This window comes from Streptomyces sp. NPDC052682, from assembly GCF_040678435.1.
In the GTDB taxonomy this organism is placed as follows: domain Bacteria; phylum Actinomycetota; class Actinomycetes; order Streptomycetales; family Streptomycetaceae; genus Streptomyces.
On the sequence record NZ_JBFATS010000011.1, the window covers coordinates 1 to 115,343 of the forward strand.

Genomic DNA, 115,343 nt, shown 5'->3' on the forward strand with positions numbered 1-115,343 from the left:
GGCCCGCGCCGCCGGGGGCACGGGTGGGCGCGGCCGGCATCCCGCAGCGCCGTTCGTGCCCCCGCCCCGCCCCGGTGCCCACCCCGCGCACCGGTCAGCGCCCCGACCGGCCCCGGCAAGCCCCGGCGTGGGTGACACCGACCCCGGTACTGTCGACACAGACGCCAAGACGCACCCCTGCGTCTCCTGCCAACGCGTTGAGGTGGAATGTGAAGGCGATCCGTCGATTCACCGTCCGACCCGTCCTCCCCGACCCCCTCCGGCCGCTCAGCGATCTGGCCCGCAACCTGCGCTGGTCCTGGCACGCGGAGACCCGTGACCTGTTCCAGACCGTCGACCCGGAACGCTGGGCCGCCTCGGGCGGTGATCCCGTGCGGCTGCTGGGCAGTGTGCCGCCCGGGCGGCTCGCGGAGCTGGCCGGCGACCGGCGGTTCCTGCGCCGCCTCGCCGCGGTCGAGGGCGATCTGCACGACTATCTGACCGGCGACCGCTGGTACCAGAGCCGGCCCGACCGGCTCCCCGCCGCCATCGCCTACTTCTCCCCGGAGTTCGGCATCACCGCGGCCCTGCCGCAGTACTCGGGCGGCCTCGGCATCCTGGCCGGTGACCACCTGAAGGCGGCCAGTGACCTCGGTGTGCCGCTGATCGGCGTGGGCCTGCTGTACCGGCACGGCTACTTCCGGCAGACCCTGTCCCGGGACGGCTGGCAGCAGGAGCACTACCCGGTGCTCGATCCCCACGAGCTGCCCGTGGCGCTGCTGAAGGAGGCCGACGGCACCCCCGCCCAGGTCAGCCTCGCGCTGCCCGGCGGCAGGTCGCTGCGGGCCCGCATCTGGCTGGCGCAGGTCGGCCGGGTGCCGCTGCTGCTGCTGGACTCCGACGTCGAGGAGAACGATCTCGGCGAGCGCGGGGTGACCGACCGGTTGTACGGAGGCGGCAGCGAGCACCGGCTGCTGCAGGAGATGCTCCTCGGCATAGGGGGCGTACGGGCCGTGCGGACGTACTGCCGTCTCACCGGGCATCCCGAACCCGAGGTCTTCCACACCAACGAGGGGCACGCCGGCTTCCTCGGGCTGGAGCGGATCGCCGAGCTGTGCGCCCAGGGGCTGGAGTTCGACTCCGCGCTGGAGGCGGTGCGCGCGGGCACCGTGTTCACCACGCACACGCCCGTGCCGGCCGGGATCGACCGGTTCGACCGGGAGCTGGTGGCCCGGCACTTCGGTCCCGACGCCGAACTCCCGGGGATCGACGTCGACCGCGTGCTGCGGCTGGGCATGGAGACCTACCCGGGCGGCGAGCCGAACCTGTTCAACATGGCCGTGATGGGGCTGCGCCTCGCCCAGCGCGCCAACGGCGTCTCCCTGCTGCACGGCCAGGTCAGCCGCGAGATGTTCGCCGGACTGTGGCCCGGCTTCGACCCCGACGAGGTGCCCATCACCTCGGTGACCAACGGGGTGCACGCCCCGACCTGGGTCGCCCCGGAGGTGTTCCGGCTCGGCGCCCGGCAGATCGGGCCGCACCGCGCGGAGGACGCCCTCACGGTGGGCGGCTCGGAGCGCTGGGACGCCGCCGCGGACATCCCCGACCAGGACATCTGGGAGCTGCGGCGCGCACTGCGCGAGCAGCTGGTGCTGGAGGTCCGCAGCCGGCTGCGGACCTCCTGGCGGCAACGCGGCGCCGGGACGGCCGAGTTGGGGTGGATCGACTCGGTGCTCGACCCCGACGTGCTCACCATCGGGTTCGCCCGGCGCGTGCCGTCGTACAAGCGGCTCACGCTGATGCTGCGCGACCCCGACCGGCTGATGGAGCTGCTGCTGCATCCCGAGCGGCCCGTGCAGATCGTCGTCGCGGGCAAGGCCCATCCGGCCGACGACGGGGGCAAGCGGCTCATCCAGGAGCTCGTGCGGTTCGCCGACGACCCGCGCGTGCGGCACCGGATCGTCTTCCTGCCCGACTACGGCATGGCCATGGCGCAGAAGCTCTACACCGGCTGCGACGTCTGGCTGAACAACCCGCTCAGGCCCCTGGAGGCGTGCGGCACCAGCGGGATGAAGGCGGCGCTCAACGGCTGCCTCAACCTCTCCGTGCGCGACGGCTGGTGGGACGAGTGGTTCGACCCCGACTTCGGCTGGGAGATCCCCACCGCCGACGGGGCCGGCGTCGACCCCGACCACCGGGACGACGTGGAGGCCGCGGCCCTGTACGACCTGCTGGAGCGGCGCGTGACCCCCCGCTTCTACGAGCGCGGCCGGGGCGGGCTGCCCGACCGGTGGATCGAGATGGTCCGCCAGACCCTGGCCCGGCTGGGGCCGAAGGTGCTGGCGGGGCGCATGGTGCAGGAATACGTCGAGCGGCTCTACACGCCCGCGGCCCTCGCCCACCGCTCGATGGACCCGGACGCGGCCCGCGCCCTGGCCGAGTGGAAGGCCCGGGTGCGCGCCGCCTGGCCCGGTGTCACCGTCGACCACGTCGAGACGTCCGCCACGGCGGCGACGGCGGAACTCGGCACCACCCTCGGCCTGCACGTCCGGGTGGGCCTCGGGGACCTCGGCCCGGACGACGTGGAGGTGCAGGCGGTGTCCGGCCGGGTCGACGAGGAGGACCGGATCACCGACGCGAGCGCCGTGCCGCTGAAGCCGGTGAGCGGGCCGGACCAGGAGGGGCGCTGGGTGTACGAGGGGCCGCTGTCCCTGGACCGCACCGGACCGTTCGGCTACACGGTCCGCATCCTGCCCGCCCACCCGCTGCTGGCCTCCAGCGCGGAGCTGGGCCTGGTGGCGGTGCCGTCGGAGGAACTGGTGGCGGCGGCCGGACTGCTCATGCGGTGAGCGTCACGACTCGGCGTCCCGCGTGCTCAGGCGCTGGAGTACGGCCCCGCAGCGGCGGGCGTAGGCGTGCTGCAGCCCGCGGGTCGCCGGGCCGCCCGCGCGGGCGTACCACTTGGCCGCGCGGCTGAAGGCGTTCACGGTCAGCCAGACCGTGCCGTCGCCCGTGCGGTCCACGACGAAGGACTCCTCGCCGCACTCCGGGTGGCCGGCCAGCGTGCCGTACGCCCAGCCGGCGCGGCGGGGTTCCTCCACCGTCCAGACGACACGGCAGGGCGCCTTGATCATCCCGGCGAGGGTGACGGTGACCTCGACGCCGGGCGCGGCCCGCTCCGCGCTCGCGTCCACGCCGACGCCCAACGCCCGGTGCATCTGCCAGGTCAGGACCGCCTCCGAGGCCCGGCGGAAGACCTGCTCGCCCTCGCCGAGACGGGTGCGCACGTGCAGGGGGCGGAAGCCGGGCGGGCAGAAGCCGGCGGTACGGGTGCCGCCGACATCCTCGTAGGTGAAGTCCTCCACAGACATGGGCCCAAGCCTAGGGCGGCACCCGGGAATGCCTTCGTCCCGGGTGCCGCCGTCTCAGCTGGTGGTCAGCGCACGCTGGTCAGTTGACGTTGACCGCTGCCCAGGCCGCCGCCACCGCCTTGTACTCGGCGCTGCTCGCGCCGTACAGCGCGGAGGCCGCGTTCAGGGTCGCCGTACGGGCGCCGGAGTACTTGGTCGTCGACGTCATGTACGTCGTCAGCGCCTTGTACCAGATCTGCAGCGCCTTGGTGCGGCCGATGCCGGTGACCGTGGAGCCGTTGGAGGTGGGCGAGTTGTAGGTCACGCCGTTGATGGTCTTGCTGCCGCTGCCCTCGCTCAGCAGGTAGAAGAAGTGGTTCGCGGGGCCCGAGGAGTAGTGCACGTCCAGGGACGCCAGGCGGGAGGACCACGCGTCGGCGGAGCTGCCGTCCTTGCTGGGCTTGTCCATGTAGCGCAGCGGGGTGCCGTTGCCGCGGATGTCGATCTTCTCGCCGATGAGGTAGTCGCCGACGTCGGTGGCGTTGTTGGCGAAGAACTCCGCGCCCGTGCCGAAGATGTCGCTGGTGGCCTCGTTCAGGCCGCCGGACTCGCCGCTGTAGTTCAGGCCCGCGGTGTTCGAGGTCAGGCCGTGGCTCATCTCGTGGGCGGCCACGTCCAGGGAGGTCAGCGGCTTGGCGTTGCCGTCGCCGTCGCCGTACGTCATGCAGAAGCACGAGTCGGACCAGAAGGCGTTGACGTAGGCGTTGCCGTAGTGGACGCGCGAGTAGGCGGCCTTGCCGTCGCCCCGGATGCCGTTGCGGCCGAAGGTGTTCTTGTAGAAGTCCCACGTCACCTGGGCGCCGTAGTGGGCGTCGGCGGCGGCGGTCTCGGCGTTGGAGGCGCTGCCGTTGCCCCAGATGTCGTCGGAGCCGGAGAACAGGGTGCCGGTGCCGGAGGTGCCGCGGTTGAGGTTGTAGGTCTTGTGGCCGCCGCGCGCGCCGTCGGTCAGGTTGTACGCCGACCCGGACTGCGTGGTGCTGAGGGTGACCTTGCCGGAGTACATGGTGTTGCCGGTGCCGGTCTCGACGCCCTGGTACTCGTAGAGCTTCTTGCCCGTGGCGGCGTCGGTGATGACGTGCAGCTCGTTCGGGGTGCCGTCCTCCTGCAGGCCGCCGACGACCGTCTCGTAGGCCAGGGTCGGCTTTCCGCTCGCCGCCCAGATCACCTTGCGGGGCGCGGAGTTGGCCTCGGTCTTCGCCGAGCCGGCCGCCCGGGCGAGGGTCACGGCCTGCTTCTCCGCCTTGGCGGCGGCGATCGCGGGCTTGAGGGAGGCGACTCTGAGGGCGGCCTTCGTCGCCTTGGTGACACCCTTGGTCTCGCCCGACTTCGACTCGTGCACCACGAGGTCGCCGCCGAGCACCGGCAGGCCGGCGTAGGTGCGCTCGTAGCGGGTGTGCACCGTGCCGTCGGCGTCCTTGACGACGTCCTTGACGACCAGCTTCTCCTGCGCGCCGAGGCCTATCTTCTCGGCGGTGTCGGAGGCGTCCGCCTGCTGCTCCTTGATGAGCGAGGTGCGGGCGGAGGCCGACAGCAGGACGGGGGCGGCGGCGAGTTGAGGCCGGCCGGCGGGGGCGGACTCGGCGGCGGCGCTGCCCGTGGCGGTCAGGCCGGTGGTCAGCAGGGCACCGGCCGCGACGGCGGTGGCGATGGCCAGGGTGGTGCGCTGGTGACGCGTGTAGCGGGGGGTCACACGAGCTCCTTGGTGTGGGGAGTTGTGGGGGAGTACTGAGGTGCTGGTGCGGCGGGTGGGGGAAGAGTGGCACTTGAGACGCGTACATGTCAGGACTGTCGCGTGATGTTGACCGGAATTCGACGGCCGGATGAATGTTTCGGGCGTGTGAACGGGCGCCGCCCCGGGGTCGGTCGACCTCCGGGGCGGCGCCTGGCCCGAGCAGGGCTCTACGGGAAGGTGAGCTTCCAGCCGTTGATGTACCCGGTGTCCTGGGCCGCCTGGTCCTGCACCCTCAACTTCCAGGTCCCGTCGGCGACTTCGGAGGAGGCGTCGACCGTGTAGGTCTCCTTGACGTTGTCCGCGGAGTCGGAGGAACTGAAGTTCTTCAGCCGGTACGCGGTGCCGTCCGGGGCCAGCAGGTCGATCACCAGGTCGCCGCGCCAGGTGTGCACGATGTCGACCGATACCTGGAGGTTCGCCGGGGCGTTGCCCGACCGGCCGGACACGGTGACGGAGGAGGTGACGGCCGCGCCGTTGTCCGGAATCGACACGTCGGCCGTGTTCTCGAAGGAGGTACCGCCGCCGCCTCCGCCGCCGGAGCGCGAGCCGACGTTCACGCCGGCCCAGGCGTCCTGGACCGCCTTGTACTCGGCGCTGTCCGTGCCGTACAGCTCACCGGCCGCCGCCAGGGTGCCGGTGCGGGCGCCCGCGTAGTTGGTCGTCGAGGTGAACTTGGTGGTCAGCGCGCGGAACCAGATCTTCTCCGCCTTGGCCCGGCCGATGCCGGTCACGGGAAGGCCGTCCGAGGTGGGCGAGTTGTAGGTGACCCCGTTGATGGTCTTGGTGCCGCTGCCCTCGCTGAGCAGGTAGAAGAAGTGGTTCGCGGGACCGGACGAGTAGTGCACGTCGACCGACCCGATGCCGGAGTACCAGCTGTCCTTGGACGAGCCGTCCCTGCTGGGCTTGTCCATGTAGCGCAACGGGGTGCCGTCGCCGTTGATGTCGATCTCCTCGCCGATGAGGTAGTCACCGACGTCGGAGGAGTTGTTCGCGTAGAACTCCACCGTCGAGCCGAAGATGTCGCTGGTGGCCTCGTTCAGACCGCCGGACTCGCCGCTGTAGTTCAGGCCCGCCGTGTTCGACGTCAGCCCGTGGGTCATCTCGTGGGCGGCCACGTCGATGGAGGTCAGCGGGTTGACGTTGCCGGAGCCGTCGCCGTACGTCATGCAGAAGCAGCTGTCCGACCAGAAGGCGTTGACATAGTTGTTGCCGTAGTGCACCCGGGAGTACGCGCCCTTGCCGTCGCCGCGGATGCCGGTGCGGCCGTGCACGTTCTTGTAGTAGTCCCAGGTGAGCGCGGCCCCGTAGTGGGCGTCGGCGCCGGCCGACTCCGCGTTCGAGGGGGTGCCGTTGCCCCAGATGTCGTCCGGGCCGGAGAATAGGGTGCCGGTGCCGGAGGTGCCGCGGTTGAGGTTGTAGGTCTTGTGGCCGCCGCGTGCGCCGTCGGTCAGGTTGTACGCCGACCCGGACTGCGTGGTCGTCAGCTCGACCGTGCCGGAGTACACCGTGTTGCCGGTGCCGGTCTCGACCGCCTCCCAGGAGTACAGCTGCGCGCCCGTGGCGGCGTCCGTGACGACGTGCAGCTCCTGCGGGGTGCCGTCGTGCTGGAAGCCGCCGACGACCGTCTCGTAGGCCAGGGTGGGCTTCCCGTCCGCCGCCCAGACCACCTTGCGGGGCGCCCGGTCGATGTCCGGGCTCGTGGCGTCCTCGGCCCGCGCGGCGGCCAGGGCCTGCCGCTCGGCCCGCGCGGCGGGCACGGCGGCCTTCGTCGTGGCCGGTGCGATGGCGGCGCGGGTGGCCTTCACGACGGAGGCGGTCGCCTCGGACGCGGTGCGCGCCACGACCAGGTCGCCGCCGAGCACCGGCAGACCGTCGTAGGTGCGCTCGTAGCGGGTGTGCACCGTGCCGTCGCGGTCCTTCACGACGTCCCGGACCACCAGCTTCTCCTTGGCGCCCAGGCCCAGGTCCGCGGCCGTCTGCGCCTTGGTGGCGTCGGCCTCGCGGATCAGCGCGGCGCGCTGGGCGGGGGAGAGCCGGACCGACTCGGAGCCCGGCTTCGCCTGGCCCGCGGCCCGCGGCGCCTGCTCCGGGGCGGCGGTGGCGGTGCCGGACTGCACGGCGGCGGCGAGCAGGGCGGACACGCCCACGAGGGCCAGGGCGGCGGCCCGGCGGGGCGTGGCGGAGGGGGTGCGTCTGTGGGAGGTGCGTCTGCGAGAGGAACTGCTGCTCAACACTGACTCCTTCTGCGCGGCCGCGGGTCGCGCGGCCTGGGGAGACCGGACGGCGGGTGAGCCGGCCGGGCAGAACGGCGGTACGCAGAACCAGGTGCTGACGTGCGCGGGAGCAAGAACCGGGGCACAGCGGTGGGCGACCCCGTGGGGTGCTGCGGGGGTGCTGTGAGGGTGCTGTGCGGCGGCCGTGGGAAGCGTGGCAGGCGACCGCGCTTGCTGTCAGGAGCGCGTCAAGAAGTTGGCCGGAAATCGTTCGTTGTCCGGGAATTCACGTTCGATATACGGAAGAGCCGCCCGCAGGGCGCCGCGTATCAGGCGCGGTCCCCGTGCCACGTCCGCCACAGCCGCGCGTACGCCCCGCCGGCCGCCACCAGCTCCTCGTGCGAGCCGAGTTCGGTGATCCGGCCGTCCTCCATGACGGCCACGCGGTCCGCGTCGTGCGCGGTGTGCAGCCGGTGCGCGATCGCGATGACGGTACGGCCCCGCAGCACGGCGGCCAGGGCCCGCTCGGTGTGGCGGGCCGTGGCCGGATCGAGCAGGGCGGTCGCCTCGTCGAGGATGAGCGTGTGAGGGTCGGCCAGCACCACCCGGGCCAGGGCCAGTTGCTGGGCCTGCGAGCCGTCGGTGCGGTGGGTTCGCTGGTCGAGCGGGGTGTCGAGCCCGTCCGGCAGCTCCCGTACCCAGGTGTCCGCGCCCACGGCTTGCAGCGCCGCCCACAACGCGGCGTCCCCGGCGGACGGTTCGGCGATCCGCAGGTTGTCGCGGACCGAGCCGAGGAAGACGTGGTGCTCCTGGGTGACCAGCACGACCTGCCGGCGCAGCCGCTCGGGACCGAGCGCCACGACCGGTACGCCGCCCACGGTCACCGTGCCGGCGGTGGGCGCGTCGATGCCCGCCAGCAGCCGGCTCAGCGTGCTCTTGCCCGCGCCGGAGGGGCCGACCACGGCCAGCCGCTCCCCGGGCGTCACGGTGAGGTCGACCCCGCGCAGCACCTCGACGCCCCCGTCGTAGGCGTAGCGCGCGCCCCGGACGTCGATACGGTCGTCCGCCGGATCCGGGCAGTCCCCGTCCTCGGCGGCGCGCGGCGCCCGGGCCAGCCCCTCCACCCGGGCGAAGGAGGCCCCACTGCTCTGCAGCTGCTCGACGCGCATCAGGATCTCGTCGAGCGGCCCGCCCAGCTGGCGCAGGTACAGCGCCGCCGCCACGACCGCGCCCAGGCTCACCACCCCCCGCGTGTGCAGCACTCCGCCGAGCAGCAGCACCCCGGCGACCGGAACGCCGTACGACGTCTCCACCACCGGGAAGAACACCGAGCGCAGGTACAGGGTGTGCAACCGGGTCCGCCGGGACGCCTCCAGCGCCTCCCGGCTCGCGGCGATCCGGCGCTCTTGCAGCCGGAACGCCTCGACCGTACGGGCCCCGGCCGCCGTCGCCGCGAGGATCTCCGCCACGTCGGAGGTGGCCGCGCCCTCGGCGAGATAACCGGCCCGGGCCCGGCGCAGATACCAGCGCAGCACGCACCAGATGGGCGTGAGCCCCACCACCGCCAGGGCACCGAGCAGCGGGTCCAGCGCGAACACCGCGCCGATCAGGAACAGCGCCTCCACGGTGTTGATCAGCAGGACCGGCCCCGCGTCGCGCAGGGTGGTGCCCACGGTGGTCACGTCGGCGGTGCCGCGGGCCGTCAGATCGCCGGTGCCGGAGCGCTCCACGACGGACGCGGGCAGCGCGAGGGCGCGCTCCACGAACTGTTCGCGGACCCGGGCCAGGGTGCGTTCGCCGAAGCGGTGTCCGACGTAACGGGCCCAGCGGGCCAGGAGCAGCTGCGCGAGGGCGCACAGCAGGATGAGGACGGCCAGGCGGTCCACGGCGCCGGGCGTCGCCCCGGCCCGCACCCGGTCGATGATCCGCCCGAGGAGCCAGGGACCGGCCAGTCCGGCGAGGGCCGCCAGGGCGTTGAGGCCCAGGACGGTGCAGAAGGCCCGGGCGTCCGCCCGCACCAGGGCGGTCACGGCCCGGCGTACGTCGCGCGGTGCGGCGACGGGGAGCTGGGCCGCCCGGGCGGCCGGTACCGCCCCGCGTCCCCGGCGGTGCTGCCGGTCCGTCACCCCGCGACCTCCTGGCTGTCGGTGTCCCGGGCCACCAGGGCGCGGTAGCCCGGCTCGTTCTCGAGCAGCTCGCGGTGGGTGCCGGTGGCCGTGACCTTGCCGTCGGTCAGGTAGTGCACGGTGTCCGCCTGGTCCAGGACCAGGGGCGAGGTGGTGGTCACCACGGTCGTACGGCCCCGGCGGGCCGCGCGCAGCCGGGCGGCGACCGTGGCCTCGGTGTGGGCGTCCAGCGCCGAGGTCGGCTCCACGGCCAGCAGGATCTCGGGGTCGGCCAGGACCGCCCGGGCCAGCCGCACGCGCTGGCGCTGGCCGCCGGACAGGCTGCGGCCCTGGGCGGCCACCACCGAGTCGGGCCCCTCGGGCAGGCCCAGGACGACGTCCTCGGCGGCGGCCGCGTGCAGGGCCCGGGCCAGCTCGTCGTCCCCGGGGGTGCGCCGGCCGCCCACCATCTCGCGCAGCGGCCCGGCGAACAGGTCGGCCTCGTGGCCGGCGACCAGGATCCGCTCCCTCACCTGCGCGAGGGCGATGGCGTCCAGCCGGGTCCCGCCCCAGGTGGCGGCCGACGGGGCGTACCGGCCCAGCCGGTCCAGCACGGCGGCGGCGTCCCCGGGCCGGGCGGTGACCAGCGCGGTCAGCCGGCCGGGCGTCACCCGCACCCCGGAGTCGGGGTCGTACAGCACGGCCGGTTCGGCGGGCGCGTCGGCGGTGCCGGTGTCGGCCGGGGGCTCCAGCCGCAGCAGCCGTACGACGCGCCGGGCGGCCACCACCCCCCGGCTCAGCTGGTACCCGCACTCGATGAAGAACGCGACCGGCCCCACCAGCACGGCCACATAGCCGTACACCGCGACCAGTTCGCCCACGGTGATCCGCCCCTGCGCGGCCAGCCGCGCGGCGAGCCACGTCACCACCGCCAGGAACAGCGTCGGCAGGCCCACGCCGAGCGCCTGCATCCAGCTGGTCACCGCGCCGACCCGGTAGCCCTGCTCGCGCAGCCGCTGCGAGTCGCGGCGGAACGCGTCGGCGATCAAGCTCTTGCCGCCGAGACCGCCCAGCACCCGCAGCCCGCCCGCGAGGTCCCCGATCCGCGCGGTCAGCACACCCTGCCGCTCCCGGTACTCCGTCTCCGTGCCCTGTAACCGCCCCATCAGCGGCCCCACGACGACGGCGATCACCGGCACCCCGAGCAGCACCACCCCGGCCAGCAGCGGCGAGACCGCCAGCAGCAGCCCGGCCACCACCGTGTAGGCGACGACCGCGCCGACGCCCGGCCCGACGACCGTCAGCGACTGGCTGACGGTCTGCACGTCGCCCACCCCGATCGTGACGACCTCCCCGGCCCCGGCCTGCCGGGACAGCGCGCCGCCGAGCCGCACCACCTGCCCCAGCACCACCTTCACCGTGCGGAAGTTGGCGTCCATCCGCACCCGGGTCATGGTGCGGTGCCGCATGATGCTCAGCCAGGCGTTGAACGCCCCCACCACGACCAGCTCCCCCGTCCAGCCCGCCAGCGCGCCCGTGTCACCGCTCTCCAGCCCGTCGTCGATCGCCCGCGACATCAGGTACGGCGCCGCCGCCAGCAGCACCATCCAGATGCTGCCGTACAGCGCCCCCAGGGCGCAGCGCCCCGGCTGCCGGGTGACCAGCCACCACAGGTAGCGGGCCCCGCCCCGGCAGTCGGGCGTGCCGGGGTCCGCGTACGCGTCGATCATCCGTCCCCCCGGGGCGTGCTCACGCCAGGCTGTCCCGCCACGCCCGGTGCAGGTCCGCGAACCGGCCGGTGCCCGCGACGAGCTCGGCCGGGCTGCCGTCCTCGACGATCCTGCCGCGCTCCATCACCAGCACCCGGTCGGCGATCTCCACGGTCGACAGCCGGTGCGCGATGACGACCGCCGTACGGCCCTTGAGCACCGTCGCCATCGCCCGCTGCACGGCCCGCTCGCCGGGGACGTCCAGCGAACTGGTCGCCTCGTCGAGGATCAGTACCGCCGGGTCGGCCAGCAACGCCCGGGCGAAGGCGACCAGTTGGCGCTGCCCGGCGGAGATCCGGCCGCCCCGCTTGCGGACGTCGGTGTCGTAGCCGTCGGGCAGGGCGGCGATGAAGTCGTGCGCGCCGATCTCCTTCGCGGCCTGCTCGATCTCCTCGCGGGTGGCGTCCGGACGGCCGATGGCGATGTTCTCGGCGACCGTGCCGGAGAACAGGAACGCCTCCTGTGTCACCATCACCACCCCGCGCCGCAGCTCGGGCACGGCCAGGTCGCGCAGATCGACACCGTCCAGCAGCACCCGCCCCTCGGACGGGTCGTAGAACCGCGCGAGCAGCTTGGCCAGGGTCGACTTCCCCGCGCCGGTGGAGCCGACGACCGCCACCGTCTGCCCGGCCGGAACGGTCAGGTCGAAACGCGGCAGCACCTCCCCGCCGGTGCGGTAGGCGAACCGGACCCCGTCGAAGACGACCTCCCGGCCCGGCCCGCCGCCCCGCGGCGCCGGCAGCTCCTGGGGCACCGACGGCTCGGGCACGGACGGCGTCTGGGCGAGCAGCCCGGCGATCTTCTCCAGCGAGGCCGCCGCCGACTGGTAGGAGTTCAGGAACATGGCGAGTCGGTCGATCGGGTCGTACAGCCGCCGCAGGTACAGCACCGCCGCCGCCAGCACACCGAGGGCGAGCGTGCCCTCCGCGACCCGGGAGGCGCCCCACAGCACGATCGCCGCGACCGCCGCGTTGGCGACCAGCCGTGAGCCGGTGACGTACCGGGCCATCTCCAGCAGCGCGTCGCCGTTGCTGCGCTCGTGCCGCCGGTTCAGCACACGGAAGTCCGCGTCGTTGGCGGCCTCGCGGCGGAAGGCACGCACCGGGCGGATGCCGTTCATCGTCTCCACGAACTTCACGATCACGGCCGCGATGGCGGTGGACCGCCGCCCGTACACCTGCGCGGCACGCCGCCGGTAGACCCGTACGAGGAGGTACAGCGGCCCGAAGGACGCCACCGCCACCGCGCCGAGGCCGAGGTCCAGCCAGAGCAGCATCGCCGAGATGTAGACGAACGACAGGATGACCGAGACCAGCTCCTGCAGCCCCTCGTCCAGCAGCTCGCGCAGCGACTCGACGTCGGTGGTGGAGCGGGAGATGAGCCGGCCGGAGGTGTAGCGCTCGTGGAAGTCGACGCTCAGCGCCTGCGCGTGGCGGAAGATCCGGCCCCGCAGGTCCAGCAGCACGTCCTGGCTGACCCGGGCCGAGGCGGCGATGAACGCGTACTGCAGCCCGCCCGACGCCAGCGCGCACGCCAGGTACCCGGCCGCCACCGCGACCAGCGGCCCGTGGTCGCCGCCCCGCAGCGCGGGCACGGCCCGGTCGATGGCGTACGCCACCAGCAGCGGGCCCGACTGCACGGCCGCCTGCTGGAGCAGCAGCAGGAGGGAGGTGAGGGCGACGCGGGCCTTCCTCGGGGCGAGCAGGGAGCGCAGCAGGGCGGCGGTGGCGCCCGGGGGAGTGGGCAGCACGTCCCGGTCGAAGGGCTCGCCCGCCTCGGGGGGCTGGTCGCCGGGCCGCTCCTTGGCCGGTGCGGTGGTGGCCGCCGTCATCGCTCGTCCTCCTGATCCCCGGAACCGGACATGAGATGGGCGTACTCGGCGTTGGTGCGCAGCAGGTCGTGGTGGGTGCCGACGGCGGTGATCCGGCCGCCGGACAGCAGGGCGACGCGGTCCGCGAGCAGCACGGTGGACGGCCGGTGCGCCACGATCAGGGCCGTGGTGTCCGCCAGGACCCGGCGCAGGGCCGCCTCGACGGCGGCCTCCGTGTGCACGTCCAGCGCGGACAGCGGGTCGTCCAGGACGAGGAACTCCGGCCGGCCGACCACGGCCCGGGCGAGCGCGAGCCGCTGCCGCTGCCCGCCGGAGAGGCTGAGCCCCTGTTCGCCGACCTGGGTGTCGGCCCCCTGCGGCAGGGCGTGCACGAAGTCGGCCTGGGCGACGGCCAGGGCCCGCTCCAGCTCCGGCCGCCCGGCTCCGTCCCCGGCGCCCATGAGTACGTTGTCGGCGACGCTGGCGGAGAACAGCGTGGGCTCCTCGAACGCGACGGCGACCCTGGCGCGCAGCTCCTCCCGGGACATCTCCCGGATGTCCACGCCGTCCAGGGTGATCCGCCCCGAGGTCACCTCGTGCAGCCGCGGCACGAGCGCGGTGAGGGTCGTCTTGCCACTGCCGGTCGTGCCGACCAGGGCCATGGACTCGCCGGGGAGGATGTGCAGGTCGATGTCCTGCAGCACGGGCGGAGAGTCCTCGGGGGCGTCGGGGTAACGGAAGGTGACCCTGTGGAACCGCAGCCCACCGTCCCGCCCACGCACACCGGCGAGGCCGGTGCGCGCTGACATGGTGGGCCCGCTGTCCTCCGGCTCCGAGCCCGGCCTGGTGCGGGACCGCACCGCAGGCCGGTCATCCTCCGGCTCCGCGTCCATCACCTCGAAGTACCGCTCCGTGGCCGTCGCCGCCTCCTGGCTCATCGCCAGCAGGAACCCGATCGACTCCACCGGCCACCGCAGCGCCAGCGCCGTCGACAGGAACGCCACCAGGGTCCCCGCGGACAACGCCCCGTCGGCCACCTGCACGGCCCCCACCACCAGCGCCGCGCCGATGGCGATCTCCGGCAGCGTCACGATGACGCCCCAGATCGTCGCCAGCAGCCGGGCCTTGCGCAGTTCCGTCCCGCGCAGCGTCCGCGACAGCTCCCGAAAGGCCCGGGCCTGGCTGCGGTGCCGCCCGAAGCCCTTGATGATCCGGATGCCGAGCACGCTCTCCTCGACCACGGTCGTCAGGTCCCCGACCTGGTCCTGGGCGAGCCGCGCCGCCTGGGCGTACCGCTTCTCGAAGATCAGGCACATCACCACCACCGGCACGGCCGGACCGAGGATCACCAGCCCCAGCGTCCAGTTCTGCACCAGCATGATCACCACGCCGACGAGGATGGTCACCCCGTTGACGAGCAGGAACGTCAGCGGGAAGGCGAGGAACATGCGCAGCAGCATCAGGTCCGTCGTCCCCCGGGACAGCAACTGCCCCGAGGCCCACCGGTCGTGGAAGGCCACCGGCAGCCGCTGCAGATGCCGGTACAGGTCCGCCCGCATCTCCGCCTCGACGTGCGACAGGGGCCGTGCCACCAGCCACCGCCGCAGCCCGAACAGCAGCGCCTCCGCGCACCCCAGCAGCAGCAGGTACAGCGCGCCGAGCCACACCCCCGCCGGGTCCCGGTCGGCGACCGGGCCGTCCACCAGCCACTTCAGCACGAGCGGGATCACCAGCCCCAGGCAGGAGGCCACGATCGCGACGAACGCGGCGGTGAACAGCCGCATCCGCACGGGCCGCACGTACGGCCACAGCCGCAGCAGCGTGCGCACGGCGGAACGGTCCTGGGTGGGGGCGGGTGCCGAACGGCCTTGAGTGGGGGCAGGCGTGGTGGACATCAGCAGCGAGCCTACGGATCGCCACGGACCCTGCCCACCGAGTTTTGACCCGTCCGTGGTCGGCCCCTGGTCCTACGACCTGCCGGGGCGAGCAGCCGTCCGCACCCAGGCGGCCGCCTCAGCGCTCCGCAACCCGCAATTCGAACCACGTCGTCTTCCCGCGCGGCAGCAGGTCGACGCCCCACCGGTCGGACAGTTTGTCCACCAGGAACAGCCCCCGGCCGCTGAGGTCCATCTCCTGCACCGGCATCAGGCAGGGCAGTCCGCGGGAGGGGTCGCGCAGCTCTACGCGGATCCGGCCGCGGGGGCGGCGCATGCGCAGCCCGAACACGCGGGCACCGGTGTGCCGTACCGCGTTGCCGACCAGTTCCGACACCAGCAGCACGGCGTCCTCCGTGGTCCGGGGGCCGAGCCGCCACTCGCGCAGCACCACCACCTGGGCGAGCCGCCGGGCGATGGCCGCGGACTCGGGACGGGACGGGAGGATCACCTCCGCGTGCGCCGGGTCGCCGTACTCCTCCAGCGCCTTGAGGCCGTGCTCGTCCTCGACCGCCGGCGACCAGCGCGCCGCGGTCGCACGTCCGTCTCCCCGCGGCTGTTCCATGCCCTCCAGCCCCGCCATCCCCCCATCATGGCCGTCCCGCGCGCCCGCCGAGGCCGTTCCCGGGGAATGCGCCCCCCTCACGCCCCCGCCGTCCGGCGGCCGAGCGGCATATGCCGCCCGCCCGCACGGGGCGGCCGAAACCACCGTGACCTGCGGCGACGGTTCGGCCGACGACAGCCGGCGGAGGCCCGCGGCACGGCAGGCTCAGGGCGGCTTCGAGGCTGCCACAAACCGCCCCATCGGGGGACGGGAACCAGACACCTCGTCAACTGCCGGACAGCGGCGAGCGTCAGAGGAACTTCGCCTTGCCCGGCCCCTCCTCCACGAAGCTGCGCATGCCCCGCTCCCGGTCCTCGGTGGCGAACAGCCCGGCGAACCAGTTGCGTTCCACGGCCAGGCCCGTCTCGATGTCGGTCTCCAGCCCCGTGTCGACCGCTTCCTTGGCCGCGCGCAGCGCCAGCGCCGGGCCCTGTGCCAGCTTCGCGGCCCAGGCGTGTGCCTGCTCGTACACCTCGGCGGCCGGGACGATCCGGTCCACCAGGCCCAGGGTCAGCGCCTCGTCGGCCCTGACCTGGCGGCCGGTGAAGATGAGGTCCTTCGCCCTGGAGGGGCCGATCAGCCGGGCCAGGCGCTGGGTGCCGCCGGCTCCCGGGATCAGGCCGAGCAGGATCTCGGGCTGCCCCAGCTTGGCGTTGTCGGCGGCGATGCGGTAGTCGGCGCACAGCGCCAGCTCGCAGCCGCCGCCCAGCGCGTACCCCGTCACCGCGGCGACGACCGGCTTGGGGATGCGGGCCACGGCGGTGAACGCCTCCTGCAGGGCGCGGGCGCGCAGGACCATCGCGGTGTGGTCCATCGCCTGCATCTCCTTGATGTCCGCGCCCGCCGCGAACACCTTCTCACCGCCGTAGATCACCACGGCGCGCACGTCCGTGCGGCGCGTGGCCTCCTCGGCGAGCTCCTTCAGCCGGTCCTGCGTGGCGACGTCCAGCGCGTTCATGGGCGGGCGGTCCAGACGCAGCGTGCCGACGCCGTCCGCCACTTCGAGATGTACGGTCATGCCCAGCAGGTTAACGGGCACTAACGCGAGCGGAACCGGTGTGCTGCCTCACAGGGAGCGCACACCGGGTCCGCGGGTCAGGCGGAGCTCACTTCTTCCAGTCGGCCCAGGACATGTTCCAGCCGTTGAGCCCGTTGTCCGGGTCGACGACGCGGTCCTTGGAGTTCTTGACGACCACCACGTCGCCGATCATGGAGTGGTTGAAGAACCAGGCGCCCGGGGCCTTCTTGTCCCAGCCGCCGCGGGTGTCGCGCAGGCCGATGCAGCCGTGGCTGGCGTTGTAGTTGCCGAAGGCGCCGCTCGCCCAGTAGTTGCCGTGGATGAAGGTGCCGGAGGTGGTCAGGCGCATGGCGTCCGGCACGTCCTTGATGTCGTACTCGCCGCCGTAGCCGACCGTCTCGCCGTTCATGCGGGTCACCTTCAGCTTCTCGCTGATGACCATCTGCCCGTTCCAGGTCTCCATGCCGGGCTGGCCGGTGGTGACGGGGATCGTCTTGATCACCTTGCCGTCCCGCATGACCTTCATCGTGAGCTTCTTGACGTCCACGACGGAGACCTGGCTGCGGCCGATGGTGAAGGAGACCCTCTTGTTCTGCTCGCCGTAGACGCCGGGACGGCCCTCGACGCCGTTCAGGTTCAGGTCGACGGTGACCTTGGTGCCCGGCTTCCAGTACTTCTCGGGGCGGAAGTCGAGACGGTCGTTGCCGAACCAGTGCCCCTCGACGTCGACGGCCGGCTCGGTCCTGATGCGGATGGCCTTCTCGACGTCGGCGGGGTGGGTGATCCCCCGGGTGAAGCGGATCGAGAACGGCATGCCGACGCCGACCTCGGAGCCGTCCTCGGGGGTGAAGGTGCCGACGAAGGTGTTCTTCGGCGTCAGGGTGGTGAACCCGGCGTCCTCCGCGGCCTTGCGGCCCTCGGAGTCCTTGGCGACCGCGTGCACCGTGTACGTCGTGGCGGCGGCCAGGTGGGTGGACGGCGTCCAGGTGGCGCCGTCCCCGGATATCTTCCCCTCGACCCTGGTGCCCTTGGCGTCCTTGACCACGACCTCGGTCAGCCGGCCCTTGGCGGCGGTCACCTTCAGCGCGCCGCTGGTGTCGACGGCCTTCGCGCCGTGCTTCGGCGCGATGCTGACGACGGCCTCGGACTGCTTGCTCCGCGCCGCGGCCGAACCGCCCGCGTTCTTCCCCTCGCCGTCCCCCGCATCCGGTCCCCCGCCACCGCCGCACGCGGTGACACCGAGCAGCACCACGCCGAGTACCAGCGCCGGCAGTCCCCCGCGCCCCCTGCCCGACGACGCCGATATCGGTCGCCCGATCTTCAAGTCCGTCTCCCCTCCCCGGGCCAGGTCAGGCCCGCACTGCGGTGCGCTCCCCGCGCACCGGCGCATCGTAACCACAAGGTCACAGGCGCCGGCGCCCCACGACTGTCACCGTTGTGTTCCAAACGCCGGCGCGGCGGCCGGGCCCCTCCCCCTCCTGCCGGATCACTTCACCGCGCTGCCCGACTTCCACGCGTTCCAGCTCATGTTCCATCCTCCGAGCCCGTTGTCGGGAGCGACTTTCTTGTCCTTGCTGTGCACGACCTCGACGATGTCCCCGACCAGGCTCCGGTCGAAGAACCAGCCCGCCGGCGTGTCCGCGCCGCCGCCCTTCACGTCGTGCAGGCCGACACAGCCGTGGCTGACGTTGGTCCGGCCGAACACGGTCTGGGGCGCCCAGTAGTTGCCGTGCAGGAAGGTGCCCGAGTCGGTCAGGCGCATGGCGTGCGGCACGTCCGGGATGTCGTACTCGCCCTTGCCGTTCTCCTTCTTGAAACCGACCGTGGCCCCGTCCATCCGGGTCAGCTCCAGCATCTCGGTGACCACCATCTTCCCGTTGTACGTGGTGGTCTTCGGTGCCCCCGCCGTGATCGGCACGGTGGCCAGCAGCCAGCCGTCCCGGCGCACCTGCATGGTGTGTTTCGCCGCGTCGACCAGGGAGACCTGGCTGCGGCCGACGGTGAAGGAGAACGTCTTGTTCTGCAGCCCGTACACCCCGCGCGCCCCCTCGACGTCCCGCAGGCGCAGGGCCACGGTGACCTTGGTGCCGGGCTTCCAGTAGTGCTGCGGGCGGAAGTCGAGCCGGGAGCGGCCGAACCAGTGCGGCCGGATCTCCACGGCCGGCTCCGCGCTGACCCGTACGGCGCGCTCCACGGCGGCGCGGCGCGCGATCTCCCGGTTGAACTCCAGCGAGACGATCATGCCGGTGCCCACCGTGGCGCGGTCCTCCGGCGTGACGTACCCGATGAACCGTTCCTTGGGGACGTACGTGGTGAACGTGGTGTGGCGGGCCGAGCGGCGCCCGAGGGCGTCCACCGCCACCGCGTCGACGGTGTACCGGGCGGCCAGCGCGAGCCGCGCCGCGGCCGGCTCCCAGCTCCGCCCGTCGGCGGAGATCCGCCCCGGCACCGGGACGTCCCGCGCGTCCTGCGAACGGACCACCTTCACCGACTCCAGCCGCCCGCCCGGCACCCGCACCCGCAGGCGCTCGCCGGGGCGTACGCCCCTGCTGCCGTCGGCGGGCGCGATGCGGATGACGTCCTCGGGGGCCGGGGCCGGCGCGCCGAACGCCCCGCCGATCCCGCCGGGACCACCGTCCGCGGTGCAGCCGGCGGCCCCGGTCAGCATCCCTGCCCATGTCACTACGACGGCCAGCGCGGCCCTCGCGCGCCGTGCGCGCCCTGCTACGTGCCTCACGAGGAGCCCAACGACGGGCCGCGTCCCCGGAAACGACCATGCCGCCCCCCGGGGAAACGTGAGTGCGAGCCACCCTCTGGGCAGAACAGTGGGGAGGACGACGCGCAGGGGAGCCGCGCCCGGAGCCGCAGGGAAAGGGCTGTACTCTCCTGTCCCCCGTCGTTCCACGAGCCGCGGGAGGCTGACAGGTGTCCAGCGCAGCCGAGCAGGAGGCGGTGGCCGGTACGCAGGCCGCCGAGAACGGGCGCCCAGCCGCCGTCGTGAGCGGCGCGCGGCGTGCCGCGCCGCCGCCCGCCGTCCCCGCGTGGCCGGGCGCGCCGACGCCGCTGGGGGCCCGCTTCCGGGCCGGTCCGGACGGGGCCGCGGGCACCAATTTCGCCCTCTGGGCGGGCGGGGCCGAGGGCGTCGAACTCTGCCTCTTCGACGAGCAGGGCAAGGAGACGCGCGTTCGGCTGACCGAACTGACGCACGAGATCTGGCACGGTTTCGTGCCGGGCGTGCTGCCCGGCCAGCGCTACGGCTACCGGGTGCACGGCCGCTGGGACCCCTGGACCGGCGCCCGCTGGAACCCCGCCAAGCTGCTGCTCGACCCGTACGCCCGTGCCGTGGACGGCGACTACACGCTCCCGGCGGAGGTGTACGGGCACGTCCGCGACTGGCCGGAACAGCACGTCGCCGACACCGTCCGGGACGACCGCGACTCGGCGCCCTTCGTCCCCAAGGGCGTCGTGGTCCACGACGACGACGACTGGTCGGACGACCGCCGCCCCAAGACCCCGTGGGCGGACTCGGTCATCTACGAGCTGCACGTGCGCGGCTTCACCAAGCTGCACCCCGGCATACCCGAGGAGCTGCGCGGCACCTACGCCGGGCTCGCGCACCCGGCCGCCATAGAGCACCTGGTCAAGCTGGGCGTGACGGCCGTGGAGCTGCTCCCGGTGCACCAGTTCGCGCACGAGGACCACCTGCTCAGGCGCGGCCTGAGGAACTACTGGGGCTACAACTCCATCGGCTACTTCGCCCCGCACGCCGCGTACGCGGCCTCCGGCACCACCGGCCAGCAGGTCGGCGAGTTCAAGCGCATGGTGCGCGCCCTGCACGCGGCCGGCATCGAGGTCATCCTCGACGTGGTCTACAACCACACGGCCGAGGCCGGCGAGCTCGGCCCGACGCTCTCCCTGAAGGGCATCGACAACCGCGGCTACTACCGCCTCCAGCCCGACGCCCGCCGCTACGCCGACTACACCGGCTGCGGCAACACCCTGCACGTCGTCCAGCCGCACGTGCTGCGCCTGATCACCGACTCGCTGCGCTACTGGGTGACCGAGATGGGCGTGGACGGCTTCCGCTTCGACCTGGCGGCCGCGCTCGCCCGCTCCATGCACGACGTCGACATGCTCTCCCCGTTCCTCGCCGTCATCGCCCAGGACCCGGTGCTGCGCCGGGTGAAGCTGATCGCCGAGCCCTGGGACATCGGCTCCGGCGGGTACCAGGTGGGCGCCTTCCCGCCCCTGTGGACGGAGTGGAACGACCGCTACCGCAACGCCGTACGCGACTTCTGGCGGCACGCCCTGCCGGACGTCCGGGAGATGGGCTACCGCCTCTCGGGCTCCAGCGACCTGTACGCCTGGGGCGGGCGGCGCCCGTACGCCTCGGTCAACTTCGTCACCGCGCACGACGGCTTCACCCTGCGTGACCTGGTGTCCTACGAGCGCAAGCACAACGAGGCCAACGGCGAGGGCAACCGCGACGGCACGAACGACAACCGCTCCTGGAACTGCGGCACCGAGGGCGAGACCGACGACGAGCACATCCGGTCCCTGCGCCGCCGCCAGCTGCGCAACCTGCTCACCACGCTGCTGCTGTCCACGGGCGTGCCCATGCTGGTCGCCGGCGACGAACTGGGCCGCACCCAGCGCGGCAACAACAACGCCTACTGCCAGGACAACGAGATCGGCTGGCTCGACTGGAGCCTGCTGGAGGACCCCGGCTGGAAGGCCCTGTTCGACCTGACCTCCCGCCTGATCGACCTGCGTCACCGGCACCCGGTGCTGCGCCGCCGGGCCTTCTTCTCCGGCCGGCCGCAGACCGCGGACGGGCTGCGCGACCTGGCCTGGTTCACCCCGCGCGGCACCGAGATGACCGAGCAGGACTGGTTCGCGCCCGCGGCCACCCTCGGGATGTACCTCTCGGGCCGGGACATCCCGGGCCGTGACGAGCGCGGCGACCAGATCCTCGACGACAGCTTTCTCGCCGTGCTGCACGCCGGTGAGCGGCCGGTCGGCTTCCTGCTGCCCGGGCCGCCGTGGGCGGAGCGGTACGAGGTGATCGTCGACACCAGCCGGGAGGAGCAGGCGCGGACGCCGGGCGTGACACACCCGGCGGGCACGGAGATCACCGTGCCGGCGCGGTCGGTGCTGCTGCTGAGGGTGGCCGGGTGAGGCGACCGGCCGGGACGCCGCCGGCTGCGCGACCCGTGTGGGGCGCTCATCGGGTGAATCGGGTGTTTTCCGCAGCGATCCTCCTTAAATGGTGCGGGTGACGCACCCCTCCCGAATCACCCGCACCCTGCTCGCGGCCGCGGGTCTGGCCGCCCTGGCCGCCTGCGGCGCCGACACGCCGAACCCGGCTGCCGAGGCCACCCGGGCGGCCGTGCCCGCCCCGGTCGAGAAGAAGCCCGTCGACGGGCTGCCCGGCATGCCGCCCGTCCTCGACCCCGAGGACGTCTACGCCGCCGACCGTCCCGGCAAGCTGTCCCCGGTGGTCAAAGACTTCCCGTCCCGGATCTACGTCCCCAACACCGGGTCCGACACGGTCTCCGTCATCGACCCGACGACGTACGAGACCATCGACACGATCCCCGTGGGACGCCAGCCGCAGCACGTGGTCCCCTCCTGGGACCTGAAGACCCTGTGGGTCAACAACAACCGCGGCCACACCCTCACCCCCATCGACCCGAGGACGGGCAAGGCGGGCAAGCCGGTCCAGGTGCACGACCCGTACAACCTGTACTTCACGCCCAACGGCAGGTACGCGGTCGTCATGGCCTCCCTCGACCGTGAACTCGTCTTCCGCGACCCGCACACCATGAAGGTCAAAAAGACCGTCCCGGTCGGCTGTTACGGCGTCAACCACGCCGACTTCTCCCTGGACGGCCGCTACTTCATCGTCTCCTGCGAGTTCAGCGGCGAGCTGCTCAAGGTCGACACCGAGAAGATGGAGGTCGTCGCGCAGCAGAAGCTGCCGTTCGAGGGCGCCATGCCGCAGGACGTGAAGGTCTCGCCGGACGGCAAGCGGTTCTACGTCGCCGACATGACGGCCCACGGCATGTGGGTCCTGGACGGCGACCGGTTCACCGAGCCGACCCTGCTGCCCACCGGCAAGGGCTGCCACGGCCTGTACATCAGCCGCGACTCCCGCGAGATGTACATCTCCAACCGGGGCGAGGGAACCGTCTCCGTCTTCGACTTCACCCGGAACAGGCTGACGAAGAAGTGGCGCCTGCCCGACGGCGGCAGCCCCGACATGGGCGGCGTCTCCGCCGACGGCAAGGTGCTGTGGCTCTCCGGCCGCTACGACGCCGAGGTGTACGCCCTCGACACCCGCACCGGCACCCAGCTCGCCCGCATCCCCGTCGGCAGCGGCCCCCACGGCCTGGCCGTCTACCCCCAGCCGGGCCGCTACTCGCTCGGCCACACCGGCGTCTTCCGCTGACGGACCGCAGGACGCGCAAGCGCGCCGCGGTCCGCCGGAGGTCAGCGGGCAGGCCTGAGCAGCACCTCCGCGCCCACGGGCCGGTAACCGGCCGCCTGGAACGCCCGCGCGCTGCGGGCGTTCCCCGGCGACACCTGCGCCCACACCGGCTCGGCGACCAGGTGCCGGGCCGCCGCCACCAGCGCCCGCCCGAGCCCCCGCTGCCGCGCCGCCTGCGCCACCTCCACCGACACCTCCAGCCGCCCGGCGACCCCGCGCCCGAGCACCAGCACCCCGCCGTCCGCCCGCCACGCCCGCACGTCGTCGCGCCGCGCGCGGGCGTAGGCGATCCGCGGATGGCCGGGGTCCTCGATCCTCTCCAGCCCGAGCGGCGGCTCCCCCGGCAGCGGGGAGCCGACCAGCAGCGCGTCGACGGTCTCGCACACCCGGCCCGTCCGCGCCATGAAGGCCGCCAGGAACCGGGGGTTCATCGTCGCGGCCAGAGGATCGCAGTCCAGCGAGCGCAAGGTGGCGTACACCCACGCGGGGTCCTCGTCGGTGAAGACCACCGAGTGCGCCGTGAAGGCCAGCACCCCCGCGTCCCGGGCAGAGGGCTGCGGCACGACCGTCGTGGCGCCGTCCGCCGGCGGGAACACGCCCCGCCCCGCCGCGTCGACCACGTTCCGCAGGGTCCGCGCCACCGCCCGCTCCTTGTGTCTCCACCCGCTGGAAGGCCCAGACTCGCAGACATGACCGACGACGGCACCGCAGTTCTCACCATCGGCGAGCTGGCCCGCGCCACCGGACTGACCGTGCGCACCATCCGGTACTGGTCCGACGAGGGCGTGCTGACCCCGGTGGCCCGCTCCCCGGGCGGCTACCGGCTCTACGACGCCGAGTCCGCGGCCCGCCTGGAACTGATCCGCACCTTGCGCGAACTGGGCCTGGGCCTGGACGACGTGCGTACGGTGCTGGCCGGCGAGCGGACCGTGGCGGAGGTCGCCGCGGCGCACGGGGCGGCGCTGGACACGCAGATCCGCTCACTCAAGGTGACCAGAGCGGTGCTGTCGATCGTGGCGGAACGCGGTTCCAGTGCCGAGGAGACGACGCTCATGCACCAGCTGGCGCGGCTGTCCGCCGCCGAACGGCAGCGGATCATGGAGGAGTTCGTGGAGGAGACCCTGCAGGGGCTCGACACCGTCGACCCGGAGATCCGGCAACGGATGCGGCGCATCACGGTCGACCTCGCGGACGACCCGACGCCCAGGGAGATCGACGCCTGGGTCGAGCTGGCGGAGATGCTCCAGGACCCCGCCTTCCGCGCGCAGATGCGCCGGGCGGCCGAGTTCAACGCCGCCGACCGGACGCCCCATACACCCCCCGGGCAGGCCCTGCGGTTCGCCGGACGCCTGGTGGAGCTGGTCGGCCCGGCGCGCGAGCGGGGCGTCGGCCCGGGGGACCGAGAGGCGCAGGAGGTGCTGCGGGAGCTGCTGGGGGACGCCGACCGGGCCGCCGTACGGGAGCGCATGACGGCCGGGTTCAACGACCGGGTCGCCCGCTTCCGGGAGCTGCTGGCCCTCGTGAACCGGCAACCGGCACCCCCGCACGCCGAGGACTTCGCCTGGGTGGTCGCCGCGCTGGAGCTGCGGGCGGGCGGTTAATCTGGCCTCCGTCAGTCAGACGCCGAAGAGCGAAAAGTACGAGTTGAGGGGCGGATCGGTGGCGGACATCGAGGAAGCACGCAAGCAGTTCGAGCGGATCGATACGGACGGTGACGGTTTCATCACCGCTGCCGAGTTCAAGACCGCCCTGGCCCAGGAGGGCGACTGGAACGTCACCGAGTCGGTCGCGGAGGTCCTCATCAAGACCCGCGACCTCAACGGCGACAAGGTGCTGTCGTTCGACGAGTTCTGGGCCTACCTGAACAAGTGACGCACAGAAGGGGGCCCGGACCGGGCCCCCTTTGTGCGCCGGCCCGGAATAGCGGGCGGACGGGCGGGGTTGACGCCGAGCGCAACTACATGCGCATGCATCTACCCCGGAAGGGCCTGTCATGAAGATCGGCATCATCGGCGCGGGCAACATCGGCGGCAACCTCACCCGGCGGCTCACCGCCCTCGGTCACGAGGTCGCCGTCGCCAACTCCCGTGGTCCGCACACCCTCACCGCCCTGGCCGAGGAGACCGGCGCCCGGCCGGTGACGGTGCAGGAGGCGGCCCGCGGCGCCGAGGTCGTGGTGATCGCCATCCCGGTGAAGGCGGTCCCGGACCTGCCCCAGGGCTTCCTCGACGAGGCGGCCGACGGCGTGGCGGTCATCGACACCGGCAACTACTACCCCCGGCAGCGCGACGGCAGGATCGCGGCGATCGAGGACGAGGGCCTGACCGAGAGCCGCTGGACGGAACGGCAGATCGGGCACCCCGTCATCAAGGCCTTCAACGGCACCTACGCCCAGGACATCCTGGACCGCCCCCGCCCGGCCGGCGACCCCGACCGCCTGGCCCTGCCGGTGGCCGGCGACGACGAGGCCGCCAAGCGCAAGGTACGGGCCCTGATCGACGAACTGGGCTTCGACACCGTCGACGCGGGCGGCATCGACGACTCCTGGCGCCAGCAGCCCGACACCCCGGTCTACGGTCTGCGGGCCGGCGTGGCAGAGGTCACCCAGGCCCTGGCGCAGGCGTCCCCGGAACGCAAGCCGGAGCTGCGGGCGTAGGCGCGCCCCACAGGACCGGCGCCCGGCGGCCCGGGGGCCACCCTGGCCCCGGGCTCCCGACTTCCGTACGGTGGGGGACACCGCAGCCCGGAGCCCAGGGGGGACCACCGTGACGGCAACGGACGCACTGCCCCGCATCGATGTGCACACCACCGACATCGCCGCCCCGCCCGACGCCGTCTGGCACGCCCTGTCCACCACCCTGGACCGCTCCTTCGGCGGCCCGGCGGCGGCGCGTTACGCCCGTCTGGTCGGCTGCCGCGACCACACCGTGTCGGGCCCCCGCCCGCTGGCCGAGGGCTCGGCGCTGCCCGGCTTCCACGTCACCACCGCCGACCCGGGCCGCACCCTGGCCCTCCAGGGCGCCCACCGCTTCTCGGCCTACGCCCTGACCTTCCGCATCGAGGAAGGCGCCCCCGGCCGCTGCCGCCTGCACGCCGAGACGCGGGCGGCCTTCCCCGGCCCGCTCGGCGCCCTCTACCGCACCCTGGTCATCACCCCGGGCGCCCACGCGCGGCTCACGCGCCGGTTGCTGGCGGGGGTGCGCGGACGGGCCGAGCGCATCCGGTGAGGCGGCAGGGTCAGGCGCTGCCCGCCCACTCCCGCAGCGCCGCCTCGCTCGCGAAGTCGGCCACGTTCTGGTCCAGCGGATCGTCCGTGTACTGGTGGAAACGCCACCTGGCCTTGATGCGGGGCTTGCCCGCACCGACGTAGTCGGCGATCCACAGGCCGTCGCCCGCGTAGGACGTGGTGTCGATGTCGAGCCAGAAGGTCCTGTTGCAGTAGAGCACGACCCGGTTGTCCGGCCGTAACGCCTTCACCTTGCGGAGGAAGCGGTCCTTCTCGGCGTTGCTCGCATGGGTCCCGGCGCCGGTCGTCTCCCAGTCGACGGCGAGGATGTCGCCGGGCCGGTCCGGAGCCTTGCCGGCGAAGTACTCGGCCTGGGCCGTGAGGTGGCCCGGCCACAGGAAGTGGTAGAAGCCGACGACCAGTCCGGCGTCGCGGGCCCGCTCGGTCTGGGCGGACAGCTTGGGATTGACGTACGAACGGCCCTCCGTCGCCTTGACGAAGACGAAGGAGAGGCCGTCGGTGTCGTAGGTGGAGGACTGGTAGGCGCTGACGTCGATACCGCGGAGCATCGGCACTCCCTGAACGGCCGTGGGGGGACGGGAGTGGGATGATGCCCGGCTCAGGCCGGGCCACGCGCGGGCTCGTTCAGCATTCGATGATGTTCACGGCCAGCCCGCCCCGGGCCGTCTCCTTGTACTTCACCGACATGTCCGCGCCGGTGTCCTTCATCGTCTTGATGACCTTGTCGAGGGACACCTTGTGGGAGCCGTCGCCGCGCATCGCCATGCGGGCGGCCGTGACGGCCTTGACCGCGGCCATGCCGTTGCGTTCGATGCACGGGATCTGGACGAGACCGCCGACCGGGTCACAGGTCAGGCCGAGGTTGTGTTCCATGCCGATCTCGGCGGCGTTCTCGACCTGTTCGGGCGTGCCGCCCAGCACCTCGGCGAGGGCGCCCGCCGCCATGGAGCAGGCGGAGCCGACCTCGCCCTGGCAGCCGACCTCGGCGCCGGAGATGGAGGCGTTCTCCTTGAAGAGCATGCCGATGGCCCCGGCGGCCAGCAGGAACCGCACGACACCCTCCTCGTCGGCGCCGGGCACGAAGTTCATGTAGTAGTGCAGCACCGCCGGGATGATGCCGGCCGCGCCGTTCGTCGGGGCGGTGACGACCCGGCCGCCGGCCGCGTTCTCCTCGTTCACGGCCATCGCGTAGAGGGTGATCCACTCCATGGCGAGGGCCTTCGGGTCGCCTTCCGAGCGCAGTTTGCGCGCGGTGTTCGCGGCGCGGCGGCGCACCTTCAGACCGCCCGGCAGGATGCCCTCGCGGGACATGCCGCGGGCCACGCAGGACTGCATCACGCCCCAGATCTCCAGCAGGCCCGCGCGGATCTCCTCCTCCGTGCGCCAGGCCCGCTCGTTCTCAAGCATCAGCGCGGAGATGGACAGGCCCGTCTCCTTCGTCAGGCGCAGCAGCTCGTCGCCCGTGCGGAAGGGGTACTTCAGGACCGTGTCGTCCAGCTTGATGCGGTCCGCGCCGACCGCGTCCTCGTCGACGACGAACCCGCCGCCCACCGAGTAGTACGTCTTCGTCAGGAGTTCGGCGCCCTGGGCGTCGTACGCCCACAGGGTCATGCCGTTGGCGTGGTAGGGCAGGGCCTTGCGGCGGTGCAGGACCAGGTCCTGGTCGAAGTCGAAGGCGATCTCGCGCTCGCCGAGGAGCCGGAGCCGGCCGCCGGCCTTGATGGCCTCGACCCGGTCGTCCGCCGTCTCCACGTCGACCGTGCGCGGTGAGTCGCCCTCCAGGCCGAGCAGGACCGCCTTGGGGGTGCCGTGCCCGTGGCCGGTCGCGCCGAGCGAGCCGTACAGCTCGGACCGTACGGAGGCGACCCGGTCCAGCAGTCCCTCGTTGCGCAGGCGCCGGGCGAACATGCGGGCCGCCCGCATCGGGCCCACCGTGTGGGAGCTGGACGGGCCGATGCCGATCGAGAACAGGTCGAAGACCGAGATGGCCACGGGGGGACTCCTCAATGCGGGGTGGTGCGAGGGTGGTGCGGTGCTGCCGGGGGCGGGGCACCGAGGTCGTCGGTGCCCCGCCGCCCGGTCACTTCTTCAGGTCGGGGTAGAGCGGGTGCTTGTCCGCGAGCGCCTTGACCCGGGCCCTGAGCGCCTGGGCGTCGGCCTCCGCGAAGGGGGAGGGAGCCTTCAGCGCCTCGGCGATGACGTCCGCGACCTCGGCGAAGTCCTCGGCGGTGAAGCCGCGGGTCGCCAGGGCGGGCGTGCCGATCCTGAGGCCAGAGGTCACCATCGGCGGACGCGGGTCGTTCGGGATCGCGTTGCGGTTGACGGTGATGCCGATCTCGTGGAGCCGGTCCTCGGCCTGCTGCCCGTCCAGTTCCGAGTCGCGCAGGTCCACCAGGACCAGGTGCACGTCGGTGCCGCCGGACAGCACCGAGACGCCGTGCTCGGCGACGTCGTCCTTGACCAGGCGTTCGGCGAGGATGCGCGCGCCCTCCAGGGTACGGCGCTGCCGCTCCTTGAAGTCCTCGCTCGCCGCCACCTTGAAGGCGACCGCCTTGGCCGCGATCACATGCTCCAGCGGGCCGCCCTGCTGACCGGGGAAGACGGCGGAGTTGATCTTCTTGGCGAGTTCGGCGGTGGACAGGATCACACCGCCGCGCGGGCCGCCCAGCGTCTTGTGGGTGGTGGTGGTGACCACGTGCGCGTGCGGGACGGGGTTGGGGTGCAGTCCGGCCGCCACCAGACCCGCGAAGTGCGCCATGTCGACCATCAGGTACGCGCCGACCTCGTCGGCGATCCGGCGGAACGCGGCGAAGTCCAGCTGCCGCGGGTAGGCGGACCAGCCGGCCACGATCAGCTTGGGCCTGGCCTCCTTGGCGAGGCGCTCGACCTCGGCCATGTCGACCCGGCCGTCGTCACCGACGTGGTAGGCGACGACGTCGTACAGCTTGCCGGAGAAGTTGATCTTCATACCGTGGGTCAGGTGCCCGCCGTGCGCGAGGTTCAGACCCATGATCGTGTCGCCCGGCTTGAGCAGCGCGAACATCGCGGCCGCGTTGGCCTGGGCGCCCGAGTGCGGCTGCACGTTGGCGTGCTCGGCGCCGAACAGCTCCTTGACCCGGTCGATCGCGATCTGCTCGACCACGTCGACGTGCTCGCAGCCGCCGTAGTAGCGGCGGCCCGGGTAGCCCTCGGCGTACTTGTTGGTCAGGACCGAGCCCTGCGCCTCCATCACCGCCACCGGCGCGAAGTTCTCCGAGGCGATCATCTCCAGGGTGGACTGCTGGCGGTGCAGCTCGGCGTCGACCGCGGCGGCCACGGCCGGGTCGAGCTCGTGCAGCGGCGTGTGCAGAACGGACGTCATGGACGGGCTCCTCAGCCGGCGATGTGGGCGTCGTACTCGTCGGCGGAGAGCAGGTCGGCCGGCTCGTCCGTGACGCGCACCTTGAACAGCCAGCCGCCCTCGAAGGGGGCCGAGTTCACCAGCGACGGGTCGTTCACCACGTCCTCGTTGACCTCGGTGACCTCACCGGAGACCGGGGAGTACAGGTCGGACACCGACTTGGTCGACTCCAGCTCGCCGCAGGTCTCGCCCGCGGTCACGGTGGCGCCGACCTCCGGGAGCTGGACGAAGACCACATCGCCGAGCGCGTTGGCCGCGTGCTCCGTGATGCCGACCGTCGCGACGCCGTCCTCGGCGGCCGACAGCCACTCGTGCTCCTTGCTGTAACGCAGCTGCTGGGGGTTGCTCATGGCCTGAATTCTCCTGTACGCGGGGGTGTGCTGGTGACGGGGGACTGCGGAAACCGCTGGTGAGCAGCGTGCGGGTGGGCGCGGTCGCACGCCGGACCGCGCGTCAAGTGTCTACTTCTGGCGCGTGTAGAACGGCAGCGCCACGACCCTGTACGGCTCGTGGGTGCCCCGGATGTCCACGGCGACGCCCGGTGTGCCCGGGGCGGCGTGCGCCGCGTCGACGTACGCCATCGCGATCGGCTTGCCGAGGGTGGGGGAGGGGGCGCCGGAGGTGACCTCGCCGATCACCTCGCCGCCGGCGACCACGGCGTACCCGGCGCGCGGCACACGGCGGCCCTGGGCGACCAGGCCGACCAGGACCCGCGGGGGGTTCTCCTGGGCGCGGGCGGCGGCCTGCTCCAGGGCCGCGCGGCCCACGAAGTCGCCCTCCTTGTCGAACTTCACCACCCGGCCGAGCCCGGCGTCGAAGGGGGTGAGCTCGGTGGTCAGCTCGTGCCCGTACAGCGGCATGCCCGCCTCCAGGCGCAGGGTGTCCCGGCAGGACAGCCCGCACGGCACCAGGCCCACGCCCTCGCCGGCCTTCGTCAGCGCCTGCCACAGCTCCACGGCGTGCGCCGGCTCGACGAACAGCTCGAAGCCGTCCTCGCCGGTGTAACCGGTACGGGCGATCAGCGCGGGCACGCCGGCGACGGTCCCGGGCAGCCCGGCGTAGTACTTCAGCCCGTCGAGGTCGGCGTCGGTGAGGGTCTTGAGGATCCCGGGGGACTGCGGACCCTGGACCGCGATGAGGGCGTAGTTGTCCCGGTCGTCGCGCACCTCGGCGTCGAAGCCGGCGGAGCGGTCCACGAGCGCGTCCAGGACGGCCTGGGCGTTGGAGGCGTTGGCCACCACCATGTACTCGGTCTGAGCCAGACGGTAGACGATCAGGTCGTCCAGGATGCCGCCGTCCTCGCGGCAGATCATGGTGTAGCGGGCGCGGCCGGGCTTGACGGCGCCGATGTTGCCGACCAGGGCGTAATCCAGCAGCGCGGCGGCCTGCGGGCCGGTGACGGTGATCTCGCCCATGTGGGAGAGGTCGAACAGCCCCGCCCGGGTGCGCACCGCGAGGTGCTCCTCGCGCTCCGAGCCGTACCGCAGGGGCATGTCCCAGCCGGCGAAGTCGGTCATCGTCGCGCCGAGCGAGCGATGCACGGCATCGAGCGCGGTGTGGCGGAGTTCAGTACTGCTCATCGGTCGGTCGTCTCCCAGGGCGTGAACGCAAAGGACGGGCGAGGAAAGGTCCTCCGCAGAGGAACGTCCTCCCCATCTGTCATCGGAACCTGAGAGGTTCGCCACGACCGCCACAGGGACGATCGGGGCTTGCACCTTGGGTGGGACCGCCGTGCGGGCGGCCCGCTTTTCAGATGTGCCTCGCCCGCGCGGTAACGGGGCCTGAGAGATTCAAGGGAGGGACTTGCTCCTTCGGCGCCCCAGCTGACGTGCTGGGAACTCTCCCGCGCGGATTCAAACGGCCGGTATGCAGTTGGCGGGCTCATCATTGCACGCATCTCTCCGGCGCGGCAGGGGGACCTTCCACAGGGAGCGCACAGGGTGCGCAGCCGGTCACAGCGGGCTGTAGCGCGCCTGTTGCCAAAACGCACACAAACGCGGAACGTCCCGCATTACCTTCTCTTTACACTCGGCGGGGATGGGACTCCGTACCTGGCCCCAGGGGAGGACGATCACGGTGAACAGGACCACGGCGTACGCCACGACCACGGGTGTCGCGCTGCCCGAGCAGCCCGCTGCGACCCCCCGGGAGGCGTGCGCCCCACTGGGGGCAGCCGTCGTCCGGGACCTGCGCGCGCGGCACGGCCACAGCCCGCACGCCCTGCTCTTCGGGCCCCGGGACCTCGTGGCGATCACGGGACTGCCCGGCAGCGGCAAGTCCACCCTCATGCGACGCGCCGTCAAGGGCCCGCGCGTCGACTCCCAGGACACCCGGGACCGCTGGGACGCCCGGATGCCCCGCTTCCTGCCCTACGCCGTCTACCGCCCGCTCGTCCGCCTCGCCCACTACGCCGGACTGCGCCGCGCCCTGCGCTCCGGCGAGGGCGTCGTGGTGCACGACTGCGGTACGCAGGCGTGGGTGCGGCGCTGGCTGGCCCGGGAGGCCCGCCGCCGGGGCGGCACCCTGCACCTGCTCCTGCTCGACGTCACCCCCGAGCAGGCCCTGGCCGGCCAGCGCGCCCGCGGCCGCGGCGTCTCCCGCTACGCCTTCCGCCGCCACCGCGACGTCACCACCCGCCTGCTGCGGGCGGTGGAGCACGGCGACCTGCCGGCGGGCTGCGCCTCGGCGATCCTGCTGGACCGCGACGCGGCGAACGCCCTGCGGCGCATCGGCTTCACGGGCTGAGCGGCGGGGCGGACTTCCCGGGGCCGCCCGGTCGGCGGGTGCGGGCCCGCCGCTCAGGCCTCCTCACCCCCGCCCGGCCGGCCCGATCCCCCGGGCCGGGCGCCCAAAGGCGCGTACCGTTAGCCTTTCAGCGCAGCAGTGGTTCACGGCAGGCGGTAGGCAGATGGACTTCCCGGCGGGCTTCTCCGCGGACTTCCCGGCGCAGGCGCACCCCCACCCGCACGGCGGGTGGCCCGGCAACGAGCTGGAGGAGGTGCTCTCGGCGTCCCTCGGGGCAGGACCGTCCGCCGCGGGCCGGATCATCGAGGTCCTGGGCCGCAGCTTCGTCTGGATCCCGCTGCCGAGCGGCGGCGGCCCGCACAGCGGTCCGCTGGACCTGCCGGGCATGGAGATCGGCGGCCAGGCGTACGTGCCGGTGTTCAGCTCCGAGGAGCAGTTCCGTCAGGTCGTCGGCTCGCACATGTCGTACACCATCGCCCCGGCCGTGGAGTTCGCCCGCGGTCTGCCCCCGCAGGCCGGGATCGCCGTCAACCCGGGCGGTGTGGTCGGTGTTCCGCTGCCGCCGCCCGCCGTGGCCGAGCTGTGCCGCGCCGGACGCACCCCGCTGGACGGCCCCGCGAGCGGCGGCCGGGTCCGGCTGTTCGAACCCGACTGGCAGGAGGACCCGGTGGACTTCCTGTCCGCCGCCTCCGCCGAGTTCGACACCATCGGCGTGGTCCGCACCGCGCGCCGCTGCCTCGCCGCCATCGAGACGGCCGACCCGGTGATGTTCGTCGGCGTCGAACTGTCCCAGTGGGAGGGCGACCTGCGGGCCCTGCCCCTGGAGGCCCTCGGCCGCGCCCTCGGCAAGGTGCCGGTGCAGTGGCCCGTCAACCTGGTCCTGATGGACGTCGCCCAGGACCCGGTGAGCGACTGGCTGCGCGACCGCGTGCGGCCCTTCTACACGCGCGACCTGCTGGAGCCCTGAGCAACAGCGTCCTCGCAGAGCGACCCACCACCCACCAGGCACCACCCGCACCGGCACCCGCGGCACCGCACCAGGGCCGGGGCCGCCGGCCGGGCTTAAGCTAGTCGCACCACGCGGGCAAGGGTGCGGTAACAGAGGGGCGGTACAACGTGAGCGCGAGCGGCACTGCCGCGGCCGGCCAGGTCGAGCACATGCTGCGCCAGGTCACGCCGGGGCGTTATGACGCCTACGAGGCGCTCCTGCGCGCGCTCGCCACCCCCGCCACCGGCCAGGTCTGGATGCTGCTGTGGCACGGCCAGGCCGGCTCCCCGGACGCCCAGTACGGGAACATGGAGGTCGACGGCCACGGCTACGCCCCGTGCGTGACCTCCGCCCAGGAGCTCAGCGCCAGCGGCTGGAACCGGTCGTACGAGGTGGTCGACGGTCTGGAGGTGGCCCGGGCCCTGTACCCCGACCACTACGGCCTCTGGCTGAACCCGCACGCCCCCGGCGGCGGTGTCGGCATTCCCTGGCTGGACCTGCGGCGCATCGCCACCGGCCTGGACCGGCAGCCCGCGGGGCCGCTGCGGCTGTCCGAGCCGGCGATCGAGCTCCCGCAGTTCTGGGCCCTGCTCGCGCAGAACGCCCACCGCACCCCGGCCGTCCGCGCGCTGCGCCGCGCCTGGGTGCAGCCCGCGCTCGGCGCGCCGTACCTGGCCATCGGGCTCGACGTGTACGACACCTCCGCGCCGGCCGTGGAGTCGGTGCGGGCGATGATGCGGCAGTCGATCGGGGCGGTCCCGGACGGGCTGCCCGTGTCGACCGTGGCGCTGGCCGACGAGCACGACCCGGTCGCGATGTGGATGCGGGCCAACGCCCGTCCGTTCTACGACCGCGAGGCCCATGCCGCCGCGCCCGCCCCGGCGGCCGGCTACGGCTATCCGCCTTCCCAGGCGCGGTACTGACCCGATGGCGCACCGACGTCCGGTGACAGCGGTCGATCCCGTGCGTCTCCGCGCGTAGAGGTGGGCGAAATGTCCGGTTGCGCCATAGAATGCCCTCATCCGCAGCTGTCCGACCCCCGTTACCCACTGTTCGGATAACGGAACCCGTCAGACAGCATCACGGTTACGCATCCTTTCACCGTCAAGTCTGGCAACAGATCGCCGAAGCGTTGAAGACTCCCCGTCAAGACACGGGCCGGGGTCGGTCACGTGTACGAGACAAGCACACCGCTACCGCGGCAGCCAGGGGGTCGGCCATCGCCGGCCGAGAGGGGTCAATCGCACCGTGACCGCACCGATCGAGACCACCGGGGCGGAAGCCGGAGCACAGCCCGAGGCCGTGCTCTCCGGGGTCAAGAAGAGCCAGATCGAAGGGCGCTCGCTCACCCAGATCGCCTGGATGCGCTTCAAGCGGGACAAGGTGGCGATGGCCGGAGGCGTCGTCGTCATCCTGCTGGTCCTGATGGCGGTGTTCTCCAAGCCGATCCAGTGGATTTTCGGACTCGATCCCAACAAGTTCAACCAGGACCTCATCGACCCTGCGCTGCTCGCCCCCAAGGGCGGCTGGGGCGGCATGAGCTGGGACCACCCGCTCGGCGTGGACCCCCAGTACGGCCGCGACATGCTCGCCCGCATCATCGACGGCTCCTGGGTCTCCCTGCTGGTCGCCGGCGGCGCCACGCTGCTCTCCGTGGTCATCGGCACCGTGCTCGGCGTCATCGCCGGGTACTACGGCGGCTGGATCGACAGTGTCATCAGCCGGATGATGGACACCTTCCTCGCCTTCCCGCTCCTGCTGTTCGCCATCTCCATCTCGGCCTCCGTGCAGGACGGTTTCTTCGGGCTCGACGGCCTCCCGCTGCGCATCTGCGTGCTGATCTTCGTGATCGGCTTCTTCAGCTGGCCGTACATCGGCCGCATCGTGCGCGCCCAGACCATGACGCTGCGCAAGCGCGAGTTCATCGAGGCCGCCACGAGCCTCGGGGCGCGCGGCCCGTACGTGCTGTTCCGGGAGCTGCTGCCCAACCTCGTCGCGCCGATCCTCGTCTACTCGACGCTGATCATCCCGACGAACATCCTGTTCGAGGCCGCGCTGAGCTTCCTCGGTGTCGGTATCGCTCCGCCGCAGGCCTCCTGGGGAGGCATGCTCAGCAACGCCGTGGATCTCTACACGGCCGATCCGCAGTACATGTTCGTGCCCGGACTGGCGATCTTCGTCACCGTCCTGGCCTTCAACCTGCTGGGTGACGGGCTGCGTGACGCCCTCGACCCTCGCAGCAAGTGATCCATCGAATGAGGGGGCTTCCTCAGGTGAAGACGAGAAGGGTGACCGCCGGCGTTGCGTCGGTCCTGGCGCTGTCGCTGGGTGCCAGTGCGTGTGGCGGCGGAGACAACAACGACGGCGACGGAGGCAACGGCAAGAAGGACGCCGCCCTGACCTCGATCGTCAACCCGTCCAGCAAGAAGGGCGGAACGGTCACGTACGAGCACTCGGACGTGCCGGACTCCCTCGACCCGGGCAACACCTACTACGGCTGGGTGCAGAACTTCTCCCGCCTCTACGGCCGGACGCTCACCTCGTTCAAGCCGGCGGCGGGCAAGGAGGGGCTGGAGGTCGTCCCGGACCTCGCCGAGTCCCTGGGCAAGTCCAGCCCCGACGCCAAGACCTGGACGTACAAGCTGCGCAAGGGCGTGAAGTTCCAGGACGGCACCCCGGTGACGTCCAAGGACGTCAAGTACGCCATCGAGCGCTCCAACTTCGCGCCGGAGGCGCTGTCCAACGGCCCGACGTACTTCAAGGCGTACCTGGAGGGCGGCGACAAGTACAAGGGCCCGTACAAGGACAAGTCGCCCGAGGGCATCAAGTCCATCGAGACGCCGGACGACCAGACGATCGTCTTCAAGCTGAAGCAGCCCTTCGCCGACTTCGACTACCTGGCGACGTTCTCCCAGACGGCGCCGGTGCCGCGGGCGAAGGACGACGGCGCGAAGTACGTCCAGCACATCGTGTCCTCCGGCCCGTACCAGTTCCAGTCCTACGAGGAGGGGCGCGGCGCCACCCTGGTGCGCAACCCGCAGTGGGACGCGAAGACCGACCCGATCCGCAAGGCCCTGCCGGACAAGATCACCATCCGGTTCAAGGTCAACCCGGTCACGGTCGACAACAACCTGCTGGCCGACAAGATCACCGCTGACGCGGCCGGCACGGGTGTGCAGCCGCAGACCCAGCCGAAGGTGCTGCGCGGCAAGTACGCCAACCAGACGGACTCCTCGTACGCGGGCGCCACGCAGTACATCGCGCTGAACGTGAACGTGAAGCCGTTCGACAACGCCCACTGCCGCAAGGCCGTGCAGTGGGGCCTGGACAAGCAGTCCGTGCTCGACGCGATGGGCGGCTCGCCCAAGGGTGACGTGGCGACCACGCTGCTGCCGCCGTCGGTCAACGGCTACACCAAGTTCGACACCTACGCGACCAAGGACCACAAGGGTGACGTGGCCAAGGCCAAGGAAGAGCTGAAGGCCTGCGGCAAGCCGAACGGCTTCAACACGATCCTCACGGCCCGCTCCGACCGTCCCGCCGAGGTGGCGGCGGCCACGGCCGTCCAGGCGTCGCTGAAGAAGATCGGCATCAACATCGAGATCAAGCAGTTCCCCTCCGGCAAGTACTTCTCCAACTTCGCCGGTGTCCCGAGCTACGTCCACCAGAACAAGCTCGGCATGCTCTCGATGGCCTGGGGCGCCGACTGGCCGACCGGCTACGGCTTCCTCGACCAGATCATCAACGGTGCCGCCATCAAGCCCTCGGGCGGCAACAACCTGATGGAGCTGAACGACCCGAAGATCAACAAGGCCCTGACGGACGCCATCGCCAACACCGACGACGCCGCCCGCACCAAGGCCTGGGGCGACATCGACAAGATGGTGCTCGACAACGCCTCGGTCGTTCCGCTGATCTACCGCAAGAACCTGCTGCTGAGGCCGGCGTCCGCGTCGAACGTCACGGTCACGCAGGCGTACCTCGGCATGTACGACTACCTGCTGATGAGCTCCTCGAAGTGATATCAGCGGGCCGGAACCTCTGAAAGGCAGGTGAAGGCACCGGGTGGCCGCGGCGGACAGACCCCGCCGCGGCCACCCGGGGCCGTACAGCTGTGGCTGCGTACATCCTCCGACGCGTCATGGGCGCGGTGCTGTTGCTGCTGGTGGTCAGCGCAGTCACCTTCGCCATCTTCTTCCTGGTGCCCCGCCTCGGGGGCCAGACGGCCGACCAGTTGGCCACCCAGTACGTCGGCAAGGACGCGAACCCCGAGTCCGTCGCCGCGATCAAGAAGAACCTGGGGCTGGACCAGCCTGTCTACGAGCAGTACTGGCACTTCATCAAGGGCCTCGTGGCCGGCGCCGACTACCGGTTCGGTCCCGACGCGACGCACTGCGGCGCCCCCTGCTTCGGGTACTCCTTCAAGAGCCACATCGAGGTGTGGCCGCAGCTGGAGGAGCGGATCCCGGTCTCCTTCTCGCTGGCCGTCGGTGCGGCCGTGATCTGGGTGATCTTCGGTGTGACCACCGGCGTGATCTCGGCACTGCGCAAGGGCAAGCCCGTCGACCGCATCTCCATGTTCATCGCGCTCGCCGGCGTCTCCCTGCCGATCTTCTTCACCGGCCAGGTGCTCAACGCGCTGTTCGTCTACGAGATCCCCGTCTGGGACAGCATCGACTACGTCCCGTTCACCCAGAACCCCGCCGAGTGGGCCTGGCACCTGCTGCTGCCCTGGGTCAGCCTCGCCTTCCTCTTCTCCGCCCTCTACGCCCGGCTCACCCGGGCGGGCATGCTGGAGACGATGAACGAGGACTACATCCGCACGGCCCGCGCCAAGGGGCTCAAGGAGTCGACCGTGGTGGCCAAGCACGGCCTGCGCTCGGCCCTGACCCCGATCGTCACCATCTTCGGCATGGACTTCGGCACCCTGGTCGGTACGGCGGTGCTCACCGAGACGGTGTTCTCGCTGCAGGGCATCGGCGCGTACTCCGTCCAGGCCATCCGGGACAACGACCTGCCGATCGTGATGGGTGTGACCCTGGTCGCCGCGTTCTTCATCGTCTTCTGCAATCTGATCGTCGACCTGGTGTACGCCGCCATCGACCCCCGGGTGAGGTACTCGTGAGCAAGCTCGAAAAGGCCGCGCTCGGCGAACCGGACACCACCGCCCCGTCCGTCCCGGACGATGTGTTCCTGTCCGTGCGGGACCTGCGCATCCACTTCCAGACGGACGACGGCCTGGTCAAGTCCGTGGACGGCGTCAGCTTCGACGTCCGCCGGGGCAGGACCCTGGGCATCGTCGGCGAGTCCGGCTCGGGCAAGTCGGTGACCTCGCTCGGCGTGATGGGCCTGCACCGCGCCGCGAAGAACGCCCGGGTCTCCGGCGAGGTGTGGCTGGACGGCCAGGAACTGATCGGCGCCGGCCCGGACGACGTACGGCGGCTGCGCGGCCGGAAGATGGCCATGATCTTCCAGGACCCGCTGTCGGCGATGCACCCGTACTACACGGTGGGCCACCAGATCGTGGAGGCGTACCGCGTCCACCACGACGTCAGCAAGAAGGACGCCAGGAAGCGGGCCGTCGAGATGCTCGACCGGGTCGGCATCCCCGAGCCCGCCAAGCGCGTGGACAGCTACCCGCACGAGTTCTCCGGCGGCATGCGCCAGCGCGCGATGATCGCCATGGCGCTGGTGAACAACCCCGAGCTGCTCATCGCCGACGAGCCGACCACCGCCCTGGACGTCACCGTGCAGGCGCAGATCCTCGACCTCATCCGGGACCTGCAGAAGGAGTTCGGCTCCGCGGTCATCATGATCACCCACGACCTGGGTGTGGTCGCCGAGATGGCCGACGACCTGCTGGTGATGTACGGCGGACGGTGCGTGGAGCGCGGCCCGGCCGAGGACGTGTTCTCCGAGCCCCGCCACCCCTACACCTGGGGTCTGCTCGGCTCGATGCCCCGGCTCGACCGCGAGGAGACCGACCGGCTCATTCCGATCAAGGGTGCGCCGCCCTCCCTGATCAACCTCCCGTCCGGCTGCGCCTTCCACCCGCGCTGCCCGTACGCGGACATCCCGAAGGACAACGTCACCCGCACGGTCCGCCCCGAGCTGACCGAGGTCGGCAGCCGGCACTGGGCCGCCTGCCACATGACGCAGGAGCAGCGGGAGCGTATCTGGAACGAAGAGATTGCGCCGAAGCTGTGAGCGACGAGAAAGCCGACGAAAAAGCGGTGAGCACACCGGAGCAGAGCGGCACCACCCTCACCGGGGACACCGCCGACGGCGAGATCCTGCTGAAGGTGACCGGCCTGCAGAAGCACTTCCCGATCCGCAAGGGCCTGCTCCAGCGGCAGACCGGCGCGGTCCGGGCCGTCGACGGCGTGGACTTCGAGGTCCGCAAGGGCGAGACGCTGGGCGTGGTGGGCGAGTCGGGCTGCGGCAAGTCCACGATGGGCCGGCTGATCACCCGGCTGCTGGAGCCGACCGGCGGCACGGTGGAGTTCGAGGGCCGGGACATCACGCACCTGAGCACGGGCGCGCTGCGCCCGATGCGCCGTGACGTGCAGATGATCTTCCAGGACCCGTACTCCTCGCTGAACCCCCGGCACACCATCGGCACCATCGTCAGCGCGCCGTTCCGGCTCCAGGGCGTCGAGCCCGAGGGCGGGGTGAAGAAGGAGGTCCAGCGGCTGCTGTCGGTGGTCGGCCTCAACCCCGAGCACTACAACCGCTACCCGCACGAGTTCTCCGGCGGCCAGCGCCAGCGCATCGGCATCGCCCGGGCGCTCGCGCTCAACCCCAAGCTCGTGGTGGCCGACGAGCCGGTCTCCGCGCTCGACGTGTCGATCCAGGCGCAGGTGGTGAACCTGCTCGACGACCTCCAGCAGGAGCTCGGCCTGACCTACGTGATCATCGCGCACGACCTGTCCGTCGTCCGGCACGTCTCGGACCGGATCGCGGTGATGTACCTGGGCAAGATCGTCGAGCTGGCCGACCGGGACTCGCTGTACAAGGCGCCGATGCACCCGTACAGCAAGGCGCTGCTGTCGGCGGTGCCGATACCGGACCCGAAGCGGAAGGGGACCCGCAGCGAGCGGATCCTGCTCAAGGGCGACGTGCCCTCGCCGATCGCGCCGCCCAGCGGCTGCCGGTTCCACACCCGGTGCTGGAAGGCGACGGAGATCTGCCGGACGCAGGAGCCGCCGCTGGCGGAGCTGCGGCCCGGGCAGCGGGTGGCCTGCCACCACCCGGAGAACTTCCCGGACCAGCAGCCGCAGGACACCGTGCTGCTGTCCGAGGCGAAGGACGCTGCGGTCGCCAAGGAACCCACGGAGAAGTAACTCTGGTCGAGCCCCCACCTTGCTTTGCAAGGCGGGGGCTCGCTGCTGGGTGGGAATCGCAGGGGTGAGAATGGAGGGGTGCTCCAGCAACTGTTCAGCCCCTCCGTCCAGCACACGCTCGACCTGGTCGGCATCTTCGTCTTCGCCATCTCCGGCGCCCTGCTGGCCGTCCGCAAGAACTTCGACGTCTTCGGCATGGCCGTGCTCGCCGAGGGCACCGCGCTGGGCGGCGGGCTGTTCCGGGACCTGGTCATCGGGGCGGTGCCGCCCGCGGCCTTCACGGACCTGGGCTACTTCGTCACCCCCCTGCTCGCCACCCTGCTGGTCTTCTTCCTCCACCCGCAGGTCGAGCGCATCCAGACCGCCGTGAACGTCTTCGACGCGGCCGGCCTCGGCCTGTTCTGCGTCGCCGGCACGACCAAGGCGTACGCCCACGGCCTCGGCCTGACGGCCTCCGCCTGCCTGGGCCTGGTGACCGCGGTGGGCGGCGGCGTCCTGCGCGACGTCCTGGCCAACGAGGTGCCGTCCCTGCTGCGCTGGGACCGCGACCTGTACGCGGTCCCCGCGATGGTCGGCGCCGCGATGGTCGCCCTGTGCATCCGCTACGACGCCCTGACCCCGGTGACCAGCGCGCTGGCGGTGGTCACGGCGTTCGTCCTGCGCCTGCTGGCGATGCGGTACCACTGGCGCGCGCCCCGGGCCTGGCATCGGAGGTCTACGGTGCAGGAGGAGTTCTAGGGGTGGTGGCTTGTTCCTGCCGTGCGTCGGCGCGGCAGGGGTGGTGGGGCGTGGGCGGGCAGGGGGCCGGACGGCAGCGCACTGGCGTTGCCCGTGCGCGGGCGGGACGGGTGAGGGCTTCCCGCCGGACCGCCGGGCTCCGGGTGAGGCGCACCGGCTGATCCTCCACCGCCGCGCCTTGGAGGGGGCGGCCCCGTGCCGACCACCCGGCGGCCGGCGCCGCGCCGCTCGCGAGCAGGCGTTGAAAGTCCGGGTCCGGGTGGGAAGGCCCGGGCACCGGGCCCGTCACCGCTTCCGTGTCGTCCCTGCCCGGGGCGCCGTGCCACTGGCCAGTTGTGCCGGAGTGGTGCCGGTGGGCGGTGGTGGGGGAGTGGTGCGGCCGATGGCCGAGTGGGTGTGGCCCGTGATCAGGGTCAGCCAGCGGAACGCCGGGATCACCTGGGGGCGCCACAGGGCCATGTTGTGGCCGCCCGCGCTCTTCGGCAGGTACACCACGTGCACGCTCGTCGGGGCCTTCGCGATCTGTTCCAGGGCCACGGCCGCCTCGTAGCCGTCGTGCGGCTGGCCGGAGAGGTAGAGGGAGATGCGGGGCGGCGTGGGGGCCTTGCGCAGCAGCAGGAACGGGTTGTTCTCAGCGCGCAGGGCGGGGTTCTGCGCGGCCAGGGAGTCGCGTTCGCCGATGGGGTCGTTGTAGCCGGACAGACTCACGGCGGCCCGGTAGCGGTCGGGATGGGCGACGGCGAGCTTGACCGCGCAGTGGGCGCCCGCCGAGTAGCCGGCGACCGCCCACCCCTGCGGGGCGGGCTCCGCGCGGAAGTTGTCCGTCACCATCTTCGGCACGTCGACGCTCAACCAGCTGTCCGCGTTCACCGTCCCCGGGATGTTGGCGCAGCCGGTGTCCACCCCGGCGAGCAGCGTGGTGCGCGGCGCCACCAGGATGAACGGGGCCACCTGCCCGCTGCGCATCAGCGGCAGCAACTGCTCGTGCGCGTGCAGGGAGCCGAACCACGCCTTCGCCGACCCTGGATAACCGGGCAGCACCTCCACGACCGGGAACCTGTGGTGGCGGTAGGCGGGTTCGCGGTACTGCGGCGGCAGCCAGACGTAGACCTCGGCGTTCACGCCCGACACCCGGCCCTTGAGCTGGGTGACCTCCACCCCGCCGGCGGCGCGCATGCCCGGGCCGGCGGCCGGCCGGAAGGTCTGCCGGACCTTCGGCAGGCGTGTGAGCGCGATACCGCCGGTGCCGTCGGCGCCCAGGTTCGCCGCCTGCTGCACGTGGTTGCCGGTGCCGAGCAGATCGGCCCAGTTGTCGTACAGGTTGTTGGCGTTGTTCACCAGCACGAAGACCAGGGCCACGGCCGTGCCCTGCGCGAACAGCAGCATCAGCATCCGGGCCGCGGCGCGCAGCGCCCGGGGTCCCCGCAGGCGCGACCACAGCGACAGCGGAAGCGCGAGGGCGACGACGGCCAGCACGATCAGCGTGTAGAGGAACGGAGTCCCGGTGAGGCTCATGCCCCTACAGAGGCCGGGCCGGTACCCCGGGTTCACGGACGAGCCGGACACTTACCGGGAAATTGCCCGTCTCTCACTCAATTCCTGGCCGCCCCATTTGAAAAAGCTACCGCTTAGTAGTTACTTCTTGTACTGTTCAGCCATGCCAGAAGCAGCTTCCGCAGCGGCCACGCGGGCCGCGATCGGCGACAGTGAGTTCGACCGTGACACCGCGGTCACCCGGCGCGCCCCCGGCGTCTACGACACGGACCTCTCGGCCGGCTGGACCATCATCAACGCCGTCAACGGCGGCTACCTGCTGGCCGTCCTGGGCCGCGCCCTCGCGGACACCCTGCCGCACCCCGACCCCTTCACCATCTCGGCGCACTACCTGACCGCCTCCCAGCCGGGCCCCGCGGTCGTCCGCACCGAGACCGTGCGCACCGGCCGGACGCTGTCCACCGGCCAGGCCTCCCTGCTCCAGTACGACGAGGAGGGCCAGGAGGTCGAACGCATCCGGGTCATCGCCTCCTACGGCGACCTGGACTCCCTCCCCGACGACGTCCGTACGACCGCGCAGCCCCCGGCGCTCCCGCCGATCGAGCAGTGCTTCGGCCCCGAGGACGCCCCGGGGCCGATCCGGGGCAGCTCGGCCATCGCCGACCGGCTGATGCTCAAGCTCGACCCCTCGACTCTCGGCTGGGCCCTCGGGCAGCCCTCCGGCAAGGGCGAGATGCGAGCCTGGTTCGGCCTCGCGGACGGCCGGCCCGCCGACCCGCTCTCCCTTCTGCTGGCGGTGGACGCCCTGCCGCCCACCGCCTTCGAGATCGGGCTGACCGGCTGGGTGCCCACCGTCGAGCTCACCGTGCACGTACGGTGCCGCCCGGCGCCCGGCCCGCTGCGGGTGTCCATCACCACCCGCAACCTCGCCGGCGGCTTCCTGGAGGAGGACGCCGAGGTGTGGGACAGCGCCGGCCGGCTGGTGGCCCAGTCCCGGCAACTGGCCCGCGTCAGGCTCGGCTGAGCGGCTCCCGGCCCAGCCAGGCCGCCAACTCGCCGTACAGACCGGCACCTTCGGGGACGGGCCGGACCGCCTGGAACGGCACCGGTCCGCCCCGCCGCTCGGCGGGCAGCATGCGGCGGGCGACGCCGAGCGCGAACGTCGCGAGCTCGGGGTCGAGTTCGAGGGGGCGCCCGAGCGCCTCGGCTAGGTCCCAGGTGTGGGCCACCGTCTCCAGGACGTAGCCGGACAGCGCGGCCCGGCCCGGCACCTCGCCGAACGGCATCCGCATGGTCGCCTCCAGCCGGTCCTCGGGCGCCCAGGCCTCCACCGCCCGCGTCCTGGCCTCCTCGTACGCGGCCGTCCAGCCGTCGTCCGGCACCCCGTCCACGAAGGGCTCCACGGCGAGCGGATCACCGCCCTCGGCGGCGATCGCGACCCGGTGGGTGCCACCCGTCAGGTGGCTGAGCAGCGTGCGCACGTCGAACTCGGTACAGGGCGTCGCGCCGTCGAGCTGTTCGGCCCGGACCGTCTTGATCACGGCGGCGGCCTGCTCGGCGGCGCGGGCGAACAGCGGGCGGGGGTCGATGGTGCGGGGGTCGATGGTGTCCATGGCCGTCCTTTCGGTGGATCGTCACCCCGAGCTTGGCGGGATAACCTGACAACCACCGTCAACATTTGCCCGGCGACCGGCGCGCCGGAATCCTGGTGCCGTGAAATCCGACCGTCTGCTGTCGATCCTGCTGCTCCTGCAGACCCGCGGCCGGATCCCCGCCCGCGAACTCGCCGAGCGGTTGGAGGTGTCGGTGCGCACCATCTACCGCGACGTCGAGGCCCTGTCGGCCGCGGGCGTCCCGGTGTACGCCGAACGCGGGCGGCACGGCGGCATCGCGCTGCTCGCCGGGTTCCGTACGGACGTCACGGGACTGACCGCCGACGAGGCGCGCGCGCTGTTCATCCTGGCCGCGGGGGGCACGCACGCCGCACTCGGCCTCGACGCGGCGCTCGGCTCGGCGCTGCGCAAGGTGATGGCCGCGCTGCCGGCCCCGCACCGCCCGGCCGCCGAGGTCACCTCCCGCCGCATCCTCGTGGACGCCACCCGCTGGAAGGGCGGTCCGCAGCCCGCCGCCGACCTCGACACCCTCCAGGACGCGGTCTTCGCCGACCGCCGGCTGCGGCTGCGCTACCGGCACAGCGGCGACCCCCGGGTCCGGACGTACACCGTCGACCCCTACGGCCTCGTGTGCAAGGCGGGCGTGTGGTACCTGGTCGCCGACCGGCGCGGCACGCCCCAGCTGTTCCGTGCCGACCGGGTGCGCTCGGCCACGGTGCTCGACGAGCCCGTGCGGCGCCGCCCGGGCACCGAACTCGCCGACGTGTGGGAGGTGCTGCGCCGCCAGGTGGAGGAGCGCCCCGGCGGGCTCGACGTCACGGTCCGGGTGCGGCGCGAACGGCTCGACATGTTCCGGCGGCTGCTCACGCCCTGGCTGACGGCGCCGCCGGACGACGACGGGACGGGGGAGTGGGTGAGGGCGCACCTGACTTTCGGCTTCCTCCGCGAGACCCGCCAACTGCTCATGTTCTCCGACCAGGTGGAGGTCCTCTCGCCGCCGCAGGTGCGCGGGGAACTGGCCGCGGCGGCCCGTTCCGTCACGCAGCTGTACCGGCGGGTGACCCCGGACTCCGAGCCGAACCCCAGGTGAGCGCGGTGTCGTGAGCCGCCCTTCGGCGGCGACTCCGGCTGGCAGCAGGCCTGTCAGGCGCCGTCGGGCACACCTGGCGGCGCTCCCTCGGGTGCGCCGGGCACCGGCACACCGGGTGCGCCCTCGGGGGCTCCTTCCGGCGCCCTCACCCGGGCCCCCTCGGGTGCTGCCACCGCAAGCCGTCCGGGGCACCCTCGCGCCTGCCCGGCGGCGCGCCGGGACGCGGCGGCCGGGGCGCGGCCCCGGCGAGGGGCCGGGCAGACACCGGAGGGCTGACCTGTCCGGACGGACGACGGGGGCGGCGGGCTCGGGGAACGGGCGGGCCGCCCCTGGGCGTCGGCAGGCGCCCGTACGGCGGGGACTTGGCCGAAACCCGATCCGGCGACCGGCTCAATCCAGCCAGTGGTGACGGCCGATACTGATCAGCCGCAACTGGCGCGTGGCCATGTGGGTGACCCGCTCGCGTTCCTGTTCCGAGGCCTCCGGCGTGTCCCGGGCCTCCAGGAACAGCGAGGCCGTGATCAGCATCTGGTCGACGTAGAGGTGCGCGAGCATCAGCAGGTCGTCCTCGCTCCAGCCCCGCGACACCGGGTCCTTGGCCAGCTCGTCCCTGACCTCCTCGGCGAACCGGGTCAGTTGGGCGCGTATGGCGTCCCGTACAGGCTGGACTCCGCCACTTCGCTCACGGGCGATGAACCGGACATGTGCGGGGTACGCGTCCACATGACGGGCGATCAGCTCGATGGTGCGCGTGATGCGCTCCTCGCTGTCGCCGGTCGTGGACACCGTCGTCCGGATCATCGGGTGCAGGCTGCCCAGCGCCTCCTCGACCAGCGCCACGCCGAGGTCGGCCGTGGACCGGAAGTGCCGGTAGAAGGCGGTCGGGGCGACACCGACGGCGCGGGTGACCTCACGCAGACCCAGGCTGCTCAGACTCTGTTCCTCCAGCAGCCCGAGCGCCGCGTCCAGGAGCGCCTGCCGGGTCTTCTGCTTCTGGGCCTGCCGGATGCCGAGGGTGTGACTCATACCATGCAGTTAACAACTGTTCTCCGTAATTGGAAAGTCGTACGGAGCGCTAGACTGGGAAGTCAGTGAACAACTGTAACTACAACCGTTCACCGAAACTTTAAGGGGTCTTGACCCATGCTCTTCCTCGTCGCCGCACTGCTGCTGCTGGGCACCCTGGTGGGCACCGTCGCCCACGCGCCGCTCGGCTTCTCCGTCCTCATGGGCGCCGTCATCGCCGTCTGGCTCGGCATCTTCGCGGTGCGCGAGCGCCACGGCCGCCGGCGCCACCCGCAGGCCCACTGACCCTGCCTGACCACCCCTTTCGATTGCCGACCCCGACCGTCGGGAGCTGATCACCATGCACCTCACCGCACCGGCGAACCGCCGCACCGGTTTCCGCGACACCGACGGCATGGCCGTCGCGTCGTTCGTCCTGGGCCTGCTCGGCCTGCTGGTCCTCAACGTCTTCCTCGGCCCGATCGCCATCGTGCTGGCGGCCGTGGCCCTGTGGCGCGGCACGCACCGCCCCGGCCGCGCCTACCTGGGACTCGGGCTGGGCGTCGCCGACCTGCTGGTCCTGGTCGCGTTCATGCAGACGGACCACACCATCTCGTGGAGCTTCTGACCCCCGCGGCGGGCGGCCAGGGACGGGCCGCAGCCGCGCGGGTCCGGCCGACCGCGCTCTGAGGCCGCACGGCCGGGCCCCGTAGAATCGGCCTCACCATGGCTTACCTCGACCACGCCGCGACCACCCCGATGCTTCCCGAGGCAGTCGAGGCACTCACCGCGCACCTGGGCGTCACCGGGAACGCCTCCTCCCTGCACGCGTCCGGCCGCCGCGCCCGCCGCACGGTCGAGGAGGCCCGCGAGACCCTCGCCGACGCCCTCGGCGCCCGCCCCAGCGAGGTCGTCTTCACCTCCGGCGGCACCGAAGCCGACAACCTCGCCGTCAAGGGCCTGTACTGGGCCCGCCGCGCCGCCGACCCGGCCCGCACCCGGGTCCTCGCCAGCCCCGTCGAGCACCACGCCGTCCTGGACGCCGTCCACTGGCTCGGCGAACACGAGGGCGCCACCGTCGAGTACCTGCCGGTCGACGCCCACGGCCGGGTCCACCCGGACGCGCTGCGCGAGGCGATCGCCCGCGACCCCTCCGATGTCGCCCTGGCCACCGTCATGTGGGCCAACAACGAGATCGGCACCATCCTGCCGATCCGTGAACTCGCGGACGTGGCGCGGGAGTTCGGGGTTCCCCTGCACTCCGACGCCGTGCAGGCCTTCGGTCAGATCCCCGTCGACTTCGCCGCCTCCGGCCTCGCCGCCATGACCGTCTCCGGCCACAAGATCGGCGGCCCGTACGGCATCGGCGCCCTGCTCCTGGCCCGCGAGTACAGCCCCGTCCCCGTGCTGCACGGCGGCGGCCAGGAGCGCCACGTCCGCTCCGGCACCCTCGACGTCCCCGCCATCGCCGCCTTCGCGGTCGCCGGACGGCTCGCGGCCGAGCAGCGCGAGTGGTTCGCGCGGGAGATCGGCGCCCTGCGCGACGGCCTGATCGAGGCGGTCCGTACGGCGGTGCCCGACGCGATCCTCGGCGGCGACCCGGCGCCGGAGGGCCGGCTGCCGGCCAACGCGCACTTCACCTTCCCCGGCTGCGAGGGCGACTCGCTGCTGCTCCTGCTGGACGCCCAGGGCATCGAATGCTCCACCGGCTCCGCCTGCACCGCGGGAGTCGCCCAGCCCAGCCATGTCCTGCTCGCCACCGGCACCGACCCGGACCTGGCCCGCGGCACCCTGCGCTTCTCGCTCGGCCACACCTCGACCGAAGCGGACGTGGAGGCCCTGGCCAAGGCGATCGGCCCGGCCGTGGAGCGGGCCCGGGCGGCGGGCCTCACCTGATCGCGGCGGGGCTCACGTAACGACCGTGACGGCACAAAGGGACCTACGAGACGGGTTCCCTTCGCCGGTATTGCCCGGATCAGGTACTTGGGGGTCGCCTTCCGGCCTCTCGGCTTTCCGGCCTCTCAGCCCGACCGTCGACGTCGGCCGCGGCGGAAGCCGAAGCTTCACGCCCAAGTCGGCATCTCCGGTCGTGGCTCCCTCACTCGTCCCGTAGGCCTGTCATCAGGATAAAACGCCCACACGGGGATGGAACCCCCTGGAGGGGATTTTTTTCGCGCCTATCGGATCCCGTGACCATCACCCGCACGGACCCGTGCCACTCGCGGGACGGACGTGACCAGGGGTGGATGAGAGACGGAAAGAACACCTGCTCCGGGCCGCCCCGGGACCCCAGGGAAGGGCGAAGTCGATGGCGATGTACCTGTACAAGGTCAAACTGACCGTGGACGGCCTGAAGGGCCTGCTCCAGGAGGGCGGCACCGCGCGCCGCGAGGTGGTCGAGCGCACGGTGCAGAGCCTGGGCGGCCGCCTGGAGTCCCTCTACTGGGCCCTCGGCGAGGAGGACGTCTACGTCGTGGCGGAACTGCCCGACAACGTCTCCGCCGCCGCCTTCGGCCTGGTCGCCTCGGCGAGCGGCGGGGTCCGCACCAGCACGGTGGCCCTGCTCACGGCCGGGGAGGTCGACGAGGCGGTGCGCCGGGAGGTCGACTACCGCCCGCCCGGCGCGTGACACGCCCCTGACGTACGCGTCCGGCCGCCGGGCCTTGCCTGGCCGGGCGCAACGGGGGCCGGCGGGCCGGGGAACCCGGGCCGTATCCGCCGGCTCTGCCCGCGCGGCGGGCCTGCCCCGCGCCGTGCGTGACGGCGGGCCCCGGCCGGGCGGCGGGTTCATGGCCCGGAACCCGGCGGATGATCCCCGGCGCAGTGCGCCCGGGCAGCAGCCAGACGCCGTGCGGGGCCGCGTCGAGCCTGGTGCCTGACGCCGCAGGAGCCGCACTCGCCGCAGGGCGTGGCCGGCCTTACGCCGGTGCCGTGCGCGCTCGGCGTACCAGCTTCATGTACCGGTCCCAGTCCCAGTGCGGCCCCGGGTCCGTGTGGTCCGTGCCCGGCACCTCGACGTGGCCGATGATGTGCTCGCGGTCGACGGGTATGTCGTAGCGCGCGCAGATACGCGCCGTCAGACGGGCCGAGGCCTCGTACATCTCGTCCGTGAAGTCCTGCGGGCGGTCCACGAAGCCCTCGTGCTCGATGCCGATGCTGTGCTCGTTGTAGGAGCGGTTGCCGGCGTGGTAGGCGACGTCCAGCTCGCGGATCATCTGGGCGATGTGCCCGTCCTTGCGGACGATGTAGTGCGCCGCCGCCCGGTGCCCCGGGTCCTGGAAGGCCTTCACCGCGCTGGCGAAGCTGCCCTGGGTGACATGGACGACCACCATGTCGATGCCGTAGTCGTCGGGCCGGTCCGCGCGCCGCCAGTTCGCCTCCGAAGCCGCCACCCAGCGGGCGCCCGCGTAGTCGACCTCGCCCTGCGTGCGCGGCTTGTCCACCCCGGGCACCCGCCACCACAACCGCGCCAGCTCGTCCCGGGCCAGCACGGCCGAGCCCACCGCGGCCGCCGTACCCCCGATCAGCAGGGCACGGCGCCCGATGCGGCGGTCCGTGTCGTTCGAAGCTCGTGTCGCCCCCATGCGAGCGTCAACGGATACCCGGCGGACGTGGTTCCCGCGCCCCCGTACCCTGGAAGCGTTATGACTGACACCCCGCAGCGCTCCCGTCCCCTCCGCGTCCTGGCCGCCATGTCCGGCGGAGTGGACTCCGCCGTCGCCGCCGCCCGCGCCGCCGAGGCCGGCCACGACGTGACCGGCGTCCATCTCGCGCTCTCCGCGAACCCGCAGTCGTTCCGCACGGGCGCGCGCGGGTGCTGCACCATCGAGGACTCGCGCGACGCCCGCCGCGCCGCCGACGTCATCGGCATCCCGTTCTACGTGTGGGACCTCGCCGACCGCTTCCGCGAGGACGTCGTCGAGGACTTCGTCGCCGAGTACGAGGCCGGCCGCACGCCCAACCCGTGCCTGCGCTGCAACGAGAAGATCAAGTTCGCGGCCCTGCTCGACAAGGCGCTCGCGCTCGGCTTCGACGCCGTCTGCACCGGCCACTACGCCAAGATCGTCACCCTGCCCGACGGTACGCGCGAGTTGCACCGCGCCTCCGACCTGGCCAAGGACCAGTCGTACGTCCTCGGCGTGCTGGACGCCCGGCAGCTCGCCCACGCGATGTTCCCGCTCGGCGACACGGTCACCACCAAGGAGGAGATCCGCGCGGAGGCCGAGCGCAGGGGCCTGGCGGTTGCCAAGAAGCCCGACTCCCACGACATCTGCTTCATCGCCGACGGCGACACCCAGGGCTTCCTGGCCAAGCGCCTGGGCAAGGCCGAGGGCGACATCGTCGACGAGGCCGGCAACCGGCTGGGCACGCACGAGGGCGCGTACGGCTTCACCATCGGGCAGCGCAAGGGCCTGCGGATCGGCACCCCTGCCCCGGACGGCAAGCCGCGCTACGTCCTCGACATCTCCCCGGTCACCAACACCGTCACGGTCGGCCCCGCGTCCGCCCTCGACGTCAGCGCCCTCACCGCGATCCGGCCCCGCTGGTGCGGCACCGCCCCCACCGGCCCCGGCACCTACACCGCCCAGCTGCGCGCCCACGGCGACGAGACCGACGTGACCGCCGAGCTGGTCGACGGCGAACTGCGGGTCCGCTTCACCGAGCCGGTCCGCGGGGTCGCCCCCGGCCAGGCGATCGTCCTGTACGACGGCACGCGCGTGGTGGGCTCGGCGACGATCGCCTCGACGGTCCGGGCGACGGCCGGCGTCGGCTGAGCCGGTCCGCGCACACGGGCGGCACGCGTGCCGCCGCCCAGGGCCTCTCGCGCCGTCACCCGGCGAAGAACTCCGCCAGCGCCGGCGCCAGCACGTTCGGGTCCACCATGTGGGTCTGGCCCTCCAGCACGCGGTACGTGCCCCCGGGCGCGGCCTCGGCGACCGCCCGGGCCGCCTCCCGCATCCAGGCCGGGCTCTCGCCGCCCGCCAGGGCCAGGACGGGCATGGTGAGCGAGGCCAGCAGGTCCCGGGGGACCCGGCCGCCGCCCAGGACCGCGTCGTCGTACGCGAGGGTCGGCGCGATCGCCTCCATGTCGGCCCACATCGGGGACTGACGGGCCCCCTCGATCACCGACTCGGCCATCCCGGTCTGCCGCAGGAACAGCTCGACGGCGTCCCCGCGCCGGCCCTGCCCGAGCGCCTCCGACAGGCGCTCGGTGTACGCGGCACGCGCCGTCGCCTCCTCCTCGGACATCGCGTACGGCACCTCGTACACCGCGACGCGCCGCACCGGCAGTCCGCTCGCCGCCGCCCGCAGGGCCAGCGCGCCGCCCGAGGAGATGCCGTACAGCGACGCCTCGCCGCCGACCGCGTCGATCAGCGCCGCCAGGTCCTCGATCTCGCGCTCCACCGCGTACGGAGCCGTGTCGCCGCTCTCCCCGCGGCCCCGGCGGTCGTACGCGACGACCTGGAAGCGGGCCGACAGCGGCCCGGCCACCGGCGCCACCGTCTGCCCGGTGGACATGGCGCCGCTGATGAGGACGACCGCGGGACCCTGCCCGCTGCTCTGGTACGCGAGGGACGTGCCGTCACGCGAAAGGATCTTCTTGTCCATGCCAGTGCAGACTGCCGTACCGGACGGCCTTCGGCGGCTGCGACACCTCGGCTAGGACACTTCTGCTTCGTAGAAGCACAGGTGGTCCTTGATCTCCCGGACATCCGGCTTGGGGTCCGGGTACGCCCAGACGACGTCCGCCGCGTCCGGCAGCGACCAGTAGGACGCCGTGCCCTTGAACGGGCAGAAGGTGTGCGTCTCGGACGGCGTCAGCAGGTCCAGGCGGACGTCCTCGGCCGGGATGTAGTACCGGTCCGGACAGCCGGTCTCCCGCAGCAGCAGCGTGCGGTCGCTCTCGGCGAGCACCCGCCCGCCGTGCACCACGCGCACGTGCCGGTCGCTCCGCTCGATGGTGATCCGGTGTCCCGCGCTCACGATCGCCCTCCCTGGGTAGCCGACTCGCCGGTTACAGCGCAGGCTGAAGCCGAGTTCTTCCCCCTGCCGCAGGAGGCCGCCTTATGGGAGCCAGGGAACCCACGAGGAACCGCAGCAGCCTCGCCCACCAGGTCCGCTACGCCCTGCGCCACCCTGAGCGCGTGCCCGCCCATGTCCGCCGCGCCGTACGCGACACTCTGCTGCGGCTGCGGTACCGCGACCACATCGCCTACTACCGGGCCGTGATGGCCCGGGACGCGGCACGCAGCGCCGAGGCGGCCGTCGGGCACACCCCCTCGCCTCAGGCGTGGGCGCGCATCGGCCGGATGCAGTTCGACTACCTCGTCCGGCACGGGCTGCGGCCGCACCACCGGATGCTGGAGATCGGCTGCGGCAACCTGCGCGCCGGACGGCTGTTCATCGACTATCTGGACACCGGCCACTACCACGGCATCGACATCTCCCCGCACATCCTGCTCGCCGCCCAGGACACCCTCGTACGGGACGGGCTCCAGGCCAAGCTGCCCTACCTGGTCCTCACCGACGACCTCACCTTCGCCTTCCTACCCGACGCGCACTTCGACGTGGTGCACGCGCACAGCGTCTTCTCGCACTCGCCCCGGCACGTCATCGAGGAGTGCTTCGCCCACGTCGGCCGGATCCTCGCGCCCGGCGGGTTCTTCGACTTCACCTTCGACCGCACCGAGGGGGAGGAGCACCAGGTGCTGCACGAGGACTTCTACTACCGGACCGAGACCCTGGCGGGCCTGGCCGCCCGGCACGGCCTGGCCGCCCGGTTCATGACCGACTGGGAGGAACTCCCGCACCGCCAGTCGAAGATGAGGCTGACGGCGATGTCGGAGCCGGCCCGTACTGTGGGCGCATGAACATCTGCGTCTTCCTCTCCGCCGCCGACCTCGACGAGCGCTACACCCGCCCCGCGCGCGAGTTCGCCGAGCTGCTGGCCAAGGGCGGGCACACGCTCGTGTGGGGCGGCTCCGACGTGGGGCTGATGAAGGTCGTCGCCGACGGCGTGCAGGAGGCGGGCGGCAGACTCGTGGGCGTCTCCGTGGAGTTCCTCTCGGACCGGGCGCGCCACGGCGTGGACGAGATGGTGGTCGCCAAGGACCTCGCGGAACGCAAGAAGCTCCTGCTGGAGAAGGCCGACGCCGTGGTGATCATGGTGGGCGGCACAGGCACACTCGACGAGGCGACCGAGATCCTCGAGCTGAAGAAGCACGGGCACACCGACAAGCCGGTGGTCCTGCTCAACACGGCCGGCTTCTACGACGGCCTGAAGGAGCAGTTCCGGCGCATGGAGGACGAGGGTTTCCTGCCCCGGCCGCTGACCGACCTGGTGTTCTTCGCGGAGGAGCCGGTGGGGGCGCTGGCGTACCTGGAGGAGAGCCAGGGCATCGAGTGAGGGGGCCGGTGCCGTCGGGGGAGCCGGGGCGCCGGGGCGCGTGACGTGGTGCGAGCATGGCGGGCATGGCTACACATGTGATCACCGGAGCGGGCTCCGGCATCGGCGCGGCCGTGGCCCGCCGGCTGCACGCGCGCGGCGACGACCTGGTGCTGCACGCGCGCGACGCGGCCCGCGCGAAGGAGCTGGCCGCCGCGTTCCCCGGCGCCCGCACCCTGGTCGGCGACCTCGCCGACCCCGACAAGCTGAGCTGGGCCTTCTCCCACCAGCGGCTGCCCGAGCGGGTGGACTCGCTGCTGCACATCGCGGGCGTGGTCGACCTCGGCCCGGTCGGCGAGCTGAGCACCAAGACCTGGCGCCACCAGCTCAACGTCAACCTCGTCGCCCCCGCCGAGCTGACCCGCCTGTTCCTGCCCCAGCTGCGGGTCAGCCAGGGCCACGTCGTCTTCGTCAACTCGGGCGCGGGCCTGAACGCCCACGCCGACTGGTCCGCGTACGCCGCCTCCAAGCACGGCCTGAAGGCCCTGGCCGACTCCCTGCGCCAGGAGGAGCACGGCAACGGCGTCCGGGTCACCACGGTCTACCCGGGCCGCACCGCGAGCCCCATGCAGGCCAAGGTGCACCAGCAGGAGGGCAAGGAGTACGACCCGTCGAAGTGGATCGACCCCGAGTCGGTGGCCACCACCATCCTGATGTGCCTGGACCTGCCGAGGGACGCGGAGGTCAACGACCTGACGGTACGGCCGGGGCGGTGACCGGTGTCCGAGGGGTTCCGTAGGCTGCTCGGGTGAGCGAAAACAGCCAGTTCAGGTTCGGGGCCGCCACCGGTGTCGGGTCGATGCCGGGCGGCGACGCCCGTGAGGCCGCCAAGACCGTCACCGGGACCTTCGAGGACTTCCCCTTCCTGCCCGAGCTGCCCGCCCGGGGGCCCGGCGCGGACATGATCGGCCGGACCGCGGGAATGCTCGTCGAGCTGTACGCGCGGGTGGAGCCGAGCGGCTGGCGGATCGGGGACCGGCCGGGCCGGGACACCCGCCGGGCCCGCTCCTGGCTCGTGGAGGACCTCGACGCGCTGGAGGAGTTCACCCAGGGCTACCAGGGGCCGCTGAAGGTGCAGGCCGTCGGCCCCTGGACGCTGGCCGCCGCACTGGAGCTGAAGAACGGCGAGGCCGCGCTGTCCGACCCCGGGGCCTGCCGCGACCTCGCCGCCTCGCTCGCCGAGGGACTGCGGCTCCACCTCGCCGAGGTCCACCGGCGGGTGCCGGGCGCCGAGCTGGTCCTCCAGCTCGACGAGCCGTCCCTCACCGCCGTCCTGCGCGGCCGGGTGAGAACGGCCAGCGGCTACCGCACCCACCCGGCCGTCGACCGGCAGATCGTCGAGGCCGCGCTGCGCGACGTCGTCGGCGTGCACGCCGACGGCCCGGTCGTGATCCACTCCTGCGCGCCGGACGTCCCCTTCGCGCTGCTGCGCCGGGCGGGCGCGGCCGCGGTCTCCTTCGACTTCTCCCTGCTCACCGAGCGTGACGACGAGGTGATCGGTGAGGCGGTGGAGGGCGGTACCCGGCTCTTCGCCGGTGTCGTCCCGGGCACGGACGGCCCGTTGTCAGACCCTGCCGGTAGCGTCATGGGTGTCAGGACGCTGTGGCGCAGGCTGGGGCTGTCACCGGGGCTTCTCGCGGAGACGGTCACGCTCACTCCGGCGTGCGGACTCGCGGGCGCCTCCCCCGGGTACGCGCGCCGGGCGCTCGCCCACTGTGTCCGGGCGGCGAGATCACTCGCGGACAACCCAGAGTAACGGGAGGACGACACGGTGGCCGGCGACAAGCAAGCGGAGACGACGAACGTGCCCGCCGAGGCGCGGGAGCAGCACCGGCAGCTCGCCGAACAGGTCGAGGAGCACCGCTTCCGGTACTACGTCAAGGACGCCCCCGTCATCAGCGACGCGGAGTTCGACCGGCTCCTGCGCTCCCTGGAGGCGCTGGAGGACGAGTACCCGGAGCTGCGCACGCCCGACTCGCCGACCCAGAAGGTCGCCGGGTCCTACGAGACGGAGTTCACGGCCGTCCAGCACCGCGAGCGCATGCTGTCGCTCGACAACACCTTTAACGACGACGACCTCGCCGCCTGGGCCGACCGCGTCGCCAGGGAACTGGGCGACCAGGAGTACCACTTCCTGTGCGAGCTGAAGGTCGACGGCCTCGCCGTGAACCTCACCTACGAGCACGGCCGGCTCGTGCGCGCGGCGACCCGCGGCGACGGCCGCACCGGCGAGGACATCACGCCCAACGTCCGCACCATCGCCGAGATCCCGGACCGGCTGAACGGCGACCGCGTTCCCGACCTCGTGGAGATCCGCGGCGAGGTCTACTTCCCGATGGAGAAGTTCGAGGAGCTCAACCGCCGTCTGCTGGAGGCCGGGGACAAGCCCTTCGCCAACCCGCGCAACGCGGCGGCCGGTTCGCTGCGCCAGAAGGACCCGCGCGTCACCGCCACCCGCCCGCTGCACATGGTCGTCCACGGCATCGGCGCCCTGGAGGGCTTCGAGGGGCTCACCCGCCTGTCCGAGGCGTACGACCTGCTGAAGACCTGGGGCCTGCCCACCTCCCGGCACAACCGGGTCGTCGACGACCTCGCGGGCGTACGGGAGTTCATCGCCCACTACGGCGAGCACCGGCACTCCGTGGAGCACGAGATCGACGGGGTCGTGGTCAAGCTGGACGAGATCCGGCTCCAGGGCCGCCTCGGCTCCACGGCCCGCGCCCCGCGCTGGGCGATCGCGTACAAGTACGCGCCGGAGGAGGTCAACACCAAACTCGTCAACATCCGGGTGGGCGTGGGCCGCACCGGCCGGGTCACGCCGTACGCGCAGGTCGAGCCGGTCACGGTCGCCGGCTCCGAGGTCGAGTTCGCCACGCTGCACAACCAGGACGTCGTCAAGGCCAAGGGCGTCCTCATCGGGGACACGGTGGTGCTGCGCAAGGCCGGTGACGTCATCCCGGAGATCCTCGGCCCGGTCGTCGACCTGCGCGACGGCACCGAGCGCGAGTTCGTGATGCCCAGCGAGTGCCCCGAGTGCGGCACACCGCTCGCGCCCGCCAAGGAGGGCGACGTCGACCTGCGCTGCCCCAACACCCGGTCCTGCCCGGCCCAGTTGCGCGAGCGCCTGTTCTATCTGGCCAGCCGCAAGGCCCTGGACATCGAGAACTTCGGTTATGTGGCCGCCACGGCCCTCACCCAGCCGCTGGAACCGAAGGACCCGCCGCTGAAGGACGAGGGCGACCTGTTCGACCTCACCGTCGAACAGCTGCTGCCCATCAAGGCGTACGTCCTCGACCAGGACAGCGGCCTGCCCAAGCGCGACCCGAAGACCGGCGAGGAGAAGGTCGTCACGGTCTTCGCCAACCAGGAGGGCAAGCCCAAGAAGAACGCCCTGGCGATGCTGGAGAACATCCAGGCCGCCAAGGAACGCCCGCTGGCCCGCATCCTGACGGGCCTGTCGATCCGGCACGTCGGCCCGGTCGCCGCCGAGGCCCTCGCCCGCGAGTTCCGCTCCATCGACCGCATCGACCAGGCCACCGAGGAGGAGCTGAAGGACACCGACGGCGTCGGCCCGATCGTCGCCGCGGCCGTCAAGGAGTGGTTCGCCGAGGACTGGCACCGCGAGATCATCCGCAAGTGGAAGGCCGCCGGCGTCCGCATGGAGGACGAGAGTTCCGGCCAGGACGAGGGCCCCCGTCCGCTGGAAGGGCTTACCGTCGTCGTCACCGGCACCCTCGACCACTTCACCCGCGACGGCGCGAAGGAGGCGCTGCAGAGCCGGGGCGCGAAAGTGACCGGTTCTGTATCGAAGAAGACGTCGTTCGTTGTGGTGGGTGACAACCCTGGGTCGAAATACGACAAAGCGATGCAGCTCAAGGTGCCCGTCCTGAACGAGGAAGGCTTCAACGTCCTGCTCGCACAAGGGCCCGAAGCCGCCGCCGAAGTCGCCCTTTCGGCCGAGGAATAGCGGTTGAAGGCCACCCGATCGGCGCATACCAGATGCATACGGGTGGCCGGGGCGCATTCGGGCAACCGTCGGCGACCGCTGCCCGTGGAAGCCTTCTGCGGCCTACTGTTGAGATATGCGCCCGCCGTGCCCAGCTGCGGTTGGGGCATCCCCCTGCTGGTCGAGGAGTGGCGGGAAGGGTTTTCCAGCGCGAAGCCGCCGAGGGTGGTCGAGGCGTGGGCCGCGTGGCGTGGGCACCGCCGGCTGTGAGAGGGACGGGAATGGAACCGACCGAGAGCGCCGCTGCGGGCTCACGGCTGCGTCTGCGCCGGATGGCGGTCGCATGGCGCACGGTCCGTGGCACCGGGCGGCCCCCGGGACGTCCGGGCGCAAAGGAGCGCGCCGCCGGGCGGCATCCCGGAGACGGGCGTGCCGCGGGGCAGCGCGCCGCAGCCGACGGCCGGGGCGCCGTGCCGCCGCAGCCGGGCGCCGAGCACCCCACGGGTCTGTCCGCGGCGGAGGCCGAACGGCACCGTTCCTGGCCCGCGTTGCCCGCCGTGGTCGTCGCGGCGGCCGGGTGCGTCCTGGGCGCCGGCTTCTACCGGGCGTTCACCGGCGGCCACGCGCTCTTCCCGTCCGGCACCGCCGGCTGGTCCCTGGCCGTGCTCACCGGCATCATCGTCGGCCACCTGGTCATGCTGGGCCGCGCCCGCTGGTGGGGCGGCACCGGCTCCGGCGCCGCGCTGACCCTGGCCGCACTGCTGATGTACGGCTGGGTGCCGGCCGGCCTGGTCAGCCTCACCGTCGTGGTGCTGGTCGGCGCCGCCCGGCGGGGCCGCCGGCGCCAGGGCGTGCTGCACGGCGCCGCCGAGCTGCTCGGCATCGGCGCCGGCGCCCTGGTGCTGGGCGTGCTCGGCTCCGTACCGTCCGTGGAGAACCCCACCAGACCAGACACCTGGACGTTCTCCACCGCCCTGGAGACCGTCCTGGTCGCCGTCGTCTACCTGACGGTCACCCGTGTCCTGCTGTGGTACCTGCACGCCCCGAGGGCCGGTCTGCCCACCGTCGCCCGCACCGCGCTGGTCCGCCAGGGCCTGGTCGCCGTCGCCCTGCTCGGCATCGCCCCGCTGGTGTGCGTCGTCGCCGCCGCCCAGCCGGTGCTGCTGCCGCTGTTCGCCATCCCGCTGATCGCCCTCGACTCCACCCTGTGGATAGCCCGGGCCCGGGCGGAGGAGCAACTGCGCGACCCGCTGACCGGACTCCCCAACCGCCAGTGGCTGCTGGAACGCATCTGGACCGCCCTCGACGACGCCGAGCGCATCGACGCCCGCACCGCCCTGGTGCTGATCGACCTCGACCGGTTCCGCTCGGTCAACGACACTCTCGGTCACCTCGCCGGCGACCGGCTGCTGCTCCAGATAGCCGACCGGCTGCGCCTCGCCCTGCCGCGGGGCGCGGAGGCCGCCCGGCTCGGCGGCGACGAGTTCGCCGTCTTACTGCCGGTCGCCGACTCGACCACCTCGGCGACCCGCATCGCCCGCGGCCTTGTCGCGGCCCTCAGTTCCCCGCTCGACCTCGACGGACTCACCCTCGTGCTGGAGGCCAGCGCCGGAGTCGCCGTCTTCCCCGATCACGCCCTGGACGCCGAGGGGCTGCTGCGCCGCGCGGACGTGGCCATGTACCAGGCCAAGAGGGACCGTACGGGCGTGGAGGTCTACGAGTCCAAGCGCGACTGCAACACCCCCGACCGGCTGGGCCTGCTCGGCGATCTGCGCCGGGCCCTGGACGCCCACGAGGTCTCCCTGCACTACCAGCCCAAGGTCCGCTTCGACGGACAGGTCGCGGGCCTGGAGGCTCTGGTCCGGTGGGTGCACCCCGAGCGGGGCAAGGTGCCGCCGGACGAGTTCATAGCGATCGCCGAGTCCTCCGGGCTGATGCCCCACCTCACCGAGTACGTGCTGGAGTGCGCCCTCGCGCAGGTCGCCCGGTGGCGCGCGCAGGGCCTGTACGTCCCGGTCGCCGTCAACGTCTCCCCCCGCGACGTCCACACCCCCGGCTTCGCCGGGTCCGTCGCCGCCCGGCTGGCCCGCCACGGCGTCCCCGCGGGCGCCCTGCAACTGGAGATCACCGAGCACGTGCTGCTGGAGGACCCGCAGCGCGCCGCCGACACCCTCAACGCCCTCACCGGCCACGGCGTGAAGATGTCCCTGGACGACTTCGGCACCGGCTACTCCTCGCTGGTGCACCTGCGCAGGCTCCCGGTGAGCGAGCTGAAGATCGACCGGTCCTTCGTGGCCCGGCTCGCCGTCGACACCGAGGACGCCGAGATCGTGCGCTGCACCGTCGACCTGGCCCACTCCCTCGGCCTGCTCGTCGTCGCCGAGGGCGTCGAGGACGACGAGACCTGGGAGCGCCTGCGCGACCTGGGCTGCGACGCCGTACAGGGCTGGCTGGTGGCCGCCGCGATGCCCGCCGAGGAGACCACGGCGTGGCTGCGGGCGCGCGGCTCGCGCGGCTGGCAGCGGCCGGCGGCGGCCCTGCCCGCGGCGGCCGACGACCCGGGGCGCATCTGACCGCTCCCTCCGGAAAGGCAGCCACGCCCGGGGCCTGCGGGGCTCTCCGCCCACGGGCCCGGTGGGGCCACGCCGTGAAGGGGCCGCACCCGGCTCGGTGAGGCGCCACCCCGCGCAGCCCGCGGGAGGGCGGGAGCCGTACGGCACCCGCTTCCCGCGGCGCCCGGCGCGGCACGCCCGCCGCCGATGCCGAGGAGCGCCCGCGGCAAACCGTTTCACGTGCACAGGTCCCCGCCCCCTAGGATTGGGGCTAGTCGTCACCTTCCCGTCCGCCGCGCGACGCCTGGCACACCGCCCGCCGCCGTGCGGCCCGCCCTTCGGGCGGAGGACGGGAACGCGGCGGCCAGCCCCGGCCACAAACCACACACTCACCCCAGAGGATCGCTGCATGCCTGGCATCACGCGCGAGGAGGTCGCCCACCTCGCCCGGCTGGCGCGTCTGGAGCTGAAGCCCGAAGAGCTCGACCACTTCGCCGGCCAGCTGGACGACATCATCGGCGCGGTGGCCCGCGTCAGTGAGGTCGCCGACCGAGACGTCCCGCCGACCTCCCACCCGCTGCCGCTGACGAACGTCATGCGCGCGGACGAGGTCCGTCCGTCGCTCACCCCCGAGCAGGCGCTGTCCGGCGCCCCGGCCCAGGAGCAGCAGCGTTTCAAGGTGCCGCAGATCCTGGGGGAGGAGTGACCCGCATGACGGACATCATCAAGCTCACCGCGGCCGAGACCGCCGAGAAGATCGCCTCCGGCGAGCTCACGGCCGTCGAGGTCACCGAGGCCCACCTCGCCCGGATCGAGGCGGTCGACGAGAAGGTGCACGCCTTCCTGCACGTCGACCGTGAGGGCGCCCTCGCCCAGGCCCGGGCCGTCGACGACAAGCGGGCCCGGGGCGAGAAGCTCGGCCCGCTGGCCGGCGTGCCCCTCGCGCTGAAGGACATCTTCACCACCGAGGGCGTGCCCACCACCGTCGGCTCCAAGATCCTCGAGGGCTGGATCCCGCCGTACGACGCGACGGTCACCAGGAAGCTGAAGGCCGCCGACGTCGTCATCCTCGGCAAGACCAACATGGACGAGTTCGCCATGGGGTCCTCCACCGAGAACAGCGCCTTCGGGCCGACCGGCAACCCCTGGGACCTGACGAAGATCCCCGGCGGTTCGGGTGGCGGTTCCTCCGCCGCGCTCGCCTCCTTCCAGGCGCCGCTGGCCATCGGCACCGACACCGGCGGCTCCATCCGCCAGCCCGCCGCCGTCACCGGCACGGTCGGGGTGAAGCCGACGTACGGCGCGGTGTCGCGCTACGGCATGGTCGCCTTCTCCTCCTCCCTCGACCAGGGCGGGCCCTGCGCCCGTACGGTCCTGGACGCGGCCCTGCTGCACGAGGTGATCGCCGGGCACGACCCGCTGGACTCGACCTCCATCGACGCCCCGGTCCCGCCGGTCGTCGAGGCCGCCCGCAACGGCAGCGTCGCGGGCATGCGCGTCGGCGTGGTCAAGCAGTTCCGCGGCGAGGGCTACCAGGCCGGTGTCATCCAGCGCTTCGACGAGTCCGTGGAGCTGCTCAAGGAACTCGGCGCCGAGATCGTCGAACTGGACTGCCCGTCCTTCGACCTGGCCCTGTCGGCGTACTACCTGATCGCCCCGAGCGAGTGCTCGTCGAACCTGGCCCGCTTCGACGGCCTGCGCTACGGCCTGCGCGTCGGCGACGACGGCACGCACTCCGCCGAGGAGGTCACCTCCCTGACCCGCGAGGTGGGCTTCGGCCCCGAGGTCAAGCGCCGCATCATGCTCGGCACGTACGCGCTCAGCTCCGGCTACTACGACGCGTACTACGGCAGCGCCCAGAAGGTCCGCACGCTCATCAAGCAGGACTTCGACGCGGCGTTCGAGCAGGTGGACGTGATCGTCTCCCCGACGACCCCGACCACCGCCTTCCCGATCGGCGAGCGCGCCGACGACCCGATGGCGATGTACCTCGCCGACCTGTGCACCATCCCGACCAACCTGGCCGGCAACGCGGCGATGTCGCTGCCCTGCGGCCTCGCGCCCGAGGACAACCTGCCGGTCGGTCTCCAGATCATCGCCCCGGTCATGAAGGACGACCGCCTGTACAAGGTGGGCGCCGCCGTCGAGGCCGCCTTCGTGGAAAAGTGGGGCCACCCGCTGCTCGAGGAGGCTCCGTCGCTGTGAGTGCCCTGACCAAGGCCAAAGGCTTCAAGAAGTCCAAGTCCGGCCTGTACGTGTCGATGGCCACCTCGGCCTTCGGCGTGATCGGTGTCGTCAAGCAGATCAAGAAGGCCCGCAGCGAGAGCGACACGCTGCGGCTGATCGACGCCGTCGTGACCGGCGCCGCTGTCGTCACCAACCTCGCCATCCTGTACCGCGAGCTGAAGCGTCTCGGCGACGACGACGTCCTGCTGGGCTGAGAGGGAAGTTTCACCGTGACCACCACGACCGACCTGGTGTCGTACGAGGACGCACTCGCGTCGTACGACCCCGTCATGGGCCTCGAGGTCCATGTGGAACTCGGCACCAAGACCAAGATGTTCTGCGGCTGTTCGACCGCGCTCGGCGCCGAGCCGAACACCCAGACCTGCCCCACCTGCCTCGGCCTGCCCGGCTCGCTCCCGGTCGTCAACGCGACCGGCGTCGAGTCCGCGATCAAGATCGGTCTCGCGCTGAACTGCGAGATCGCCGAGTGGTGCCGCTTCGCCCGGAAGAACTACTTCTATCCGGACATGCCGAAGAACTTCCAGACCTCCCAGTACGACGAGCCGATCGCCTTCAACGGCTACCTCGACGTACAGCTGGAGGACGGCGAGACCTTCCGCGTGGAGATCGAGCGCGCCCACATGGAGGAGGACACCGGCAAGTCCACCCACGTGGGCGGCGCCACCGGCCGGATCCACGGCGCGTCGCACTCGCTGCTGGACTACAACCGCGCCGGCATCCCCCTCATCGAGATCGTCACCAAGCCGATCGTCGGCGCCGGCGAGCGCGCGCCGGAGGTCGCCAAGGCGTACGTGCGGGAGCTGCGCGAGGTCATCCGGGCGCTCGGCGTGTCCGAGGCCCGCATGGAGATGGGCCAGATGCGCTGCGACGTGAACCTGTCGCTGAGGCCCAAGGGCGCCGAGAAGTTCGGCACCCGCTCCGAGACAAAGAACGTCAACTCGCTCAGGTCCGTGGAGCGCGCCTGCCGGTACGAGATCCAGCGCCACGCGGCCGTGCTCGACGGCGGCGGTTCGGTGATCCAGGAGACCCGGCACTTCCACGAGGACACCGGCACCACGACCTCCGGCCGGACCAAGGAGGAGGCCGAGGACTACCGGTACTTCCCGGAGCCCGACCTGGTGCCGGTGGCACCGTCCCGCGAGTGGGTCGAGGAGATCCGCGCCGCGCTGCCCGAGCTGCCGCTGGTGCGCCGCAACCGGCTCCGCGAGGAGTGGGGCGTCTCCGCCACCGACATGCAGGCCATCCTCAACGCCGGTGCGCTGGAGCTGATCGTCGCCACGATCGACGCCGGTGCCGACGCGGCCTCCGCCCGCAAGTGGTGGATGGGTGAGCTGGCCCGCAGCGCCAACGAGTCCGGCAAGGCCCTGGACGAGCTGGCGATCACGCCGCAGCAGGTCGCCCGGATCAGCGAGCTGGTCGCCAAGGGCGACCTGAACGACAAGCTGGCCCGCCAGGTCATCGAGGGCGTCCTCGCGGGCGAGGGCACCCCGGACGAGGTCGTCGACCAGCGCGGCCTGAAGGTCGTCTCCGACGAGGGCGCGCTGACCGCCGCCGTGGACGAGGCCATCGCCGGCAACCCGGCCATCGTGGACAAGATCCGCGGCGGCAAGGTGGCCGCCGCCGGTGCCCTGGTCGGCGCGGTCATGAAGGCGACGCGCGGGCAGGCCGACGCGGCCCGGGTGAAGGAGCTGATCCTGGAGAAGCTCGGCGTCAGCGAGGGCTGACCGCGACCTCAGGCACGGGGGATGCACCGGTCCCGGTGCATCCCCCTCGGCATGCCCGCCGACCGGAGGCGCTACGCTCCCCGGCCATGAGTGGACGCCCTGATTCCGATACACAACCGGAGACAGCCGAGGTCACGGACTCAGCGACCACGCAGGTGGAGCACGACGAGGACCCGGCCTACGAGGACCCGGCCTACGAGGACCCGGCCTATGAGGCCCGGCGGGCCCGCTGGACCGCCGCCACGACGGGAGCCCTGCTGACCCTGGCGGGCCTGGCCGCGGCGCTGCTCCGCGCGACCGGTCCCGCCCCCGCCCTGGTCCCGCTCGCCTACGCCTGCGGGGCCGCCGTCTGCGCCCTGGCCGCCTTCCTGGGCTCCCGGGGCCGCACCCGTCGGGCGCTGTGGCTGCTGATCGCCGGCGTGATGGTGATGGCGCTGGGGGACCAGTTCGACTGAGTGACAGAGTTCACCGGATTGTCATGTGAGGTGCCTCCCACTGTTGTGAACAACCCCACGAACCCGACAAACGATCTTTTCGGCCTGTAAGAGTGGCTGGGCATTGCTCATGCGTTCTTTGCGGGTCGTTCAGTGCATGGACGTCTGTTCCCGGCCAAAGATCCACAATCAGTACCTCTGGGAGCTCGTTCGTGGCAGCCCTCGCACGCTGGTGTGTCCAACGCCGTCTGGTCGCCGTCCTGCTGTGGCTCCTCGCCTTCGCCGGGGTCACCGCCGCCGCCTGTGCCGCCGGGTCCGCGTACTCCAACGACTACAAGGTCCCCGGCACCGAGTCCGGCCGCGCCACCCAGCTGCTGCACGAGGGCTTCCCCGGCCTCGGCGGTGACAGCGACACCGTCGTCTGGCACACCACGTCCGGCACGGTGCGCGCCGCCGACGTCGAGCAGACGATGACCCGCACCCTGGAGCGCATCGAGAAGCTGCCCGGCGTCGCCGCCGTGACCAGCCCCTACGACGGCCACGGCGCGGGCCGCGTCAGCGCGGACGGCCGTACGGCGTACGCCACGGTCACCTTCGACGACCAGGCGCAGGACATCGACAAGGCCGAGGCGCAGGCCGTCGTCGACACCGCCAGGGCCGCCGGGAGCGACGGGCTCCAGGTCGAGCTGGGCGGCAGCGCCGTGGGGCTCACCGAGTCCTCCGGCGGACACCTCGCCGAGGTCGTCGGCGTGGTCGTCGCCGCCGTCGTGCTCTTCCTCGCCTTCGGCTCGCTCGCCGCCAGTCTGCTGCCCATCGCCACCGCGCTGGTCGGCGTCGGCACCGCCTACGCGGGGATCGGGCTGCTCGGCCACGCCATGACCGTCGCCGACTTCGCGCCCATGCTCGGCATGCTGATCGGGCTCGGCGTCGGCATCGACTACGCGCTGTTCATCGTGACCCGGCACCGGCGCGGGCTCAAGCGCGGCCTGTCCGTCGCCGAGGCCGCCACCCACGCCGTCGCCACCACCGGTCGCGCCGTCGTCTTCGCGGGTGCCACCGTTTGCATCGCGCTGCTCGGCATGCTGATCCTGCGGCTGAGCTTCCTCAACGGCGTCGCCGTCGCCGCCTGCCTCACCGTGATCCTGACGGTCGCGGCCTCCGTGACCCTGCTGCCCGCCCTGCTGTCCTTCATCGGCCCGCGCGCCCTGAGCCGCCGCGAGCGGCGCCGGCTGGCCGAGCACGGGCCCGAGCCGGAGCTGCCCACCGGCTTCGCCGCCCGCTGGTCCGCCTTCGTCGAGCGCCACCCCAAGGTGCTCGGCGCCGCGGCCCTGGCCGTCATGGCCGTCCTCGCGCTGCCCACGTTCTCCCTGCACCTGGGCACCTCCGACCAGGGCAACGACCCGAAGACGGCCACCACCCGCCAGGCCTACGACCTCCTCGCCGACGGCTTCGGCCCGGGCGTCAACGGCCCCCTCACCCTCGTCACCGAGGTGCACGGCGCCGAGGACCGGCTCGCCCTGGACCAGCTCGACGGCACCCTGCGCGCCACCGAGGGCGTCGCCTCCGTCACGCCGGTGACCTACGGCTCCGGCGGCGACACCGCGTACCTCACCGTCGTACCGGAGTCCGCGCCGCAGTCGCAGCGCACCAGCGACCTCGTCGACCGGCTGCGCGAGGAGGTGCTGCCGCGCGCCGAGGCCGGGACCTCCCTCGATGTGCAGGTCGGCGGTGTGACGGCCGGCTACGACGACTTCGCCGACGTCATCGTCGGCAAGCTGCCGGTCTTCGTCGGCGCCGTGATCGGGCTGGGCTGCCTGCTGCTCCTGCTGGCGTTCCGGTCGGTCGGCATCCCGCTCAAGGCCGCCGCCATGAACGTGGCCGCCGTCGCCGCCGCCTTCGGCGTCGTCGTCGCGATCTTCCAGTGGGGCTGGGGCAGCGACCTGCTCGGGCTGGGCAGCGCCGGGCCCATCGAGCCCTTCCTGCCCGTGATCATGGTGTCGGTCCTCTTCGGGCTCTCCATGGACTACCAGGTCTTCCTGGTCAGCCGGATGTACGAGGAGTGGCTGGAGACCGGCGACAACCGCCGTGCCGTGCGCGTCGGCCTCGCCGAGACCAGCCGGGTGATCAACTCGGCGGCGGTCATCATGATCTCCGTCTTCCTCGCCTTCGTGCTCAGCGGCGACCGCGTGATCGCCATGTTCGGCATCGCGCTCGCCACCGCCGTCGCCCTCGACGCCTTCGTCCTGCGTACGCTCCTCGTCCCCGCGCTGATGCACCTGCTCGGCGGCGCCAACTGGTGGCTGCCCCGCTGGCTCGACAAGCGCCTGCCGCGCATCAGCATCGAGCCGCCCGAGTCCCGTGCCGCCCATGAGAGGCTGGCCGCCGCGACGGACGCCGAGGTGGCGGACGTCCTGGCGGAGGAGGAGCGCGGGCGGGATGTACGCGATATCCCTGGGTGACGACCGAGCACAACTGCGGCCCCTGGAGCCCTGGCACGCCGGGGAGTTCCTGGCGCACCTGGAGCGGGGGAGGGAGTTCATCGGGCGCTACATCCCCTTCGGGTCGACCGAGACGGACCTGGCCTCGGCCCGCGCCAAGCTCCAGCGTTACGCCGACATGCGGGCCGCCGACACCGGTTCCCTGCACGGCCTGTGGCTGGACGGGACGCTCGTGGGCGGTGTGCTGTTCCTCAACTTCGACGCGGCGGGCGGCACCTGCGAGGTCGGCTGCTGGCTGGAACCCGCCGCCACCGGGCGCGGCCTCGTCACACGCGCGATGCGGGTGCTCCTCGACTGGGCCGTCGAGGAGCGCGGCATCCACCGCGTGGAGTGGGTCGCCGCCTCCGGGAACCAGGCCAGCATCAACGTCGCCCGGCGGCTCGGCATGACCCGGGACGGGGTGCGGCGCGCGGCCCACCTTCACCACGGGGTGCGGCACGACCTCGAGGTGTGGTCCGTGCTCGCGCCCGAGTGGCGCGCCGCACGCGCGCGTGCCACCGGCCACGCGCGTTAAGGAACCTCTCAGAGAGCGTCCGTACGGTGCCGGGCATGGGAACCAGGACAGTGGACGAGACCGCGGCCGCCGAGGCCGGGACCGACGAGGAGACGGTGCGGGCCACCGGCTCCGAGGAGAGCACCGAGGGCACCGCGGCCGGGCCCGCCACCGGGGAGGGCCCCTTGGGCACCGGGCAGGGAGCCGGCGCGATCGTGTCCGTGGCCCTCGGCGTCGTCTCGCTCACCGGAAGCTGGCTCGGCACCGTGGCCGCCGCCCGTGAGACCCTCATCGGCCAGCTGCGGACCGCCTCGACCGCGGGCGTCGGCAAGCAGGTCCAGGAGGTGTACGGCGACGCCTGGCACACCAGCGCGCTGTGGGGCGGCCTGTTCGCGCTGACCGCGCTGGTCGTCGGCGTCGTGGTGCTGGCCAGGCCCGCCTTCGGGGTGCCCGGCCGGCCACAGGCGCCGTGGATCAGGTCGGCTGCCTGGGCGGGCGTCACCCTCGGCGTGATCGGCCTGCTCCTGGCCGTCCTGAAGTACACCGACGTCCTGCTCGGACTGCCCGCCACGGGCTGAGCCACCGCAGGTCCCGAGGGGTCTTAGGGCATCCGTAAGCACCTTACGGAGCACCTGAGGCCCCTCCCGCGCGTCTAAGGCCCCGGCCGCCGCCGAAGATGCGGAACTTACCCGATGTGGCGGACCCGCCTGGGAGACGAAGGTGGAGGCATCGCAGCAAGCGAAGGCTCCACCGACCTCTCACCAGGAGAACACCGTGTTCGAGTACGAACTCCAGCAGTCCCGTTCCGCCGAACTCATCCGCCGGGCCGAGCACGAGCGGCTGGTCCGCGAGGCCACCCGCGCCCGCCGCGCCGCCCGCCGCGCAGCGGCCCACGACACCGCCGGGGCGGAGAGCCATACCCGCCGCTCCCGCCGGTACCGATTCGCCCGCACGGCATGAGTGCGCGGGCGCGGGAGGGCGGCCGCACCGGGGACGGCCGCCCTCCCGCGAGGGCCTGGTTCCGGCCAGGGGACGCCCCTCGCAGCCAGGGCGCTCGTGCCGCGGGAGCCGCCCCGTGAAAACAAGTGCCGCGCTGTCACTGCCGCATGCGATGCTCAGGACCGTGCAGACCAGGTCCGTCAGTCCCGTGTTCGTCGGCCGTGGCGACGAGTTGGGCACCTTGAACGACGCGCTCGCCCGGGCTGCCGCGGGCGAGCCGCAGGCGCTGCTCCTCGCCGGCGAGGCCGGCGTCGGCAAGACCCGCCTCGTCGAGGAGTTCGCCACCGCCGCGCACCGCCGGCAGGCCGTCGTCGCGCTCGGCGGCTGTGTGGAGATCGGCGCCGACGGGCTGCCCTTCGCACCGTTCTCCACCGCCCTGCGGGCCCTGCGCCGCGAACTGCCCGACCAGCTGGCCGCAGCGGCCGCCGGGCAGGAGGACGAACTCGCCCGGCTGCTGCCCGAGCTGGGCACCGCCGCCGCCCGGGAATCGGCCCGCCACGACGAGGAGGCCATGGCCCGCCTCTTCGAGCTCACCGCCCGCCTGCTGGAGCGGGTCGCCGCCGACCACACCGTCGTCCTGGTCCTGGAGGACCTGCACTGGGCGGACGCCTCCACCCGCCACCTGCTCGCCTACCTCTTCCGCACGCTGCGCACGGGCCGCCTCGTCGTCCTGGCCACCTACCGCTCCGACGACATCCACCGCCGCCACCCGCTGCGTCCGCTGCTCGCCGAACTCGACCGGCTGCGCACGGTCCGCCGTATCGAGCTGGGCCGCTTCACCCGCGACGAGGTCGGCCGCCAGATCGCCGGCATCCTGGAGCGGGAACCCCACCCCGACGAGGTCGACGAGATCTTCGAACGCTCCGACGGCAACGCCTTCTTCGTCGAGGAACTCGCCGTCGCCGCCCACCAGGGCTGCCGCACCGGCCTGACCGACTCGCTGCGCGACCTGCTCCTGGTCCGCGTCGAGAGCCTGCCGGAGAGCGCCCAGCGGGTCGCGCGGATCGTCGCCGAGGGCGGATCCACCGTCGAGTACCCGCTGCTGGCCGCCGTCGCCGGGCTCGCCGAGGACGACCTCATCGAGGCCCTGCGGGTCGCCGTCAACGCCAACCTCCTCCTCACCGCCCCCGGCGGCGACGGTTACCGCTTCCGCCACTCCCTGGTCCGCGAGGCCGTCAGCGACGACCTGCTGCCCGGCGAGCGCTCCCGCATCAACCGCCGCTACGCCGAAGCGCTGGAGGACGACCCGGCACTCGTCCCCGCCGACGAACGGATCATGCGCCTGGCCAGCTACTGGTACCACGCCCACGACGCCGCCAAGGCCCTGCCCGCCGTCCTGGACGCCTCCGCCGAGGCCCGCCGCCGGCACGCCTACGCCGAGCAACTGCGGCTCCTGGAACGGGCGATGGACCTGTGGGACGCCGTCCCCGCCGAGATACGGCGGACCCTGCGCCCCGCCGACTACACCGAGGCATACCCCCCGCCCCGGCCCGAAGGCCCGTTGCGCTACCTCGACCTGATGGCCGAGGCCGCCGTCGCCGGACGGCTGTGCGGGGAGCGCGAACGCGCCCTGAAGATCACCAAGCGGGCCCTGCGCCTGCTGGAGCAGGAGCCCGATCCGCTGCGCGCCGCCTGGTTCTGGGTCCAGCGCTCCCGGCTGACCCAGGCCCTGGCCCGCGGCGACGGCTGGGCCGAACTCGGCACCGCCCAGGACCTGGTGCGCGGCCTTCCCCCGTCCGAGGTGCACGCCGAGGTGCTCGCGCTGGCCGCGGGCTGGTCGATGCTGCACGAGCCGGGCCCCGACGCGATGGCCGCCGCCGAACGCGCCGTCGAGTACGCGCGCATGGTCGGCGCCGACGACATCGAGCTGAACGCCCGCCTCACCCTCGGCGGCCTCATGGTCGACGCGGGCGCCGTGGAGACCGGCCTCGCCGAGATGTACGAGGTCAAGGAACGGGCGGCGCAGCTCGGCGCGACGGGCGTGCTCAGCCGCAGCTACATCAACCTGCCCTCCGTCCTGGAGGGCGTCGGCCGCTCGAAGGAGGCGGTGGACATCCTCCGGGAGGGCGTCCGGCTCACCCGCAGGCTGGGCCGGCTGGACTCCGACGGCTGGGTGTGGGGCAACCTCGCCGAGTCGCTGCACTCGCTGGGCCGCTGGGACGAGGCCGTCGAGGCCGCCGCCAACGCCCAGGGCATGGAGCAGAGCGCCAAGCCGCGCACCGGCGGTCTGCTGCGCCTGGCCCACCTGGCCTTCGACCGGGGCGACCTCGCCGAGGCCGCCCGCCACCTGAACGCCGCCCGGTCCTGCTTCGGCACCCACGACCCCATGCCGCAGTACACCCTGCCGATGAGCTGCCTCGCCATCGGTCTGGCCGCGGCCGAGGGCCGTCTCGCCGACGCCCGCGCCGAACTGCTCACCGTGCTCGCCGCGGGATTCCCGCCCGGCCTCCAGCGCTACGGCTGGCCGCTGCTGCTCACGGCCACCACCGCCGAGGCCGACGCCCTCGCCGACCCGGCCGCGGAAGCCGGCCGCCCGGACATCCTCGACCGTATCCGCCAGGCCGCGAAGACCCTGGCCGCCGGGGTTCCCGTGTGGCAGGCGTACGACCAGTGGCTGCGCGCCGAACTGCTGCGCGCGGAAGGCCGGCCCTCCCCAGGCGAGTGGACCGCGGCGGTCACCGCCCTGGAGCCGTTGGAGCGGCCCTACGATCTGGCGCGCGTCCGCTACCGGCTCGCCGAGGCGCTGCTGGCCTCCGGTGCGGGCGAGGACGAGCGGGCCCGGGCCACGGAGCTGCTCCGGCTGGCCGGCGCCGTCGCCGACCACCTCGGCGCCCGGCCGCTCGCCGACGCCGCCGCCCAGCTCGCCCAGCGCGCCCGGCTCCCCGTCGGCAGGGCCCCGGAGCCGGTGCTCGCCCCTGCCGACCCGGCCGAGGCGCTCGGCCTCACCAGCCGGGAACGCGACGTGCTGCGCCTGGTCGCCGCCGGCCGCACCAACCGGCAGATCGCCGAGGAGCTGTTCATCTCCCCGAAGACCGCGAGCGTCCACGTCTCCAACATCCTCGCCAAGCTCGGCGTCGCCGGCCGGGGCGAGGCGGCGGCGGTGGCGCACCGGGTGGGGCTGGTTCCGGCCGGAACAGCCACCTCGCGGACCACGGGCTGAGGCTTACGCTGTCAGGGATACCGCGGCCGAGGGAGGCCTTCGTGTTCAACGTCTTCGAAGAACTGTTCGCACCCGGCCGCAAGCACACCCGCGACGAGCAGAAACGGCTGGAGCTGACCCGGGAGGACGTCGGGGACGGTGACCCGGGCCGGGGGCCGATAGACCTGGCCTCGGGGGTCGTCGTCGTACGACCGCCCGCCCAGGATCCGGACAGCACTTCGCACAGTGCCAAGCCGGGATGCTCGGCGAAGATAAAGAAAGCCTGGTAACGAAAGGACGAAAGATGCGTGCAGCGGAGCTGGCGGCACCTGGCGGGGGACCCGACGGCCCGCCGTGGCTCGGCATCGTCTTCGGCGTCCTCGTGGTGATCGGAGCTGTCTTCTTCGCCGTGAGCCTCCTGCGAGGCCGCGGAAAGTAAAGACAGAGGATCGGCGGCGCAGCCTACCGAAGTTCCTTTCGTGAACAACTACTTCACCTGCACCTCCAGGATCCGGTCATCGCCGTTCTCCGGGTTGCCCCGGCCGTCCGTGTTGCTGGTGGTCAGCCACAGCCTGTCGCCGCCCGCCGGAACCACCGTGCGCAGCCGGCCGTACTCGCCCTCGAGGAAGGCCTGCGGGTCCGCCGAGGCCTCCGTGCCCTTCAGGGGGATACGCCACAGGCGCTCGCCGCGCAGGCCCGCCATCCAGACCGAGCCCTGGGCGTAGGCGATGCCGCTGGGGGAGGCCTCGTCGGTGCTCCACTGGGCGATCGGGTTGCGGAAACGGGTGTCGTCGGATCGGCCCTCGGCCTCGGGCCAGCCGTAGTTGCCGCCCGGCTTGATCGCGTTCAGCTCGTCCCAGGTGTTCTGCCCGAACTCCGCGGCGAACAGGCGCTGCCTGCTGTCCCAGGCCAGGCCCTGCACATTGCGGTGGCCGAACGAGTAGACGGGCGAGTTGGGGAAGGGGTTGCCGGGGGCCGGCTCGCCCTCCGGGGTCAGGCGCAGGATCTTGCCGCCCGTGGACTTCCTGTCCTGGGACAGGCCGGTGTCGCCGCTCTCGCCCGTGCCCACGTACAGCATCCGGTCCGGGCCGAAGGCGATCCGGCCGCCGTTGTGGATCACGCCCTTGGGGATGCCCTTGAAGATCGTGTCCGGGGCGCCCAACTGCTCGCCGGAGGGCTTGCTCTCGTCGTACAGCATTCGGACGACGCGGTTGTCCGAGGCCGAGGTGAAGTACGCGTAGACCATGTGGTCGGAGGCGTAGCCGGGGGAGAGCGCGATGCCGAGCAGGCCGCCCTCGCCGGCCGCGGAGACCCCCGGCACCTCGCCCAGCTCGGTCTTCCTGCCGGTCCTGTCGTCGACGCGCACGATCGTGCCCTCGTCCCGGGAGGAGACGAGCAGGTCACCGTCCGGCAGCGGGGCCAGCCCCCAGGGGCTGTCGAGGCCGGTGGCGACCGTGCGGAGCACCTTCACGGAGCCCTGCGCGGGAGGAGCCTGCTCGGTGGCCTGCCCGGTGGCCCGCCCCGACGGGTCCGCCTGCCCGGCCGTCCTGCCCGGAGTGGGCGCACCGCCCCGGCCGCCCGCCGCACCCCCGTCGCCGGAGGAGCAGCCGGCCGTCAGCAGGAGCGTGGCCGCGGCCAACACGGCCGTCACAGCTCGATGTTGCACGATCTCGGTCCCTTCGACGCGGACGGGTTCTCCCTGTCATACACCGCCCGCACCTCACAAGTTCCCGATCACCCGAACCCGAACCCGCCAGTGCCCTGGCCACCGCCCCTTGGGGACCCGGCGCTGCCGTCCGGCGCCCGCAACCGCCACCGTGCAGGCCCGGGCACCCGCGCCGGGCCGTACGCCACCGCCGAACGGCCGCCCACCGCCCGCCCCGGGCCGGCCCGGCCTCGGTGGGCGGGTCACGACGGGCTGGTGCCTGGGACGCGGGGGTGAGCGCCGGCGCCTCAAGCCCGGGGGCCGCGCCCCGGCCCGGCCCCGGGGGGCGTCCGGCGGCGCCGCTCGGGGGGCGCTCAGTCCCACGACCCCTGCGCCGCCGGCAGTTCCGCCACCTCCGCCAGATCCTCGGCCGTCAGGCGCAGGGCCGCCGAGGCCGCGTTCTGGGTCACCCAGCGCTCGTGCTTCGCGCCCGGGACAGGAACCACGTGCCGGCCCTGGGCCAGGACCCAGGCCAGTGCCACCTGCGCCGGCGTAACGTGCTCGCCGTGCCGGGCGGCTATCCGGCGTAGGCCCGCCACGATCGGCTGGTTGGCGGCCATCATCTCGGCCGTGAAGCGGGGGTGCCGGGCGCGGACGTCGTCCGCCTCGAAACCCTCGCCGGGCGTCAGCGTGCCGGTCAGGAAGCCGTTGCCGAGCGGCATCGCGGCGAGGAAGCCGACCCCGCGCGCCTCGCACCACGGCAGCAGCGCCTCCAGGGCCTCCGGCGACCACACCGACAGCTCGGCCTCCACCGCGCTGACCGGGAACACCTGCTGCACCCGCTCCAGCTGCCGGATCGTCGCGTCGTGCAGCCGCGTACCCGGGCGGCGCGCCGAGCGCGCCCCGACCGCGCACAGCCCCAACGCCCGTACCTTCCCGGCCTGGACGAGCTCCGCCATCGCGCCCCAGGTCTCCTCCACCGGGACCTCCGGGTCGGCGCGGTGCAGCTGGTACAGGTCGATGACATCCGTCTGGAGACGGCGCAGCGACGCGTCGCAGGCCCGCCTGACGTACCCGGGACGGCCGTTGGCCACGAGGTGCTGGTCGCCCACCAGCAGACCGACCTTCGTCGACACGAACGCGTCGGCCCGCCGCTGCTTCAACACCCGCCCCAGCAGCAGCTCGTTGGTGAACGGGCCGTACATGTCGGCCGTGTCCAGCAGGGTCGAGCCCAGGTCGAGCGCCCGGTGCACCGCCCTGAGCGACTCCTCGCCGCGCCGCCGCGAAGCGCTGTACGCCCAGCTCATCGGCATGCACCCGAGTCCGACGGCCCCCACCGCGAGGGTCGCCGCCCCGATCGTCCTGCGCTCCACCTGGTCGTGACCCTCCCTCGTACGGCCACCCCAACCTAACCTCTGCCGTCCGACGCCCCTGACATAGCCTCCGACCATGACTGCTGACGTGTGGCTGCCCCTCCCGCAGGACGAGATCGACGGGCTCCCCGAGGGCCTGAACTACCGTTTCTGGAACGGCGAGGAGTTCCCCGCCGACCCGGCCGACTGCGCCTTCTACGTCGTCCCCTACATGAAGCCCAGCCCGCTGTGCGTACGCCCCCTGCCCCGGATGACGTCCGTACAGGTCGTGCAGACCCTGTCCGCCGGCATCGACCACGTCGAACCCGGGCTGCACCACCTGCGCCCGGGGGTGACGCTGTGCAACGCGCGCGGCGTGCACGAGGCCAGCACCGCCGAACTGACGCTCGCGCTGATCCTGGCGTCGCTGCGCGGCATCCCCGACTTCGTCCGGGCGCAGGACAGGGGAGAGTGGCTCGGCGGTTTCCGGCCCGCCCTGGCCGACCGGAACGTCCTCATCGTGGGATACGGGTCCATCGGCGCGGCCATCGAGGACCGGCTCGTGCCTTTCGAGGTGGCGCGTGTGGCGCGCGTCGCGCGCTCCGAGCGCACCACGGCGCGCGGGCATGTGCACCCGCTCACCGAACTGCCCGCCCTGCTTCCGGAAGCGGACGTCGTCATCCTCTCCACGCCCCTCACCGAGTCCACCCGCGGGCTGGTCGACGAGGGTTTCCTGGCGCGGATGAAGGACGGCGCGCTGTTGGTGAACGTCTCCCGCGGGCCCGTCGTCGACACCAAGGCCCTGCTCGCCGAGCTGGACCGTGGCCGGATCCGTGCGGCCCTCGACGTCACCGACCCCGAGCCCCTGCCGGCCGAACACCCCCTGTGGCGTGCGCCCGGCGTGCTCATCAGCCCGCACGCCGGCGGACCCACCTCCGCGTTCCTGCCGCGCGCCCGGCGGCTGCTGGTGGACCAGTTGAGGCGTTTCGTGAACCGGGAGCCGCTGCGCAACGTGATCCTGACGACGGGCGCGACCAGCGCGTAAACCCTTTTCGAGTACCGTTCGCGATCCTCCGGACGCGGTGGGTACTCGTATATCGGCCGACCGTCACGGAGAGTAGAGAACCTATGTCCCTGAGTGACGAGACTGGTGTATCGTCCCGACAGGGGCTGCGCCGCGCACCGTTCGGCGCCGGGGATGGAGCACTTCAGACTGTGAGGGGGGCGACGGGCGATGCACGGCCTATGGACGAGCGATCCGACGCGGCGGAGCCGTCGGCTGCGACCCTGGCGAACGGCCGCGCGCAGACGCGGTCGGCACAGCGGCGACCACAGCCATCACAGCGGCCACCGCAGCCACCACAGTCCTCATCACCGCGGGCACGGCAGCCGCAGGAAGCCGGCCCAGGCGGCGCACCGGGACCCTCGGGACGCGGCAGCGGAGCGCACCGGGAGGCCCCGATGAGCGCGCCCACCCCCACCCTCGACGGGGCGCTGCAGGCCCAGCCCGCGCCGGGGACGCTGCTGACCCGGCCGTCGCCCTCCGGCCCCCGGCCGGGTGCGGCCCCCCAGCTCGTCCTGGCCCTGGTCTGCGCCGCCTATGCCGTGGGCGCCGCGTTCGGCTGGGGCTCACAGCGCCTGGCCCTGATCATGGGCGACTTCGGGCTGAGCGCCGCCGCGGGCACCGCCGCCGTGTCCTGTGTCCTCTACGCCCGCAGCCGCTGCATCCGTTTCCGGCCCGCCTGGCTGCTGTTCGGCCTCTCCTCGGCGATGGCGGCCCTGGGCAACCTGGTCTGGGGGTGGTACGAGGTCGTCCTCGGACAGCCCGTCCCCAGCCCCTCGTACGCCGACCTGTTCTTCCTGTGTTTCGCCCCGCCCGCCATCGTGGGGCTGCTGGTGCTCGCCAAGCGGCCCGTGAGGAAGGCCGGCTGGGTCTGCCTCGGGCTGGACGCCTGGCTGATCGGCGGCTCGCTGCTCACCCTGGCCTGGAGCCTCGCGCTCGCCCAGGCCGCGAAGACGGAAGGGCCGGGCGTGGCGCACACCGCGCTGTCGCTGGCGTACCCGCTGCTCGACATCGTGCTGATCAGCATGGTGCTGGCGCTGCACTTCCGGCGCTCGGCGGTGAACCGCACGGCGATCAACACCGCGATCAGCGGCCTGGCGCTGACCCTGATGTGCGACGCCCTGTTCACCTCGCCGCTCATGCACGACAGCTACCGCTCCGGCCAGCTCCTCGACGCCGGCTGGTTCGCGGGCTCGCTGATCCTGGCGTACGCCCCGTGGGCCGCGCCACGCGGCGGGCAGCAGGACGCCGACTGGCAGGGCACCGAGGGGCACACGCGCGTGGCGCACGAGCACGTGCCCGGGCAGCGCGGCGCACCCCCTGCGCACCCGCCGCTGCCGGGCGGCGAGCACGCCCGGTACCCGGTCGCCCGGCCCGTCGCCGGCTCGCTGGCCGCGCTCACGCCGTACCTCGCGGCCGCGGTGTGCACGCTGGGAATCCTCTACAACGTCCTCAACGGCCGCAGCGTGGACCGCGTGGTGCTCATCACCGGCGGCACCGTGGTGCTCGCGCTCGTGGTGCGGCAGGGGATCATGCTGCGGGACAACATCACCCTCACCCAGGAACTGGCGCAGAAGGAGAACCACTTCCGCTCCCTGGTGCAGGGCTCCAGCGACGTCATCATGATCGCCGCGCCCAGTGGCGTCCTCCGGTACGTCTCCCCGGCCGCCGCCGGTGTGTACGGCCGCCCCGCGGAGGAGCTGGTGGGGACGGAACTGGCCGACCTCATCCACCCGGAGGACCTGGGCTGCGTCGTGCACGAGGTGCGCCGCTTCCTCGCCGCCGACCCGGTCGAGGAACCCACCACGCGTATCGAGTGCCGCTTCCGGTCGGGCGACGGCGGCTGGCTGAACGTCGAGTCGACCGTCAACCGCCACCACGGCGGCCTCATCTTCAACAGCCGGGACGTGACCGAGAGAGTGCGGCTGCAGGCGCAGCTCCAGCACAACGCCGAGCACGACCCGCTGACCGACCTGCCCAACCGGGCCCTGTTCACCAGGCGTGTGCAGCAGGCGCTGTCCGGCCGCCGCGCCACCGACCGGGGCCAGGCCCTGCGCAACACGGCCGTGCTCTTCATCGACCTCGACGGTTTCAAGGCCGTCAACGACACGATCGGCCACCAGGCCGGGGACGAACTGCTCGTCCAGGCCGCCCGCAGGCTCCAGGACGCGGTCCGGCAGGGGGACACCGCCGCCCGGCTCGGCGGCGACGAGTTCGCGGCCCTGATCGTCGGCGACACCACCCGCGACCGGTCCGCCCGCGAACGGCACATCGTGGAGCTCGCCGACCGCCTGAGAGGCACCCTGTCGCAGCCGTACCTCATCGACGGCAACGATGTCCGCGTCAACGCCTCCATCGGCGTGGCCTTCGCCGAACCGGGCCTCGGCGCGGGGGAGCTGCTGCGCAACGCCGACCTGGCGATGTACCGCGCCAAGGCGGGCGGCAAGGGCCGCGTCGAGCTGTACAGGCCGCAGATGCAGCAGGACGTCGTACGCAAGAGTGAGCTGGCCACGCGTCTGCGGGCCGCGCTGCACGACGGCGAGTTCGCGCTGCTGCACCAGCCGGTGGTGTGCCTGGCCGACGGCCGGATCACCTCGGTGCACGCGCAGGCGCGCTGGCGCTCCTCACAAGGGGTGCTCTTCACGCCCGCCGAGTTCCTGCGGGTGGCCGAGGACGGCGACAGGACCGCCGAACTGGAGCGGTGGATGCTCCAGAAGGCCGTCGAGCAGGCCGCCGAACGGCACGCGAGGGGCCTGTCCGTGCCGGTGACGGTGCGCACCAGCGCCCGCCGGCTGCTGGACCGGTCACTGCCGCTCGGCTCGGTCGAGGCGCTGCTGACCCGGCACGGGCTGCCGCCCGGGTCGCTGATCGTCGAACTGTCCGACACCGAGTCGAGGGCCGGCCTCGACGAGCTGGAGCGCCGCCTGAACGCGCTCAGGCGGGTCGGGGTCCGGATCTCGCTCGACGGGTTCGGCAGCGGCTGCGCGGCGATCACGGCCCTGAGAAGGCTCCCGGTCGACATCCTCAAGCTCGACCGCGGTCTGGTCGAGGGCGTCGTCGAGTCCGCGCGGCTGCACAAGATCACCAGTGGGCTGCTGAGGATCGCCACCGACCTCGGACTGCAGTCCGTGGCCGAGGGAGTGGATCTTCCCGAACAGGCCGTCGCCCTGCGTGCGATGGGCTGCACCCACGGACAGGGCATGGCCTTCTCCGGCCCGCTGGACGAGTACCGGCTGCGCCGGGCGCTGGACACCGGCCACTACCCGCTGCCGCACGGACCGGCCGAGCCGGCGTTCGCGGGCGGCGCCGTACCACGGGCGTACGGCACGGGGGTGTCCGTGTCCGGGGTGTCCGCCGTCCTGGGAGGTGGCGCCACCCGCCGTTCACATAATGAGACTCCCGTCCCACCCACTTGACAGTGGGGGCGTGCCGGGGGGAGGGTCAGTGCCATGCGCACCCGAATTCTCGTACTTGGAAAGCGCGTCGGCTGACGCTGAGCTCTGACCGCTCAGCGATCCCACCCGGCGCGCTCCCCTCGCTTGCCTTACGGCACGAGGGGTTTTTTGTTGCACGGGCACCAGTCGTGCAGCATACGAAATCCGCCCAAACTTCGCAGCAACCCTCAGCATCGAGAAGAGAATGCCGATGACCGAGCAGGCCTCCGGGGCCCCTCACCCTCAGCCGCGGCCCCGATCCTCAGGACACCAGTCCGCGCCCGAGCACGTCACGGGTGCGCAGTCCCTCATCCGTTCTCTCGAGGAGGTCGGCGCCGACACGGTATTCGGCATTCCGGGCGGTGCGATCCTTCCGGCGTACGACCCGCTGATGGACTCCACCAAGGTGCGCCACGTCCTGGTCCGCCACGAGCAGGGCGCCGGCCACGCGGCCACCGGCTACGCGCAGGCCACCGGCAAGGTCGGTGTCTGCATGGCCACCTCCGGACCGGGCGCCACCAACCTGGTCACCCCGATCGCGGACGCCCACATGGACTCCGTCCCGCTGGTCGCGATCACCGGCCAGGTGGCGTCGAAGGCGATCGGCACCGACGCCTTCCAGGAGGCGGACATCGTCGGCATCACCATGCCGATCACCAAGCACAACTTCCTCGTCACCAAGGCCGAGGACATCCCGAGGGTCATCGCGCAGGCGTTCCACATCGCCTCCACCGGCCGCCCCGGCCCGGTCCTGGTGGACATCGCCAAGGACGCGCTCCAGGCGAAGACCACCTTCTCCTGGCCGCCCACCATGGACCTGCCCGGCTACCGCCCGGTGACCAAGCCGCACGCCAAGCAGATCCGCGAGGCCGCCAAGCTCATCACCCAGGCCAGGCGCCCGGTGCTGTACGTCGGCGGCGGCGTGCTGAAGGCGAAGGCCACCGCGGAACTGAAGGTCCTCGCCGAGCTCACCGGCGCGCCCGTCACCACCACCCTGATGGCGCTCGGCGCGTTCCCCGACCAGCACCCGCAGCACCTGGGCATGCCCGGCATGCACGGCTCGGTCGCCGCCGTCACCGCCCTGCAGAAGGCCGACCTGATCGTCGCCCTCGGGGCCCGCTTCGACGACCGCGTCACCGGCAAGCTGGACAGCTTCGCCCCGTACGCCAAGATCGTCCACGCCGACATCGACCCGGCGGAGATCGGCAAGAACCGGGCCGCCGACGTGCCGATCGTCGGGGACGCCCGCGAGGTCATCGCCGACCTGATCCAGGCCGTGCAGAAGGAGCACAGCGAGGGCCACCGGGGCGACTACACCGCCTGGTGGAACGACCTCGACCGCTGGCGCGAGACCTACCCGCTCGGCTACGACCAGCCCGGCGACGGCTCGCTCTCCCCGCAGCAGGTCATCGAGCGCATCGGGCAGCTCGCCCCTCAGGGCACGATCTTCGCGGCGGGTGTCGGCCAGCACCAGATGTGGGCCGCGCACTTCATCGAGTACGACAAGCCGGGCACCTGGCTGAACTCCGGCGGCGCCGGGACGATGGGCTACGCCGTCCCGGCCGCGATGGGCGCCAAGGCCGGCGCTCCGGACCGCACCGTCTGGGCGATCGACGGCGACGGCTGCTTCCAGATGACCAACCAGGAGCTCACCACCTGCGCGCTGAACAACATCCCGATCAAGGTCGCCATCATCAACAACGGCGCCCTCGGGATGGTCCGCCAGTGGCAGACCCTGTTCTACAACCAGCGGTACTCCAACACCGTGCTGCACTCCGGCCCGCACGACGTCAACCCGGAGGCCCGCGGCACCCGCGTCCCCGACTTCGTGAAGCTGTCGGAGGCCATGGGCTGCTACGCCATCCGCTGCGAGGACCCGGCCGACCTCGACAAGGTGATCGAGGAGGCGAACTCCATCAACGACCGCCCGGTCGTGGTCGACTTCATCGTCCACGAGGACGCGATGGTCTGGCCGATGGTCGCCGCCGGAACCTCCAACGACGAGATCATGGCCGCCCGGGACGTCCGCCCCGACTTCGGCGACAACGAAGACGACTGAGCGAGAGAGACGAACGAGACATGTCCAAGCACACGCTCTCCGTGCTGGTGGAGAACACGCCCGGCATCCTCGCCCGGATCGCCGCGCTGTTCTCCCGCCGCGGCTTCAACATCGACTCGCTCGCCGTCGGCGTCACCGAGCACCCCGACATCTCCCGCATCACCATCGTGGTGAACGTCGAGGACCTGCCGCTGGAGCAGGTGACCAAGCAGCTCAACAAGCTCGTCAACGTGCTCAAGATCGTCGAGCTGGACCCGGCGCAGGCCGTGCAGCGCGAACTCGTCCTGGTGAAGGTGCGCGCCGACAACGAGACGCGCTCCCAGATCGTCGAGATCGTCCAGCTGTTCCGTGCCAAGACCGTGGACGTCTCCCCGGAGGCCGTCACCATCGAGGCCACCGGCAGCAGCGACAAGCTCTCCGCGATGCTGAAGATGCTGGAGCCGTACGGCATCAAGGAGCTCGTCCAGTCCGGCACGATCGCGATCGGCCGTGGCGCACGTTCGATCACGGACCGGTCGCTGCGCGCCCTGGACCGGTCGGCGTAACACCCGAGGCGGGCGGTCGGCGCGTCGCCGGCCGCCCGTATTCCGAGACCCCGAGACTTCCCTTCCGCCCCCCGTCATACGGTGGGACGCAACACCTGTACTCCCGAGGAGAGAACCCAAAGTGGCCGAGCTGTTCTACGACGCCGACGCCGACCTGTCCATCATCCAGGGCCGCAAGGTCGCGGTCATCGGTTACGGCAGCCAGGGCCACGCCCACGCCCTGTCGCTGCGCGACTCCGGCGTCGACGTGCGCGTCGGTCTGCACGAGGGCTCCAAGTCCAAGGCCAAGGCCGAGGAGCAGGGCCTGCGCGTGGTGACGCCCTCGGAGGCCGCCGCCGAGGCCGACGTCATCATGATCCTCGTCCCGGACCCGATCCAGGCCCAGGTGTACGAGGAGCACATCGCCCCGAACCTCAACGACGGCGACGCCCTGTTCTTCGGCCACGGCTTCAACATCCGCTTCGGCTTCATCAAGCCCCCGGCCGGCGTGGACGTCTGCATGGTCGCCCCGAAGGGCCCGGGCCACCTGGTCCGCCGCCAGTACGAGGAGGGCCGCGGCGTGCCCTGCATCGCCGCCGTCGAGCAGGACGCCACCGGAAGCGCCTTCGCGCTGGCCCTGTCGTACGCCAAGGGCATCGGCGGCACCCGCGCCGGCGTCATCAAGACGACCTTCACCGAGGAGACCGAGACCGACCTGTTCGGCGAGCAGGCCGTGCTGTGCGGTGGTACGGCCGCGCTGGTGAAGGCCGGTTTCGAGACGCTGACCGAGGCGGGCTACCAGCCGGAGATCGCCTACTTCGAGTGCCTGCACGAGCTGAAGCTGATCGTGGACCTCATGTACGAGGGCGGCCTGGAGAAGATGCGCTGGTCGATCTCCGAGACCGCCGAGTGGGGCGACTACGTCACCGGCCCGCGCATCATCACCGACGCCACCAAGGCCGAGATGAAGAAGGTCCTCGCCGAGATCCAGGACGGCTCGTTCGCGCAGCAGTGGATGGACGAGTACCACGGCGGCCTGAAGAAGTACAACGAGTACAAGCAGCAGGACTCCGAGCACCTGCTGGAGACCACCGGCAAGGAGCTGCGCAAGCTCATGAGCTGGGTGAACGAGGAGGCGTAAGCCTCACGGCCGGGGGCCGGGGCGTGTGGCTCCGGCCCCTTTGGCGAACCCGGGGTAACGTCGGTGGTACGGCGTTGTCCCACCCGTCCGCCCACGGACGGGTGATCCTTGTGAAGTGGCGTAAGACGACGCCCTCGGCGCCACTACACTGCTGCACTAATACGCGTCAGGCCCACAGCGTCGTGCGTCTTCCACGCGGCCACCACCCCTCCACCGCCTGCGGCCGTCGGGACGGCCGTCCGCAGCACTGGACTTGTGAGGACTCACGTGAGCTCGAAACCAGTCGTACTCATCGCTGAAGAGCTGTCGCCCGCCACCGTCGACGCGCTCGGGCCGGACTTCGAGATCCGCCACTGCAACGGAGCGGACCGGGCCGAGCTGCTCCCGGCCATCGCCGACGTGGACGCGATCCTGATCCGTTCGGCCACCAAGGTCGACGCCGAGGCGATCGCCGCGGCGAACAAGCTCAAGGTCGTCGCACGAGCCGGCGTCGGCCTGGACAACGTGGACGTCTCCGCCGCCACCAAGGCCGGCGTGATGGTCGTCAACGCCCCGACCTCGAACATCGTGACCGCCGCCGAGCTCGCCTGCGGTCTGATCCTCGCCACGGCGCGCAACATCCCGCAGGCGAACGCCGCGCTGAAGAACGGCGAGTGGAAGCGCAGCAAGTACACGGGCGTCGAGCTGGCGGAGAAGACCCTGGGTGTCGTGGGTCTGGGCCGGATCGGCGCCCTCGTCGCCCAGCGCATGTCCGCCTTCGGCATGAAGGTCGTCGCCTACGACCCCTATGTGCAGCCCGCCCGGGCCGCGCAGATGGGCGTGAAGGTGCTGTCGCTGGACGAGCTGCTCGAGGTCTCCGACTTCATCACCGTCCACCTGCCCAAGACCCCCGAGACGCTCGGCCTGATCGGCGAGGAGGCGCTGCGCAAGGTCAAGCCGAGCGTGCGCATCATCAACGCCGCGCGCGGCGGCATCGTCGACGAGGAGGCGCTGTACTCCGCCCTCAAGGAGGGCCGGGTCGCCGGTGCCGGTCTCGACGTGTACGCCAAGGAGCCCTGCACGGACTCCCCGCTGTTCGAGTTCGACCAGGTCGTGTGCACCCCGCACCTCGGCGCGTCCACGGACGAGGCGCAGGAGAAGGCGGGCATCGCGGTGGCCAAGTCGGTGCGGCTCGCGCTCGCCGGTGAGCTGGTGCCGGACGCGGTGAACGTCCAGGGCGGGGTCATCGCCGAGGACGTCAAGCCGGGCCTGCCGCTCGCCGAGCGCCTCGGCCGGATCTTCACCGCGCTCGCCGGTGAGGTCGCGGTCCGCCTCGACGTCGAGGTGTACGGCGAGATCACCCAGCACGATGTGAAGGTGCTGGAGCTGTCCGCCCTCAAGGGCGTCTTCGAGGACGTCGTCGACGAGACGGTGAGCTACGTCAACGCCCCGCTGTTCGCCCAGGAGCGCGGTGTCGAGGTGCGGCTGACCACCAGCTCCGAGTCGCCCGACCACCGCAACGTGGTGACCGTGCGCGGCACCCTCGCCGACGGCGAGGAGGTCTCGGTGTCCGGCACGCTGGCCGGCCCCAAGCACCTGCAGAAGATCGTCGCGGTCGGCGACTACGACGTCGACCTGGCGCTTGCCGACCACATGGTGGTGCTCAAGTACGAGGACCGCCCGGGTGTCGTCGGCACGGTCGGCCGTATCCTCGGCGAGTCCGGGATCAACATCGCCGGCATGCAGGTCTCGCGTGCCGTGGCCGGCGGCGAGGCCCTCGCGGTGCTCACCGTCGACGACACGGTCCCGCAGAACGTGCTGTCCGAGGTCGCGGCGGAGATCGGCGCGACGTCGGCCCGGTCGGTGAACCTGGTCTGAGGCGCACAGACCCCGGGGCCGGGTGGGCGGAGGAACCTCCGCCCACCCGGCCCTTCGTCATACCAGGGCCTTGTCGGGCTGCTGTTCCCCGGCCGTCTCCCGGGCGTGGACGCGGCGCAGCGTCACCGTGGCCAGGACCGCGGCGCCCGCCAGCAACACCGACCCGGCGACCGACGCCGCGTGCATCCCGCCGGTGAACGCCTCCCGGGCCGCGGCCGCCAGGGCGTCTCCCGCGCGCCCCGGCAGCTGCCCGGCGACCCCCAGCGCGCCGCCCAGGGTCTCCCTCGCCGCGGCCGGCGCGGAGTCCGGCATCGCGTGGCGGTAGACCGCCGTGCCGACGGAGCCCAGGGCCGCCATGCTCAGGGCCCCGCCGAACTCCGTACCTGTCTCCAGCAGGGAGGAGGCCGCGCCCGCCCGCTCCGCCGGTGCGCTGCCCAGCGCCAGGTCGGCCAGCTGGGCCGTCGCGGTGACGATCCCGCAGGCCATGACGGCACACGCGGCCAGCAGCAGCCACAGCGCGTTCGTGCCGGTCAGGGCCAGCATCACATAGCCGGCGGCGGCGAGCGCGAAGCCTGCGGCCACGACGTACGCCCGAGGGGTGCCCCGCTGCACGAACCGGGTGCCGACCGGGGCGGCGAGGGCGATGGGCACCGACGGCAGCAGGCCCCACAGCGCGGCCTCCAGGGCGCTTTTGTCCAGGACCGACTGGAGGTACTGCGTGGTGAAGTAGGCCGAGCCCATCATGCCGAACGCGGCGACCAGGTTGAGGGCGACCGCGGGGCTGAACCCGGGGCGCCGGAAGAGGTCCGGGGCGACGAGCGGCGCGGCCGTGGTGCGCTGGCGGTGCACGAACAGCGCGGCGAAGAGCAGGCCGACCGTCACCGACAGCACGTACCGGACCTGCCAGCCCTGCGCGGCGATCTCCTTCAGGCCGTAGATGACGGGCAGCACGGCGGCCATGGACAGCGGCACGCTCAGCCGGTCGAAGCGCCCGGGCGCCGGGTTCCTCGACTCCGGCAGCAGCACCGGGCCGAGGACGAGCAGCAGGGCCATCGCGGGCAGGTTGACCAGGAAGACCGAGCCCCACCAGAAGTGCTCGACGAGGACGCCGCTGAGCACCGAGCCCAGCGCGATACCGGCCGTCATCACCCCGGACCACAGGCCGATCGCCTTCGCCCGCTGGGCCGGGTCGGTGAACATCGTGCGGACCAGCGCCATCGTCGACGGCATCAGGGTCGCCCCGCCGATGCCGAGCACGGCGCGGGCGGCGATCAGCGTCTCGGCGCTGCTCGCGTACGCCGCGACGAGCGAGGCCGTGCCGAAGGCGGCGGCGCCGAGCAGCAGGAGCCTGCGGCGGCCGATGCGGTCACCGAGGGAGCCCATCGTCATCAGCAGGCCGGCCAGGACGAAGCCGTAGATGTCGAAGATCCACAGCTGCTGGGTCCCGGTCGGTTCCAGGTCGGCGCTGATCGCGGGGATCGCGAAGTACAGGACGGAGACGTCCATCGAGACCAGCAGCAGCGGAAGCATCAGCACGGCCAGCGCGGTCCACTCACGGCGTCCGGCCCGCGCCGGGGGGTTCGGGTTCGGTGTCATGCCGGGGACTGTACGCACGTCTTAAACAGCTGTCTACTACGGCTGTATAAATCAGCCGTCTAGGACGCTCGTATGGGCCCGGGTAGGGTGAGGCGGCATGGGACACCGTGAGGATCTGCTCGAAGGCGCCAAGCGCTGCCTGCTCGCCAAGGGGTTCGCCCGCACGACGGCGCGCGACATCGTCAAGGAGTCGGGGACCAACCTGGCGTCGATCGGCTACCACTACGGCTCGAAGGACACCCTGCTCGCCCAGGCGTACATCGCGCTGGTCGGGGAGATGGGCGACGCCTTCCAGGGCGACGGGACCGCCGTGAGCACCACCGAACCCGGCTCGCCCGAGCGGTTCCGGGAGGTGTGGTCGAACATCATCGCCACCCTGCGCGAGCCCATGTGGCGCCTGAGCATGGAGATCCTCGTGATGGGCGACCAGCTGCCCGAGGTGCGCGACCATCTCTCCCGCGCCCAGCGCGAAGCCGGGCGGGGCCTGATCCCCCTGCTCATGGGCGGGCGGGAGGAGGACGTGCCGGACGAGGTCGCGGACACCCTCGGCGCGTTCTACGTGACCCTGATGACGGGTCTCATCGCGCAGTGGACCTTCGACGCGAAGACCGCGCCCACCGCCGACCAGCTCACCGAGGGACTGCGTCGGATGATCGAGGCCGCCACGCGGACGTGACCCGCCCGTCGCGCCTCTCGGCCACCCGGCCGGCGAAGTGCCGGACGAAGGCCCGGTCGTGGCAGACGAACGGCCAGGAGGCCGCGGCGCCGCCCCGGGGCCGGCCTCAGCCCGCCGTCAGCCGCGTCCCCTTGAGCGCCATGTGCAGCAGCAGCCGGTCCTCCCCGTCGTCCAGGTCCAGGCCCGTGAGCTTCTCGACCCGGGAGAGGCGGTAGTACAGGGTCTGGCGGTGGATGCCCAGTTCGGCGGCGGTGCGGGCGGCCTGGCCGGCGCAGTCGAGGTAGACCTCGGCGGTGCGGGCCAGTTCCCGGTGGGCGGGTGAGAGGAGGGGACGTACGGCCGGGTCCTGGGCGGCCTCCGGAGGCAGTGCGGTGAGCAGGCGGAACGGGCCGATCGACGCCCACTCGGCGACCGGGCCGAAGCGGGGTTCGGCCAGGGCGGCACGGGCCGCCGCGGAGGCCTCCCGCCAGGCCGCGCCCAGCTCGGCGAGGCCGGTGCGGGGCACGGCGACCCCGGCGGCGACACCGCCGGCGGCCGTGCTGCCGGGCGCGGCGGGCGGCCGCTCCAGCAGCCGCGCGGCCGCCGAGAGCGCCGGGCTCGGCGCGGACGCCGAGCGCAGCCGCAGCAGCAGCGCCAGGCACAGGTCCGTCGCCCCCCACGGCACCGTGCACAACGCCGTGGCCCCCGGCACCGTACGGACCGACGGGGCGTCGTCCGGGTCGGCCGAGGGCCAGGGGGCCACGCACACCACCGTGTGCAGGCCGTCGGCGCGCGGGCCGAGCGCGGTGCGCAGCTCGGCGATCGCCATGTCCCGCTGCCAGTCGCGCTCCGCCGTCAGCACGGCCCGCAGCTCCCTGCTCAGATCGGCCCCGTGCTGCGCCTCGTCCGCGAGCAGGGCGCCGATCCGGGCCGTCACCCGCATGGCGGCAGCCAGCTGTGCCTGACCCGGGCCCGGGTCGTCGTCCAGCAGCCAGACGTAGCCGAGGACGACCCCCCGATGGCGTACGGGCAGGCAGACGCGGCCCCGGTACACCCCCGCCTCCGGTGACGGCGGGATGCGGACCGGGCCGGTGGCCCGGGTGATGCCGAACCCCTCGAACCAGGCCCGCACCGCCGGTGTCGAACGGCGGGTGAGGATCGAGCGGGTGCGCACCGGGTCCAGGGCCGACGGATCGAGGTCGCCCTCGGCGTCGTACGCGCCGAAGGCGATCAGCTCGAAGTCGCGGTTCTCCAGCGTCGCCGGTGCGCCGAGTAGCTCGGAGATCTCGTCCACCAGCTCCTGGTAGTCAGCCCTGTAGTCCGACGTCACCCGGGCATTCTCCCGCATCCCGCCGCCGCCTTCATACATCTGTCTGAGATCTGCGGCACGGATGCGTGACAGCTGTCGATGGCCGACGATCGGAGGGATCCTTAGGTTTCACGGTGGTTCTCCGTGCCGTACCCGGAACGCCGGGTCACGGCCTTCTGCTGCATGTTGTGGAGGTGCCCCGTGCTGGGTCCCGTGATTCTCGCCGCGTCGCGCAGCGACCGGATGCGCCGTCTGATCTCGGCGGCCCCGGGGACCAGGCAGGTCGTCGAACGCTTCATCCCCGGCGAGACGGTCGACGAGATCCTGCCGGTCGTCCGGAACCTCACGGACCGGGGGCTGGAGCTGACGATGGACGTCGTCGGCGAGGACATCACCACCCCCGAGCAGGCCGCCGCCGCCCGCGACGCCTACCTGGAGCTCATCGACCGGCTCAAGCCGCTCGACCTCGGCATCCGCGCCGAGATGTCCGTCAAGCTGTCGATGTTCGGGCAGGCGCTGCCCGGCGGCCACGAGCTGGCCCTCGCCAACGTCCGCCCGGTCGTCGAGGCCGCCGCGGACATCGGCACCACGGTCACGCTGGACGCGGAGGACCACACCACCCTCGACTCGATGTTCGCCATCCACGAGGAGCTGCGGAAGGACTTCCCGCAGACCGGCTGCGTGATCCAGGCGTACCTGTTCCGCACCGAGGCCGACGCGGTACGCCTCGCCGCGAGCGGCAGCCGCGTCCGGCTGGTCAAGGGCGCCTACAAGGAGCCGGCGTCCGTGGCGCACCAGGACAAGCACGAGATCGACAAGGCGTACGTCCGGGTCCTGCGCACGCTGATGGGCGGCGAGGGCTACCCGATGATCGGGTCCCACGACCCCCGCCTCATCGCCGTCGCCCAGGAACTCGCCCACCGCGCCGGGCGCAAGCCGGACGAGTACGAGTTCCAGATGCTGTACGGGATCCGCAGCGAGGAGCAGGCGCGGCTGGCCGCCGAGGGCTACCGCGTACGCGTCTACACCGCGTACGGCACCGACTGGTACGGCTACTTCATGCGGCGGCTCGCGGAGAAGCCGGCGAACCTGCGGTTCTTCGTGCGGAGCATGATCACCAAGGGCTGAGACCGAACCACCGCTCACCTCAAGGAGTTACGGAAACCATGGACGCTGTGACCCAGGTCCCCACCCCCGTCAACGAGCCGGTGCACGGCTACGCCCCCGGCTCGCCCGAGCGCGCCCGGCTGGAGACGAAGCTGAAGGAGCTGGCCGACAACCCGGTCGACCTGCCCTGCACGATCGGCGGCGAGAAGCGGATGGGCGGCGGTGAGGCCTTCCAGGTCGTCCAGCCGCACAACCACCGGGCCGTCCTCGGCACCTACCGCAACGCCACCCAGCAGGACGCCAGGGACGCCATCGACGCGGCCCTGGCCGCCGCGCCGGCCTGGCGCTCGATGTCCTTCGACGACCGCGCGGCGATCTTCCTGCGCGCGGCCGAGCTGCTGGCCGGCCCGTGGCGCGAGACGCTCGCCGCCTCCACCATGCTCGGCCAGTCCAAGACCGCCCAGCAGGCCGAGATCGACACGCCCTGCGAGCTGGTCGACTTCTGGCGCTTCAACGTCCACTACGCCCGCCAGATCCTGGCCGAGCAGCCGCCGGCCAACTCCCCGGGCGTGTGGAACCGCCTGGACCACCGCCCGCTGGAGGGCTTCGTCTACGCGATCACGCCCTTCAACTTCACCGCGATCGCGGGCAACCTGCCCACCGCCCCCGCCCTGATGGGCAACGTGGTGGTCTGGAAGCCGTCCCCGACCCAGACCCACGCGGCCGTGCTGCTCATGCAGCTGCTGGAGGAGGCCGGTCTGCCCAAGGGCGTCATCAACCTCCTCACCGGCGACGGCATCGCGGTCTCCGAGGTCGCCCTGGAGCACCGCGACCTCGCCGGCATCCACTTCACCGGCTCGACCAGGACGTTCCAGTACCTGTGGAAGACGGTCGGCGCCAACATCGAGAAGTACCGCTCCTACCCGCGTCTGGTCGGCGAGACCGGCGGCAAGGACTTCGTGGTCGCCCACCCGTCGGCCGACCGCGCGGTGCTCAAGACCGCCCTGACCCGGGGCGCGTTCGAGTACCAGGGCCAGAAGTGCAGCGCCACCTCCCGCGCCTACATCCCGGCCTCCCTCTGGAACTCCGGCTTCAAGGAGGAGTTCGCCGCCGAGGTCGACGGCATCAAGATGGGCGACGTCACCGACCTGTCCAACTTCATCGGCGCCGTCATCGACGAGCGTGCCTTCGCCAAGAGCAAGGCCGCGATCGACCGCGCCAAGGAGGACCCGGCCTGCACGATCGTGGCGGGCGGCACCTACGACGACTCGGCCGGCTGGTTCGTCCGCCCGACCGTCATCGAGTGCACCGACCCGGAGAACGAGGTGTTCCGCACCGAGTACTTCGGCCCGATCCTCGCGGTGTACGTCTACGAGGACGAGAAGTACGACGAGATGCTGACCCAGATGGAGTCGGTGTCCGACTACGCGCTGACCGGCTCGGTCATCGCCAACGATCGCGCGGCGGCGGCCTACACGGCCCAGAAGCTGCGGTACGCGGCCGGCAACTTCTACATCAACGACAAGTCGACCGGCGCCGTGGTCGGCCAGCAGCCCTTCGGCGGCGGCCGCGCCTCCGGCACCAACGACAAGGCCGGCGCCCCGCAGAACCTGCTGCGCTGGACCCTGACCCGGGCCATCAAGGAAACCCTGGTCCCGCCGACCGACTACACGTACCCGCACATGGGCTGAGCCCCCCCCGGCACACCGAACGGGCCAGGCCGCACCGGCCTGGCCCGTTCGCTGTGTCACCCACCCGCCGGCGCGCTCCCCGGTCCCGGCCCCTTCCGTCGTGCTCGCATACTGGGCCGATGACCACCCGCCTGCGCACGGCCCACACCGCCGACCTCACCCCGGCGGACTCCGATCCGTCCGAGGCCTGTTGGACGACGTCTTCGACGCCGACTTCTCCGACGACGACTGGGACCACGCCCTGGGCGGCGTGCACGCCCTGGTGCACGACGAGCACGGGCTCGCCGCGCACGGGGCGGTGGTCATGCGCCGGGTCCGGTACGGCCGGCGCTGGCTGCGGATCGGATACGTCGAGGCGGTCGGCGTCCGCCGCGACGTACGGCGCACCGGTCTCGGCGGCCGGGTGATGGAGGCCCTGGAAGGGGTCATCACCCGCGCCTACGCCTTCGGGGCGCTCTCCGCGAGCGACGAGGGAGCCCGGCTCTACGAGGCCCGGGGCTGGCAGGCGTGGGGCGGACGGATCTGCGCGCTCGGCCCGGACGGTGTGGTGCGGCTGCCCGAGGAGGAGGGCTCCACGTACCTGTGGCCCGGGCCCGCCGGCCTCGCGGACCCCGACGCCGAGCTGGTCTTCGACTGGCGGGACGGGGACGTGCTCTAGGGGCGTGAGGGACCCCGCCGTCTCAGATAGTAGGAAGTCCGAGTAATTGTGGAGACAGGCGCCCCGGCCTGCCTTACGTTTGTAGGAGCCGAACGTCTCGCTCGACCCAGCGAAGGGCGGTCGTGAGCCGGGCCCCGCGCAGGCAACCCCTGCGGCCCCGCCCCCGCCCATCCGGCGTCTCGTACCCCCTCTTATCCGTACTCCCGCGTTGCCTGAAGGAGTCGATGCCCCATGGCCGAGACGACCGCCCGCCGCCGAGTCCGCCGCGTCTCCCGCATGAGCGAGTCCGACCGCAAGAACGCCGCCGCCGCGCTGCAGCGCGCCCTCGACCGCCGGGACAACGGCGGTTCGACCGGGCACTGAGCCGCGCGACCGGCACCGGCAAGCACCCGGGAGCCGCACCCGCACTGCGAGGTGCGGCACGGCCTCACCCGCCGCGCCGCACCTCGAAGTGGTCGATCCGCTCGCCGCTCTGCGCCAGCGCCGAGACCTTCAGCCGCGCGGCCGCACCGCTGACCGCCTCCACCACGAGGAACGAAAAGCCCCGGTAGCGCACCCGGGACCACTCCACCACCTCCTGCCTGGCCAGGCGTGACCTCGTCCACCGGAAGGCCGCCACCGGCTCGCGGTCGGCGACGTTCCCCTCGTAGCTCTCCTTCACGCCCGCCGGGAAGCCGTACAGGTCCTTGCCGCCACCGCCCGCGGTGACGTACACGATCCCGTCCCTGCGGGGGTCCGTGGAGCCGCCGACCGGCACGGGCCTGCCGACCTCCCCGTCCCGGATGGCGTCGGTGCGCTCGTACACGTGGTTGTGCCCGTTGACCACCAGGTCCACCTGGTGCTTGGCGAACAGCGGCAGCCACTCGGCGCGCACCCCGCCGTCCGAGCCGTGCGTGGACGTCGAGTACGCGCAGTGGTGGAAGAACACCACCACGAAGTCGATGTCCGCCTCCGCCCTCAGCTCGCCGAGCGTGCGGTCCAGCCAGCGCGTCTGCCGGCCGTCCGTGTAGCCGAGGTTGGCGGGGATCTCGTACGACACGTCGTTGGCGTCCAGCGCGACCACGCCGACGTTGCCGTACCGGAACGCGTACACCCCGGGTGCCGTGCGCGGGTCGAAGCCGTTGTCCGGCAGGAAGAAACGGGCGGCCTGGCCGCCGTAGCCGTCGGGGGAGTACCAGGCCTCCATGTCGTGGTTGCCGGTCGTCACCATCCACGGCACCGACCGCGCCACCGGCTCGGTCTGCTTCAGGAACAGATCCCACTGGGTCGCGTCGAAGGCGTCCGACTCCTGGCCCCGGCCGGTCGGGTCCGCGTAACAGATGTCGCCGGCGTGCAGGTGGAAGGCCGGGTTCTGGCGCAGCAGCACCGGGTTGTTGGCCGCCGCGTCCCTGCCGACGCCCTGGTCGCCGAAGGCGGTGAACACGAACCGCTCCGGCGGGCTCGCGGGTGCCGTGCGGAAGGAGTGGATGGTCCGCCGGTGCCGCGGCGCGGCCGGGTCGAAACCCTCGTGGCCGACGCCGTAGTAGTACGTCGTGCCCGGGCGCAGTCCGTCCAGGGCCGCGTGCAGGTAGTACTGCTCGACCGCCGCCCGTACGCCCTTCAGCTCGGGGGTGTGCAGGTCACGCAGCTCCGCCTCCACCTTGCGGCCCAGGTCGTCGGGGCGCAGGCCGACGCGGACGTAGGGCTTGCGCACCGCCAGCGGCACCTGCCAGGAGATCCGCATCTGGGTCTTCGGGTCGGCGCCGAAGGCCAGGTGACGGCCGAAGGGCGTGACGAAGGCGCCCGGGACCCGGGAGACGGCCGGCGCCGGATGCCCGGCCGTCGCGGCGCCCGGACCGGAGGAGGAACAGCCGGTCAGCAGGCCGCCCGCCACCGCGCCCGCCGTCACCAGCGTGCGGCGCCGGGACAGCCGGGTGCGCAGGTACTCGTGCTGCTCCGCCATGCTCATCCGCTGCGCGAGCCGGGGCGGGATGCCGAAGTCGGGGATCTCCATGACCTGAGAACTTCCCAGCCGACGCCGACTCCCGCCCGACAGGCGGGTGAACGGCAGCCGACGGACCGGCGAGGGCGTCCGGATGGCGGACACGCCGTGTCATGTCCTGGGACGAGGAGTAGGGTGCCCGCATGTCTCGCAGCCTCAATCTCGCAGTGATCCCCGGTGACGGAATCGGCCAGGAGGTCGTGGCCGAAGGTCTCAAGGTCCTCTCCGCCGTCCTTCCGCAGGATGTGAAGCTGGAGACCAAGGAGTACGACTTCGGCGCCCGGCGCTACCACGCCACCGGTGAGACGCTCACCGACGCCGACCTCGACGCCCTGAAGCAGCACGACGCCATCCTGCTCGGCGCCATCGGCGACCCCTCGGTCCCCTCCGGCGTCCTGGAGCGGGGCTTCCTGCTCAAGCTGCGCTTCGCCTTCGACCACCACGTCAACCTGCGGCCGTCCAAGCTGCTCCCGGGGGTGGCCACCCCGCTGGCCGGCCAGCCGGAGATCGACTTCATCGTGGTCCGCGAGGGCACCGAGGGCCCGTACACCGGCAACGGCGGAACGATCCGCAAGGGCACCCCGCACGAGGTCGCCACCGAGGTCTCCGTCAACACGGCCTTCGGTGTCGAGCGGGTGGTCCGGGACGCCTTCGCCCGTGCCCAGGCGCGGCCGCGCAAGAAGCTCGCGCTGATCCACAAGAACAACGTGCTGACCTTCGCCGGTCACCTGTGGACGAACATCTTCAACAAGGTGGCCGAGGAGTACCCCGAGGTCACCACCGAGTACATGCACGTCGACGCGGCGACCATCTACCTGGTCACGCAGCCCGAGCGGTTCGACGTGATCGTCACCGACAACCTCTTCGGCGACATCATCACCGACCTCGCCGCGGCTGTCTCCGGCGGCATCGGCGTCGCGGCGAGCGGCAACATCAACCCCTCCGGCGAGTACCCCTCCATGTTCGAGCCCGTCCACGGCTCGGCCCCGGACATCGCCGGCCAGGGCAAGGCCGACCCCACCGCCACGGTCCTCTCGGTCGCCCTGCTGCTGCGCCACCTCGGCTACGAGGCCGAGGCCGCCCGCATCGAGGAGGCGGTCGCCGCCGACCTCGCCGAGCGTGGCGGCCGGCCCGCCCGCAGCACCTCCGAGATCGGTGACGCGCTGGCCGGGCGCGTAACCGGCTGATCCGGCCGGTCGCCGCGCGAAAGCCGCCGGGTCATCGAGCGCCCGGCGGCTTCCCCATGTCCGCGCCGGGTGCCACCATCAACGCTCCGGACCGCGTTCACGCCGATTTCTTCCGCGGACTCCGCTTGCGATAATCGAACGCGGAGCCGCCGCATGAGGGAATGCTCGGACGTCCTAGCACTGGGCACCGGCCGTACGGGCGTGAGCGCGGCCCGTCACTACAACCGGTACCGCATATTCCGGGGGACAGCCCCCGGCCCCCCGGCCGAACCACGGGCGTTGCCCGGCCGTTCGCCAGGAAGCGAAGGACATCACTGATGACGACGCCCACGATCGAGCTCAAGCCCTCCGCCAGCCCGCTCGCCGACGCCGAGCGCGAGGCGATCCTGGCCAACCCCGGGTTCGGCCGCCACTTCACCGACCACATGGTGACGATCAAGTGGACCGAGGGCCGGGGCTGGCACGACGGCCAGCTCGTCCCGTACGCGCCGATCTCCCTCGACCCGGCCACCACCGTCCTGCACTACGCGCAGGAGATCTTCGAGGGCCTGAAGGCCTACCGTCAGCCCGACGGCTCGGTGGCGACCTTCCGTCCGGAGAAGAACGCCGAGCGTTTCCAGAAGTCCGCGCGCCGCCTGGCGATGCCCGAGCTGCCGGTGGAGACGTTCATCGAGGCGTGCGACGCGCTGGTGAGGCAGGACAAGGCGTGGGTGCCGGCGCACGGCGGCGAGGAGTCCCTCTACCTGCGCCCGTTCATGATCGCCACCGAGGTCGGTCTGGGCGTGAAGCCCGCCAACGAGTACCTGTTCCTGGTCATCGCCTCCCCGGCCGGCGCGTACTTCCCCGGCGGGGTGAAGCCGGTCTCGATCTGGGTCTCCGAGGACCGCGTCCGCGCCGTCCCCGGCGGTATGGGCGACGCCAAGACCGGCGGCAACTACGCCGCCTCCCTGCTCGCCCAGGCCGAGGCGGCCGCCAAGGGCTGCGACCAGGTCTGCTACCTGGACGCCGTGGAGCACACCTGGGTCGAGGAACTCGGCGGCATGAACCTGTACTTCGTGTACGGCGACAGGATCGTCACCCCCTCCCTGACGGGCTCGATCCTGGAGGGCGTCACCCGTGACTCCCTGCTGACCGTCGCCCGCGACCTCGGCTACGAGGCCGAGGAGGGCCGTATCTCCGTCGACCAGTGGCAGCGCGACTCGCAGAACGGCACCCTCACCGAGGTCTTCGCCTGCGGTACGGCGGCCGTCATCACGCCGGTCGGCACCGTCAAGCGGGCCGGGGCGGAGTGGCGGCAGGGCGGGGGTGAGCCCGGCGAGGTCACGCTGAGGCTCCGCCAGGCCCTGCTGGACATCCAGCGCGGCACGGCCGAGGACAAGCACGGCTGGATGCACCCGCTCGGCTAGCCCGCCCCGCCGACGCCCAGGGCCGCCCCGGACCCGGTTCCGCGGCGGCCCTGCCGCGTTCCCGGACGGACCGCGTCCCTGGACGGGGCGCCGGGCCGGCCCTCGCGGACTTCTCCCCGTGGCCCCTCGTCCGGTTGCCTCACACCACACGGGTGTCCCGGGCGACGGCTGCGCTGCTCGCCCTCACAGCGGCCGCGGTCCCGAGCGCCGCCGCGGCCCCCACCGCTCCCGACGCCCCGGCCGGGACCACCCGTGTCAGCATCGCGGCCGACGGCGGCCACGTCGCCTTCCGCTCCGCCGCCCCATCAGGACCGGGTACGTCCGCGATCTGCCCACCGACCGCCTCCACCGCCGCCCGGGCAGCGAGAGCGCCACCGCGGCCCCCACCGCTCCCGACGCCCCGGCCGGGACAACCCGTGTAGCACCGCGGCCGACGGCGGCCAACTGACGGCCGCCCCCGGCGCCACCGTCTCCGCCGACGGCCGCCACGTCGCGTTCCGCTCCGCCGCCCCCGGGGCCGGGTACGTCCGCGATCTGCCCACCGACCGCCTCCACCGCCGCCCCGGCAGCGTGAGCGCCGCCGACCCGGGCCCGCCCCGCGTCCTGCTGGCGGGAGCGGCGGCCCGGCCCTGCTGGCCCCGCGCACCGGCCGACGCACGCCGTGGCCGCGTCGCGGGTCGCCCGCCCGGGCGTGCTCACCCGCCAGGGGCGCCAGAAGGCCGCCGGACGGTCGTGATCACACGGTGACCGCATCCTGAGACGGACGGTGAGCACCGGGGCGGGGTGTGCCAGACTGCCTCCGTGCTCTCGTTCGCCACGATTATTGGCAGCAGGCGCGCCGGTCCGCAGTGACCGCACGTACGACCACGTACGGGCGGACACCGTCGTCCTCGACCCGCGCGCAGACCTCTCGCACCCGCGAGGGGTTTTTCTGTTTCCTGGCCCACCAGCAGCCGGGAGGCGAGCGCGAGGGACCATGGGGGGACGGTGGAACCGGTTATTCCGGTAGACCGAGATCCGATACAGGAGCCTTCAGACCATGACGGAAACCAGCGAGCTCGACGACTCGTTCCACGTCTTCGACACCACCCTGCGTGACGGCGCCCAGCGTGAGGGCATCAACCTCACGGTCGCGGACAAGCTGGCCATCGCACGGCACCTGGACGACTTCGGCGTGGGCTTCATCGAGGGCGGCTGGCCGGGCGCCAACCCCCGGGACACCGAGTTCTTCGCCCGCGCCCAGAAGGAGATCGAGTTCCGGCACGCGCAGCTGGTGGCCTTCGGCGCCACGCGCCGGGCGGGCGGGAAGGCCTGTGAAGACCCCCAGGTCAGGGCTCTGCTCGAGTCGGGCGCCCCAGTCGTCACCCTGGTCGCCAAGTCCCACGACCGGCACGTCGAGCTGGCCCTGCGCACCACGCTCGAGGAGAACCTCGAGATGGTCCGCGACACCGTCTCCCACCTGCGCTCCGAGGGACGCCGCGTCTTCGTCGACTGCGAGCACTTCTTCGACGGCTACCGCGCCAACCCCGAGTACGCCAAGGCCGTCGTCCGGACGGCGGCCCAGGCCGGTGCGGACGTGGTCATCCTCTGCGACACCAACGGCGGCATGCTCCCCGCCCAGATCCACGCGGTGGTCTCCACCGTCCTCGCGGACACCGGCGCCCGGCTCGGCATCCACGCCCAGGACGACACCGGCTGCGCGGTCGCCAACACCCTCGCCGCCGTCGACGCCGGGGCGACCCACGTCCAGTGCACGGCGAACGGCTACGGCGAGCGGGTCGGCAACGCCAACCTGTTCCCCGTCGTGGCGGCCCTGGAGCTGAAGTACGGCAAGAAGGTCCTGCCCGAGGGCCGGCTGCGGGAGATGACCCGCATCTCGCACGCCATCGCCGAGGTCGTCAACCTCACCCCCTCCACCCACCAGCCCTACGTCGGCGTCTCCGCCTTCGCCCACAAGGCCGGCCTGCACGCCTCCGCCATCAAGGTCGACCCGGACCTGTACCAGCACATCGACCCCGAGCTGGTCGGCAACACCATGCGGATGCTGGTCTCCGACATGGCGGGCCGCGCCTCGGTCGAGCTCAAGGGCAAGGAACTGGGCATCGACCTCGGCGGCGACCGGGAGCTGGTGGGCCGGGTCGTGGAGCGCGTGAAGGAGCGCGAGCTCAAGGGCTACACGTACGAGGCCGCCGACGCGAGCTTCGAGCTGCTGCTGCGCGCCGAGGTGCAGGGCAGGCCGCTGCGCTACTTCGAGGTCGAGTCCTGGCGCGCCATCGTCGAGGACCGCCCCGACGGCACCCACGCCAACGAGGCCACCGTCAAACTGTGGGCCAAGGGCGAGCGCATCGTCGCCACCGCCGAGGGCAACGGCCCGGTCAACGCCCTGGACCGCGCCCTGCGCGTGGGCCTGGAGAAGATCTACCCGCAGCTCGCCAAGCTGGACCTCGTCGACTACAAGGTCCGGATCCTCGAGGGCGTGCACGGCACCCAGTCCACGACCCGCGTGCTGATCTCCACCAGCGACGGCGCGGGCGAGTGGTCCACGGTGGGCGTCGCCGACAACGTCATCGCCGCGTCCTGGCAGGCGCTGGAGGACGCGTACACGTACGGGCTGCTGCGCGCGGGGGTGGCTCCGGCGGAGTGAGGGCAGCCGGCCCGACCGGCGGGGTTGCGGGCAGGCTGCTGAGGCAGGGCACCAGAGGGCCTGAATATCCGCGCCTTCCGGCATGCCCTATTTGAGGAGGCTTCGGGTAGCTTCGAACATATGAAGCCCGTCCTGTGCACCCGAAGCCTGCTCGGGCTGCTGGCGGCCCTGGCCCTGGCCGCGCTGGCAGTCCTGTCGACGGGCGCCCCGAGCGCCTCAGCCGCCACCGACCTGTCCCGGATCGGCGCGGCGCTGCGCGAGAGCCCCGTCTACGTGGACCCGGCTGCCTCCGGCCAGCTGTCGCAGACGGACGCCGAGGCGCTCGCCGACAAGATCGAGGACGCGGACAAGCCCGTCTTCATCGCGGTCCTGCCGGCCGACTATCCGACGCAGAACCTGCTGCGCAACGTGCGCACCGAAACCGGTGTCACCGGGCTGTACGGCATCCGCGTCGGCGACCGCTTCAACGCGGGCGCCGACAGCAGCGTGCTGAGCCGCCAGGCGGTGTCCAACCTGGTTACGGCCGTGCAGGGCGCGGGCGACGCCAAGGCCCAGCTCAACGACTTCGTCGACGACGCCCTGCGCAACGTCGGCGGCTCCGCGCCGAGCAGCTGGAGCGAGACAGGCTCCGGCGGTGTCCCGACGGGCACGCTGATCACCACCGGCGCGGTGCTGGCGGCCGGCGGCGCCGGCGCGTACGCCCTGGTGCGGCGCAACCGGCGCCGCCACGAGGCCGAGCAGCGGGCGGCTCTGGAGAAACTGCGGGTGGTGGTCGACGAGGACATCACCGCCTTCGGCGAGGAGCTGGACCGCCTCGACTTCCACCCCGGCGAGCCAGGCGCCGACGACGCGATGCGCGCGGACTACGAGCGTGCCCTCGACGCCTACGAACAGGCGAAGACCCGCATGGCCGCCGCCCGCAGGCCCGAGGACGTCAAGTCCGTCACCGAGGCCGTGGAGGACGGCCGCTTCGCCCTCGCCTCGCTGGCCGCCCGGCGGGAGGGGCGCCCGCTGCCCGAGCGCCGCCCGCCCTGCTTCTTCGACCCGCGCCACGGCCCCTCCGTCACCGACGCCACCTGGACCCCGCCGGGCGGCGCCACCCGCGAGGTGCCGGTGTGCGCCGCCGACGCCACCCGCCTGGCCGACGGCCGCGACCCGGTGATCCGCGAGGTCGACACCGAGTACGGCCGCCGCCCCTACTGGGACGCGGGCCCGGCCTACGGCCCCTGGGCCGGCGGCTACTTCGGCGGCGGCATGCTGCCCGGCCTCCTCGTCGGCACCCTGCTCGGCAGCATGATGGCCACCCCGTCGTACGCGGTCGACTACGGCGCCGACTACGGCGACTTCGGCGACGCCGGCGGCTACGAGGGCGGCGACGTCTCCGGGGCGGACTTCGACACCGGCGACTTCGGGGGCGGCTTCGACGGAGGCGGCTTCGGCGGCGGAGGCGACTTCGGCGGGGGCGGGGACTTCGGCGGCGGCTTCTGAGGCCGGTGCCGCGCCGGTGCGGCGCGCATCCGCCCGGGCGTGCCGGGCATGATCGCGCGGGCCAGGACGAACGTCACCGGAATCGCGGCCAGGGAGGCCGGCACCGGGGCGTACCTGCTGTCGAACCCGAGCAGGTCGACACCGGACAGCGCAAGGGGCTCGACGGCTCCTTCTGCCTTCAGCGGATCAGCCCGCGCCGGCCGGGCAGCCTCTGGTCACGGGTCACCGTGCGCCGGGTGGCGGAGCTGACCGCCGCCGGCCGGATGCGGCCCGCCGGGCTCGCGGAGGTGGCGGCCGCCCGGGCGGACGGGCGGTGGGAGGCGGCGTACGCCTCGCAGAAGGAGGCCGGCGTCCCCGGGACCTGGCGGCGGAACTGGCGCGCCGGCCCCGGCTCGCGGCCCGCTTCGAGGCGCTGGGCCGGACGGACCGGTACCAGCTCGTGCTCGGGATGCTCCGCGCCCTCACGCCCGAGAGCCGGGCGGCGCGGCTGAGGGCCGTGCTCGCCCGGCTCGGGTCCTGGCCGCGGTGAGCGGCCTCAGGCGTTCCGGATCGCCGAGATGTCGAAGGTCAGCTTGATCTTGTCGGAGACCAGGAAGCCGCCCGTCTCCAGGGCCGCGTTCCAGGTCAGGCCCCACTCGGAGCGCAGGATCGTCGCCTTGCCCTCGAAGCCCACGCGCTCGTTGCCGAACGGGTCCGTCGCGGCGCCGTTGAACTCCAGGTCGATCGTGACCGGCCGGGTGACACCGAGGATCGACAGGTCGCCGGTGATGCGGTAGTCGTCGCCGCCCAGGGCCTCCGCGCGGGTCGAGCGGAAGGTCATCGTCGGGAACTCGTCGGTCCGGAAGAAGTCCGCGCTCCTGAGGTGACCGTCGCGGTCGGCGTTGCCCGTGTCGATGCTGTCCATCTTGACGTCGAGGGAGGCACTGGAGCGGGACGGGTCGGTGCCGTCCAGGTGCAGCGAGCCGGCGAAGTCGCGGAACTTGCCCTTGACGTTGGTGACCATGGCGTGCCGGGCGGTGAACCCGATCGTGGTGTGCGTGGGGTCGATGGTGTAGTCGCCGGTCAGGGTGGCCAGGTCGGTGGTGGTGGTCATGGGGTGCCTCCCGCAGTGTTGTTCAAGCTTCAACTAACTGACACGACCCACCGTAGACCCATTCAGTTCAAATTTCAACCATCCTGGTGTGCGTCCCGGATTGGATCACCGTCCCGAGTGGTACGCAGTGATCATGTCCTCGGTCGCGGTCCTGGTGGAGCTGGCGCGCAGCGGCACCTCGGGAGGCCACGTCAAGTGCTGGGAGCGCTTCGCGCAGAGCGCGGCCCGCCTGCCCGGACACCGTCCCGCCCTCGACCTCACCGTCTACTTCCTCGGCACGCGCGACCACGTCGAGACCCTCGCGCCGCACGTCCGGCTCGTCATGCTCCGCCCGGTGCTCAGCACGGCCGCGTTCACCTCCGCCGACGCGGCGGAGGACGTCACCGACCTCGCCCCGTACCACCCCCGGCTCGCGGCACTGCTGCCCCGGCACGACGTCTGGCACCTCACCCACGGCTTCGCGTACGCCACCACCGCCGTCCGCCTCGCCCGCCACGCGGCCCGCACGGCGCACCGGGTCCCGCGGCTCGTCGCCTCCGTGCACACCGACGTCCCGCTGCTGGCCTCCGTCTACGCCCGCTACCTGGCGGACCGCCGGCTGCCCGGAGCGCACCCCGCGGCCGGCCGGTTCCTCGCGGACCGGGCCGCTGCCTGGCTGCGCCACCGCCGCGACCGGCTGCTGGACAGCTGCGAACGGGTGCTGGTCCCCACCCCGCAGGGCGCCGCCGAACTCGCCCGGACGCTCGGCCCGCACCGCGTCTGTCTGCTGCGCCGCGGGATCGACCACGACCTGTTCCGGCCCGACGCCACCGCCCGCGCCCACCTCGCCCGCGCCTACGGCGTCCCCACGGACCGCCCGCTCGTGCTGTTCGCCGGGCGCCTCGACGCCACCAAGGGCGTGCCGCTGCTGACCGAGAGCCTGCGGCTGCTGCGCGCCCGCGGCCGGGCCGCGCACGCCGTCATGGCCGGCTCGGGCGCGGAGGCGGACGCCGTACGGCGGGCCCTCGGCCCGGACGTCACCCTGCTCGGGCCGCTCCCGCAGGCCCGGCTCGCCCGGGTGTACGCCGGCTGCGACCTGTTCGCCTTCCCGTCGCGCACCGAGACGTGCGGCAACGTCGTCGCCGAGGCCATGGCCAGCGGCCTGGCGGTGCTGCTGCCCGAGGGCGCGCGCACCACCGGCTGGCTGACCGCGCCCGGCCACGACGGCATCGTCGTCCCCCGGGACGATCCCGGCGACTGGGCGGACGCCCTCACCGCGCTCCTGGACCGCCCGGACCTCCTCCGGGCGGTCCAGCAGCGCGCCGCGGCCACGGCCCGCACCACCCACCCGTCCTGGGACCAGGTCCTGACCGAGGACCTGCTCCCCGTCTGGACGGCGGAGGGCCTGTGCCGCCGGGCCCCTCGGACCCGGATGGCGTGAGCCCGGGGGAGCGGCCCCCTCACTCGTGAGCCCGGGGGACCGGCCCCCTCACCCGCCCTCGTCACGTCCGTCGCCCGCGTCGGCGCCCCTGCCGTACAGGGCCGCGATCACCGGGGACGAGTCCAGGCCGACGATGCCGGCCACCACCAGCACCAGCCCGGCGACGGTGAACACCGAGACGGGCCAGCCCGTGTGGAGGGCCTCGCCGAAGACGGCCGTGCCCACCGTCACCGCCACCACCGGCTCCGTGGCGTCGAGGACGGTCATGCTCGCCGCGAGAGGACCCTGCTGGAAGGCGCTCTGGATGAGCAGCAGACCGGCCACGCTCGCGAGGACCAGCGCGTACGTCTGCCAGGCGGCCAGCGCCGCGAGCGGCCCGTGCCGCAGCCGGTCCACCGTCGCGGCGAGCAGCACCGACTGCGTGCCCATGACCGCCCCGGCCGCCAGGGCCGTCACCGACGCCCGCCACGGCCCGGACAGCAGCCGCGCCACCGGCAGCGCGCAGCAGACCAGCGCGGCCGTCGCCCCGAGCACCAGCAGCCAGGACAGCGCCCCCGCCTCGGCCCGGCCCCCGTGCGGCCGGGCCGAGGCCAGCGCGCAGGCCAGCCCCACCGCCACCGCGAGCGTGCCGAACCACTCCCGGCGGCCCAGCCGCATCCGGTAAAGCCGCGCCGACAGCGGCACCGCGAAGACCAGTTCGGCCACGATCAGCGGCTGGACGAGGCTGAGCGGGCCGAAGGCGAGGGCCAGCGACTGGAAACCGTAGGCGAGCACCGCCAGCCCGATGCCGTACCGCCACAGCGGATCCCGGGCCAGCCGGCCCAGCAGGCGCGGCGAGAACGCCTCCGCGTCCGGGCGGGCGCTCGCGGCCCACTGCTGCAACAGGCCCCCGACGGCGAAGCAGACCCCGGCGGCCAGGGAGGCGAGGACGGCGATCGCCATGCCGTGGACGGCGGCTCAGTCGGCCGCCCGGCGGGCCGGGCCGCCCTGCGCCGCGCCCCGGGTGTGCACGTACAGCTGGCGCCGGTCGCCGACGTCCAGGCGCTGCGGCAGCGGGAGTTCGTAGCGCACGGGCCGGGCGTGGTCGGCGTACTGCCGGCGCGGGTTGTAGACCTGGTTGAACTTCCACAGCATGCGGGCGAAGTTCGTCTGGCCGTGCAGCAGGTTGCGGGTCAGCACCCGGGCCGCCCCGAAGGCGGTGCGCAGCCCCAGGTGCTTGCGGTTGATGACGGCCTGGGTGCGCACCAGTTCCTCGTAGAACCGCTCCAGCGGCAGCGTCGTCGGGACGACCGCGTGCTGGATGTCGAACAGGCGGTAGTCACGGGTCGTCAGACGGCGCGACTCGGTGTGCCAGATCTCCGTCCCCGGGTAGGGCGTCATCACCGTGAAGTGCACGATCTCCGGCACGGCCAGCGCGAACTCCCGTACCACCCGGAACTGTTCCTCGTCCCACGCGGGGTCGACGATCAGGTTGACGGCGGCCTTGATGCCGAGCTTGCGGGCCGTCTCCAGGGCCCGGACGTTCTCGTCCGGGCTGATCCGCTTGCGGTACAGCTCCAGTCCTTCCGCGTCGATGGCCTCCATGCCCAGGAACATGTAGCGCAGCCCCAGCCGCGCCCACCGCTCGAACACCTCCGGGTGACGCAGCAGCACGTCGCTGCGGGTCTCCAGGTAGTACCGCTTGCGGATGCGGCGGCGCTCCACCTCCGCGGCGATGGCGTCCCCGTGCTCCGGCCGGATGAAGGCCACGTCGTCGACGATGAACACGTTCGGCTCACGGATGCGCGCCAGCTCCTCGGCCGCCGCCTCGGGCGTCGCCTTGCGGTAGCTGCGGCCGTAGAACGTCCACGCCGAGCAGAACGAGCAGTCCCACGGGCACCCGCGGGTGAACTCGATCGACGCGCACGGGTCGAGCTCGCCGATGAAGTAGCGGCGCCGGTTGCGCATCAGGTCCCGCGCCGGCAGCGGGCTGTCGATGCCGTGCAGCAGCAGCGGCGCCGGGCCCCGTCCGGCCGCCGTCACGATCCCGGGCACGGTCTCAACCCCTCCGTCGCGCACCGCCCGCAGCAGGGGCGCGATCGCCGGTTCGCCCTCCCCGCGCACCACCGCGTCCACCGCGCCCCGCGCCTGCTGCAGCACCTCCTCGGCGACGAAGGAGACGCTGTGGCCGCCGAAGAACACGAAGCAGTCCGGCAGCTCCCGCTTCACCCGGGCCGCCAGCTCGATCGCCTCCGGGATGTTCGCCAGGTAGTTCAGCGAGACGCCGAGCGCCTCGGGCCGGAAGGACCGCACCTGCCTGCGCAGCTTGTCCTGCCCCAGCACCTGCAGGTCGACGATGCGCACCTCGTGCCCGGCCTCGCGCGCCGCGCCCGCGACCCGCTCCAGGCCCAGCGGCTCCAGCCGCAGGAAGATCTCGGAGTACATCAGGGCGCTGGGGTGGACGAGCAGCACACGCATGGTCACCTCGCCACGGGGAGCTGGACACGCAGGGGTGCCCCCTTCGTATCCGGCCCGCCCGCGGCCCGCAGCGCCCATACCGCCGCCTGGCGGCACCATGCGGCCCGCAGGAGTGGTCCTGCCGCACGAGCCCCGGGCGCCCCGGTCGGCCGGTTCCGCGCCGGACCGCGCGCGTCGCTCCGGGTGACCCGTACCCCGGCGGACGCCCGCTGCGCTGGCGCGGGGCCCCGAAGTGGCGGTGTCCTGGAAGACGAGGATCCGTGCCGCCCGCGAGGGTCCGCTACACGTGGTCCGTGACCACGGGGATCCGCACCGCGGACGACGACACCACGGCGACACCACGGCGGACCGACAGCGCAGGGAGACCGACTCGTGACACCCACCGGCCCCGGCTCCACCTACGACCCCCCGGCGGGCCCCGTACGCCGTCCCGTGGCCGCCGCCCTCGCCGCCCGCGCGCACGGGCCGGCCCGGCACACCGACCGGCCCGTGGCCCTGGTCACCGGCGCCTCCTCCGGCATCGGCGCCGCCACGGCCCGCCGCTTCGCACAGCACGGCTGGCAGCTGCTGCTCAGCGGCCGGGACCGGCGCCGCCTGGCGGAGACCGCCGCCGGCACCTCGGCCGTCGTCCTGCCCGCCGACCTCGCCGCCCCCGACGGCCCGCGCCTGCTGGCCGAGACCGCGCTGCGCACCACCGGCCGGATCGACGTGCTGGTCGCCGGCGCGGGCATCGGCTGGGCGGGCCCGTTCGTGAGCATGCCGCACACCGACATCGACCGGGTCCTGGCCCTGGACCTCAACGCCACCCTCCACCTCGTCCGCGAGGTCCTGCCGTCCATGGTCGCGGCCCGACGGGGCCGGGTGGTGCTGCTCGGCTCGGTGGCGGGCACCGTCGGCGTACGGGAGGAGGCGGTGTACTCCGCCGCCAAGGCGGGTCTGGCCGCGTTCGCCTCTGCGCTGCGGCAGGAGCTGCGCGGCACCGGGGTGGGCGTGACCCTCGTCGTGCCCGGCCCGGTCGACACGGCGTTCTTCGCCCGCCGCGGCAGGCCCTACCAGCGCTCCCACCCCCGCCCCACCTCACCCGCCCGTGTCGCCGGAGCGGTCTGGGAGGCCGTACGGCAGGGCCGCGACGAGGCGTACGTGCCCGGCTGGCTGACCCTGCCGGGCCGCGTCCGGGGCATCGCGCCCCGGCTGTACCGGCGCCTGCTGGACCGGTTCGGCTGAACCGGGCGCGGCAGCGGCTGACAACGCCCCCCGCACCTGGTAGGGCCAAGGCATGAGCCGACCGCGCCGCGCCCGCCCCCGAAGCCTGCCCCGCCGGGCCCTGCTGCTCGCCGCGGCCCTGGCGGCGACCGGCGGCGCCCCACCCCGGCCCCGCCCCGCCGGCCCCGGCCCGGACCCGTACGACACCCTGCGCCGCCGCTGGCTCGACCTCGCCCTCGGCACCGGCTACGACCCCACGGCCGAGCCGTACGCCTCCCGGCTCGCCGAGACCGGGGACCTCGCCCGCCGCCACGCCGCCACCATGGCCCCCACCGCCGGGTCCCTCTGGCCGGGCCACCCCTTCGACCCGCCGTCCGGCATCACCCGCGGCTACGGCCGCCTGTGGACCATGACCCAGGCGTACGTCCAGCAGGGCACCGGCTCGACCGGCGACCCGGACCTGCTCGCGGCCGTGCTGCGCGGCCTCGACCACCTCGCCGCCACGGTCTACCACCCCGCCACCACCCCCTACGGCAACTGGTGGGAGTGGCAGATCGGCAGCCCCCGTCTGCTGACCGACATCACGGCCGCCCTCCACGACCACCTGGGCCCCGGCCGCGTCACAGCCGCCTGCGCGGCCGTCGGCCACTTCGTCCCCGACTCCGCGCTCGCCGACTACTCCGGCACGTCGACCGGCGCCAACCGCGTCGACCTGTGCCGCTCGGTGGCCCTGCGCGGCATCCTCGGCCGCGACCCGGAGACCCTCGCCCTGGCCCGGGACGCCCTCTCGCCAGTCTTCCCGTACGTCACCCGGGGCGACGGCCTGTACGCCGACGGGTCGTTCATCCAGCACACCCATGTGGCCTACTCGGGCACCTACGGGCAGGTGCTGCTGGACGGCCTCGGCCGCCTCCTCGCGCTGCTCGCCGGGTCCGACTGGGAGATCACCGACCCGAACCTGCGCATCGTCCTCGACAGCGTCGAGCACGCCTACGCCCCGCTCCTGCACGACGGGCTGGTGATGGACAGCGTCAACGGCCGTGCCATCAGCCGCGGTCACCTCAAGGGCGACGACCGCGGGGTGCTGCGCGGCGACCACGTCCACGGACACCTGCTCATCGCGGCGATCGCCCGGCTCGCGGCGGCGAGCCCCGAGCGGCGCGACCGCATCCACGCGCGCGTGAAGGGCTGGATCGAACGGGACACCACGGCCCCGGTGCTGACGGCGCGTGAGCTCCCGGTCGCCGACCTGGCCCGGCTGCACGCGATCGCCGCCTCCCCGGTCGCCGCCGCACCCGAGCCCGTCGGCCACCGGCTCTTCCCGGCCATGGACCGGGCCGTCCACCGCCGCCCCGCCTTCACCCTCGCCCTCGCCCTGGCCAGCGACCGCATCGCCTACTACGAGTGCGGCAACGGCGAGAACCCGCGCGGCTGGCACACCGGGGCGGGCATGACGTACTGGTGGCCTGCGGGCCGGCCGTCGGACCAGTACACCGACTGGTTCTGGCCCACCGTCGACTGGTACCGCCTGCCCGGCACCACCGTCTCCACCCGGCGCCTGCCCGACCGGGCCGGCGGCGAGTGGGGCGAGCCCCGGCCGGACGTGCGCTGGGTCGGCGGCACCACCGACGGCACCTACGCGGCGATCGGCCAGCACCTGAAGGGCCTCGGCTCCACCCTCGAGGCCCGCAAGTCCTGGTTCTGCCTCGCCGACGCGGTGGTGTGCCTGGGCGCCGGGATCACCTGCCGCGACGGCGTCCCCGTCGAGACGGTCGTCGACAACCGCAACCTGGGGGAGTCCGGCACCGCCGCCTTCGTACGCGGTGACGGCTGGGCCCACCTGGAAGGCCACGGCGGCTGGCTGGTCCCCGGGGGAAACCTCCGAGCGCTCCGCGAGGACCGCACCGGCGCCTGGTCCGACATCAACACCGGCGGCACCACCGAACGCCGTACCCGCCGCTGGCAGACCCTCTGGCTGGACCACGGCACCGATCCCACCGACGCCGGCTACCTCTACGTCCTCCTGCCCGGCGCCTGCCCCGGCACGGTCGCCCGCCGCGCCGCCGGCCCGCGCCGGCTGTCGGTCCTCGCCAACGACAGGGCCTGCCAGGCCGTCACCGTGCCCTCGCTCGGCCTGACCGCCGCGAACTTCTGGCAGCCGGGTACGGTGGGTCCGCTGACCTCCTCCGCACCGGCGAGCGTGCTGGTCCGCCGCCGGGGCCGGACCGCCACCCTCTGCGTGAGCGAACCACCCCGAACGGGCGAACCGCTGGAGATCACCTGGGATGGCCCGGTCCGCGCGGTCGTACGGGCGGACGACACGGTGCGGGTCCGGTCCACAGGCCCCCGCCTGCGGCTGCGCATCACCCCGGGGGAGGCATGCGCCACCCACATGTGTGAGGTGATTCTCAGCTGACGGGTTTGTGCGACCCCTACAAGACAGACGCCCTCTGAGCAGTCGGAACGGCTGCATGCCGCTGTGGTTCTGTTCAGTGGTACCAGGAAAACGCTCCGGAGACTGTGAGGAGTCGACGGCTCGCAATCCTTGGTGGGCTTCGTATGGTCACTACATGACCGTTTTGGATGAGGCGCCGGGCGAAGCACAGGGCGAGATCCCGGGCGAGGCCCCGGGGGAGCCGACCGACGCGCGCGGGCGCGTGGCCGAACTGCACGAGATCCGCGCGCAGGCACTGGCCGGCCCGAGCGAGAAGGCGACCCAGGCGCAGCACGCCAAGGGCAAGCTGACCGCGCGGGAGCGCATCGAGCTCCTGCTCGACCCGGGCTCCTTCCAGGAGGTCGAGCAGCTGCGCCGGCACCGGGCCACCGGCTTCGGCCTGGAGGCCAAGAAGCCGTACACCGACGGTGTGATCACCGGCTGGGGCACGGTGGAGGGCCGCACGGTCTTCGTCTACGCCCACGACTTCCGGATCTTCGGCGGCGCCCTCGGTGAGGCCCACGCCAAGAAGATCCACAAGATCATGGACATGGCCATCGCGGCCGGGGCTCCGCTGGTGTCGCTGAACGACGGCGCGGGCGCCCGCATCCAGGAGGGCGTCGTCGCCCTCGCCGGCTACGGCGGCATCTTCCAGCGCAACACCAAGGCCTCCGGTGTCATCCCGCAGATCTCGGTGATGCTCGGCCCGTGCGCGGGCGGCGCGGCCTACAGCCCCGCCCTGACCGACTTCGTCTTCATGGTCCGCGAGACCTCGCAGATGTTCATCACCGGTCCGGACGTGGTCAAGGCGGTCACCGGCGAGGAGATCACCCAGAACGGCCTGGGCGGCGCCGACGTGCACGCCGAGACCTCGGGCGTGTGCCACTTCGCCTACGACGACGAGGAGACCTGCATCGCCGAGGTGCGGTACCTGCTGTCCCTGCTGCCGCAGAACAACCGCGAGAACCCGCCCCGGGTGGAGTGCACGGACCCCGTCGAGCGCCGCTCGGACACACTGCTGGACCTGGTCCCGGCGGACGGCAACCGCCCGTACGACATGGCCAAGGTCATCGAGGAGATCGTCGACGACGGCGAGTACCTCGAGGTCCACGAGCGCTGGGCGCGCAACATCATCTGCGCGCTGGCCCGGATGGACGGCCAGGTCGTCGGCATCATCGCCAACCAGCCGCAGGTCCTCGCCGGTGTCCTGGACATCGAGGCGTCCGAGAAGGCCGCCCGCTTCGTCCAGATGTGCGACGCCTTCAACATCCCGCTGCTGACGTTCCTGGACGTCCCCGGCTTCCTGCCCGGCGTCGACCAGGAGCACGGCGGCATCATCCGCCACGGCGCGAAGCTGCTGTACGCCTACTGCAACGCCACCGTGCCGCGCATCTCGCTGATCCTGCGCAAGGCCTACGGCGGCGCCTACATCGTCATGGACAGCCAGTCCATCGGCGCCGACCTCACCTACGCCTGGCCGACCAACGAGATCGCCGTGATGGGCGCCGAGGGCGCGGCCAACGTCATCTTCCGCCGCCAGATCGCCGAGGCCGAGGACCCCGAGGCGATGCGCCAGAAGATGGTCAAGGAGTACAAGTCCGAGCTGATGCACCCCTACTACGCGGCCGAGCGCGGCCTGGTCGACGACGTCATCGACCCGGCCGAGACCCGCGAGGTGCTCATCAGGTCCCTGGCCATGCTGCAGACCAAGCACGCCGACCTGCCGTCCCGCAAGCACGGCAACCCGCCGCAGTAACCCGTTCGCCCCATCACGGCAACGCAGCGGACCCCATCCTCACGGAGACTGACACCCATGGACATCCCTGATATCCGCGTCGAGAAGGGCCACGCCGAGCCCGAGGAAGTAGCCGCGATCACGGCTCTCCTCCTGGCCCGCGCGGCCGCCCGCCCCACCGACACCACCACCCCCGCCGCCCACCGCCGCCGCGCCCGGGCCGGCTGGCGCCGCCTGGAACGCGAGCCGGGCTTCCGCGCCCCGCACAGCTGGCGCTGACCTCCCCCGACACCAAGAGGCCCCTCCACACCGGAGGGGCCTCTTCGTGTCGGGCGCACCCCGCACCCACCCGGCACGCGACAGCCCCCGGCGGCACACCGGCCGCCGGGGGCTGTCCCTCAGCACAACGGAGCAGGACGGCTAGCGCAGCCGCGCCATCAACGCGTGCTCCACGAGCGTGATCAGCGTCGACTTGGCGTCGGCACGGTGCCGCGCGTCCGTCGTGATGATCGGCGTGTCCGGCCCGATCTGCAGAGCCTCCCGGACCTCGTCCGGGGTGTAGGGCTGCTGCCCGTCGAAGCCGTTCAGCGCGATGACGAACGGCAGCCCGCTGTTCTCGAAGTAGTCGACGGCGGGGAAGCAGTCGGCGAGCCTCCTCGTGTCGACCAGCACGACCGCGCCAATCGCGCCGCGCACCAGGTCGTCCCACATGAACCAGAACCGGTCCTGGCCGGGGGTGCCGAACAGGTACAGGATCAGGTCCTGGTCCAGGGTGATACGGCCGAAGTCCATGGCGACCGTCGTGGTCGTCTTGTCCCCGGTGTGGGTGAGGTCGTCGATGCCCGCCGAAGCAGACGTCATGACGGCCTCCGTGCGCAGCGGGTTGATCTCCGAGACGGCGCCGACGAACGTGGTCTTGCCCACGCCGAAGCCGCCCGCCACCACGATCTTCGCGGAGGTGGTGGAGCGGGAAGGACCGCCGCTAGAGCTTGCGAAGTCCACTGAGCACCCTTTCGAGCAGTGTCACGTCTGGCTGGCCGCCGGCGTTCTCGTCGCCGCCGGGCTGATGGATGGCGACCAGTCCCGCCTCCGCCAAGTCGGCGACGAGGATCCTGGCCACGCCGAGAGGAATGGTCAGCAGCGCCGAGATCTCGGCGACCGACTTGATCTCACGGCAGAGGTTGCAGATCCGCTGATGCTCGGGCAGCTGGCCCTGCATCTGGTGCGGCTGCGCGGTGGTGTGCACCAGTGCCTCGATGGCGAGCTGGTAGCGCGGCCTGGTGCGGCCGCCCGTCATGGCGTACGGGCGCACCAGGGGATTGTTCGACGCCCCGGCGGGCGCGGGCTCGGGGGTGCGGCGCTGCGGCTGCACGGGCTGGATGCGCGGCGCGGGCGGCTGGTCGTACGGCGACGGGCCGGGGCCCTGTGGCGCGTACGGCTGCCCGTGGTGCGGTGCGGAGGGGAAGTTGTACCGGTTCTGGGAACCGTCGCCATGGCCCTGGCCAGGGCCGTACGACCAGTTGCCCGAGGGCGAACCGCCTGGGGGTGTTGCCACTTTCTCCTCCTCCGACTGTGCCTGGCACCCATCACTGTGGAGCCGCGTCCCGAAACCTTACGGCCCCGGGACGCCAATACGCACCGTACGCCCTTTAGTTGAGCAGGCTCCCTTGGAGCTCCGCACGAAGGTCCGGCGTCAGGACCGTACCGGCTCGGTCCACCAGGAGCGCCATCTCGTACCCGATGAGACCGATGTCGGCCTCCGGGTGAGCGAGAACCGCGAGCGACGATCCGTCGGAGATGGACATGATGAAGAGGAATCCCCGCTCCATCTCCACGACCGTCTGGTTGACGCTCCCGCCCTCGAAGATCCGGGAGGCGCCTGCCGTCAGAGACGTCAGACCGGAGGCGACGGCCGCGAGCTGGTCGGCGCGGTCGCGGGGGAAGCCTTCGGACATCGCCAGAAGGAGTCCGTCGGCGGAGACCACCACCGTGTGGGACACCCCCGGGGTGTTGTCCACGAAGTTGGTGATCAACCAGTTCAGGTTCTGTGCCGCCTGGCTCATCGGGCTCACACTAACGCTCCTGGTTGTAGGTGCTGTCAGGACCGAAGCCCTGGCCGTTCGTTTCACTGCCTGCGCTTCCTGCGCTGCGGCCTCGCTGGACGCCGCGCCGCAGGTTGCTCAGCCGGCCCCGGACGTCCTCCGGGGCACGGGAGACCTGTGGGCCTCCCTGGGGGGTGCTCTCGGCGGAACCCTCGATCAGGTTGGCCTTGGGTACCCGCCGCGGCAGGCCGGAGGAGGTGACCCCGCCTGCCTTGGGCTTCCGGAGCTGCGCGGCCTGCTGCCAGCGCTCGTCGTTCGCCGAGCGCCAGCTGCTGTCGCCGTTGCTCTCCGAAGTGGAGGCCGGCTGCTCCTGGCGCACGTGCCGCCCGCCGTCCGTGCCGTTCACGCCGCTCGCGGTGGATCCGCGGCGGGGCAGCCCGGCGTCGGTCAGCGCGTGGCCTGCGGAAGGAGCCGATCCCGGACGGTCGAAGCCTACGCGGTCCTGCTCACTCGCGTCAGCGGCCTGCGCAGATTCCGTTTCCTGGGCCTGGGCAGCGTACTGGGCCGGATAGCCGTTCTGGTAGCCGTCCTGCTGCGGCCAGTCGTCCTGGTGGCGGCGCTGCTCGAAGGCCGGGAAGGTCTCCTGGGCAGCGTTGCCCGCCGAGGCGTGCTCCTCCTGCACCGGCTCCGCATACGAGGGCTCCGGGTAGCCCCCGTTGGAGGAGAAGCCGTCGCCGTGGGGCAGCCGGCCGTCCTGCGCGTAGTACTGCTCCTCGTACGACTGCTGCTGCGAGGCCTGGTACGGCGTCTGCTGCTGCTCGTCGTACGGGGCCCGGCCGTCGTACCCGGAGGGCTGCTCCTGGTAGCCGCCGCCCTGGTTCTGGTCGTAACCCTGGCCCTGCTCGTAGCCCTGGCCGTTGTCGTAGGCCTGGGCGTTGTCGTAGCCCTGGCCGTCGTCGTAGCCCTGCTGCCCGGTGAACCGGTCGCCGTAGGCGGGCGTCTCCTGGGTCTCCTGCGGGTGCTCCTGCGGCTGCTGGCCCTGCGCCTGGGCCTCCAGGGCCGCCCGGCGCTCCTCGCGCATCAGGGAGCGGCCGACGGGGTCCAGCTCGCGTATGTCGTCCGGGATCTCCGTGTAGCGGCTGTCGTCGAAGCCGAGCTCGGCGGCCGTACGCATCGGCTGGTTGAAGTTCTCGCCGCCGAAGTTCTGCTCGGGGATGATCTGCGAGACGGTGAACTCGTCGCGGTCCGCCTGGCTCTCGCCACCACCGCCGTGCGTGATCGCGTCCGGCAGCATGACCAGCGAGGTGGTGCCGGCCTGCTCGCCCGAGGGGCGCAGCTGGACCCGGATGCCGTGCCGGTCGGAGAGCCGGCCGACCACGAACAGGCCCATGCGCTGCGAGATCGCGGCGTCCACGGTCGGCGGGTTGGCCAGCTTGTGGTTGATGTCCGCGAAGTCCTCGGCCGTCAGGCCGATGCCCTTGTCGTGGATCTCGATCATCACGCGGCCGTCCGGCAGACGGGTCGCGGTGACGCGGACCTTGGTCTGCGGGGAGGAGAACGTGGTGGCGTTCTCCAGCAGCTCGGCCAGCAGGTGCACGAGGTCGGTCACGGCCCGGCCGTGGATCTCGCACTCGGGCACGCCGGACAGCTCGATGCGCTCGTACTGCTCCACCTCGGAGGAGGCGGCGCGCAGCACGTCGATCAGCGGCACCGGCTGGTCCCAGCGGCGGCCGGGCTCCTCGCCCGCGAGGACCAGGAGGTTCTCGCCGTTGCGGCGCATACGCGTGGCGAGGTGGTCCAGCCTGAAGAGGTTCTCCAGCTGGTCCGGGTCGGCCTCGTTGTTCTCCAGCTCGGTGATCAGGGTCAGCTGGCCCTCGATCAGCGACTGGTTGCGGCGCGAGAGGTTGGTGAAGATCGCGTTGATGTTGCCCCGCAGCAGGGCCTGCTCGGCGGCGA

Annotated in this window: 95 protein-coding genes, 2 pseudogenes and 1 riboswitch (1 of these 98 running past the window's edge); of the genes and pseudogenes, 62 read left to right on the forward strand and 35 right to left on the reverse strand. The window is 72.4% G+C overall.

From position 1 onward, the window contains the following. Positions 1 to 209 precede the first annotated feature (209 nt). Positions 210 to 2,828 (forward strand): glycosyltransferase family 1 protein, encoded by a 2,619-nt coding sequence (locus AB0K80_RS18585; protein WP_365670856.1) that lies wholly within the window; start codon positions 210 to 212, stop codon positions 2,826 to 2,828. Between the two features lie 3 nt (positions 2,829 to 2,831). Here the strand turns inward: AB0K80_RS18585 and AB0K80_RS18590 are convergent, their stop codons facing one another. From AB0K80_RS18590 to AB0K80_RS18640, 11 genes are all read right to left on the reverse strand, one after another. After that, complete coding sequence (locus AB0K80_RS18590; RefSeq protein WP_365670858.1) at positions 2,832 to 3,350, reverse strand: DUF1990 domain-containing protein; 519 nt, start codon at positions 3,348 to 3,350, stop codon at positions 2,832 to 2,834. A 79-nt stretch (positions 3,351 to 3,429) separates the two neighbouring features. After that, positions 3,430 to 5,079: a M4 family metallopeptidase gene (locus tag AB0K80_RS18595; protein WP_365670860.1), complete on the reverse strand. Its 1,650-nt coding sequence runs from the start codon at positions 5,077 to 5,079 to the stop codon at positions 3,430 to 3,432. Between the two features lie 209 nt (positions 5,080 to 5,288). After that, complete coding sequence (locus AB0K80_RS18600) at positions 5,289 to 7,352, reverse strand: M4 family metallopeptidase (protein ID WP_365670862.1); 2,064 nt, start codon at positions 7,350 to 7,352, stop codon at positions 5,289 to 5,291. A 311-nt stretch (positions 7,353 to 7,663) separates the two neighbouring features. After that, the gene (locus AB0K80_RS18605; protein WP_365670864.1) at positions 7,664 to 9,460 is read right to left on the reverse strand and encodes an ABC transporter ATP-binding protein; all 1,797 of its coding nucleotides are present in this window, start codon (positions 9,458 to 9,460) and stop codon (positions 7,664 to 7,666) included. Next, positions 9,457 to 11,169: an ABC transporter ATP-binding protein gene (locus AB0K80_RS18610; protein WP_365670866.1), complete on the reverse strand. Its 1,713-nt coding sequence runs from the start codon at positions 11,167 to 11,169 to the stop codon at positions 9,457 to 9,459. Before AB0K80_RS18610 ends, AB0K80_RS18605 begins: the two co-directional genes overlap by 4 nt. A gap of 19 nt (positions 11,170 to 11,188) precedes the next feature. Beyond that, entirely contained in the window at positions 11,189 to 13,039 is a 1,851-nt protein-coding gene (locus AB0K80_RS18615; protein WP_365670868.1) for an ABC transporter ATP-binding protein, read from the reverse strand. Next, positions 13,036 to 14,913 (reverse strand): ABC transporter ATP-binding protein, encoded by a 1,878-nt coding sequence (locus AB0K80_RS18620; protein WP_365670870.1) that lies wholly within the window; start codon positions 14,911 to 14,913, stop codon positions 13,036 to 13,038. Before AB0K80_RS18620 ends, AB0K80_RS18615 begins: the two co-directional genes overlap by 4 nt. Positions 14,914 to 15,031: 118 nt before the next feature. Then, the gene (locus AB0K80_RS18625; protein ID WP_365670872.1) at positions 15,032 to 15,535 is read right to left on the reverse strand and encodes an ATP-binding protein; all 504 of its coding nucleotides are present in this window, start codon (positions 15,533 to 15,535) and stop codon (positions 15,032 to 15,034) included. Between the two features lie 271 nt (positions 15,536 to 15,806). Continuing rightward, entirely contained in the window at positions 15,807 to 16,574 is a 768-nt protein-coding gene (locus AB0K80_RS18630; protein ID WP_365670874.1) for an enoyl-CoA hydratase-related protein, read from the reverse strand. 88 nt (positions 16,575 to 16,662) lie between these two features. Beyond that, positions 16,663 to 17,892, reverse strand: coding sequence for an Ig-like domain-containing protein (locus tag AB0K80_RS18635; RefSeq protein WP_365671360.1), 1,230 nt, complete (start codon positions 17,890 to 17,892; stop codon positions 16,663 to 16,665). Between the two features lie 168 nt (positions 17,893 to 18,060). Beyond that, positions 18,061 to 19,311 (reverse strand): Ig-like domain-containing protein, encoded by a 1,251-nt coding sequence (locus AB0K80_RS18640; RefSeq protein WP_365670877.1) that lies wholly within the window; start codon positions 19,309 to 19,311, stop codon positions 18,061 to 18,063. Between the two features lie 188 nt (positions 19,312 to 19,499). Between AB0K80_RS18640 and glgX the strand changes: the two genes are divergently transcribed. Next, positions 19,500 to 21,752, forward strand: a complete 2,253-nt coding sequence (gene glgX, locus AB0K80_RS18645) for a glycogen debranching protein GlgX (protein ID WP_365670879.1) — start codon at positions 19,500 to 19,502, stop codon at positions 21,750 to 21,752. 88 nt (positions 21,753 to 21,840) lie between these two features. After that, positions 21,841 to 23,025 (forward strand): PQQ-binding-like beta-propeller repeat protein, encoded by a 1,185-nt coding sequence (locus tag AB0K80_RS18650; RefSeq protein ID WP_365670881.1) that lies wholly within the window; start codon positions 21,841 to 21,843, stop codon positions 23,023 to 23,025. Positions 23,026 to 23,066: 41 nt separating this feature from the next. Here the strand turns inward: AB0K80_RS18650 and AB0K80_RS18655 are convergent, their stop codons facing one another. After that, positions 23,067 to 23,705 (reverse strand): GNAT family N-acetyltransferase, encoded by a 639-nt coding sequence (locus tag AB0K80_RS18655; RefSeq protein WP_365670883.1) that lies wholly within the window; start codon positions 23,703 to 23,705, stop codon positions 23,067 to 23,069. Between the two features lie 48 nt (positions 23,706 to 23,753). On the opposite strand from AB0K80_RS18655, the gene AB0K80_RS18660 reads away from it, so the two are divergent. The 4 genes from AB0K80_RS18660 (at position 23,754) to AB0K80_RS18675 (ending at position 26,291) form a co-directional block, all read left to right on the forward strand. Then, on the forward strand, positions 23,754 to 24,665 hold the full coding sequence (locus AB0K80_RS18660) for a MerR family transcriptional regulator (RefSeq protein ID WP_365670885.1): 912 nt from the start codon (positions 23,754 to 23,756) through the stop codon (positions 24,663 to 24,665). A gap of 58 nt (positions 24,666 to 24,723) precedes the next feature. After that, a complete protein-coding gene (locus AB0K80_RS18665; RefSeq protein WP_365670887.1) occupies positions 24,724 to 24,936 on the forward strand; it encodes an EF-hand domain-containing protein in 213 nt (70 codons plus the stop codon). Between the two features lie 121 nt (positions 24,937 to 25,057). Next, entirely contained in the window at positions 25,058 to 25,720 is a 663-nt protein-coding gene (locus tag AB0K80_RS18670; protein WP_365670888.1) for an NAD(P)-binding domain-containing protein, read from the forward strand. A gap of 109 nt (positions 25,721 to 25,829) precedes the next feature. Continuing rightward, positions 25,830 to 26,291 carry an SRPBCC family protein gene (locus AB0K80_RS18675; RefSeq protein WP_365670890.1) on the forward strand — a complete coding sequence of 154 codons (462 nt, stop codon included), beginning with the start codon at positions 25,830 to 25,832 and terminating at the stop codon, positions 26,289 to 26,291. Positions 26,292 to 26,301: 10 nt separating this feature from the next. On the opposite strand, the gene AB0K80_RS18680 is transcribed toward AB0K80_RS18675, so the two are convergent. The 5 genes from AB0K80_RS18680 to gcvT all read right to left on the reverse strand — a co-directional run bounded on the left by AB0K80_RS18680 (position 26,302) and on the right by gcvT (position 31,291). Beyond that, on the reverse strand, positions 26,302 to 26,859 hold the full coding sequence (locus AB0K80_RS18680; protein WP_365670893.1) for a glycoside hydrolase family 25 protein: 558 nt from the start codon (positions 26,857 to 26,859) through the stop codon (positions 26,302 to 26,304). Between the two features lie 76 nt (positions 26,860 to 26,935). Further along, complete coding sequence (locus tag AB0K80_RS18685) at positions 26,936 to 28,303, reverse strand: L-serine ammonia-lyase (RefSeq protein ID WP_365670895.1); 1,368 nt, start codon at positions 28,301 to 28,303, stop codon at positions 26,936 to 26,938. A gap of 88 nt (positions 28,304 to 28,391) precedes the next feature. Then, positions 28,392 to 29,672: a serine hydroxymethyltransferase gene (gene glyA, locus AB0K80_RS18690; RefSeq protein ID WP_365670898.1), complete on the reverse strand. Its 1,281-nt coding sequence runs from the start codon at positions 29,670 to 29,672 to the stop codon at positions 28,392 to 28,394. Positions 29,673 to 29,683: 11 nt separating this feature from the next. After that, complete coding sequence (gene gcvH, locus AB0K80_RS18695; protein ID WP_365670900.1) at positions 29,684 to 30,061, reverse strand: glycine cleavage system protein GcvH; 378 nt, start codon at positions 30,059 to 30,061, stop codon at positions 29,684 to 29,686. 111 nt (positions 30,062 to 30,172) lie between these two features. Then, entirely contained in the window at positions 30,173 to 31,291 is a 1,119-nt protein-coding gene (gcvT, locus tag AB0K80_RS18700; RefSeq protein WP_365670902.1) for a glycine cleavage system aminomethyltransferase GcvT, read from the reverse strand. Between the two features lie 179 nt (positions 31,292 to 31,470). Beyond that, positions 31,471 to 31,567, reverse strand: a riboswitch (glycine riboswitch). A gap of 220 nt (positions 31,568 to 31,787) precedes the next feature. On the opposite strand from gcvT, the gene AB0K80_RS18705 reads away from it, so the two are divergent. The 9 genes from AB0K80_RS18705 to AB0K80_RS18745 all read left to right on the forward strand — a co-directional run bounded on the left by AB0K80_RS18705 (position 31,788) and on the right by AB0K80_RS18745 (position 41,525). After that, positions 31,788 to 32,456 (forward strand): AAA family ATPase, encoded by a 669-nt coding sequence (locus AB0K80_RS18705; RefSeq protein WP_365670903.1) that lies wholly within the window; start codon positions 31,788 to 31,790, stop codon positions 32,454 to 32,456. A 163-nt stretch (positions 32,457 to 32,619) separates the two neighbouring features. Then, entirely contained in the window at positions 32,620 to 33,423 is an 804-nt protein-coding gene (locus AB0K80_RS18710) for an enhanced serine sensitivity protein SseB (protein ID WP_365670905.1), read from the forward strand. A gap of 149 nt (positions 33,424 to 33,572) precedes the next feature. Beyond that, complete coding sequence (locus AB0K80_RS18715) at positions 33,573 to 34,367, forward strand: enhanced serine sensitivity protein SseB C-terminal domain-containing protein (protein ID WP_365670907.1); 795 nt, start codon at positions 33,573 to 33,575, stop codon at positions 34,365 to 34,367. Between the two features lie 325 nt (positions 34,368 to 34,692). After that, positions 34,693 to 35,691, forward strand: coding sequence for an ABC transporter permease (locus AB0K80_RS18720; protein WP_365670909.1), 999 nt, complete (start codon positions 34,693 to 34,695; stop codon positions 35,689 to 35,691). Between the two features lie 8 nt (positions 35,692 to 35,699). Beyond that, on the forward strand, positions 35,700 to 37,466 hold the full coding sequence (locus AB0K80_RS18725) for an ABC transporter substrate-binding protein (protein ID WP_365670910.1): 1,767 nt from the start codon (positions 35,700 to 35,702) through the stop codon (positions 37,464 to 37,466). A gap of 92 nt (positions 37,467 to 37,558) precedes the next feature. After that, a complete protein-coding gene (locus AB0K80_RS18730) occupies positions 37,559 to 38,569 on the forward strand; it encodes an ABC transporter permease (RefSeq protein WP_365670912.1) in 1,011 nt (336 codons plus the stop codon). Further along, positions 38,566 to 39,651: an ABC transporter ATP-binding protein gene (locus AB0K80_RS18735; protein WP_365670914.1), complete on the forward strand. Its 1,086-nt coding sequence runs from the start codon at positions 38,566 to 38,568 to the stop codon at positions 39,649 to 39,651. Before AB0K80_RS18730 ends, AB0K80_RS18735 begins: the two co-directional genes overlap by 4 nt. After that, the gene (locus tag AB0K80_RS18740) at positions 39,648 to 40,787 is read left to right on the forward strand and encodes a dipeptide ABC transporter ATP-binding protein (protein WP_365670916.1); all 1,140 of its coding nucleotides are present in this window, start codon (positions 39,648 to 39,650) and stop codon (positions 40,785 to 40,787) included. The genes AB0K80_RS18735 and AB0K80_RS18740 overlap by 4 nt, the downstream gene beginning before the upstream one ends. A 78-nt stretch (positions 40,788 to 40,865) precedes the next feature. After that, positions 40,866 to 41,525 carry a trimeric intracellular cation channel family protein gene (locus tag AB0K80_RS18745; protein WP_365670918.1) on the forward strand — a complete coding sequence of 220 codons (660 nt, stop codon included), beginning with the start codon at positions 40,866 to 40,868 and terminating at the stop codon, positions 41,523 to 41,525. A 285-nt stretch (positions 41,526 to 41,810) separates the two neighbouring features. Here the strand turns inward: AB0K80_RS18745 and AB0K80_RS18750 are convergent, their stop codons facing one another. Beyond that, on the reverse strand, positions 41,811 to 43,040 hold the full coding sequence (locus tag AB0K80_RS18750) for an alpha/beta hydrolase-fold protein (RefSeq protein ID WP_365670920.1): 1,230 nt from the start codon (positions 43,038 to 43,040) through the stop codon (positions 41,811 to 41,813). Between the two features lie 142 nt (positions 43,041 to 43,182). Between AB0K80_RS18750 and AB0K80_RS18755 the strand changes: the two genes are divergently transcribed. Beyond that, entirely contained in the window at positions 43,183 to 44,043 is an 861-nt protein-coding gene (locus AB0K80_RS18755; RefSeq protein WP_365670921.1) for a thioesterase family protein, read from the forward strand. Here the strand turns inward: AB0K80_RS18755 and AB0K80_RS18760 are convergent. Then, positions 44,030 to 44,632 (reverse strand): TIGR03086 family metal-binding protein, encoded by a 603-nt coding sequence (locus tag AB0K80_RS18760; protein ID WP_365670922.1) that lies wholly within the window; start codon positions 44,630 to 44,632, stop codon positions 44,030 to 44,032. The two genes, AB0K80_RS18755 and AB0K80_RS18760, sit on opposite strands and share 14 nt — an antisense overlap. Positions 44,633 to 44,732: 100 nt before the next feature. Between AB0K80_RS18760 and AB0K80_RS18765 the strand changes: the two genes are divergently transcribed. Further along, the gene (locus tag AB0K80_RS18765; RefSeq protein WP_365670924.1) at positions 44,733 to 45,722 is read left to right on the forward strand and encodes a YafY family protein; all 990 of its coding nucleotides are present in this window, start codon (positions 44,733 to 44,735) and stop codon (positions 45,720 to 45,722) included. 390 nt (positions 45,723 to 46,112) lie between these two features. On the opposite strand, the gene AB0K80_RS18770 is transcribed toward AB0K80_RS18765, so the two are convergent. Then, on the reverse strand, positions 46,113 to 46,748 hold the full coding sequence (locus AB0K80_RS18770; protein ID WP_365670926.1) for a TetR family transcriptional regulator: 636 nt from the start codon (positions 46,746 to 46,748) through the stop codon (positions 46,113 to 46,115). Between the two features lie 117 nt (positions 46,749 to 46,865). On the opposite strand from AB0K80_RS18770, the gene AB0K80_RS18775 reads away from it, so the two are divergent. The 4 genes from AB0K80_RS18775 (at position 46,866) to AB0K80_RS18790 (ending at position 49,356) form a co-directional block, all read left to right on the forward strand. Continuing rightward, positions 46,866 to 47,033 (forward strand): hypothetical protein, encoded by a 168-nt coding sequence (locus tag AB0K80_RS18775; RefSeq protein WP_365670927.1) that lies wholly within the window; start codon positions 46,866 to 46,868, stop codon positions 47,031 to 47,033. Positions 47,034 to 47,088: 55 nt separating this feature from the next. After that, positions 47,089 to 47,355 carry a DUF4190 domain-containing protein gene (locus AB0K80_RS18780; RefSeq protein ID WP_365670931.1) on the forward strand — a complete coding sequence of 89 codons (267 nt, stop codon included), beginning with the start codon at positions 47,089 to 47,091 and terminating at the stop codon, positions 47,353 to 47,355. Positions 47,356 to 47,453: 98 nt separating this feature from the next. Continuing rightward, entirely contained in the window at positions 47,454 to 48,623 is a 1,170-nt protein-coding gene (locus AB0K80_RS18785; protein ID WP_365670934.1) for a cysteine desulfurase family protein, read from the forward strand. Positions 48,624 to 49,035: 412 nt separating this feature from the next. Further along, positions 49,036 to 49,356, forward strand: a complete 321-nt coding sequence (locus tag AB0K80_RS18790) for a GYD domain-containing protein (protein WP_365670936.1) — start codon at positions 49,036 to 49,038, stop codon at positions 49,354 to 49,356. A gap of 289 nt (positions 49,357 to 49,645) precedes the next feature. Here AB0K80_RS18790 and AB0K80_RS18795 read toward each other — a convergent pair whose 3' ends face one another. Then, positions 49,646 to 50,311 (reverse strand): peptidoglycan recognition family protein, encoded by a 666-nt coding sequence (locus tag AB0K80_RS18795; RefSeq protein WP_365670939.1) that lies wholly within the window; start codon positions 50,309 to 50,311, stop codon positions 49,646 to 49,648. 60 nt (positions 50,312 to 50,371) lie between these two features. Here AB0K80_RS18795 and mnmA point away from each other — a divergent pair, with 60 nt between their 5' ends. After that, a complete protein-coding gene (gene mnmA / locus AB0K80_RS18800) occupies positions 50,372 to 51,502 on the forward strand; it encodes a tRNA 2-thiouridine(34) synthase MnmA (RefSeq protein WP_365670941.1) in 1,131 nt (376 codons plus the stop codon). Between the two features lie 55 nt (positions 51,503 to 51,557). Here mnmA and AB0K80_RS18805 read toward each other — a convergent pair whose 3' ends face one another. Then, on the reverse strand, positions 51,558 to 52,337 hold the full coding sequence (locus tag AB0K80_RS18805; RefSeq protein WP_365670942.1) for an alpha/beta fold hydrolase: 780 nt from the start codon (positions 52,335 to 52,337) through the stop codon (positions 51,558 to 51,560). Positions 52,338 to 52,388: 51 nt separating this feature from the next. Next, positions 52,389 to 52,712: a DUF427 domain-containing protein gene (locus AB0K80_RS18810; RefSeq protein ID WP_365670944.1), complete on the reverse strand. Its 324-nt coding sequence runs from the start codon at positions 52,710 to 52,712 to the stop codon at positions 52,389 to 52,391. A gap of 83 nt (positions 52,713 to 52,795) precedes the next feature. Between AB0K80_RS18810 and AB0K80_RS18815 the strand changes: the two genes are divergently transcribed. The 18 genes from AB0K80_RS18815 to AB0K80_RS18900 all read left to right on the forward strand — a co-directional run bounded on the left by AB0K80_RS18815 (position 52,796) and on the right by AB0K80_RS18900 (position 72,645). Beyond that, on the forward strand, positions 52,796 to 53,599 hold the full coding sequence (locus tag AB0K80_RS18815; protein ID WP_365670946.1) for a class I SAM-dependent methyltransferase: 804 nt from the start codon (positions 52,796 to 52,798) through the stop codon (positions 53,597 to 53,599). Beyond that, a complete protein-coding gene (locus AB0K80_RS18820) occupies positions 53,596 to 54,135 on the forward strand; it encodes a TIGR00730 family Rossman fold protein (RefSeq protein WP_365670948.1) in 540 nt (179 codons plus the stop codon). Before AB0K80_RS18815 ends, AB0K80_RS18820 begins: the two co-directional genes overlap by 4 nt. Before the next feature lie 56 nt (positions 54,136 to 54,191). Next, positions 54,192 to 54,890, forward strand: a complete 699-nt coding sequence (locus AB0K80_RS18825) for an SDR family oxidoreductase (protein WP_365670950.1) — start codon at positions 54,192 to 54,194, stop codon at positions 54,888 to 54,890. 32 nt (positions 54,891 to 54,922) lie between these two features. Then, complete coding sequence (locus AB0K80_RS18830; RefSeq protein ID WP_365670952.1) at positions 54,923 to 55,930, forward strand: methionine synthase; 1,008 nt, start codon at positions 54,923 to 54,925, stop codon at positions 55,928 to 55,930. A gap of 15 nt (positions 55,931 to 55,945) precedes the next feature. After that, positions 55,946 to 58,141, forward strand: coding sequence for an NAD-dependent DNA ligase LigA (ligA, locus tag AB0K80_RS18835; RefSeq protein WP_365670954.1), 2,196 nt, complete (start codon positions 55,946 to 55,948; stop codon positions 58,139 to 58,141). A 260-nt stretch (positions 58,142 to 58,401) separates the two neighbouring features. After that, positions 58,402 to 60,693 (forward strand): bifunctional diguanylate cyclase/phosphodiesterase, encoded by a 2,292-nt coding sequence (locus tag AB0K80_RS18840; protein WP_365670956.1) that lies wholly within the window; start codon positions 58,402 to 58,404, stop codon positions 60,691 to 60,693. 388 nt (positions 60,694 to 61,081) lie between these two features. Then, positions 61,082 to 61,378 (forward strand): Asp-tRNA(Asn)/Glu-tRNA(Gln) amidotransferase subunit GatC, encoded by a 297-nt coding sequence (gatC, locus tag AB0K80_RS18845; protein ID WP_009190762.1) that lies wholly within the window; start codon positions 61,082 to 61,084, stop codon positions 61,376 to 61,378. A 5-nt stretch (positions 61,379 to 61,383) separates the two neighbouring features. Then, the gene (gatA, locus tag AB0K80_RS18850; protein WP_365670958.1) at positions 61,384 to 62,877 is read left to right on the forward strand and encodes an Asp-tRNA(Asn)/Glu-tRNA(Gln) amidotransferase subunit GatA; all 1,494 of its coding nucleotides are present in this window, start codon (positions 61,384 to 61,386) and stop codon (positions 62,875 to 62,877) included. Continuing rightward, positions 62,874 to 63,113: a hypothetical protein gene (locus tag AB0K80_RS18855; RefSeq protein WP_365670960.1), complete on the forward strand. Its 240-nt coding sequence runs from the start codon at positions 62,874 to 62,876 to the stop codon at positions 63,111 to 63,113. Before gatA ends, AB0K80_RS18855 begins: the two co-directional genes overlap by 4 nt. Before the next feature lie 15 nt (positions 63,114 to 63,128). Then, positions 63,129 to 64,643 carry an Asp-tRNA(Asn)/Glu-tRNA(Gln) amidotransferase subunit GatB gene (gatB, locus tag AB0K80_RS18860; protein ID WP_365670962.1) on the forward strand — a complete coding sequence of 505 codons (1,515 nt, stop codon included), beginning with the start codon at positions 63,129 to 63,131 and terminating at the stop codon, positions 64,641 to 64,643. An 86-nt stretch (positions 64,644 to 64,729) separates the two neighbouring features. Next, on the forward strand, positions 64,730 to 65,098 hold the full coding sequence (locus tag AB0K80_RS18865) for a hypothetical protein (protein WP_365670964.1): 369 nt from the start codon (positions 64,730 to 64,732) through the stop codon (positions 65,096 to 65,098). A gap of 191 nt (positions 65,099 to 65,289) precedes the next feature. Then, on the forward strand, positions 65,290 to 67,536 hold the full coding sequence (locus AB0K80_RS18870; RefSeq protein WP_365670966.1) for an MMPL family transporter: 2,247 nt from the start codon (positions 65,290 to 65,292) through the stop codon (positions 67,534 to 67,536). Next, positions 67,514 to 68,089 (forward strand): GNAT family protein, encoded by a 576-nt coding sequence (locus AB0K80_RS18875; RefSeq protein WP_365670968.1) that lies wholly within the window; start codon positions 67,514 to 67,516, stop codon positions 68,087 to 68,089. Before AB0K80_RS18870 ends, AB0K80_RS18875 begins: the two co-directional genes overlap by 23 nt. 35 nt (positions 68,090 to 68,124) lie before the next feature. Beyond that, positions 68,125 to 68,646 carry a hypothetical protein gene (locus tag AB0K80_RS18880; RefSeq protein WP_365670970.1) on the forward strand — a complete coding sequence of 174 codons (522 nt, stop codon included), beginning with the start codon at positions 68,125 to 68,127 and terminating at the stop codon, positions 68,644 to 68,646. Between the two features lie 196 nt (positions 68,647 to 68,842). After that, the gene (locus AB0K80_RS18885; protein WP_365670972.1) at positions 68,843 to 69,028 is read left to right on the forward strand and encodes a hypothetical protein; all 186 of its coding nucleotides are present in this window, start codon (positions 68,843 to 68,845) and stop codon (positions 69,026 to 69,028) included. 151 nt (positions 69,029 to 69,179) lie between these two features. Next, the gene (locus AB0K80_RS18890; protein WP_365671362.1) at positions 69,180 to 72,227 is read left to right on the forward strand and encodes an AAA family ATPase; all 3,048 of its coding nucleotides are present in this window, start codon (positions 69,180 to 69,182) and stop codon (positions 72,225 to 72,227) included. Positions 72,228 to 72,268: 41 nt separating this feature from the next. Beyond that, on the forward strand, positions 72,269 to 72,496 hold the full coding sequence (locus AB0K80_RS18895) for a DUF6191 domain-containing protein (protein ID WP_365670974.1): 228 nt from the start codon (positions 72,269 to 72,271) through the stop codon (positions 72,494 to 72,496). A 14-nt stretch (positions 72,497 to 72,510) separates the two neighbouring features. Beyond that, positions 72,511 to 72,645, forward strand: a complete 135-nt coding sequence (locus AB0K80_RS18900) for a hypothetical protein (protein ID WP_365670977.1) — start codon at positions 72,511 to 72,513, stop codon at positions 72,643 to 72,645. 48 nt (positions 72,646 to 72,693) lie between these two features. On the opposite strand, the gene AB0K80_RS18905 is transcribed toward AB0K80_RS18900, so the two are convergent. After that, complete coding sequence (locus AB0K80_RS18905) at positions 72,694 to 73,857, reverse strand: PQQ-dependent sugar dehydrogenase (protein ID WP_365670979.1); 1,164 nt, start codon at positions 73,855 to 73,857, stop codon at positions 72,694 to 72,696. Between the two features lie 368 nt (positions 73,858 to 74,225). Continuing rightward, complete coding sequence (locus AB0K80_RS18910; protein ID WP_365670982.1) at positions 74,226 to 75,224, reverse strand: aldo/keto reductase; 999 nt, start codon at positions 75,222 to 75,224, stop codon at positions 74,226 to 74,228. 76 nt (positions 75,225 to 75,300) lie between these two features. Here AB0K80_RS18910 and AB0K80_RS18915 point away from each other — a divergent pair, with 76 nt between their 5' ends. The 6 genes from AB0K80_RS18915 to serA all read left to right on the forward strand — a co-directional run bounded on the left by AB0K80_RS18915 (position 75,301) and on the right by serA (position 85,281). Further along, positions 75,301 to 76,248, forward strand: coding sequence for a 2-hydroxyacid dehydrogenase (locus AB0K80_RS18915; protein ID WP_365670984.1), 948 nt, complete (start codon positions 75,301 to 75,303; stop codon positions 76,246 to 76,248). A 416-nt stretch (positions 76,249 to 76,664) separates the two neighbouring features. Beyond that, positions 76,665 to 79,682, forward strand: coding sequence for an EAL domain-containing protein (locus AB0K80_RS18920; protein ID WP_365670986.1), 3,018 nt, complete (start codon positions 76,665 to 76,667; stop codon positions 79,680 to 79,682). Between the two features lie 229 nt (positions 79,683 to 79,911). Next, a complete protein-coding gene (locus AB0K80_RS18925; protein WP_365670988.1) occupies positions 79,912 to 81,759 on the forward strand; it encodes an acetolactate synthase large subunit in 1,848 nt (615 codons plus the stop codon). Between the two features lie 20 nt (positions 81,760 to 81,779). Further along, on the forward strand, positions 81,780 to 82,304 hold the full coding sequence (gene ilvN / locus AB0K80_RS18930) for an acetolactate synthase small subunit (protein WP_344605993.1): 525 nt from the start codon (positions 81,780 to 81,782) through the stop codon (positions 82,302 to 82,304). A gap of 121 nt (positions 82,305 to 82,425) precedes the next feature. Further along, the gene (gene ilvC, locus AB0K80_RS18935) at positions 82,426 to 83,424 is read left to right on the forward strand and encodes a ketol-acid reductoisomerase (protein ID WP_365670990.1); all 999 of its coding nucleotides are present in this window, start codon (positions 82,426 to 82,428) and stop codon (positions 83,422 to 83,424) included. A 267-nt stretch (positions 83,425 to 83,691) separates the two neighbouring features. Further along, on the forward strand, positions 83,692 to 85,281 hold the full coding sequence (gene serA / locus AB0K80_RS18940; RefSeq protein ID WP_365670992.1) for a phosphoglycerate dehydrogenase: 1,590 nt from the start codon (positions 83,692 to 83,694) through the stop codon (positions 85,279 to 85,281). A 57-nt stretch (positions 85,282 to 85,338) separates the two neighbouring features. On the opposite strand, the gene AB0K80_RS18945 is transcribed toward serA, so the two are convergent. Continuing rightward, the gene (locus AB0K80_RS18945) at positions 85,339 to 86,877 is read right to left on the reverse strand and encodes an MFS transporter (RefSeq protein ID WP_365670994.1); all 1,539 of its coding nucleotides are present in this window, start codon (positions 86,875 to 86,877) and stop codon (positions 85,339 to 85,341) included. Positions 86,878 to 86,974: 97 nt separating this feature from the next. Between AB0K80_RS18945 and AB0K80_RS18950 the strand changes: the two genes are divergently transcribed. Next, positions 86,975 to 87,553, forward strand: a complete 579-nt coding sequence (locus tag AB0K80_RS18950; RefSeq protein ID WP_365670996.1) for a TetR/AcrR family transcriptional regulator — start codon at positions 86,975 to 86,977, stop codon at positions 87,551 to 87,553. A 106-nt stretch (positions 87,554 to 87,659) separates the two neighbouring features. Here AB0K80_RS18950 and AB0K80_RS18955 read toward each other — a convergent pair whose 3' ends face one another. Next, positions 87,660 to 88,880, reverse strand: a complete 1,221-nt coding sequence (locus tag AB0K80_RS18955; RefSeq protein WP_365670998.1) for a helix-turn-helix domain-containing protein — start codon at positions 88,878 to 88,880, stop codon at positions 87,660 to 87,662. Positions 88,881 to 89,042: 162 nt separating this feature from the next. On the opposite strand from AB0K80_RS18955, the gene AB0K80_RS18960 reads away from it, so the two are divergent. From AB0K80_RS18960 to AB0K80_RS18975, 4 genes and pseudogenes are all read left to right on the forward strand, one after another. Continuing rightward, positions 89,043 to 89,969: a proline dehydrogenase family protein gene (locus tag AB0K80_RS18960; protein WP_365671000.1), complete on the forward strand. Its 927-nt coding sequence runs from the start codon at positions 89,043 to 89,045 to the stop codon at positions 89,967 to 89,969. Between the two features lie 38 nt (positions 89,970 to 90,007). Then, complete coding sequence (gene pruA, locus AB0K80_RS18965) at positions 90,008 to 91,639, forward strand: L-glutamate gamma-semialdehyde dehydrogenase (RefSeq protein ID WP_365671001.1); 1,632 nt, start codon at positions 90,008 to 90,010, stop codon at positions 91,637 to 91,639. 119 nt (positions 91,640 to 91,758) lie between these two features. Continuing rightward, positions 91,759 to 92,297 (forward strand): annotated as a pseudogene (locus AB0K80_RS18970) (aminoglycoside 2'-N-acetyltransferase). 231 nt (positions 92,298 to 92,528) lie between these two features. Beyond that, positions 92,529 to 92,660: a hypothetical protein gene (locus AB0K80_RS18975; protein ID WP_365671003.1), complete on the forward strand. Its 132-nt coding sequence runs from the start codon at positions 92,529 to 92,531 to the stop codon at positions 92,658 to 92,660. 64 nt (positions 92,661 to 92,724) lie between these two features. On the opposite strand, the gene AB0K80_RS18980 is transcribed toward AB0K80_RS18975, so the two are convergent. Beyond that, positions 92,725 to 94,290 (reverse strand): metallophosphoesterase family protein, encoded by a 1,566-nt coding sequence (locus AB0K80_RS18980; protein ID WP_365671005.1) that lies wholly within the window; start codon positions 94,288 to 94,290, stop codon positions 92,725 to 92,727. 131 nt (positions 94,291 to 94,421) lie between these two features. On the opposite strand from AB0K80_RS18980, the gene AB0K80_RS18985 reads away from it, so the two are divergent. The 5 genes and pseudogenes from AB0K80_RS18985 to AB0K80_RS19005 all read left to right on the forward strand — a co-directional run. Continuing rightward, positions 94,422 to 95,465: a 3-isopropylmalate dehydrogenase gene (locus AB0K80_RS18985; protein WP_365671006.1), complete on the forward strand. Its 1,044-nt coding sequence runs from the start codon at positions 94,422 to 94,424 to the stop codon at positions 95,463 to 95,465. A gap of 317 nt (positions 95,466 to 95,782) precedes the next feature. Next, positions 95,783 to 96,871 (forward strand): branched-chain amino acid aminotransferase, encoded by a 1,089-nt coding sequence (locus tag AB0K80_RS18990; RefSeq protein ID WP_365671009.1) that lies wholly within the window; start codon positions 95,783 to 95,785, stop codon positions 96,869 to 96,871. Positions 96,872 to 97,910: 1,039 nt separating this feature from the next. Then, the gene (gene cimA, locus AB0K80_RS18995; protein ID WP_365671012.1) at positions 97,911 to 99,515 is read left to right on the forward strand and encodes a citramalate synthase; all 1,605 of its coding nucleotides are present in this window, start codon (positions 97,911 to 97,913) and stop codon (positions 99,513 to 99,515) included. Positions 99,516 to 99,635: 120 nt separating this feature from the next. Continuing rightward, positions 99,636 to 101,003: a hypothetical protein gene (locus AB0K80_RS19000; protein ID WP_365671014.1), complete on the forward strand. Its 1,368-nt coding sequence runs from the start codon at positions 99,636 to 99,638 to the stop codon at positions 101,001 to 101,003. Positions 101,004 to 101,143: 140 nt separating this feature from the next. Further along, a pseudogene (locus tag AB0K80_RS19005) lies at positions 101,144 to 101,532 on the forward strand (YdeI/OmpD-associated family protein); the annotation flags it as partial. A gap of 6 nt (positions 101,533 to 101,538) precedes the next feature. On the opposite strand, the gene AB0K80_RS19010 reads toward AB0K80_RS19005, so the two are convergent. Continuing rightward, entirely contained in the window at positions 101,539 to 102,096 is a 558-nt protein-coding gene (locus tag AB0K80_RS19010) for a YceI family protein (protein ID WP_365671016.1), read from the reverse strand. A 133-nt stretch (positions 102,097 to 102,229) separates the two neighbouring features. Here AB0K80_RS19010 and AB0K80_RS19015 point away from each other — a divergent pair, with 133 nt between their 5' ends. Then, positions 102,230 to 103,516 carry a glycosyltransferase gene (locus AB0K80_RS19015; RefSeq protein ID WP_365671018.1) on the forward strand — a complete coding sequence of 429 codons (1,287 nt, stop codon included), beginning with the start codon at positions 102,230 to 102,232 and terminating at the stop codon, positions 103,514 to 103,516. Between the two features lie 48 nt (positions 103,517 to 103,564). Here AB0K80_RS19015 and AB0K80_RS19020 read toward each other — a convergent pair whose 3' ends face one another. Together AB0K80_RS19020 and hpnR are read right to left on the reverse strand one after the other, a co-directional pair. After that, the gene (locus AB0K80_RS19020) at positions 103,565 to 104,458 is read right to left on the reverse strand and encodes a DMT family transporter (RefSeq protein ID WP_365671020.1); all 894 of its coding nucleotides are present in this window, start codon (positions 104,456 to 104,458) and stop codon (positions 103,565 to 103,567) included. Between the two features lie 15 nt (positions 104,459 to 104,473). Continuing rightward, positions 104,474 to 105,973 carry a hopanoid C-3 methylase HpnR gene (gene hpnR / locus AB0K80_RS19025; protein WP_365671022.1) on the reverse strand — a complete coding sequence of 500 codons (1,500 nt, stop codon included), beginning with the start codon at positions 105,971 to 105,973 and terminating at the stop codon, positions 104,474 to 104,476. A gap of 372 nt (positions 105,974 to 106,345) precedes the next feature. On the opposite strand from hpnR, the gene AB0K80_RS19030 reads away from it, so the two are divergent. From AB0K80_RS19030 to AB0K80_RS19045, 4 genes are all read left to right on the forward strand, one after another. Further along, positions 106,346 to 107,197, forward strand: a complete 852-nt coding sequence (locus AB0K80_RS19030; RefSeq protein ID WP_365671024.1) for an SDR family oxidoreductase — start codon at positions 106,346 to 106,348, stop codon at positions 107,195 to 107,197. A gap of 52 nt (positions 107,198 to 107,249) precedes the next feature. Continuing rightward, positions 107,250 to 109,592: a polysaccharide lyase 8 family protein gene (locus AB0K80_RS19035; RefSeq protein ID WP_365671026.1), complete on the forward strand. Its 2,343-nt coding sequence runs from the start codon at positions 107,250 to 107,252 to the stop codon at positions 109,590 to 109,592. A 241-nt stretch (positions 109,593 to 109,833) separates the two neighbouring features. Further along, complete coding sequence (locus tag AB0K80_RS19040) at positions 109,834 to 111,366, forward strand: acyl-CoA carboxylase subunit beta (protein WP_365671364.1); 1,533 nt, start codon at positions 109,834 to 109,836, stop codon at positions 111,364 to 111,366. A gap of 57 nt (positions 111,367 to 111,423) precedes the next feature. Then, positions 111,424 to 111,624, forward strand: coding sequence for an acyl-CoA carboxylase epsilon subunit (locus AB0K80_RS19045; protein WP_365671027.1), 201 nt, complete (start codon positions 111,424 to 111,426; stop codon positions 111,622 to 111,624). 141 nt (positions 111,625 to 111,765) lie between these two features. Here the strand turns inward: AB0K80_RS19045 and AB0K80_RS19050 are convergent, their stop codons facing one another. The 4 genes from AB0K80_RS19050 to AB0K80_RS19065 form a co-directional block, all read right to left on the reverse strand. Then, complete coding sequence (locus tag AB0K80_RS19050) at positions 111,766 to 112,347, reverse strand: ATP/GTP-binding protein (RefSeq protein ID WP_114255509.1); 582 nt, start codon at positions 112,345 to 112,347, stop codon at positions 111,766 to 111,768. Next, complete coding sequence (locus tag AB0K80_RS19055; protein ID WP_365671029.1) at positions 112,328 to 112,900, reverse strand: DUF742 domain-containing protein; 573 nt, start codon at positions 112,898 to 112,900, stop codon at positions 112,328 to 112,330. Before AB0K80_RS19055 ends, AB0K80_RS19050 begins: the two co-directional genes overlap by 20 nt. Before the next feature lie 94 nt (positions 112,901 to 112,994). Beyond that, positions 112,995 to 113,408, reverse strand: coding sequence for a roadblock/LC7 domain-containing protein (locus tag AB0K80_RS19060; RefSeq protein ID WP_004983065.1), 414 nt, complete (start codon positions 113,406 to 113,408; stop codon positions 112,995 to 112,997). A 10-nt stretch (positions 113,409 to 113,418) separates the two neighbouring features. After that, positions 113,419 to 115,343: the 3' portion of a nitrate- and nitrite sensing domain-containing protein gene (locus tag AB0K80_RS19065; RefSeq protein WP_365671031.1), read on the reverse strand. The gene runs 1,420 nt beyond the window's last position; only the last 1,925 of its 3,345 coding nucleotides appear in the window; its start codon lies off the right edge, out of view; its stop codon occupies positions 113,419 to 113,421.

Coding starts and splice junctions, on each gene's coding strand:
- AB0K80_RS18915 (WP_365670984.1), top strand. CDS start 75,301: ATGACTGCTGACGTGTGGCTGCCCCTCCCGCAGGACGAGATCGACGGG.
- AB0K80_RS18625 (WP_365670872.1), bottom strand. CDS start 15,535: ATGGCGGGGCTGGAGGGCATGGAACAGCCGCGGGGAGACGGACGTGCG.
- AB0K80_RS18760 (WP_365670922.1), bottom strand. CDS start 44,632: ATGGACACCATCGACCCCCGCACCATCGACCCCCGCCCGCTGTTCGCC.
- AB0K80_RS18945 (WP_365670994.1), bottom strand. CDS start 86,877: ATGACACCGAACCCGAACCCCCCGGCGCGGGCCGGACGCCGTGAGTGG.
- AB0K80_RS18875 (WP_365670968.1), top strand. CDS start 67,514: ATGTACGCGATATCCCTGGGTGACGACCGAGCACAACTGCGGCCCCTG.
- AB0K80_RS19010 (WP_365671016.1), bottom strand. CDS start 102,096: ATGACCACCACCACCGACCTGGCCACCCTGACCGGCGACTACACCATC.
- AB0K80_RS18680 (WP_365670893.1), bottom strand. CDS start 26,859: ATGCTCCGCGGTATCGACGTCAGCGCCTACCAGTCCTCCACCTACGAC.
- AB0K80_RS18985 (WP_365671006.1), top strand. CDS start 94,422: ATGTCTCGCAGCCTCAATCTCGCAGTGATCCCCGGTGACGGAATCGGC.
- AB0K80_RS18780 (WP_365670931.1), top strand. CDS start 47,089: ATGCACCTCACCGCACCGGCGAACCGCCGCACCGGTTTCCGCGACACC.
- glyA (WP_365670898.1), bottom strand. CDS start 29,672: ATGACGTCCGTTCTGCACACGCCGCTGCACGAGCTCGACCCGGCCGTG.
- gcvH (WP_365670900.1), bottom strand. CDS start 30,061: ATGAGCAACCCCCAGCAGCTGCGTTACAGCAAGGAGCACGAGTGGCTG.
- AB0K80_RS19045 (WP_365671027.1), top strand. CDS start 111,424: ATGGACATCCCTGATATCCGCGTCGAGAAGGGCCACGCCGAGCCCGAG.
- AB0K80_RS18820 (WP_365670948.1), top strand. CDS start 53,596: ATGAACATCTGCGTCTTCCTCTCCGCCGCCGACCTCGACGAGCGCTAC.
- AB0K80_RS19000 (WP_365671014.1), top strand. CDS start 99,636: ATGAAGCCCGTCCTGTGCACCCGAAGCCTGCTCGGGCTGCTGGCGGCC.
- cimA (WP_365671012.1), top strand. CDS start 97,911: ATGACGGAAACCAGCGAGCTCGACGACTCGTTCCACGTCTTCGACACC.
- AB0K80_RS19015 (WP_365671018.1), top strand. CDS start 102,230: ATGTCCTCGGTCGCGGTCCTGGTGGAGCTGGCGCGCAGCGGCACCTCG.
- AB0K80_RS18825 (WP_365670950.1), top strand. CDS start 54,192: ATGGCGGGCATGGCTACACATGTGATCACCGGAGCGGGCTCCGGCATC.
- AB0K80_RS18950 (WP_365670996.1), top strand. CDS start 86,975: ATGGGACACCGTGAGGATCTGCTCGAAGGCGCCAAGCGCTGCCTGCTC.
- gatA (WP_365670958.1), top strand. CDS start 61,384: ATGACGGACATCATCAAGCTCACCGCGGCCGAGACCGCCGAGAAGATC.
- AB0K80_RS18980 (WP_365671005.1), bottom strand. CDS start 94,290: ATGGAGATCCCCGACTTCGGCATCCCGCCCCGGCTCGCGCAGCGGATG.
- AB0K80_RS18660 (WP_365670885.1), top strand. CDS start 23,754: ATGACCGACGACGGCACCGCAGTTCTCACCATCGGCGAGCTGGCCCGC.
- AB0K80_RS18790 (WP_365670936.1), top strand. CDS start 49,036: ATGGCGATGTACCTGTACAAGGTCAAACTGACCGTGGACGGCCTGAAG.
- AB0K80_RS19035 (WP_365671026.1), top strand. CDS start 107,250: ATGAGCCGACCGCGCCGCGCCCGCCCCCGAAGCCTGCCCCGCCGGGCC.
- AB0K80_RS19060 (WP_004983065.1), bottom strand. CDS start 113,408: ATGAGCCAGGCGGCACAGAACCTGAACTGGTTGATCACCAACTTCGTG.
- ilvN (WP_344605993.1), top strand. CDS start 81,780: ATGTCCAAGCACACGCTCTCCGTGCTGGTGGAGAACACGCCCGGCATC.
- AB0K80_RS18925 (WP_365670988.1), top strand. CDS start 79,912: ATGACCGAGCAGGCCTCCGGGGCCCCTCACCCTCAGCCGCGGCCCCGA.
- AB0K80_RS18650 (WP_365670881.1), top strand. CDS start 21,841: ATGGTGCGGGTGACGCACCCCTCCCGAATCACCCGCACCCTGCTCGCG.
- gatC (WP_009190762.1), top strand. CDS start 61,082: ATGCCTGGCATCACGCGCGAGGAGGTCGCCCACCTCGCCCGGCTGGCG.
- AB0K80_RS18920 (WP_365670986.1), top strand. CDS start 76,665: ATGAGCGCGCCCACCCCCACCCTCGACGGGGCGCTGCAGGCCCAGCCC.
- gcvT (WP_365670902.1), bottom strand. CDS start 31,291: ATGAGCAGTACTGAACTCCGCCACACCGCGCTCGATGCCGTGCATCGC.
- AB0K80_RS18670 (WP_365670888.1), top strand. CDS start 25,058: ATGAAGATCGGCATCATCGGCGCGGGCAACATCGGCGGCAACCTCACC.
- AB0K80_RS18975 (WP_365671003.1), top strand. CDS start 92,529: ATGGCCGAGACGACCGCCCGCCGCCGAGTCCGCCGCGTCTCCCGCATG.
- AB0K80_RS18620 (WP_365670870.1), bottom strand. CDS start 14,913: ATGTCCACCACGCCTGCCCCCACTCAAGGCCGTTCGGCACCCGCCCCC.
- AB0K80_RS18630 (WP_365670874.1), bottom strand. CDS start 16,574: ATGACCGTACATCTCGAAGTGGCGGACGGCGTCGGCACGCTGCGTCTG.
- pruA (WP_365671001.1), top strand. CDS start 90,008: ATGGACGCTGTGACCCAGGTCCCCACCCCCGTCAACGAGCCGGTGCAC.
- AB0K80_RS18805 (WP_365670942.1), bottom strand. CDS start 52,337: ATGGACAAGAAGATCCTTTCGCGTGACGGCACGTCCCTCGCGTACCAG.
- AB0K80_RS18815 (WP_365670946.1), top strand. CDS start 52,796: ATGGGAGCCAGGGAACCCACGAGGAACCGCAGCAGCCTCGCCCACCAG.
- mnmA (WP_365670941.1), top strand. CDS start 50,372: ATGACTGACACCCCGCAGCGCTCCCGTCCCCTCCGCGTCCTGGCCGCC.
- AB0K80_RS18610 (WP_365670866.1), bottom strand. CDS start 11,169: ATGATCGACGCGTACGCGGACCCCGGCACGCCCGACTGCCGGGGCGGG.
- AB0K80_RS18795 (WP_365670939.1), bottom strand. CDS start 50,311: ATGGGGGCGACACGAGCTTCGAACGACACGGACCGCCGCATCGGGCGC.
- AB0K80_RS18990 (WP_365671009.1), top strand. CDS start 95,783: ATGACGACGCCCACGATCGAGCTCAAGCCCTCCGCCAGCCCGCTCGCC.
- AB0K80_RS18770 (WP_365670926.1), bottom strand. CDS start 46,748: ATGAGTCACACCCTCGGCATCCGGCAGGCCCAGAAGCAGAAGACCCGG.
- AB0K80_RS19020 (WP_365671020.1), bottom strand. CDS start 104,458: ATGGCGATCGCCGTCCTCGCCTCCCTGGCCGCCGGGGTCTGCTTCGCC.
- AB0K80_RS18840 (WP_365670956.1), top strand. CDS start 58,402: ATGGAACCGACCGAGAGCGCCGCTGCGGGCTCACGGCTGCGTCTGCGC.
- AB0K80_RS18775 (WP_365670927.1), top strand. CDS start 46,866: ATGCTCTTCCTCGTCGCCGCACTGCTGCTGCTGGGCACCCTGGTGGGC.
- AB0K80_RS18710 (WP_365670905.1), top strand. CDS start 32,620: ATGGACTTCCCGGCGGGCTTCTCCGCGGACTTCCCGGCGCAGGCGCAC.
- AB0K80_RS18880 (WP_365670970.1), top strand. CDS start 68,125: ATGGGAACCAGGACAGTGGACGAGACCGCGGCCGCCGAGGCCGGGACC.
- hpnR (WP_365671022.1), bottom strand. CDS start 105,973: ATGCGTGTGCTGCTCGTCCACCCCAGCGCCCTGATGTACTCCGAGATC.
- AB0K80_RS18590 (WP_365670858.1), bottom strand. CDS start 3,350: ATGTCTGTGGAGGACTTCACCTACGAGGATGTCGGCGGCACCCGTACC.
- AB0K80_RS18865 (WP_365670964.1), top strand. CDS start 64,730: ATGAGTGGACGCCCTGATTCCGATACACAACCGGAGACAGCCGAGGTC.
- AB0K80_RS18615 (WP_365670868.1), bottom strand. CDS start 13,039: ATGACGGCGGCCACCACCGCACCGGCCAAGGAGCGGCCCGGCGACCAG.
- AB0K80_RS18725 (WP_365670910.1), top strand. CDS start 35,700: ATGAGGGGGCTTCCTCAGGTGAAGACGAGAAGGGTGACCGCCGGCGTT.
- AB0K80_RS18785 (WP_365670934.1), top strand. CDS start 47,454: ATGGCTTACCTCGACCACGCCGCGACCACCCCGATGCTTCCCGAGGCA.
- AB0K80_RS18755 (WP_365670921.1), top strand. CDS start 43,183: ATGCCAGAAGCAGCTTCCGCAGCGGCCACGCGGGCCGCGATCGGCGAC.
- AB0K80_RS18890 (WP_365671362.1), top strand. CDS start 69,180: ATGCTCAGGACCGTGCAGACCAGGTCCGTCAGTCCCGTGTTCGTCGGC.
- AB0K80_RS18955 (WP_365670998.1), bottom strand. CDS start 88,880: ATGCGGGAGAATGCCCGGGTGACGTCGGACTACAGGGCTGACTACCAG.
- AB0K80_RS18750 (WP_365670920.1), bottom strand. CDS start 43,040: ATGAGCCTCACCGGGACTCCGTTCCTCTACACGCTGATCGTGCTGGCC.
- AB0K80_RS18900 (WP_365670977.1), top strand. CDS start 72,511: ATGCGTGCAGCGGAGCTGGCGGCACCTGGCGGGGGACCCGACGGCCCG.